The organism is Anaerolineae bacterium (assembly GCA_013178015.1).
In the GTDB taxonomy this organism is placed as follows: domain Bacteria; phylum Chloroflexota; class Anaerolineae; order DRVO01; family DRVO01; genus Ch71.
Window position 1 is genome coordinate 1 of record JABLXR010000004.1, and the last position, 112,602, is coordinate 112,602.

General features: G+C 66.7%; 106 protein-coding genes and 3 pseudogenes. 57 read left to right on the forward strand and 52 right to left on the reverse strand.

Translation table 11 applies throughout. The features are described 5' to 3' along the window. Positions 1-225 precede the first annotated feature (225 nt). The 4 genes from HPY83_01925 to HPY83_01940 all read left to right on the forward strand — a co-directional run bounded on the left by HPY83_01925 (position 226) and on the right by HPY83_01940 (position 3,413). Complete coding sequence (locus HPY83_01925) at positions 226-1,197, forward strand: prolyl oligopeptidase family serine peptidase (GenBank protein NPV06705.1); 972 nt, start codon at positions 226-228, stop codon at positions 1,195-1,197. Then, complete coding sequence (locus HPY83_01930; protein ID NPV06706.1) at positions 1,197-1,535, forward strand: DUF2442 domain-containing protein; 339 nt, start codon at positions 1,197-1,199, stop codon at positions 1,533-1,535. Before HPY83_01925 ends, HPY83_01930 begins: the two co-directional genes overlap by 1 nt. 41 nt (positions 1,536-1,576) lie before the next feature. Beyond that, positions 1,577-1,789 (forward strand): type II toxin-antitoxin system HicB family antitoxin, encoded by a 213-nt coding sequence (locus HPY83_01935; GenBank protein NPV06707.1) that lies wholly within the window; start codon positions 1,577-1,579, stop codon positions 1,787-1,789. A 223-nt stretch (positions 1,790-2,012) separates the two neighbouring features. Then, positions 2,013-3,413, forward strand: coding sequence for a B12-binding domain-containing radical SAM protein (locus tag HPY83_01940; protein ID NPV06708.1), 1,401 nt, complete (start codon positions 2,013-2,015; stop codon positions 3,411-3,413). A 417-nt stretch (positions 3,414-3,830) separates the two neighbouring features. Here HPY83_01940 and HPY83_01945 read toward each other — a convergent pair whose 3' ends face one another. Then, positions 3,831-4,706 carry an alpha/beta hydrolase gene (locus tag HPY83_01945; protein ID NPV06709.1) on the reverse strand — a complete coding sequence of 292 codons (876 nt, stop codon included), beginning with the start codon at positions 4,704-4,706 and terminating at the stop codon, positions 3,831-3,833. A 233-nt stretch (positions 4,707-4,939) separates the two neighbouring features. Here HPY83_01945 and HPY83_01950 point away from each other — a divergent pair, with 233 nt between their 5' ends. The 7 genes from HPY83_01950 (at position 4,940) to HPY83_01980 (ending at position 11,043) form a co-directional block, all read left to right on the forward strand. After that, a complete protein-coding gene (locus tag HPY83_01950) occupies positions 4,940-6,406 on the forward strand; it encodes a DUF4139 domain-containing protein (protein NPV06710.1) in 1,467 nt (488 codons plus the stop codon). A 282-nt stretch (positions 6,407-6,688) separates the two neighbouring features. After that, the gene (locus HPY83_01955) at positions 6,689-7,600 is read left to right on the forward strand and encodes a hypothetical protein (GenBank protein ID NPV06711.1); all 912 of its coding nucleotides are present in this window, start codon (positions 6,689-6,691) and stop codon (positions 7,598-7,600) included. A gap of 6 nt (positions 7,601-7,606) precedes the next feature. After that, positions 7,607-8,017: a hypothetical protein gene (locus tag HPY83_01960; protein ID NPV06712.1), complete on the forward strand. Its 411-nt coding sequence runs from the start codon at positions 7,607-7,609 to the stop codon at positions 8,015-8,017. Beyond that, on the forward strand, positions 8,014-9,192 hold the full coding sequence (nagA, locus tag HPY83_01965) for an N-acetylglucosamine-6-phosphate deacetylase (protein ID NPV06713.1): 1,179 nt from the start codon (positions 8,014-8,016) through the stop codon (positions 9,190-9,192). Before HPY83_01960 ends, nagA begins: the two co-directional genes overlap by 4 nt. Further along, a complete protein-coding gene (locus HPY83_01970) occupies positions 9,189-9,917 on the forward strand; it encodes an HAD-IB family phosphatase (GenBank protein ID NPV06714.1) in 729 nt (242 codons plus the stop codon). Before nagA ends, HPY83_01970 begins: the two co-directional genes overlap by 4 nt. Before the next feature lie 156 nt (positions 9,918-10,073). Beyond that, complete coding sequence (locus tag HPY83_01975; protein ID NPV06715.1) at positions 10,074-10,718, forward strand: MBL fold metallo-hydrolase; 645 nt, start codon at positions 10,074-10,076, stop codon at positions 10,716-10,718. Positions 10,719-10,743: 25 nt separating this feature from the next. Continuing rightward, positions 10,744-11,043 carry a hypothetical protein gene (locus HPY83_01980; protein ID NPV06716.1) on the forward strand — a complete coding sequence of 100 codons (300 nt, stop codon included), beginning with the start codon at positions 10,744-10,746 and terminating at the stop codon, positions 11,041-11,043. Between the two features lie 59 nt (positions 11,044-11,102). On the opposite strand, the gene HPY83_01985 is transcribed toward HPY83_01980, so the two are convergent. After that, positions 11,103-11,393, reverse strand: a complete 291-nt coding sequence (locus HPY83_01985) for a hypothetical protein (protein ID NPV06717.1) — start codon at positions 11,391-11,393, stop codon at positions 11,103-11,105. Positions 11,394-11,592: 199 nt separating this feature from the next. On the opposite strand from HPY83_01985, the gene HPY83_01990 reads away from it, so the two are divergent. The 5 genes from HPY83_01990 (at position 11,593) to metG (ending at position 18,894) form a co-directional block, all read left to right on the forward strand. Further along, positions 11,593-12,414 carry an inositol monophosphatase gene (locus HPY83_01990; GenBank protein ID NPV06718.1) on the forward strand — a complete coding sequence of 274 codons (822 nt, stop codon included), beginning with the start codon at positions 11,593-11,595 and terminating at the stop codon, positions 12,412-12,414. Further along, positions 12,404-13,660, forward strand: a complete 1,257-nt coding sequence (locus HPY83_01995) for a hypothetical protein (protein ID NPV06719.1) — start codon at positions 12,404-12,406, stop codon at positions 13,658-13,660. Before HPY83_01990 ends, HPY83_01995 begins: the two co-directional genes overlap by 11 nt. Next, positions 13,650-14,417: a hypothetical protein gene (locus HPY83_02000; GenBank protein ID NPV06720.1), complete on the forward strand. Its 768-nt coding sequence runs from the start codon at positions 13,650-13,652 to the stop codon at positions 14,415-14,417. Before HPY83_01995 ends, HPY83_02000 begins: the two co-directional genes overlap by 11 nt. A 173-nt stretch (positions 14,418-14,590) precedes the next feature. After that, complete coding sequence (locus HPY83_02005) at positions 14,591-16,951, forward strand: YfhO family protein (GenBank protein ID NPV06721.1); 2,361 nt, start codon at positions 14,591-14,593, stop codon at positions 16,949-16,951. 185 nt (positions 16,952-17,136) lie between these two features. Then, positions 17,137-18,894, forward strand: coding sequence for a methionine--tRNA ligase (metG, locus tag HPY83_02010; protein NPV06722.1), 1,758 nt, complete (start codon positions 17,137-17,139; stop codon positions 18,892-18,894). A 252-nt stretch (positions 18,895-19,146) separates the two neighbouring features. On the opposite strand, the gene HPY83_02015 is transcribed toward metG, so the two are convergent. Further along, entirely contained in the window at positions 19,147-19,806 is a 660-nt protein-coding gene (locus HPY83_02015; GenBank protein NPV06723.1) for a DUF624 domain-containing protein, read from the reverse strand. A 189-nt stretch (positions 19,807-19,995) separates the two neighbouring features. Here HPY83_02015 and HPY83_02020 point away from each other — a divergent pair, with 189 nt between their 5' ends. Continuing rightward, positions 19,996-21,213, forward strand: coding sequence for a GAF domain-containing sensor histidine kinase (locus tag HPY83_02020; GenBank protein ID NPV06724.1), 1,218 nt, complete (start codon positions 19,996-19,998; stop codon positions 21,211-21,213). Between the two features lie 9 nt (positions 21,214-21,222). Here the strand turns inward: HPY83_02020 and murJ are convergent, their stop codons facing one another. The 11 genes from murJ to HPY83_02075 form a co-directional block, all read right to left on the reverse strand. Next, the gene (gene murJ, locus HPY83_02025) at positions 21,223-22,770 is read right to left on the reverse strand and encodes a murein biosynthesis integral membrane protein MurJ (protein ID NPV06725.1); all 1,548 of its coding nucleotides are present in this window, start codon (positions 22,768-22,770) and stop codon (positions 21,223-21,225) included. Between the two features lie 106 nt (positions 22,771-22,876). Beyond that, the gene (locus HPY83_02030; protein ID NPV06726.1) at positions 22,877-24,184 is read right to left on the reverse strand and encodes a hypothetical protein; all 1,308 of its coding nucleotides are present in this window, start codon (positions 24,182-24,184) and stop codon (positions 22,877-22,879) included. A gap of 3 nt (positions 24,185-24,187) precedes the next feature. Continuing rightward, complete coding sequence (locus tag HPY83_02035) at positions 24,188-25,003, reverse strand: ABC transporter permease (GenBank protein NPV06727.1); 816 nt, start codon at positions 25,001-25,003, stop codon at positions 24,188-24,190. 281 nt (positions 25,004-25,284) lie between these two features. Then, positions 25,285-26,076 carry a hypothetical protein gene (locus tag HPY83_02040; GenBank protein ID NPV06728.1) on the reverse strand — a complete coding sequence of 264 codons (792 nt, stop codon included), beginning with the start codon at positions 26,074-26,076 and terminating at the stop codon, positions 25,285-25,287. A gap of 71 nt (positions 26,077-26,147) precedes the next feature. Continuing rightward, positions 26,148-27,215: an aminoglycoside phosphotransferase family protein gene (locus HPY83_02045; GenBank protein ID NPV06729.1), complete on the reverse strand. Its 1,068-nt coding sequence runs from the start codon at positions 27,213-27,215 to the stop codon at positions 26,148-26,150. Beyond that, positions 27,215-28,456 carry a glycosyltransferase family 4 protein gene (locus tag HPY83_02050; protein ID NPV06730.1) on the reverse strand — a complete coding sequence of 414 codons (1,242 nt, stop codon included), beginning with the start codon at positions 28,454-28,456 and terminating at the stop codon, positions 27,215-27,217. Before HPY83_02050 ends, HPY83_02045 begins: the two co-directional genes overlap by 1 nt. A 115-nt stretch (positions 28,457-28,571) precedes the next feature. Then, the gene (locus tag HPY83_02055; protein ID NPV06731.1) at positions 28,572-28,970 is read right to left on the reverse strand and encodes a cytidine deaminase; all 399 of its coding nucleotides are present in this window, start codon (positions 28,968-28,970) and stop codon (positions 28,572-28,574) included. A gap of 14 nt (positions 28,971-28,984) precedes the next feature. Beyond that, positions 28,985-29,713 (reverse strand): AAA family ATPase, encoded by a 729-nt coding sequence (locus tag HPY83_02060; GenBank protein NPV06732.1) that lies wholly within the window; start codon positions 29,711-29,713, stop codon positions 28,985-28,987. 70 nt (positions 29,714-29,783) lie between these two features. Next, positions 29,784-30,410: a GNAT family N-acetyltransferase gene (locus HPY83_02065; GenBank protein NPV06733.1), complete on the reverse strand. Its 627-nt coding sequence runs from the start codon at positions 30,408-30,410 to the stop codon at positions 29,784-29,786. Between the two features lie 12 nt (positions 30,411-30,422). After that, positions 30,423-31,688 carry a 23S rRNA (uracil(1939)-C(5))-methyltransferase RlmD gene (gene rlmD, locus HPY83_02070; GenBank protein NPV06734.1) on the reverse strand — a complete coding sequence of 422 codons (1,266 nt, stop codon included), beginning with the start codon at positions 31,686-31,688 and terminating at the stop codon, positions 30,423-30,425. 193 nt (positions 31,689-31,881) lie between these two features. Next, on the reverse strand, positions 31,882-32,409 hold the full coding sequence (locus HPY83_02075; GenBank protein ID NPV06735.1) for an L-2-amino-thiazoline-4-carboxylic acid hydrolase: 528 nt from the start codon (positions 32,407-32,409) through the stop codon (positions 31,882-31,884). Between the two features lie 267 nt (positions 32,410-32,676). Between HPY83_02075 and HPY83_02080 the strand changes: the two genes are divergently transcribed. Further along, the gene (locus HPY83_02080; GenBank protein NPV06736.1) at positions 32,677-33,249 is read left to right on the forward strand and encodes a hypothetical protein; all 573 of its coding nucleotides are present in this window, start codon (positions 32,677-32,679) and stop codon (positions 33,247-33,249) included. A 13-nt stretch (positions 33,250-33,262) separates the two neighbouring features. Here HPY83_02080 and HPY83_02085 read toward each other — a convergent pair whose 3' ends face one another. The 4 genes from HPY83_02085 to HPY83_02100 all read right to left on the reverse strand — a co-directional run bounded on the left by HPY83_02085 (position 33,263) and on the right by HPY83_02100 (position 35,227). Then, positions 33,263-33,538 (reverse strand): hypothetical protein, encoded by a 276-nt coding sequence (locus HPY83_02085; GenBank protein ID NPV06737.1) that lies wholly within the window; start codon positions 33,536-33,538, stop codon positions 33,263-33,265. A gap of 17 nt (positions 33,539-33,555) precedes the next feature. Beyond that, on the reverse strand, positions 33,556-34,134 hold the full coding sequence (locus HPY83_02090; protein ID NPV06738.1) for a sigma-70 family RNA polymerase sigma factor: 579 nt from the start codon (positions 34,132-34,134) through the stop codon (positions 33,556-33,558). Between the two features lie 3 nt (positions 34,135-34,137). Continuing rightward, positions 34,138-34,809, reverse strand: coding sequence for a hypothetical protein (locus HPY83_02095; protein ID NPV06739.1), 672 nt, complete (start codon positions 34,807-34,809; stop codon positions 34,138-34,140). 73 nt (positions 34,810-34,882) lie between these two features. Continuing rightward, on the reverse strand, positions 34,883-35,227 hold the full coding sequence (locus HPY83_02100) for a hypothetical protein (GenBank protein ID NPV06740.1): 345 nt from the start codon (positions 35,225-35,227) through the stop codon (positions 34,883-34,885). A 252-nt stretch (positions 35,228-35,479) separates the two neighbouring features. On the opposite strand from HPY83_02100, the gene HPY83_02105 reads away from it, so the two are divergent. The 3 genes from HPY83_02105 to fabF all read left to right on the forward strand — a co-directional run bounded on the left by HPY83_02105 (position 35,480) and on the right by fabF (position 39,411). After that, a complete protein-coding gene (locus HPY83_02105; protein NPV06741.1) occupies positions 35,480-36,613 on the forward strand; it encodes a M23 family metallopeptidase in 1,134 nt (377 codons plus the stop codon). Between the two features lie 112 nt (positions 36,614-36,725). Continuing rightward, positions 36,726-37,991 (forward strand): methyltransferase, encoded by a 1,266-nt coding sequence (locus HPY83_02110; protein ID NPV06742.1) that lies wholly within the window; start codon positions 36,726-36,728, stop codon positions 37,989-37,991. A 205-nt stretch (positions 37,992-38,196) separates the two neighbouring features. After that, complete coding sequence (gene fabF / locus HPY83_02115) at positions 38,197-39,411, forward strand: beta-ketoacyl-ACP synthase II (protein ID NPV06743.1); 1,215 nt, start codon at positions 38,197-38,199, stop codon at positions 39,409-39,411. A gap of 101 nt (positions 39,412-39,512) precedes the next feature. On the opposite strand, the gene HPY83_02120 is transcribed toward fabF, so the two are convergent. Continuing rightward, positions 39,513-40,274 carry an AAC(3) family N-acetyltransferase gene (locus HPY83_02120; protein ID NPV06744.1) on the reverse strand — a complete coding sequence of 254 codons (762 nt, stop codon included), beginning with the start codon at positions 40,272-40,274 and terminating at the stop codon, positions 39,513-39,515. Between the two features lie 199 nt (positions 40,275-40,473). Between HPY83_02120 and rnc the strand changes: the two genes are divergently transcribed. From rnc to HPY83_02140, 4 genes are all read left to right on the forward strand, one after another. Next, positions 40,474-41,160: a ribonuclease III gene (gene rnc / locus HPY83_02125; GenBank protein NPV06745.1), complete on the forward strand. Its 687-nt coding sequence runs from the start codon at positions 40,474-40,476 to the stop codon at positions 41,158-41,160. A 24-nt stretch (positions 41,161-41,184) separates the two neighbouring features. Then, positions 41,185-44,814: a chromosome segregation protein SMC gene (smc, locus tag HPY83_02130; GenBank protein NPV06746.1), complete on the forward strand. Its 3,630-nt coding sequence runs from the start codon at positions 41,185-41,187 to the stop codon at positions 44,812-44,814. A gap of 18 nt (positions 44,815-44,832) precedes the next feature. Continuing rightward, positions 44,833-45,417 carry a hypothetical protein gene (locus tag HPY83_02135; GenBank protein NPV06747.1) on the forward strand — a complete coding sequence of 195 codons (585 nt, stop codon included), beginning with the start codon at positions 44,833-44,835 and terminating at the stop codon, positions 45,415-45,417. Positions 45,418-45,601: 184 nt separating this feature from the next. Further along, positions 45,602-46,123: an adenine phosphoribosyltransferase gene (locus tag HPY83_02140; GenBank protein ID NPV06748.1), complete on the forward strand. Its 522-nt coding sequence runs from the start codon at positions 45,602-45,604 to the stop codon at positions 46,121-46,123. Positions 46,124-46,475: 352 nt separating this feature from the next. On the opposite strand, the gene HPY83_02145 is transcribed toward HPY83_02140, so the two are convergent. Next, complete coding sequence (locus HPY83_02145; protein ID NPV06749.1) at positions 46,476-47,138, reverse strand: phosphoribosyltransferase; 663 nt, start codon at positions 47,136-47,138, stop codon at positions 46,476-46,478. Positions 47,139-47,979: 841 nt separating this feature from the next. Here HPY83_02145 and HPY83_02150 point away from each other — a divergent pair. Next, positions 47,980-50,574: a VWA domain-containing protein gene (locus tag HPY83_02150; protein NPV06750.1), complete on the forward strand. Its 2,595-nt coding sequence runs from the start codon at positions 47,980-47,982 to the stop codon at positions 50,572-50,574. 42 nt (positions 50,575-50,616) lie between these two features. Further along, complete coding sequence (ggt, locus tag HPY83_02155; protein NPV06751.1) at positions 50,617-52,233, forward strand: gamma-glutamyltransferase; 1,617 nt, start codon at positions 50,617-50,619, stop codon at positions 52,231-52,233. Positions 52,234-52,975: 742 nt separating this feature from the next. Here ggt and HPY83_02160 read toward each other — a convergent pair. From HPY83_02160 to HPY83_02180, 5 genes are all read right to left on the reverse strand, one after another. After that, positions 52,976-54,154: an AI-2E family transporter gene (locus HPY83_02160; protein ID NPV06752.1), complete on the reverse strand. Its 1,179-nt coding sequence runs from the start codon at positions 54,152-54,154 to the stop codon at positions 52,976-52,978. Between the two features lie 49 nt (positions 54,155-54,203). Further along, positions 54,204-54,416 carry a hypothetical protein gene (locus tag HPY83_02165; GenBank protein NPV06753.1) on the reverse strand — a complete coding sequence of 71 codons (213 nt, stop codon included), beginning with the start codon at positions 54,414-54,416 and terminating at the stop codon, positions 54,204-54,206. A gap of 7 nt (positions 54,417-54,423) precedes the next feature. Continuing rightward, the gene (locus HPY83_02170; protein NPV06754.1) at positions 54,424-54,765 is read right to left on the reverse strand and encodes a hypothetical protein; all 342 of its coding nucleotides are present in this window, start codon (positions 54,763-54,765) and stop codon (positions 54,424-54,426) included. Positions 54,766-54,874: 109 nt separating this feature from the next. After that, positions 54,875-55,342 (reverse strand): hypothetical protein, encoded by a 468-nt coding sequence (locus tag HPY83_02175; GenBank protein ID NPV06755.1) that lies wholly within the window; start codon positions 55,340-55,342, stop codon positions 54,875-54,877. Between the two features lie 78 nt (positions 55,343-55,420). Continuing rightward, positions 55,421-55,900: a hypothetical protein gene (locus tag HPY83_02180; protein NPV06756.1), complete on the reverse strand. Its 480-nt coding sequence runs from the start codon at positions 55,898-55,900 to the stop codon at positions 55,421-55,423. 603 nt (positions 55,901-56,503) lie between these two features. On the opposite strand from HPY83_02180, the pseudogene HPY83_02185 reads away from it, so the two are divergent. Beyond that, positions 56,504-56,593 (forward strand): annotated as a pseudogene (locus HPY83_02185) (energy transducer TonB). A 522-nt stretch (positions 56,594-57,115) separates the two neighbouring features. Here the strand turns inward: HPY83_02185 and HPY83_02190 are convergent. The 4 genes from HPY83_02190 to HPY83_02205 all read right to left on the reverse strand — a co-directional run bounded on the left by HPY83_02190 (position 57,116) and on the right by HPY83_02205 (position 62,715). Further along, positions 57,116-59,098, reverse strand: a complete 1,983-nt coding sequence (locus HPY83_02190) for an ABC transporter substrate-binding protein (GenBank protein ID NPV06757.1) — start codon at positions 59,096-59,098, stop codon at positions 57,116-57,118. 290 nt (positions 59,099-59,388) lie between these two features. Further along, the gene (locus HPY83_02195; GenBank protein ID NPV06758.1) at positions 59,389-59,994 is read right to left on the reverse strand and encodes a nicotinamidase; all 606 of its coding nucleotides are present in this window, start codon (positions 59,992-59,994) and stop codon (positions 59,389-59,391) included. 259 nt (positions 59,995-60,253) lie between these two features. Further along, complete coding sequence (locus HPY83_02200; GenBank protein ID NPV06759.1) at positions 60,254-61,975, reverse strand: hypothetical protein; 1,722 nt, start codon at positions 61,973-61,975, stop codon at positions 60,254-60,256. Between the two features lie 152 nt (positions 61,976-62,127). After that, positions 62,128-62,715 (reverse strand): flavodoxin family protein, encoded by a 588-nt coding sequence (locus HPY83_02205; protein ID NPV06760.1) that lies wholly within the window; start codon positions 62,713-62,715, stop codon positions 62,128-62,130. 677 nt (positions 62,716-63,392) lie between these two features. Between HPY83_02205 and HPY83_02210 the strand changes: the two genes are divergently transcribed. After that, positions 63,393-63,575 (forward strand): hypothetical protein, encoded by a 183-nt coding sequence (locus HPY83_02210; GenBank protein ID NPV06761.1) that lies wholly within the window; start codon positions 63,393-63,395, stop codon positions 63,573-63,575. A gap of 349 nt (positions 63,576-63,924) precedes the next feature. Here the strand turns inward: HPY83_02210 and zupT are convergent, their stop codons facing one another. Beyond that, positions 63,925-64,689, reverse strand: a complete 765-nt coding sequence (gene zupT, locus HPY83_02215; protein NPV06762.1) for a zinc transporter ZupT — start codon at positions 64,687-64,689, stop codon at positions 63,925-63,927. Beyond that, entirely contained in the window at positions 64,686-66,092 is a 1,407-nt protein-coding gene (locus tag HPY83_02220) for a sulfatase-like hydrolase/transferase (GenBank protein ID NPV06763.1), read from the reverse strand. Before HPY83_02220 ends, zupT begins: the two co-directional genes overlap by 4 nt. A gap of 354 nt (positions 66,093-66,446) precedes the next feature. Here HPY83_02220 and HPY83_02225 point away from each other — a divergent pair, with 354 nt between their 5' ends. The 5 genes from HPY83_02225 to HPY83_02245 all read left to right on the forward strand — a co-directional run bounded on the left by HPY83_02225 (position 66,447) and on the right by HPY83_02245 (position 71,924). Beyond that, positions 66,447-67,913, forward strand: coding sequence for a sulfatase-like hydrolase/transferase (locus HPY83_02225; GenBank protein ID NPV06764.1), 1,467 nt, complete (start codon positions 66,447-66,449; stop codon positions 67,911-67,913). 30 nt (positions 67,914-67,943) lie between these two features. Continuing rightward, entirely contained in the window at positions 67,944-68,729 is a 786-nt protein-coding gene (locus HPY83_02230) for a M55 family metallopeptidase (protein ID NPV06765.1), read from the forward strand. 167 nt (positions 68,730-68,896) lie between these two features. Then, positions 68,897-69,256 (forward strand): four helix bundle protein, encoded by a 360-nt coding sequence (locus HPY83_02235; protein ID NPV06766.1) that lies wholly within the window; start codon positions 68,897-68,899, stop codon positions 69,254-69,256. 121 nt (positions 69,257-69,377) lie between these two features. After that, positions 69,378-70,433: a Gfo/Idh/MocA family oxidoreductase gene (locus tag HPY83_02240; GenBank protein ID NPV06767.1), complete on the forward strand. Its 1,056-nt coding sequence runs from the start codon at positions 69,378-69,380 to the stop codon at positions 70,431-70,433. A gap of 489 nt (positions 70,434-70,922) precedes the next feature. After that, positions 70,923-71,924, forward strand: a complete 1,002-nt coding sequence (locus tag HPY83_02245; protein NPV06768.1) for an amidohydrolase — start codon at positions 70,923-70,925, stop codon at positions 71,922-71,924. Between the two features lie 99 nt (positions 71,925-72,023). On the opposite strand, the gene HPY83_02250 is transcribed toward HPY83_02245, so the two are convergent. Next, positions 72,024-72,752: a lysoplasmalogenase gene (locus tag HPY83_02250; protein NPV06769.1), complete on the reverse strand. Its 729-nt coding sequence runs from the start codon at positions 72,750-72,752 to the stop codon at positions 72,024-72,026. Continuing rightward, the gene (locus HPY83_02255; GenBank protein ID NPV06770.1) at positions 72,739-73,923 is read right to left on the reverse strand and encodes a hypothetical protein; all 1,185 of its coding nucleotides are present in this window, start codon (positions 73,921-73,923) and stop codon (positions 72,739-72,741) included. The genes HPY83_02250 and HPY83_02255 overlap by 14 nt, the downstream gene beginning before the upstream one ends. 251 nt (positions 73,924-74,174) lie before the next feature. Between HPY83_02255 and uxaC the strand changes: the two genes are divergently transcribed. After that, a complete protein-coding gene (uxaC, locus tag HPY83_02260) occupies positions 74,175-75,599 on the forward strand; it encodes a glucuronate isomerase (GenBank protein ID NPV06771.1) in 1,425 nt (474 codons plus the stop codon). Between the two features lie 37 nt (positions 75,600-75,636). Here the strand turns inward: uxaC and HPY83_02265 are convergent, their stop codons facing one another. The 12 genes and pseudogenes from HPY83_02265 to HPY83_02320 all read right to left on the reverse strand — a co-directional run bounded on the left by HPY83_02265 (position 75,637) and on the right by HPY83_02320 (position 86,875). Further along, positions 75,637-76,002 carry a four helix bundle protein gene (locus tag HPY83_02265; GenBank protein ID NPV06772.1) on the reverse strand — a complete coding sequence of 122 codons (366 nt, stop codon included), beginning with the start codon at positions 76,000-76,002 and terminating at the stop codon, positions 75,637-75,639. Between the two features lie 51 nt (positions 76,003-76,053). Then, entirely contained in the window at positions 76,054-76,260 is a 207-nt protein-coding gene (locus HPY83_02270; protein ID NPV06773.1) for a hypothetical protein, read from the reverse strand. Positions 76,261-76,400: 140 nt separating this feature from the next. Further along, positions 76,401-76,769 (reverse strand): VOC family protein, encoded by a 369-nt coding sequence (locus HPY83_02275; GenBank protein ID NPV06774.1) that lies wholly within the window; start codon positions 76,767-76,769, stop codon positions 76,401-76,403. A 246-nt stretch (positions 76,770-77,015) separates the two neighbouring features. Continuing rightward, on the reverse strand, positions 77,016-77,267 hold the full coding sequence (locus HPY83_02280) for a hypothetical protein (GenBank protein ID NPV06775.1): 252 nt from the start codon (positions 77,265-77,267) through the stop codon (positions 77,016-77,018). A gap of 876 nt (positions 77,268-78,143) precedes the next feature. Next, positions 78,144-78,236 (reverse strand): annotated as a pseudogene (locus HPY83_02285) (ABC transporter ATP-binding protein). 15 nt (positions 78,237-78,251) lie between these two features. Beyond that, complete coding sequence (locus HPY83_02290; GenBank protein ID NPV06776.1) at positions 78,252-78,566, reverse strand: ABC transporter permease subunit; 315 nt, start codon at positions 78,564-78,566, stop codon at positions 78,252-78,254. A gap of 48 nt (positions 78,567-78,614) precedes the next feature. Beyond that, positions 78,615-78,773, reverse strand: a complete 159-nt coding sequence (locus HPY83_02295) for a hypothetical protein (protein ID NPV06777.1) — start codon at positions 78,771-78,773, stop codon at positions 78,615-78,617. 249 nt (positions 78,774-79,022) lie between these two features. After that, complete coding sequence (locus tag HPY83_02300) at positions 79,023-79,616, reverse strand: formylmethanofuran dehydrogenase (protein ID NPV06778.1); 594 nt, start codon at positions 79,614-79,616, stop codon at positions 79,023-79,025. A 405-nt stretch (positions 79,617-80,021) separates the two neighbouring features. Beyond that, entirely contained in the window at positions 80,022-82,835 is a 2,814-nt protein-coding gene (locus tag HPY83_02305; GenBank protein ID NPV06779.1) for a hypothetical protein, read from the reverse strand. A 68-nt stretch (positions 82,836-82,903) separates the two neighbouring features. Further along, on the reverse strand, positions 82,904-84,292 hold the full coding sequence (locus tag HPY83_02310; protein NPV06780.1) for an FAD-dependent oxidoreductase: 1,389 nt from the start codon (positions 84,290-84,292) through the stop codon (positions 82,904-82,906). Between the two features lie 44 nt (positions 84,293-84,336). Beyond that, on the reverse strand, positions 84,337-85,572 hold the full coding sequence (locus HPY83_02315) for an FAD-dependent oxidoreductase (protein ID NPV06781.1): 1,236 nt from the start codon (positions 85,570-85,572) through the stop codon (positions 84,337-84,339). Between the two features lie 502 nt (positions 85,573-86,074). Continuing rightward, positions 86,075-86,875: a sulfite exporter TauE/SafE family protein gene (locus HPY83_02320; protein NPV06782.1), complete on the reverse strand. Its 801-nt coding sequence runs from the start codon at positions 86,873-86,875 to the stop codon at positions 86,075-86,077. A gap of 337 nt (positions 86,876-87,212) precedes the next feature. Here HPY83_02320 and HPY83_02325 point away from each other — a divergent pair, with 337 nt between their 5' ends. The 8 genes from HPY83_02325 to HPY83_02360 are packed head-to-tail and all read left to right on the forward strand — an operon-like array spanning position 87,213 to position 95,717. Continuing rightward, the gene (locus HPY83_02325; protein NPV06783.1) at positions 87,213-87,872 is read left to right on the forward strand and encodes a helix-turn-helix domain-containing protein; all 660 of its coding nucleotides are present in this window, start codon (positions 87,213-87,215) and stop codon (positions 87,870-87,872) included. A gap of 35 nt (positions 87,873-87,907) precedes the next feature. Further along, entirely contained in the window at positions 87,908-89,107 is a 1,200-nt protein-coding gene (locus HPY83_02330; protein ID NPV06784.1) for a TIGR04053 family radical SAM/SPASM domain-containing protein, read from the forward strand. Beyond that, complete coding sequence (locus HPY83_02335; GenBank protein ID NPV06785.1) at positions 89,104-90,282, forward strand: radical SAM protein; 1,179 nt, start codon at positions 89,104-89,106, stop codon at positions 90,280-90,282. The genes HPY83_02330 and HPY83_02335 overlap by 4 nt, the downstream gene beginning before the upstream one ends. Before the next feature lie 41 nt (positions 90,283-90,323). Then, a complete protein-coding gene (locus HPY83_02340) occupies positions 90,324-91,301 on the forward strand; it encodes an Lrp/AsnC family transcriptional regulator (GenBank protein NPV06786.1) in 978 nt (325 codons plus the stop codon). After that, positions 91,302-92,234, forward strand: coding sequence for a nitrilase (locus HPY83_02345; GenBank protein ID NPV06787.1), 933 nt, complete (start codon positions 91,302-91,304; stop codon positions 92,232-92,234). It abuts the gene before it with no gap. A gap of 23 nt (positions 92,235-92,257) precedes the next feature. Continuing rightward, the gene (locus tag HPY83_02350; GenBank protein NPV06788.1) at positions 92,258-93,484 is read left to right on the forward strand and encodes an ABC transporter substrate-binding protein; all 1,227 of its coding nucleotides are present in this window, start codon (positions 92,258-92,260) and stop codon (positions 93,482-93,484) included. Further along, complete coding sequence (locus tag HPY83_02355) at positions 93,481-94,689, forward strand: iron ABC transporter permease (GenBank protein NPV06789.1); 1,209 nt, start codon at positions 93,481-93,483, stop codon at positions 94,687-94,689. Before HPY83_02350 ends, HPY83_02355 begins: the two co-directional genes overlap by 4 nt. After that, a complete protein-coding gene (locus tag HPY83_02360) occupies positions 94,686-95,717 on the forward strand; it encodes an ABC transporter ATP-binding protein (protein NPV06790.1) in 1,032 nt (343 codons plus the stop codon). Before HPY83_02355 ends, HPY83_02360 begins: the two co-directional genes overlap by 4 nt. A 20-nt stretch (positions 95,718-95,737) precedes the next feature. On the opposite strand, the gene HPY83_02365 is transcribed toward HPY83_02360, so the two are convergent. The 7 genes and pseudogenes from HPY83_02365 to HPY83_02395 all read right to left on the reverse strand — a co-directional run bounded on the left by HPY83_02365 (position 95,738) and on the right by HPY83_02395 (position 105,061). Next, positions 95,738-98,638 (reverse strand): PAS domain S-box protein, encoded by a 2,901-nt coding sequence (locus HPY83_02365; GenBank protein NPV06791.1) that lies wholly within the window; start codon positions 98,636-98,638, stop codon positions 95,738-95,740. Between the two features lie 165 nt (positions 98,639-98,803). After that, positions 98,804-99,607, reverse strand: a complete 804-nt coding sequence (locus HPY83_02370; protein ID NPV06792.1) for an ABC transporter permease subunit — start codon at positions 99,605-99,607, stop codon at positions 98,804-98,806. Next, entirely contained in the window at positions 99,597-100,502 is a 906-nt protein-coding gene (locus HPY83_02375) for an ABC transporter ATP-binding protein (GenBank protein NPV06793.1), read from the reverse strand. The genes HPY83_02370 and HPY83_02375 overlap by 11 nt, the downstream gene beginning before the upstream one ends. A gap of 244 nt (positions 100,503-100,746) precedes the next feature. Next, complete coding sequence (locus HPY83_02380; protein ID NPV06794.1) at positions 100,747-101,517, reverse strand: hypothetical protein; 771 nt, start codon at positions 101,515-101,517, stop codon at positions 100,747-100,749. Beyond that, a complete protein-coding gene (locus HPY83_02385; GenBank protein ID NPV06795.1) occupies positions 101,507-102,199 on the reverse strand; it encodes a methyltransferase domain-containing protein in 693 nt (230 codons plus the stop codon). Before HPY83_02385 ends, HPY83_02380 begins: the two co-directional genes overlap by 11 nt. Before the next feature lie 57 nt (positions 102,200-102,256). Further along, a pseudogene (locus HPY83_02390) lies at positions 102,257-103,648 on the reverse strand (sulfatase-like hydrolase/transferase). 267 nt (positions 103,649-103,915) lie between these two features. Then, on the reverse strand, positions 103,916-105,061 hold the full coding sequence (locus HPY83_02395; protein ID NPV06796.1) for a ketoacyl-ACP synthase III: 1,146 nt from the start codon (positions 105,059-105,061) through the stop codon (positions 103,916-103,918). A gap of 289 nt (positions 105,062-105,350) precedes the next feature. Here HPY83_02395 and HPY83_02400 point away from each other — a divergent pair, with 289 nt between their 5' ends. The 14 genes from HPY83_02400 to HPY83_02465 form a co-directional block, all read left to right on the forward strand. Next, a complete protein-coding gene (locus HPY83_02400) occupies positions 105,351-106,004 on the forward strand; it encodes a GntR family transcriptional regulator (GenBank protein NPV06797.1) in 654 nt (217 codons plus the stop codon). A gap of 146 nt (positions 106,005-106,150) precedes the next feature. After that, positions 106,151-107,245 carry an alcohol dehydrogenase catalytic domain-containing protein gene (locus HPY83_02405; GenBank protein NPV06798.1) on the forward strand — a complete coding sequence of 365 codons (1,095 nt, stop codon included), beginning with the start codon at positions 106,151-106,153 and terminating at the stop codon, positions 107,243-107,245. Between the two features lie 27 nt (positions 107,246-107,272). Beyond that, positions 107,273-107,452, forward strand: coding sequence for a hypothetical protein (locus HPY83_02410; GenBank protein NPV06799.1), 180 nt, complete (start codon positions 107,273-107,275; stop codon positions 107,450-107,452). A gap of 49 nt (positions 107,453-107,501) precedes the next feature. Continuing rightward, positions 107,502-108,461, forward strand: a complete 960-nt coding sequence (locus HPY83_02415) for a radical SAM protein (GenBank protein NPV06800.1) — start codon at positions 107,502-107,504, stop codon at positions 108,459-108,461. A gap of 95 nt (positions 108,462-108,556) precedes the next feature. After that, positions 108,557-108,700, forward strand: a complete 144-nt coding sequence (locus HPY83_02420) for a hypothetical protein (GenBank protein NPV06801.1) — start codon at positions 108,557-108,559, stop codon at positions 108,698-108,700. 10 nt (positions 108,701-108,710) lie between these two features. Then, complete coding sequence (locus tag HPY83_02425; GenBank protein NPV06802.1) at positions 108,711-108,884, forward strand: hypothetical protein; 174 nt, start codon at positions 108,711-108,713, stop codon at positions 108,882-108,884. 15 nt (positions 108,885-108,899) lie between these two features. Next, complete coding sequence (locus HPY83_02430) at positions 108,900-109,097, forward strand: DUF4160 domain-containing protein (GenBank protein ID NPV06803.1); 198 nt, start codon at positions 108,900-108,902, stop codon at positions 109,095-109,097. Between the two features lie 19 nt (positions 109,098-109,116). Continuing rightward, entirely contained in the window at positions 109,117-109,392 is a 276-nt protein-coding gene (locus tag HPY83_02435) for a DUF2442 domain-containing protein (protein NPV06804.1), read from the forward strand. A gap of 71 nt (positions 109,393-109,463) precedes the next feature. Then, complete coding sequence (locus HPY83_02440) at positions 109,464-110,657, forward strand: glycine C-acetyltransferase (GenBank protein NPV06805.1); 1,194 nt, start codon at positions 109,464-109,466, stop codon at positions 110,655-110,657. Next, on the forward strand, positions 110,654-110,875 hold the full coding sequence (locus HPY83_02445) for a DUF2283 domain-containing protein (GenBank protein NPV06806.1): 222 nt from the start codon (positions 110,654-110,656) through the stop codon (positions 110,873-110,875). The genes HPY83_02440 and HPY83_02445 overlap by 4 nt, the downstream gene beginning before the upstream one ends. Before the next feature lie 202 nt (positions 110,876-111,077). Beyond that, entirely contained in the window at positions 111,078-111,590 is a 513-nt protein-coding gene (locus tag HPY83_02450; protein ID NPV06807.1) for a hypothetical protein, read from the forward strand. Between the two features lie 77 nt (positions 111,591-111,667). Next, a complete protein-coding gene (locus HPY83_02455; protein NPV06808.1) occupies positions 111,668-111,982 on the forward strand; it encodes a nucleotidyltransferase domain-containing protein in 315 nt (104 codons plus the stop codon). Then, positions 111,979-112,401, forward strand: a complete 423-nt coding sequence (locus HPY83_02460) for a HEPN domain-containing protein (protein NPV06809.1) — start codon at positions 111,979-111,981, stop codon at positions 112,399-112,401. The genes HPY83_02455 and HPY83_02460 overlap by 4 nt, the downstream gene beginning before the upstream one ends. 97 nt (positions 112,402-112,498) lie before the next feature. Further along, a partial coding sequence (locus HPY83_02465; protein NPV06810.1) for a DUF2283 domain-containing protein occupies positions 112,499-112,602 on the forward strand: 104 nt, incomplete at its 3' end.

The window sequence follows — 112,602 nt, forward strand, 5'->3', positions numbered from 1 at the left end:
AGCTGCCATCTGGCGCGGGCCAGGAACCACCACCGGCCAGCCAGCAGGCAGGGAACAGAGGCGATGCAGCGTCCGATAGCGCCCAGCCTGGCTCCGATAGCCATCTCTGGTGGCCTGCCCCAGGACTCTGAGAAAGCCCTACTCCGCGGCCCATCTACCTTGCCGCCGCGATGCGTGCGTGCCAGAATGAGCCATTCCGCACCGGCCGCTGGCCTTGGAGGTGTCTTGCTTCCGGTAGATATGCCCCTGTCTGAGTTGCAGCAATACCGTCCCCCGCAGACCAAGGAGCCCGACTTCGACTCTTTCTGGGAGCATACTCTGGACCAGGCCAGGAGCCAGCCCCTGAGCCCCGAGTTCCGACGGATGGAAGGCTACCCTGTTCCTGAAGTCGAGGTGTTCCGCGCCAGCTTCGATGGCTTTCGTGGTGGTCGCTCTGTGGGTTGGTACCTCCGGCCCGCCGGCGCAGCCAACGAGGGGAAGTTGCCGGCTGTCGTCGCCTACCACGGCTATAGCGGCAACAAGGGCCAGCCGCACCAGTACCTCCACTATGCCCTGCAGGGCTACGCCGTCCTGGCGCTGGACGTACGCGGCCAGTCGGGCGAAAGCTGCGACGCCAACCAGTACGACAGCGGGCACGTCACCGGCTGGATGACCAAGGGCATCTCGGACCCCGAGGGGTACTACTACCGAGGGGTATACATGGACTGCGTGCGGGCCGCCGATCTGGTGGCATCGCTGCCGGAGGTGGACCCCAGCCGGATGGGAGCCTGGGGCGTGAGCCAGGGCGGCGGCCTGGCGCTGGCAGCGACGGCGCTCAGCGGCCGGTTCGCTCTGACCATGCCGGACGTGCCCTATCTGTGCCACTACCGCCGCTCCCTGGAGATCGCCCAGCAGGGCCCCTATCTGGAGCTCAGCGCTTACTTCCGTCTTTATCCCGACCGGGAGGAGCAGGCATTTCGGACCCTTTCCTACTTCGACAACCTCAACCTGGCGGATCGCATCACCTGTCCGGTGTTGATGTCGGTGGGGCTGGTGGACCTCATCTGCCCGCCCTCATCCATCTACGCCACGTACAACTACGTGGCGGGCGAGAAGCGCATGGCAGTGTATCCCTACCACGGGCACGAGGTGCCCCCGCAACACGTCACCGAGCAGATCCGCTGGGCCAACCGGCACCTGCGGGGGCTGGATGTATAATGAAGGCGCAATGTCGAAGACGACGTGGGGTGAGACATCCAGTACTCCGAGTAGCCGAGTTGGAGCGGGTGGGCGCGTACACGCTTCGTGTCGCCTTTGATGATGGTGCCAAGCAGGTGATTGACTTTTCATCAGTCCTTGCAGGGCCCGTGTATGGGCCACTACGAGATGAGCGAGTCTTCGACCAAGTGACCATAGACCCAGAGGTCCGCACTCTCGTCTGGCCCAATGGCGCCGACTTCGACCCGGCCACACTGCACGACTGGCCCAAGTACGCGGATGAGCTGAAGCGATTGGCCGGAGTGTGGAAGCAGGCTGAGCCAACCACTTCCTCGTAAAGGTGGAGCGCCGTATCAGGTGATGTCCGGGAGGTAGTAGAATGGATAACATGTACACGGCCATAGTACAGCGCCGCGGCGACTGGTGGATGGGCTGGATCGCTGAGATACCAGGGGTGAACTGCCAGGAGCGGTCTCGTGAGGAGCTGCTCGAGAGCCTCCGGGTCACGTTGCGAGAGGCGCTGGAACTCAACCGGCAAGATGCCATTGCCTCAGCCGGAGACGACTACCAGGAAGACCGCATCGCGGTATGAAGCGCCGCGACCTGCTCAGGCATCTCCGCTCTCACGGTTGCAGCCTGCTTAGGGAAGGTGGGCGCCACTCCTAGTGGCACAACCCAGCACAGCAGAAGCGGTCCGCGGTTCCCAGACACTCAGAGATAGACGATGTGCTGGCCAAGAAGATCTGCAAGGACCTGGGGATACCATTCGTCCGGTAGCGCGCGTAAGGGACTCTCACCTCAAGAGGCGGCCTAGCATGCACATCAGCCTGATCTACGCCGGCATCGCTGGCAAAGGGTTCAACAGCATCGGCCAGGGGATGGACTCGGGCTGGATCAGCCACGGGCTGGCCATCCTGAGTGCCGTCCTCAAGCGCGAGGGCCACGAGGTGGATCTCCTCGACCTACGCGCCCTGCGCGACTGGGATCACTTCCGCGACGAGCTGTCCTCCCGCCGCCCTGACGTCTGCGGCCTCACCATGATGAGCGTGGACTTCAACCCGGTCATGCGGGCCGTGGACCTCATCAAAGAGACCCTGCCCGACTGCACCGTCGTGGTAGGCGGCCCCCATCCCACCCTGGCCACCGACGAGGTGATCCCCAACCCCAAGATAGACCATGTGGTCATCCGCGAGGGTGAGATCAGCTTCCCTCAGCTGCTGCGCGACCTGGAGGCGGGCCGAAAACGAGAGCGCCTTATCGCGGGCGAGCACCCCGACCTGGATTCCCTCCCCTACGCCGACCACGACCTCTTCCTGGACGAGTGGCGCCGCTGGGGCTACGCCATCGAGTCGCCCGAGGCACCCTTCGTGCCTGAGCTCCCCCCGCCTTTCGTGACCATCATCGCCGGACGGGGCTGCATCTACAGCTGCGCCTTCTGCAAGCCGGGCGAGAGCCTCATCTTCGGTAACCGGGTGCGACGTCGTAGCGTGCCCAACGTGATCGGCGAGCTGAAGGAGCTGCGGGACCGCTACCGGTTCAACTCCTTCATGTTTCACGACGACTGCCTCACCGAGAACCCCCGCTGGGTGCGGGAGTTTTGTCGGGCCTACCTTGAGGAGGGCTTCACCCAACCCTTCTTCTGCCAGAGCCGGGCCGATATCATCGTCAAGCACGAGGAGACGGTGGCCCTCATGGCGCAGGCCGGGCTCAAGGGCTACTTCATCGGTTTCGAGAGCGGCAGCGACCGGGTCCTGGAGTTCATCAACAAGGGCACCACCCGGGCCCAGAACCTGGAGGCGGCGCGCATCTGCCGCAAGTACGGCATCGCTATCTGGGCCAACTACATGCTGGGGCTGCCTACCGAGACTCCCGACGAGGTCCGGGAGACCATCTCCATGCTCAAGGAGATAGATCCCGACTACTACAGCCCCGCCTTCTTCACCCCCCACCCGGGCAGCCACCTGTATGACTACTGCGTCGAGAACGACCTCATGCTCATCCGGGATCACGACGACTATGCCCGCAACCCCACCGGACCCAAGATCAAGACCCAGGACCCCGAGTTCCTGGTCTGGGCTCTAGCGGAATCCCAGCGGCGCACTACGGCCAACGCCTTGAAACGTGAGGCGCGCCGATACTGGCATCGGTATGCCCGTCCCGGCAAGGTGGCCCGTAAGGTGCGCCAGTTGCTGCTCCGGCCAGCGGAGCCGGCCTAGCCTCGTCTCCGTACATCAGCAGACACTGGCGCTACAGCGCTGCTCCGGTGATCGCTCAGTATCCCCTGGTGGCCCCCTGCCGGAGCCTGGACACCAGCGATTCTGTCGTATGCATGCGTTCACTCCACTCGCCACGACACACCTCTCGGCGGTGTAGGACGCAGGCTCCAGTCCAGGCCAACGAGTGGGGGCCGGAAATGGGGGGCTGTCCGCACACGGCAGATGGCTACGGCAGGCTGTGTGTGAGCTGACCCTCCTCGTCCAGGAGCTCTATCTCGGACGTGCCGTCGGCTTCTGCCATAGGGTGGCGGGGCCGGCCCAGAGCGTCACTCAAGTTGATGCGTGGGGCGCCGCGTTTGGTCCGGCACGGCCGCTCGAGGCAGCGCACATGCCGGCCCCCTGGGGGGCCGCCCCGGCTCAGGGCCTCAGGTGAGCGGCCAGGAAGTCCAGGACGGCGTCGAAGGCGCGGAGCGTGTGTGGATCGTCCCCGTCGCGGTCGAAGCCGTGCCCGCCGCCCTCCAGCGTCACCATCTCCGTCTCCACCCCCTGGCGGGCCAGCTCCTGGTGCATAGCCAACGACTGCCCGTAGGGAACGTCGGTGTCGGCGTCGCCGTGGAGCAGCAGGGTGGGCGAAGCCCCGGAGGTGACGTTCCTCAAGGGACAGTAGCGACGGAAGAACTCCGCATCCGCCTTGGGATCGCGGCCGCCTACCTCCTGTGGCCACGCCCCCTGCTGGCGGCAGTACAGATAGAACTCGAACCGCTCTGGGGGACCCTCAGAGATAGGGGCCGACCCCACCAGCGACCTCGCCTTCTCCTCCGTTACCCGGGGGAAGGTGAGGTAGTGCGGGTCGGGTCGGGTATACCAGTCAGCTACGATGTCGCCGTAGCCGTAGAACGAGACCACGGCTCGGGGCGCAGGATGGGTGGTAGTGCCCAACAGGAGGGCGAGGTAGCCGCCGGCCGAATGGCCGATCACGGCCAGACGTTCCGGATCCAGATCCGGCACGCCCTCGCGCGTCCAGGCCCAAGCCGTCAGCACGTCGTCGGCGATCTCCGGCAGCTTGCTCTCCGGTGCCAGCCGGTAGTCGGGACAGACGACAGCGTAGCCGGCCTCCAGATAGCGGCGCACCTGCCAGGGCCGGACCGTCTTCCGGGAGCCGAAGATGAGGGCGCCGCCATGGAGCCACAGCAGAGCCGGGCAGGGGCCGGCCCCAATCGGGCGGAAGACGTCGGCGCGAAGGGGGTGGCCGGACACGGTGCGGTACGTGTAGGTGACGGGCTCGTGGGGCATTCATCCCTCCGGGCGGTGTGTGCCGGCGCAGTATAGCACCCGGAACCCGGCGCCACACCCGTTGGCGAGCCTTGCGGGCACGTCACTTGCAGCAAACTGCCTCAGGCCGGCTGGAACCGCACGCTCCTTGCCTGCGTCTACCTCACAGAGGACGCGCCCGGGGCGATGACCGTGGCCATTGAGAAAGCGGTGCCGACCCTGAGGCGGTCTGGGCTCTTTGAGGAGGCAAGCGCATGCGCAGACGAGCGGTTCTAACCATCTTCCTGGTGCTGGCCGTGGGGCTGTCGGGGGCGGCCGGCTACCGGTCTCTGCCTCAGGCAGTGGTGGCCCAGGAGCCGGGGGACCAGGCGGCCGGCCCGGAGATCGCCGTCTACAACCAGGGCGTGGCTCTGGTGAAGGACACCCGGACCCTCGACCTTGAGCAAGGGGTGCAGTCGGTCACCATCACCGACGTGGCGGAGCAGCTCGACCCCACCAGCGTGCACTTCCGCTCCCTCAGCGACCCCGAGGGAACGGTGGTGCTGGAGCAGAACTTCGAGTACGACCTGGTTGGCCCCGAACGGCTGCTGAGCAAGTACGTAGACCAGCGCATCGAGGTCATCACCCAGGACGGTACCGTCCACCAGGGCACCCTCCTCAGCGGCGCCGGTGACCTCATCCTGCGCGATGACCAGGACCGCGTGGTGGTGATCCGACGGGACAGCGTACGGGACTTCACCTTCCCCGCCCTTCCCGAGGGGCTCATCACCCGTCCCTCGCTGGTGTGGCTGGTGAACTCGGCCCAAGGTGGGACACAGGACGTAGAGATAGCTTACCTGACCGGTGGCATCAGCTGGCAGGCCAACTACGTGGTCCTGCTGGCGCAGGATAGCGCCAGCCTCGACCTCGACGGCTGGGTGACGCTGAACAACAACAGCGGCGCCACCTACACCGATGCCAGGCTCAAGCTGGTGGCGGGAGACATCAACCGCGTCACTCCGGCGGCCATGGACCGCGGGCTGGTGATGGAGGAGTACGCCCTGGCCGCACCGGCGGCCGCGCCTCAGGTGGAGCAGCGGGGCTTCTTCGAATACCACCTGTACGAGGTGCTGCGCCCGGTGACCATCCGGGACAGGCAGCAGAAACAGGTGGAGTTCGTCACCGCCACCGGCGTCCCGGCAGAGAAGTTCTTCGTCTACGATGGGGCTCCTGGGTACGCCTTCTGGGGCGGCTTAGTGAGTGACCCCAGCTATGGCGCCGATACCGGCGTCAAACAGGTGCGCACCATGCTTGCCTTCCAGACGGGCGAGGAGGGTGTGGATGCCCAATTGCCCCGAGGAGTGATCCGGGTCTATCAAGAGGACGTAGATGGCAGCCCTCTGCCCCTGGGCGAGGACAGGGTGGACCACACCCCCAAGGGTGAGGAGGTGCGGCTCTACATCGGTGATGCCTTCGACATCGTGGGCGAGCGGGTGCAAACGGACTTCCAGAAGCTGGGCAGCCGGGCCATGGAAGAGAGCTACCGGATCACCCTGCGGAACCACAAGGAAGAGGCAGTCGAGGTGCGGGTGGTGGAGCACATGTTCCGCTGGAGCGAGTGGCAGATCGTGCGAGAGACCGCCGAACACACCAAGCTGGACGCCCAGCAGGTGGAGTGGAGGGTGCAAGTTCCCGCCGACGGCGAATCCGTGATCGAGTATACCGTCCGTTACGAGTGGTGAGAGGCCGGTGCGACAGGAGGGGCCGGCTCTCGTCCGGGTCCACTCTCCGGGCGCGACCCGGCCCGCGATGAGCGCCATCGGGTCGGGGGTGGGCGACAGAGGCGTCACGCCCCCGGCCTCGGCCTGGCCATGAACGCCGCAGGCTGGGTAGTGGGCCTGTTCCGGAAATGATTGAGGCGAATCGAATTCGGTAGCGAACTGGTACTCCAGAGCGGGTGACAAGTCAACATATGTCTGCTAGAATGGCGGCGCCAAGGACCTCGCTGTGGGGGGAGGTACACCATGATAGAGGTGGTGCCGTACGCCGGCCGTCCCACCAACTACCGGGTGACGGACGGACGGCTGGAGGCCATCGTGACGGCCGACGTAGGGCCGCGGGTCCTGCGCCTGGGCCTGGTGGGCGGTCCTAACGAGTTTGCCGAGCTTCCCGAGGTTTCTCAGCCCACGCCCTACGGCGACTGGCGCCTCTATGGCGGCCACCGCCTGTGGCACTCGCCTGAAGCCATGCCTCGCTCTTACTACCCCGACAACGACCCCTGCACGGTTGAGGTGGACGACGACTACGTCTCCGTCGCCCAGGCGGTCGAACCCCCCACTGGCATCCAGAAGACTATGCGCCTCAGGCCGGGCGAGGGCTTTATCGAGGTGGACCATGTCCTGACGAACGAGGGGCTCTGGCCCATCGAGGCCGCTCCCTGGGCTCTATCGGTCATGGCGCCCGGCGGCACGGCCCTGCTCCAGCCTGCCTCCCAGCGCGACCCGCAGAACCTGCTGCCCAACAGGAGCCTCATCCTCTGGCCCTACACCGACCTGACGGACGATCGGCTGGTCTTGGGGCGGGACTTGATCCTTCTGCACCAGCGAGCCGACGCCGCGGGGCCGATCAAGGTGGGGGTGAACAACGACGGCGGCTGGGCCGCCTACTACAATCAGGGCCGCTTGTTCATCAAGCGATTCGCAGTGGACATCTTTGCCGTCTACCCGGATAATGGCTGCACCGTGGAGTGCTACACCAACGCTCAGATGCTGGAGCTGGAGAGCTTGGGTTCTCTCGTGTTGCTGGAACCTGGCGAAAGCGCATATCATACCGAGCGTTGGTACCTGTTCGAAGTGCCGCACCTCCCCCTGGACGATGAGGAGGCGCTGCTCGAGGCGGTCAACGGCCATCTCTCCCGCACCAGCGAGCCAGGATGAGGCGCCATGCTCCCAGATAACCTGTTGGCCTTGCGGACGGATACCGTACCGGGCGAGAGACGCAGCAAGCGGCTACGTCACTTCGTGGCAGCGCTGAAGCGCTACGAACCGCTCCTGGTCCTAAGCCTGGACCCTCTGGGAGAGAAGGGCGGCTCCATGACGCACGATCTGGAGCATGTCCTGGTCGTGGATGATGGCACGCTCGACTGGGAGACGGTAGATCGCCTCAGCGATGGCGTGATTCTAGTCATCCTCTACAGCGAGGGGGAGCTCACGGAGGAGCTTGGCATTCCCGGGCACCCCCTGTACGATTCCCTCCTCCGTGGCTCAGTCCTCTACGAGCGCAACGAAACCCGCGATCGCCTGTTGCGCGACCTGGTGCACCCAGAGCTGGAGCTGAGAGAGAGCACGGCATGATCGCCCTGGTGGGGGGGACCGTCCTCACCCCCAGCCGTCAGATTCCCGACGGCGCCGTGCTAGTGGAAGGGAACAGGATAGTGGTAGTGGGGCCTCGGCAGTTGGTGGCCATTCCCACCCACGCCGAGGTCATTGACGTTAGTGATAGCTACCTCGCGCCTGGCTTTGTGGATCTGCACTGCCACGGCGCCATTGGAGTGGACTTCAACCGCCCCGGCACCACCCCCGACGACCTTCACCGCGTGGCCGCCTTCAAGGCCTCTCACGGAACCACCTCCTTTCTGGCTGCCATCGCCACTGCCTCCCCTGAGGCAACTGAACGGTCGCTGGACGTGGTGCACCGGTCGGTTGGGGCTCGCGAAGGGGCCGAGGTCCTGGGGGCCCAGGCGGAGGGGCCCTTTCTCAACCCGGCTGCCGCCGGGGCTCAGGCAGTAGAGTGCATCCGTCCTCCCGACTTGGCGGAGCTGGACCGGTGGCTGGCTGTGTGCCCCGAGCTGCGCCTGATCTCTGTGGCGCCCGAGATGGAGGGAGGGCTCGAGTTCATCGCCGAGGGGCACCGCCGGGGGATCACTCTGAGCGTGGGCCATTCCTGCGCCAACTACGACCAGGTGATCGCCGCCGTAGGCGTGGGGCTCACTCACGCTACCCACACCTTCAACGCCATGCAAGGCTTCCACCATCGCCATCCGGGCACGGCAGGCGCCGTCCTCACCTGCGACGAGATCACGGCTGAGGCGGTCGTAGACAACGTGCACCTGCATCCGGCCGCGGTCAACCTGCTGGTGCGCTGCAAGGGGCCGAGCAGGCTGGCCCTGATCACCGATGCCATGTCGGCTGCCGGCTTGCCCGAGGGGGAGCACGAGTGGGACGGACGGCGGGTCACCGTCGCCGACGGAGCGGTGCGGCTGGACGATGGCACCATCGCTGGGAGCACCCTCACCATGGACCGGGCCCTGCGTAACCTGGTGGCGGCGGCGGAGATTCCCCTGGCCGACGCGGTGCAGATGGCCACGCTGAACCCCGCGAGGAGCATTGGCGTCCACAACCGCAAGGGCAGCCTGGCCTGCGGCCGGGACGCCGACGTGGTAGTGCTGGACCGAAACCTGGAGGTAGACATGACTATGGTTAGGGGCGCGATAGTGTTCCGCCGAGAGAAGGACGCCGAGGCTGTATGAGGGATGGGCTCCAAAGCGGTGGGGCTGGCCGCACTGGTACCCGCGGCGTCATTCTGTGTGACTTCGACGGAACCATCACCACGGTGGACGTCACCGACACGCTATGCCGGCAGAGCATCCCGGAGCGCTGGGCCGAGCTGGAGCGACAGTGGCTGAGCGGAGAGATCAGCGCCACGGAGTGCTATGAGCGGGAATACGAGGCCTTGGGCCTTGGGCAAGAGCAGATTGATGCTTTCCTGGAGACGGTTGCCCTCTCGCCCGGTACACAGCGGCTGATCCGCCTGGCCGACGAGCTGGGCTGGGAGTTCCACGTGCTCAGCGCCGGCTTCGACTACTACATTGAGCGCATCCTGCACCAGCGGGGGCTCCCCGTCCCCTACACGGCCAACAGCCTCAGCTTCACCCCCGAGGGCAAGCCTGTCCTGCGGTTCCTGGACGGCACCGACCCCCAGTGCCGCCGCTTCAGGCCACCCTGTGCCGGGTGCAAGCCGGCCACCTGGCGAGAATGGAAGCAGCGCGGCTATCGCATCGCCTTCGTCGGGGACGGGACCACCGACTTCTGCATGGCCGACGCGTTCAAGCTTGCCCGCGAGCCCGGCGACCTCCTCTTCGCCAAGAAGCGGCTGCTCCAGTACTGTCACCTGAACGACATCCCGGCCATCCCCTACGAGACCCTGGATGACGTTGCCGAGAGATTGGCACGCAGCCGACACCGGCGTCCCTAGCGACGCCGCTGATCCACGCCGTTCTGCGCTGGTCTCTTGATGCCCTCTCTATCGGATCGGCGTGAATCACCGTAGCATCGGCGGCCCCTGTGTTCTGTCAGGTGACGCCTTTTCGCTATCCTCGCGGCCGCGCTATACTAGGCCCTTAGGAGGCTCGTGATGGACATTACCTGGTACGGGCAGTCCTGCTTTCGCCTGAGGGACAGGAGCATCAGCGTGGTGACCGACCCGTACGGGAAGGTGTCGGGACTGAAGCTGCCCCGGCTGACGGCCGATATCGTGACCGTGAGCCATGGCCACCAGGATCACAGCAACGTGGCAGCCGTCCGCGGTCAGCCGTTCGTGATAGACAGTCCAGGCGAGTATGAGGTCGGTGGGCTATTCGTCACTGGCATTGGCATGTGGCACGATGCCCAATCGGGCGCGGAGCGGGGCAAAAACACCATCTTCATCTATCACTTTGATGACGCCACTGTCTGCCATTTGGGCGATCTGGGCCATGTGCCTACGCAGGCTCAGGTCGAGGAGATGGGCGACGTGGACGTGTTGCTGGTGCCGGTGGGGGGCAAGTTCACCATAGACGCCCGGCAGGCCGTCGAGGTGATCAGCCTGATTGAGCCGTCGGTGGTGATCCCGATGCACTACGCCTTGCCAGGCATGGAGACTCCCCTGGAGGGTGTGGACGCTTTCCTGAAGGAGATGGGGGTGAGAGAGCCCGAGCGGTTGGACTCCTACTCGGTCACCGGCAAGCGTCTGCCCGAGGAGACTCAGGTGATGGTGCTGGAGAGCCATTCCAGTTAGGTCTGTGTTGCTGGAGGTACATAGGGTGCCGAAGCTGCTCATGAGGTGGAACATAAAGCCGGGCAAGGAGACTGACTACTTCGAGTACGTGCTCAAGGAGTTCGCACCCGGCATCAACCGATTGGGGCTGCGGCTCACAGAGTCGTGGTACACCGTCTACGGTGAAGGGCCACAGATCCTAACCGGTGCCGAGGCGGACAGCGAAGACGAGATGGACTCCGCGCTGGACAGTGAGGCCTGGGAAAGGTTGGCAGAGAAGCTCCAGGAGTACGTCACCGACTTCGGGTACAAGGTGGTCCCCTCTACCGGCCGCTTTCAGCTCTAGACGACGGAGAGAGCGGGGCCATTCTGGCCCCGCTCTCTCCGTCGCGAACTCCGGTCGCTTCAGTCGTCCTTGCTGGTGCTGCCATACGACTTGGAACCGGATGACTCGCTAGCGGAAGAGGAGCTTGAGCTACTCGAGCCGTTCGAAGAAGAGGACCCGCTCGTGGCTGTGCGGGGGCGGTTGTCGGTGACGTAGAACCCGGAGCCTTTGAACACTACGCCCACGGGCTGGTACACGCGGCGAACGTGCCCCTCGCATTCAGGGCAGTCGGTGAGTGGCCCCTCAGTGACAGCTTGCTTCCGCTCGAAGGCGACGCCACATGTGTCGCACTTGTAGACATAGACCGGCATCTCTACGAACCTCCGCGACGGTAAGGGCTCACAAGCCCCGATTATATCCCGGTGAGGCTCCGAGATCAATTGCGCCAGGGGATGACTTCATCCTCCGGCCCCTACCGCACAGGGAGACAAGAGCTGCGTCGCTCTTCCTCGGCAGGAAGGGTAAGCCAGAGGCGCCCCTGGAGATGCCGGCATTTCCTTGGAGGGGACATTGAGGACCACTGCATCGCCGCCCGCTGAACGCTCCGCCTTCCTCCATCTCGCTCACCATACCGCCGTTGCCGCCGCTCTAGCCGGCGGGCGGGCCGCCCAATCCGCCTGCCTCAGCCCTCTGGAAACCACCCACAAGGGTAGGCACGACCTGGTCACCAATGGGGACCTGGCCGCCGAGGGGGCAGTGGTGAGGGTGATCCGGGAAGCCTTCCCTGGGCATGGTCTTCTATCGGAGGAAGGCCGATCCGAACAGGGCAACGGCTTCCGTTGGGTGGTGGATCCGGTGGACGGGACCACCAACTACTCCCGCGGCCTGCCCTTCTACGCCGTTTCGGTGGGCCTGATGGAGGGTGACGAGTACCTGGTAGGGGCGGTGTACGACCCGGTTCGCGACGAGATGTTCTCGGCCTGGCGGGGCGGTGGCGCCTACGTGAACGGTCGGGCCATTCACACCCGTGACACCGCTGCCCTGGATGACTGCGTCTTCAGCCTTGGCCTCTCCTACGTGCCGGCGGAGCGAACGCAGGTGATGGAGGTAGGCCGGCACATGGCTCCCATCTGCCTTACCCTGCGCGAGCTCGGTTCCGCTGCCCTGGCCTTGGCGTACATCGCCGCCGGCCGGCTGGACTGCTACCTGCACGCCCACCTCATGCCCTGGGATGGGGCGGCAGGGAAGGTGATCCTGGAGGAGGCCGGCGGACTGATGACCGACCTCGAAGGGAGACCGTGGACCTTCGCCACTGGAGCCACCCTGGCTGCCGGGCCCCGCATCCACCGGCCCCTCCTGGACCTCATCCGCAGCCTCTACCGTGAGGGCTGATCCTGGGCGAAGGCGGGTCCTGCTGGCCCTGGCCTTCCTCCCCCTGGCAGCGTGCTCTCCGCAGCGAGAGACCTGGACACCGGAGCCGCCCACGCCCCCGCTGGCCGACGGCGGCCGGGTGGTGCTATTCCTGGTGCCGGGCCTGGGGCTGAGCGATCTACTGGTGGCCAGTGGCGAGGGCGCGCTCCCAAACGTGGCGCTCATGCGGGAGCGAGGGCTCCTGGTGGAGCACCTGGACTCGGCGCCGGGCGTGATCTGCACTCCCGGCGAGGTCGGCCGCGAAATGCTCGCCTGGGAGTATGAGGCGATAGCCCCTCCGTGCCCAACCTGGGACCTGGGTCTAGAAGGGGTGATGCTCGAGGACTGCCCGCCGGCATCCTCCCTGGATGTGGCCGTGACCGCCTGGCTGGATAGGTTACAGGTTACAGGGGACAGGTTACAGGGGATAGGGGATAGGGTACAGGGGATAGGGGATGGGATGCGGAGCGTCTGTCCCCCCTCTTCCCCAAGCCGTGCAACGGGTGACGCTTTCCCTGTAACCTGTAACCTATCCCCTGTAACCTGCAACCTGTGCCCTGTAGTAGTGGCGCTGGACGGCCTGCTCGCGTTGCAGACGGGGCATCTCTTGGCCGACCCACGGCAGCCGGGCTACGACGAGGAGGCTGCTCTGCGTTTCGCCGGAGCCTGGCTGACGGCTCTGAGGGGCCTGGACACGGCTCTGGGGCGCGTTCTCAGTCGGGTGGACCTCAGCCTGTGGACGGTGGCACTGGCCTCCACGTGCGAGGTGGGGGCGGTTCACGGTGCCCTCGACCCGGCCCAGATCCGAGGATCGCCCCGGGTGCTGGCGGGGGGAGCCATTCTGGAGACTGAAGGGGGAGTGGCCCTACCCGAGGGAGAGGCCTGGTCGGGCGTAGAGGCCGGTCGCGGCCCTGAGCCGGGGGGCAGTGCCGAGAGCAGCAGCGCCGGTGTCCGCTTGCTCGCTCCCCCCGGGTATGCCTTCGTGCCCGGGGATGGCACCCTTCCCCGAGCGGTACCTCGGCCGGGAGGATTCATGCTCGCGGTGGGACCGGGTCTGTCCCAGGGCGTGCGGCTGGGAGCCATGCTGCCTGCCTCGGTCGGGAAGCTGCTCTGGGGCCTGACCGATGACAGCCACAGAGACAGTGGTGGGCCTGAGGTGAGCCGCCATGGAGCGGTCGGCGGCGGATCGATGGATGAGTTCGGGGAAGCATCGGACTATGCTGGTTGACATACACGTACACACTACGCGCCATTCCTCCTGTGCTCGCTCCTCCCCCGACGAGATGATGGAGGCAGCGGAGGCGGCGGGGCTGGACGCTGTAGTCATCACCGAGCACCACTTCGCCTGGGAAGAGGCCGAGTTGGACGCACTACGTCGGTCTCACCCGGGTCTGCGCATCTTTCGGGGCATGGAGATCACCACCGACGGCGGACGGGCGGACGTCCTGGCCGTCGGCATGGCGGACTGGCACCTCTTGCAGAAGGGCATGCCTCCCGATGAGGCCATCCGCCGCATCCGCGAGGCCGGGGGCCTCTCCGTGTTGGCCCACCCCTTCCGGTTGGGTGGGACGATTCCGGCCCAGTTCTTGCTCGAGCCACCGGACGCCTACGAGGCCATGAGCCTCAACATGCCTGTCTTTGCCCGGAGGCGGGCGGGCGCACTGGACACGGCGCTGCCGTCGGCCCGTCCACTGGCGGCCTCCGACGCGCACCACGGCACCGGCCTGGGGTCCTATGCTATACAGCTCGAGGGAGAGGCCGCCAACGAGGCGGAGCTGGTGGCTGCCGTGGCCTCCGGCGCCTTCCGGGTAGTGACGGACTTCGCCAGGCTACGGGACCGCTCCTCCCACTGGGAGCGGATCCAGAACCGGGTGCGGATGCTGGCCCAGGAGGGCGCCTCCCTGCCCGGAATCCGGCACGAGACCGGCTACTCCGTTGCCCTGGTGCGCTATGTTATGGAGGGCGGGGACTTGCTAGGGTGGTAGGACGCTACCCAGTTGATAGGCGCAAGTAAACCCGGACCTCCACTGGAGGTTTGCGTCCGCTCGCGCTCTATCGCCAGTGTCGACGTACCCTGAGGGCTCTTGCCCCGAGCGCCGGTGGCGTCTAGATTGGGCGGGGCGCCGTGAGCGCCCCACGGCAGCATAGGAGCGACACGTTGCTGGAAGGCACGGCCGAGGAGGAGGTACAGCTCGATCGCGCCGAGGTGAGCGCCGATCGTGCGCGGCTCGGCGGAGCCGCTCTGGCGGTGCTGGCGCTGTTGCCTTTCCTCTTCTACTGGCGTCTGTTCACCCCCAATCCCGTTGACCGGGCCTCCTTCCCGCATGGTGACTTCTCGATCCAGTCCTACGCCTTCGCCCGCTACCAGGCCCAGAGGCTGCTGGCGGGCGAGTTGCCCCTCTGGTCGCCAGGGGCCTACTCCGGTTTCCCCTTCCTGGCCGACCCCCAGTCCGCCTCCTTCTATCCCCCCCGGCTGCTCCTGATCCTGCTCGCCGGCCCGTTGGGCTACCCCTATGTGGCCCTGGGGCTGGAGGCGGTCCTGCACTTGTCCCTGGTGGCCGGGTTCACCTTCCTGCTTGGCCGGCGGCTGTTCCGGCACGCGGGGATAGCCTTCCTGGTGGCCCTGGCCTTCACCTTCGGAGGCTACCTGATCTCCAGCCCTGGCCGGCAACTGGCAGCTCTGGAGTCGGCCGCCTGGCTGCCCCTGGCTCTGCTGGCCGCGCACGCAGGGGTCAGCCGGCCCCGAGTCTTGAACCGCTGGACCCTGTTGTGCGGCACCTCGCTGGCGCTGTCTGCCCTGGCGGGACACCTTCAGACCACGGTGCTGGTGACATACGTGGTGAGCGGCTATGCCCTCTGGCGACGATGGTCGCGAGCCGGCGCCTCGTTCGTGGGTGTCAGCCTGCTCCTGGCAGGTGGGCTGGCGGCGGCTCAGCTGCTCCCGTCTGCCCAATACCTGCTGCTGTCGAGCCAGACGCGGTGGGGCTACGACGAGGTGGCAGCCGGGCTGCCGGTCCAGGACACGGTGCAGGTGCTCTTCCCCGGCTCCGTGAGCCTCTACTCGCCTCTATACGTGGGGATGCTGCCTCTGCTCCTGGCGGGTGCGGCTCTGGTCCTTCGAGGCGGGGTGCGCCCGGTGCGGTTCTGGTTCCTAGTGGCGCTAGTGGCCCTGCTGCTATCGTTCGGGGATCAGGCCTTCGTGCACAGCCTGTTCTACCTGCTAGTGCCGGGTTGGCGCCTCTTCCAGAGCCAGGAGCCGGTGGCCCTTATGGTCTCCCTGCCCGCGTGTCTTTTGGCCGGCTATGGGGCCCTGGCGCTCCTCGGGCGAGGTGGTGCTTCGGCCGAGGAGCGCCGCGGCTACGTCCGGGCGGCCGCGGGGCTCCTATGGGTGCTGGGAGTGGCGGCGGTGGCGTTCTTCCTGGGCCTGGTTCGGGACGGATGGACCGCCGATAGCGCCTTCTACCGGCTGCTGGGGGTGGCCATCTTCGCCGCCCTCGTGACGGCTCTGGCCTGGGGCCTTCTCCGCTGGTGGGTCGCCGCCTCTCGGCCGGAGGCGGTGTTCCTCGGCCTGGCGGCCGCTATCGTCGCCTTCGATCTCTTCACCGTGGGTTGGAGGAACAGCCTCAGCTCTGATCCGCCCCAGGCCCGTCAGCAGGCCCCGGGGGCGGCGACGGCCATGCGGGCCGATGCGGGCAGGGAGATCTTCCGGGCGTTCAACGAGTTCGCGCTGGATGGGAACTACGGAGTCCAGTTCGGCCTGGAGGACATCTGGGGGGCGAGCCCGCTGCGCCTGGCGCGGTATCAGGAGTTAGTGAGTAGCGTCCCTTGGGAGCGTCTGTGGCCGCTGCTGGACGTGCGGTACGTGGCCACCTGGCGCCCGGAGTTGCCCCTGGCCTCGCAGATCATCTACCAGGAGCAGGTGGGCGACGAGACCACGTACGTCTACGTGCATCGGCTGCTGGGTGATTACCCTCGCGCCTGGTTGGTGGGGCAAGCAGAGATCGTCCCGCCGGAGGCGACCCTGGAGCGATTGACCGAACCGGCGTTCGACCCCTGGCGCACAGCCCTGCTGGAGGAGGCTCCTCCCTTCTCCCTGTCTCCGGAGGCGGGCGCCGGCCTGGTCCGGTGGCAGGCGCACGAGCCCGAACGTCTGGTGCTGTTCGTGCGAGCAACCGGCAACTCGCTGCTGGTTCTCTCCGAGGTCCACTACCCCGGATGGCGGGCCTGGGTAGACGGCCAGCCTACTCAGCTGCTGGTGGCAGATCACGCCCTGCGGGCCGTGCCCGTGCCGGAGGGCGAGCACCGGGTGGAGCTGCGCTTCGTGCCTAGCCTCTGGATGCTGGGCCTGGGGGTGTCGCTGGTGTCGTTGGCAGTGCTGGCCGTCGGGCTGGCGGTTCTGCGGGAGCAGAACCCTACCACCGCTGAAGCCTCGGCATCGTCCCCTCAGGATCAGCGTGGATCCGCGCCCCTCACAGCGCGCTCAGGTCTTATTCCCGCAACCGGGGCCCGCGTGCTATAATTGCACCATGGCCTCTCAGCGGAGACTGACGGTATCGGGAGGTTGCCTCCCGCTTTCAGCGGCGCCGCGGCGGCTTCTGCCCGCCGCTAAGGGCCATATGGGGGCTTGCCCCCGTCTACTTACCTGACTCCAGGCTGAGTACTGTTCGGTCGTCCTTAGGCGCTTGCTGGAAGGGAGTTTCCGAGATGAATGAGAGGATTCTGGTCTGCGTCGCCTGGCCCTATGCCAACGGCCATCTTCACCTGGGGCATGTAGCAGGTTCCCTCCTGCCGCCCGACATCTTCGCCCGCTACCACCGCCTCCGCGGAAACGAAGTACTCATGGTGTCTGGCAGCGACACCCACGGCACCCCCATAACCGTGCAGGCGGAGAAGGAGGGCGTCTCCCCTCGCGAGATAGTGGACCGCTACCACCCCAGCCATCTTCACGCCCTCATGGGCCTCGGGATAACCTTCGATCTCTACACCGAGACCGACACCGAGAATCACTGGCGGGTGACCCAAGACATGTTCCTGCGCCTGCTCGAGCGTGGCTATCTCTACCGGGACACTATGGTCAGTCTATACTGCGCCAGGTGTGACCGGTTCCTAGCCGATCGCTACGTAGAGGGGACCTGTCCTTACTGCCACTTCGAGGAGGCCCGCGGCGATCAGTGTGACGAGTGCGGCCGTACCCTGGATGCCACCGAGCTTCTGGCCCCTCGCTGCAAGGCCTGCGGCGGGACCCCCATTCCTCGAGAAACGGATCACTTCTTTCTCGATCTGGCCAAGCTCAACGGACCGCTGTTGGAGTGGATCAACCAGGACAAAGAGCATTGGCGACGTAACGTCATCAACCTCACCCGCACCATGCTGGAGAGCGGGGAGCTTCGGGGTCGCCCCATCACCCGCGACATCGCCTGGGGCGTCCCGGTGCCGTTGGAGGGGTACGAGGACAAGCGCATCTACGTGTGGTTCGACGCCGTCATCGGCTACCTCTCCGCTACGGTAGAGTGGGCAAACCTGGTGGACAAGCCCGAGGCCTGGCATGAGTGGTGGCAGGACCAGTCCGTCCGTCACTACTACTTCATGGGCAAGGATAACATCGTCTTCCACACCATCATTTGGCCCGGTATGCTCTACGGCTACGGTGGGCTCAACTTGCCGTACGATGTGCCCGCCAATGAGTTCCTGCGGGTGCAGGGGCGCCAGCTCTCCAAGAGCCGCAACTGGATGATAGATCTACCCGATTTCCTGGAGCGCTACGATGCCGACTCGCTACGCTACGTGCTGTCCGTCAATATGCCCGAGCGCAGCGACAGCGACTTCACCTGGGAGGAGTTCGTCCGGCGTAACAACGACGAGTTGGTCGCCACCTACGGCAACCTGGCCAACCGGGTGCTGGCCTTTGCCGTCCGTAACTTCGACGGCCGAGTGCCGGAGCCGGGCGAGCTGACCGCGGAGGACCGGGCACTCATGGCGCGGGCCCAGGCTGCCTTCCGTGTGGTAGGCGAGGAGATCGAGGCCTGTCACTTCCGTGCCGGCATCGCCGAGGCCATGGAGGTGGCGCGGGAAGCGAACCGCTACCTGGACGCCAAGGCTCCCTGGTTTCAGATCCGGGAGGACAGGGAGGCGGCGGCCACCTCGATCTACGTGATGATCCAAGTGATCAACAACCTGAAGACGCTGTTGTACCCCTACCTGCCCTTCTCCTCCCAGGCCCTGCATGAGATGCTGGGGCTCGAGGGCAACCTTCTCGGAAGGCAGTACATCGAGGAGTTGCAGGAGGAAGTGCGCACCCACTCGGCCTTGCGTTACGAACCGCCGGCAGCGCAAGACGATGGCTGGAAGCCAGTGGGAGTGCCCGTCGGGCAGAAGCTAGGCCAGATCCGCCCGCTCTTCCGCAAGCTGGACGAATCGGTGGCTCAGGAAGAGGTGGAGCGGATGCTGGCCCGCTCCGGATAGACAGCTCTCACACCCTCGTCGTCATCTCACCGGGGGGCCGTCAGGCCCCCCCTGCCACTGATGCAGGCGGCCTCACGTCCCAGCCACTCGCCGCCCGATCTTGAGGGGGTACTGCGCCGCCAGGCAGCCACCACCCCTGACCTCTTTCCCCTATGCATCCGATCGTCCCGGTGCTACCATGGCTACAGCGGAGGGCTTGGCACCGGGAGGTCCATGGCCCGGATGATGCCCCGGCCAAGGAGCAGAGGAACCTCACTGTGGCGGCTCGTTCTTCTTCTGGTTGCTACGGCCTCTGGCCAGGTCGGCCCGGCGGCGGTCGACGTACTCCAGGGAGCTGATCATGGCGTGGTTGCCGATCAGGGCGGAGAGAGGGATATACACCAGTAGAAGCAGGGGCGGGATGCCGACGCTCGCCACCAGGAGGACCAAGCTGAGGATGGCCACCACCAGGGTGAACAGCGGCCGGCTGGCCGCCAGCAAGGCGGCGTTGCGATAGATGAGCTTGACGCTCTTGTCCTCCTGTTCCAGCGCCAGAGGGAACACGTAGATAAGCACCCCCGCCCAAACCAATAGGATGTAGATCCAAACGATAGTGAGGTACGCGAGCAGGTTGGGCATCTGAGAGTAGAACCAGATGTTGAACAACAACAGCACGGTGACCACCACGTTGATGCCGCCCAGGACCCAGGACTTACCGAAATACTGCCGGAAGCCTTGCCAGAAGTACTCGAACTCCACCCGCCGACCGTGAGCCTTCTGGTGAGTGAGATAATACGCCCCCATGGAGGCAGGAAAGAGAGTCACCACGGCGATGGCCAGAAGGCCCCAGACGAGGTTGACTCCCACCATCAGAAACATCTCGTCCCACCAATCGCGAAACGAGCGACCGACGACCCTGAGCGCGTCCGCCATGAGCTCTCCGGCAGTGCAGGCTGCCGCGATTCTAGCACGCACCCTGGGGCGTAACAAACGCCCCCATCTCACTTATGTGGACTGGCGGCAGTGGCGCGGCTCCGCTAGACTGATCAGTGCCATGGCGGAGGCTGCTTGACGTTAGGCCCCTTTCGCTGTGAAGAGAGGGAAGAGCGCGGGGAGGCGAGTTTGGCCCAAGAGGAGGCGCGGATCGAGGAGATAGAGACTCTCCGCGCACGTCTGGCGTTGGCTCAAGCTAGAATTGAGGCGCTGGAGACACTACGGGCCGTGGCCCAACGGGTCACGTCCGAGTTGCAGCTCGAGGCGCTGCTTTCTGAGGTGCTCTCGGCAGCAGTGGCTGTGGTGGGAGCAGCGGCGGGCTCGCTCCTTCTTCTCGACCACGAGAGCGGGGAGCTGGAGTTCGCCGTGGTAATTGGAGGAGCCGGCGCCAGCCTGCTGGGCCAGCGCATGCCCGCCACCGCCGGCGTGGCTGGGTGGGTGGTTACTCATGGCGAGCCCCTGGTGGTGAATGACCCCGCTGCCGACCCCCGTTTCTACCCCGAGGTGAGCACACAGCTGGGCTTCCCCACCCTCTCCCTCGCCTGTGTGCCCATGGCCGCCAAAGGGAAGATGGTGGGAGCGCTCGAGGTCCTCAACAAAGAGAATGGCCGTGCCTTCGGCGATGACGACGTCTCGCTGCTCCTGGCGGTGGCCAGCCAGGCCGCCATATCCATCGAGAACGCTCGCCTATACTCGGAACTGGCCGAGGAGCGGGACCGTATTCTGGCGGTGGAGCAGGAGGTGCGCAACCAGTTGGCACGAGACCTGCACGACGGCCCGGCTCAGCTGCTTGCCTCCCTCATCATGAGGCTACGCCTCGGCCTGCGACTGCTGGACCAGGGCCGGGCCGAGGCTCGGGGAGAGCTCTCCGCCCTGGAGCCGTTGATGGAGCGCACCCTGCGCGAAGTGCGGACCATGCTCTTCGACCTGCGCCCGGTGATTCTGGAGGCGCGGGGGTTGGTGGCAGCCATAGAGGAATACGCCCGCCGACAGCGAGAGGAGGGCTTCGACGTCCGTCTCAGCGTGAAGGGCGAGAGCCGCCGGCTGCGGCAGAACTCGGAGAGAGCCATCTTCGCCATCGTGCAGGAAGCCATCGGAAACTCGCGCAAGCACAGCGGTGCCGAGGGAGCCGTGATCCGGCTTAGCTTCGAGGAGGGCTGGCTGGGCGTCGAGGTGCACGACGACGGCGTCGGCTTCGACGTTAAGGCGGTGGAGGCGAGCTACGCCACCCGCGGCAGCCTGGGCCTGCTCAACATGAGGGAGCGCGCCGAGGCCATCGGCGGCCAGCTTACCCTCAGTTCCAAGCCCGGCCAGGGTACCAGCATCCACCTCAGCGTCCCCGTCTGAGGGCAGGCTTCAGCTCCGCTCGCGAACTAAGATGGCTCGGGCCCGATCGGCGACTAGGCGGGCTTCGGGCACCCTCAGCGCCAGGGCCGCGGCACCGTACGCCACTGCTCCGCTTACCATCCCGACGATACCCAAGACCGACGGAGACAGGCGAACCAGGCTTCCCAGGGCTAGCAGTCCCGCGGCCATAATCAGTCCGGCAGCCACCATCCTCAGGGTGGGCTCGGCCAGGGCTGTAGGAGCAGCGTCCGGTATGCGCCGGCTGAGGATCGCCCACAGGACCACCACTTCCCCAGAGACGGCGAGGGTGTTGGCCAGAGCCAGTCCTCTCTCCCGCAGCGGGCCCATCAGCAGCAGGCTCAGGAGCACGTTGAGCGCCATGGCCGCCACGCCGACGCCGACCGGGGTACGGGTGTCGTGGGTGGCGTAGAAGGCCCGAGTGATGACCTCCAGGACACTGTGGGCCCAGAGCCCCAGGGCGTAGAAGGCCAGGACGGCTGCTACCGCCGCTGTGGATTGAGCGCCGAAGGCGCCCCGGCCCAGGACGAGGCTCACGATAGGTTCCCCGATTAGGATCAGCCCCAAGCCGGCTGGCACAGAAAGGAAGAGCACCCAGCGGGTGGCGCGCAGGAAGAGATCGCCGAGGTCGCTCCATCTGCCCCGAGCAGCCAGGGCCGAGAAGGTGGGGAAGACGGCAGTAGCGACGCCCTGGGCAAACACGCCCTGGGGCAGGAGCATCAGGATCCAGGCGTAGTTCAGGGTGGCCAGGCTACCCGGGGCCAGCGTGGAGGCCAGGATGGTGTTTACCAGGAAGTTGACCTGGATGGCCGCCAGCCCCACGCTCCGGGGCAGCATGAGGCGCACCACCTCCCGCAGGTGCGGGGAGGCCAGCCCCAGCGGCCCGTGCTCGATAGGGCCTGGCCGCAGGTGCTCGGGGAGCAGGAGCAGCACCTGGGGCAATTGAATGATGTAGTGACAGACTGCGCCGACGGCGACCCCAAAGGCCAGCCCATACACCCCCAGTTCGGGCGTTAGCAGGACGGCACCCAGAATGATGGCCAGGTTGTAAGCTGAAGGAGCCAACGCCGGCGCCAAGAAGCGGCCGTACGAGTTCAGTATCCCCATGAAGACGCCGCTCACGGAGAAGACCACCGGGGCCGTGAGCATGATGCGCATGAGCTGGGCCGTGAGCGCCTGGCGTTCGGGGTCGAATCCTACTGCGACCACGTGTCGCGTTAGGGGACCGGCCAGGGCCATACATATCAGAGACACCAACCCCAGGCCGAGAACGAGAATGTTGATGATGCTAGAAGCCAGCCGCCAGCCCGCCTGTTCCTCGTTATTCGCCAGCAAGCCAGCGAAAGTGGGGATGAAGGCCGAGGCCAGCGCTCCGCCGGCCATGAGCTGGAAGATGATGTCGGGGAGGCGAAAAGCGGCCAGGTAGGCGTCCAGCTCGCCGCTGGTGCCGAAGCGGCTGGAAATGACCATCTCTCGGGCCAGGCCCAGGGCCCGACTGAGGACAAAGGCGCCCATGACTGTGCCGGCGGCGCGGCCCACGCCGGAGCCTGCGTCCGGCGCCGGCGCAGACGCAACAGGGCCGGCTCCTGGTGGCCGGCCCCAAGCGTGCTGCTGATCGGTCATGGGGGAGGAACTGGCCGTGGTCCTAGCTCTTCCCGGGGGCGGTGGCGAAGAAGTTGACCACGAACGCCCCGAAGACTCCCAGCATCAGTCCCAATGAGCCGGCCACGCCGAGCATCATCATCTTGCGAGGGGAGGAGGGCTGCAGAGGAGGTACGGCCCGGGCTGCCACCTGCACCTCGCGTCCGTTGGTCTGCTCGGAGAGGCGTGCCTCCTCCAGCTTGAGGGCGATGGACCGGTAGAGCTCGCGGGCGATCTCGCGCTCCTCGGACAGCCGCTGTTCCTCGCTGCGCACCAGCTCGAGCTGCCGCTGCAGGGAGAGCAGCTCCGGCTCTACGGAGGCGATTTTGGCATCCAGCTCCACACGCTTGGCCTCCAAGACGGTAACCAGGTTGTCCAGGAAGGTGATCTGCTCCCCAGCGGTCGTCCCGGCAGCAGTGTCGGTGGCCTGGATCTGTAATTGAAGGGATGGCCCGCCCGAGCTGCTCAAGGAGTTGATGTCGAGCAGCAGGGCCGACAGCTCGTCCGAAAAGCGAGAGGGCGTGTCGGCCCGCTGCATAGCCAGGCGACTCCGGAGCGAGCCGGCGTCCTGGATGACCCGCTCCAAGGCACGCTTCGTCCCGAAGTACGAGCTCAGGGCCGACTTACGGTCCGCGATCTGGGCTTCGAGGACGGAGCCGGGGTTGCGGGACTGGAACTCTATGACCGCGTCCTCGGCCGCCTGGCGTCGCTCGGCGGCGTCCGCTAGCCTCTCCTCGAAGGCAGCGATCTCGTGCGCGGTCTGGCCGTACACCTCCTGGATTCTGTCGGCCAGCTGCTCGGCCCAGATGTTGGCGATGTACGCCGCCAGTTCCGGATCTGGGGCAGCGACCGTGAGCTCGATTAGGCTCGCGTCCTGGCCGCTTCGGGCTGAGACCATGTCCTTCAGGTGCCTCACGCTCCGCGACCCCTCCGGCAGGCGATCGGCTACCAACGGAAGCAACTGCTGCAACAGATCGCTGCTCGTCGCCAGGGTGGGGTAGGCCTTGAGGGGCAGCTGTTGCTGATCGTAGGGAATAGTCTCGAAGCTAGTGGTGAACTGGGCGACGTAGCGCGGCCGGATGATGGCCACCAGGGCCGTGGCCTCGTAACTGGGCTCCATAAACACGAACCCCAGGGCAGCAGCCACCAGCACGGCCAGGAGGGGCAGCCCGATCACCAGCCAGCGGTATCGCACCAGCACGTTCACGTAGTCGTGCAGGTCTATCTCATCCTCGTAGTAGTAGTAGGGAGGCGGGTAGTACTCCGGCGGGGCCGGTTGAAGCTGCCGTTGCTTGTCTCTCTCGCTGTCCAAGTTCTACAACTCCTCGCCGAATCGCGGACTCAGCCGTACGAACACCCAGTACCCCAGGGCGAGCACGGCCAGACAGGTGACGAGAGTGCGGAAGAAGAAGTCTAGCCCCACAGGGCTGCCGGAGTATAGGATATCGCGATAGGCAGCCGCCAATGAGGCCATGGGGTTGAGCCGGTTCAACCACACGTAGGCGTTGAGTTCGGCGCCCAGCACCCGCACCCAGGTGTCACGGATCAGGTCTATGGGCCAGAAGATGGGAGTGAGGAAGAACCAGGCCAGGGTGAGGACCTCCAGTATCATCTGGGTGTCCCGATAGAAGACGTTGACGGCCGAAAGCAGGAGAGCCAGACCGGTGACGAAGGCCACCTGCGCCAGCAACACCCAGGGCAGGTAGAGCACTATCCAGCGGGTGAAGGGCAGGCCCAGGACCAGCATGAGCAAGAAGAGGGGGATGAGAGCCAGGAGGAAGTTCACCAGATGGGCCAGCACGGCCGCGATGGGCAGCACCTCGCGGGGGAAGTACACCTTGCGTACCAGGGGGGTGTTGTTCAGCACACTTGCCGTGCCCGTGGTCAGCCCTCCGACGAGGAAGTTCCAGGGCAGCAAGGCACTGAGCAGGTAGACGGGATAGTAGGCCTTGGAGTAGTCCGTGAGGAGGACGGTGAAGACGATCCCGAACACGATCATCATGCCCAGAGGATTGAGCAGAGACCACATGAAGCCGAGCACGGAGTTCTTGTAGCGCGCCTTCAGATCTCGAAGCACCAACTGGCGCACCAGTTCACGATAGTGGTACAGCTCGACCAAGCGTTGGGGAATGCTCACGGCCGCTAGGATAACGCAGCCAGGCCGCGGCGACAAAGACACGGAGAGGGGGTGACACGGAGACGCGGAGACGGGGTGACGGGAAGACACGGAGACGAGCTGGCTGGGGGCACTCTCCCAGTCTCCGCGTCTCCCCGTCTCCCCCTCTCCCCGTCTCCGCGTCTCCCCGTCTCCCTGTCTCCGCGTCTCCGCGTCTCCCTATCCCCCCTCTCCCTGTCTCCGCGTCTCCCCGTCTCCCCCTCTCCCCGTCTCCGTGTCTCCGCGTCCCCGCGTCTCTACCTCAGCAGCGCCAGGAGACTGCTCACGGAGTTCCGGGGCACTTCGGTAGGGCCGGAGCGCTCCAGGGCTTTCTCGGGGGTGGCGTCCTGCGCCTGGAAGCCTTCCAGTTCGTCCCGCTGCAGCGGTAGCGACACCAGCCCACTCTCCGGGTGCACCGACCAGGGCGACCGGAGCGAGCCGTTGTGATGCACGATGTTCTCGTCCAGCAGCAAAGACCGTGCGTGCTCCGGGTCGGCCGAGTTGGTGAGGGTGATGGGGTCATCGGGGGACAAGTAGCGGTAGAACTCGCCGCGCCACTGCCCCGCCTGCAGTCGCTCCTCCAACCGGTCGCGCAGGAAGACGATCACCCGACGCTCGAAGGGCCAGGGCTCGCCCCCTCCCGCCTCCCGTGCCTGCTCCTGATCGAAGGCCCAGTAGAAGTGGAAGCCGCGACGGCCGGAGAACTTGAGGGAGTACTCTACCCCGAGTTCGTCGAGCAGCGACGCCAACTCGGCGGCGGCGGCGCCCGCCAGGGCGAGGGGGACCTCCACGTCCCGGCGATCGATGTCCAGGATGAAGTAGAGGAAGCCGTCTTCTAGGTGAGGATGGAAGGAGTAGCAGTGCTGTCGGGCCCAGTACATGACATCGCTGTGAGTCTCGACAGCAATGAAGTCGCCTCCCTTCTGCCGACGGCGGAAGATGACCCGCTTCTCGAACTTGAGCTCCATTCCCACCGGCCTGCCCTGCAAGAAGGGCAGTACGCTGTCGGCCTTGGCCTCCCAGTATTCCATGAGCCATTGGATGGGCACTGTTGCCTCCTAGACAGAGCCGCCCGGGCCGCCCGTTGCCTGCCACCGCCCCGTCGCCGCGCCGAGGCAGGTCACCGCGCCTGCCCCGGGCGGACGCAGTGGTCCGCCCCTACGTCCAGCCACTGTGCCGCCAGCCGCCGATAGTGGCGGTACTTGCGCAGCCGATCCCGCTCCCAGTTGGCAGGCAGCTCCACCAGCCGAGGGTCCAGGCCCCGAGGCACCTCGTACAGGTAACGGGCCAGCCGTGCCACCCAGAAGCAAAGCAGGATGCCGTAGTAAGCCCAGATGCGGACCAGCTTATCGCCATCGCCGGCCAGCTCGCAGTATGTGTGGGCGACCCACTGCCAGCGCTGGCACGGCACGCCCAGGTAAGCTGGGTGGGTGATCAGGTCAGCGATCTCGAAGGCGGGGTCACCCCAGCCGCTGTTCTCCCAGTCCACCGAGCACCATCCGCCTGGCCGCCGGATGAAGTTGGTGATGTTGGCATCCGCTCGGCAGAGCCGCGGCTCCGGGGTCGGCCACCGAGGAAGGTCTCGAGCTTCTAGGCGGTCCAAAATGCCGCTCAGGAGCGCGGGCCGATCGGCCTCGGGTATCCGCTCGGCCTGCTCCCGCACCAGGCGCACGGCTGCCTCGGCGCTGGGGGCGGTCACGTGGGCCGGACGAATCTCCACGTCCGTGTCCGCGGGCGAGAGGCTATGCACGGCCGCCAGGTGCTTCAGGAGCAGAGTCCACTCCCCATCGTCGGCCGGCGGCTCCTTGCTCACCTCCCCTTCCAGCCAGGTCTGCACCACCACAGGCAGCGAGTAGGAGGATCGGTCCAGCAGGAGCGGAACAGGGGCAACTCGCAGTCCGGACCGGTGCAGGGCCAGCAGAGCGGTGTACTCCCGCCCCGCCCGATCCCTGGGGTCAGCCAGGGTGAACTTCACCGCCAGGTCGCCCAGGGGCCCAGTGGCCCGATAGAGCAGGTTGTTGGCCCCGCCCGTTATGCGGGCGATTTCCCAGCCCGGCGCCGACTCCCCGCGCGATAGCCTCTCCAGCAGAGGGTGAAGCAGCCTGGCGCGCTCGGGCTCGGATAGGGCTTCCAGGCCCACGGTGCTCTCACTAGGCGCCCGCTGCCTTCGCTGGCCAGGGAAGGGCATCAGCCCTGCTCGACCTGGGGGCGGCTGCGCCGAAGCCGCCTGCCCCTTCCCTGCGGACTGAGCACCCGCTCGTAGACGGCCTCGATGGCAGCCGCTCCCTCCTCCCAGGTGAAGCGCTCCAGGGCGCGTTGGCGCAGCGCTTGCCCGAGGGATCGAGCTCCTTCCAGGTCCCCCAAAACACGTATGAGAGTGGAGGAAAGGGCGGCCTCGTCCACGGCGTCGGGGTAGATGCCCAGCTCCCCCAGGTACTCCCGGTTCACCGGGCCGTCGAAGGCGACGACAGGCAGGGCCATGGCCATGTAGTTGAGCAGTTTGCCCGCTCCCTCAGTGGCCGACACTTTGGGCGCCACCGCCAGGTCCCCCAGGGCCAGGTGGTGAGGGGCTCGGTCGTAGGGCAGTTGCCCGGTGAACACCACCCGCCCGGCCAGGCCCAGGCTGTGGGCGTAGGCCCGGTACTCGTTGACCCCGGGGTAGCCCATGATGAGGAAATGGGCTCGGGGCACCTCGGCTACCACGCGAGTGGCGGCGCGGAGCAACAGGCTGGTGCCCTGATGTTCGGCCAGGAGCCCTAGGTACACCACCAGCAGCGAGTCGCCAGGGATGCTCAGGCTCTCCCGCAGTGATCGGCGTTCCTCGGGGGTGAGCACGTCAGGGTGGAAGGTGCGGGAGTTCACCCGATCCTGAACCACGGTGATGTGGCCGGGGTCGCAGGCGAAATCCTCCACCAGCAGGCGAGCAGCGTTGTGGGTGCTGGTCACCAGGGCCTGGGGCAGGTGGTCTATCAGACGCTCCAGGCGTACCATGGGGCGGTACCAGGGACCCCTGGGGTTCAGGAAGTGGTGATCCACCATCTCGCTGGAGGCGCTGCCCTGGAAGTCGAACACCACCGGGATGTGGAGCAGGCGACCGATCACGGAGCCGATGAGGGCCCCCTCGTGCATGTGAGCATGAATGACGTCGGGACGGTGTCGAAGCGCCCGCTCCAGGACGGTCAGGACGAGCAGGGCGTCGTAGGCGAACTTGTGTCGGGAAGAGCCCACCTCGTAGTGCTGGCGCCAGGGTAGGGGGAGGGTGCGATAGACGGGGAAGCCTCCCGGATCTCTGCCTTTGCGGTAGGTGCAGACGGAGACTTCGTGGCCGCGCACCCCCAGCGCCCTGGCCTCCTCCAGAATGCGCACGTGGCAGCCGGTATCGGAGAAGAAGGAAGTGGGCGCGATCATGAGGATTCTCAGGCCGGGCATGTCAACTGCTCCAGCGAGTGACTGGTGATACGTGATACGTGACCCGTGACTCATGATAGGTGAACCTTGTCATACCCCCACTCATCACGAGTCACGTATCACTCGTCACTCGTCACTACTCGTTCCAGTAGAAGGGCAGCAAGTCCCTCAGCTTGACGGTCTGCTTCTCGGAGAGGATGACGTCAGCTTCGATGTTGCTGCGGTCTATCTGCATCATGAACTCGCGGCACCGCCCGCAAGGAGGCAGTATCTCGCTGTCGCCCACGGCCACCACGGCCGCTATCCGCGTCTCCCGGTGCTTGAGCATCTCGGCGATGGCGGAGTGCTCGGCGCAGAAGCCGATGCCACAGGCGACATCAATGCATATGCCGGTATAGACGTTGCCATCGGCGGTGAGGATGGCGGCGCCCACCCCTCCGGCGCTGAAGCCGTCGCCGGGCGACAGCTCGAAGCTCCCTTGTACGCTCCTGGCGGCGGCGATCAGCCGCCGGACGACGTCACCAGTCTGCACCACTCTTGCCTCCCAAGTCAGGCTCGCCTGAGCCGAGCCGATGTCGCCGCACTAGGGCCACCGGTCACCGGCGTCGGTCCCCCGATGTGCGGCCTGAAGTGTAGGGCCACCGTCTCCTCCACCGTCTCCAAGGACGTGTCTATGCAGGCGAGCAGACTAAGGTCCTTTAGGGCCCTCTGCTGTGCGTACCACCTGTCCACGAAGTCTGTCCCGGCCGTCCAGCACGGCCGCTCAATGTCCCTTGTGATGCAGGTCTCTCGGCTGGGCAAGAGCACCCGGACGAGAGGGCGGATGCCATACTCCGCTAGCCTGCCTACGTAGGCCTGCACCTCGTCTGAGCCCAAGACATATCCCACGACGACGTCGTAGCCCAGCCCTAGCACGACCATCATCGTCCTCATGGTCTCCTTGTGGTACAGGCACTCGTCGGCCTTCAGCGCGGGATCCTGCCGTGCTCTGTAGTTCAGCCTCTTGCTGATGGCGTCTCCATCTATGAAGACGTAGCCGTAGTGGCGCTCAATGTACTGCCCCACGGCCGACTTCCCCGCCCCCACCGGACCACTGATGAGGATCACCCTGCGTGCAGGGTCTATGCCTCCGGAGACAGCACCGACCGGAATCAGTGTTCCGCAGTGCGAACAGGTGGGCTCTATGATCCTGGAGCCGTTGGCCATTGCCGGGACGTCGGCTGCCACCAGGCTATGGTGTCTGCCAAGATCCGAGCCGCAGTCAGCGCAGGCGCTCACGAGGTCGTTCCCTCCATGATGCAGCGAATCATGGCGCCGCCGCCGGGCGGCTGACCGGGATGTGGTGTCACTAGCGGGAGCCACACGACGCCGTGCCCTGGGGCGACGACACTCGGCTCTTGTTGAACTCGGCCCTGGTCAGGGCGAAGTGATACTGGAGCTTGCCTTTCTGTGGCTGGGGCAGCTCCTCCGTCTTCACCAGGCGAAAGCCGTTCTTCAGCCAGACCCGCTGGCTCCTCACGTTGTAGTCTTCCGCGAAGCAGTGGAGGACGTCCACGTTCTCTACCGTGAAGGCGAACTCAACCAGCATGCCGACGAAGGCCGTGCCGATGCCCCGTCCCCAGCATTCCTTCTCCCCTATCGCCATATCTATGCGTCGCACATCCAGCCCCGGATACATGGACGAGACCTTCTCCAGGTTCATCCGCTGGAGCCAGCACTCGCCGACCGGTGCGCCATCGACCTCCACCAGAAAGCAGTGCCCCTGCCGAGACACGCCGCCGTAGATCTCATGAACGGTATCCTGGTCATAGGAGCGCTCGATGTCCTCGCCTCCTTCCGTCCAGTAGAGCACCTCCGGGTCAGCGTTCCACTTGTAGAGAAGCGGCAGGTAGGCGTCGCACAAGGGACGCAGGATGATGCGGTATCTGTCGGTCTCACCGTACAGGGTGATGTCGTGGGTGGTGATGATGGGCAAGCGCGCCTCCTCTCAGCCCGCCACCTCGCCAAACAGTGCCACCGTCTCCACGTGGGCCGTCTGGGGGAACATGTCAACCGCCAGCATGCTCTCGACCTGGTAGCCAGCCTGGGCCAGGTAGACTATGTCCCGCGCCAGGGTAGCCGGATCACACGACACGTATACCAGTCGCTCGGGCCCCAGCGCCGCGATGGCACTCACCAGCTCCGCTCCCAGGCCGCTGCGCGGCGGGTCCACCACCACCACCTCAAAACGCCCCTCTAGGCTGGGCAGCACCTCGGCGGCTTCGCCCTCATGGACGACGAAGTTGGGGACGTCCTCGCCGTTGGCCTGGGCGTCCGCCGCGGCCCAGGGGGAGAACTCCACGCCCACTACCTCACCGGCGTAGGCGGCCAGGCTGAGGGCGAACGTACCCACGCCACAGAACAGGTCCAGGACGCGCTCGCCGCCGGTCAGGCGGCAGAACTCCCGGACCACCTCCAACAGGTTCTCCGCCTGAGCGGTGAACACCTGAAAGAACGAGGGGGCAAAGATGCGGAAGATGCGGCCGGCCAGCCGTTCGTGGAAGTAGGGCTCCCCCACTAGCGTGATGAGGTCTCCGTTTCCGGTCAGATGAGCGAAGGAGACGGCCAGGTCCAGGGATATCTCCGGCCCCTCGTCGCGTTCGGTCTCCAACAGGACCAGTTGTTCGCCGGTGTTCACGCCCGCCCGCAGGACCAGTCGGGTCAGTTCGCCCCATTCTAGTTCGATCGAGGCGTGCAACTGGTCCACCAGGTCATGGGCGATGAGGCACTGGGCGATAGGCATGACGGTGCGGCCGTCGTTGGTATAGAAGCCCAGCCCGACGGCGCCGCTGGGCTCCTCGGGAGCCCGGGTGACGGGATGCAGCTGGATGTTGTTGCGGTAGGCCCAGGGGTCGTCGGCGGGCACGATCCCGTCCAGGGGCGGGTCGCTCACCCGGCCCAGCCGCCGCATCTGGTCGGCGACGAGGTCCAGCCGGAGCTCGAGCTGGCGGCGGTAGCCGACGTGCTGCCACTGGCAGCCGCCGCAGGTGCCGAAGTAAGGACAGGGCGGCTCCACCCGATCGGGAGAGGGCTGCAGCACCTCCAGCAGCTGGGCGCGAGCATAGCGGCGCCGCTCCTCGACGATGCGGGCGCGTACCGTCTCGCCGGGGATGGCGTAGGGCACGAAGACCACTTTGCCCTCCCACCGCCCGATGGCCTCGCCCCCGTGGGCGATGTGGTCGAGCTCCAGGGTCACTTCGGAGCTAGCAGACATAACCACCTCAGAGGCCGGATTCTAGTGGCGGCAGGGGCGGAAGTCCAACCGAGGGGTGTGAGCAGGGAGGATGATGGGACGCGGATCTCCGGTGATGGAGAGGGCGCGGGTTGTGCTTCCCAGTTCTCGGCTTCTGGCCACAGGGCTACGGGTAGCCACTGCACCGCTGAGGCGACCCCTCGCCCGGCCAGAATCAGGCGCCCTGCGCCGGCTCTCCCCCATCCACGTGGTACACGTGGTCGCAGCAGTCGTCGCCTTCCATGAGGGTCTTAGTGCGAGCGAAGCCGATGGCGGGGTTGAAGGCCGCCGCAGCCGGTCCGTCGCCCTCGCAGATCCAGATGCCGATGTCGGCCGCCTCCAGCTCGCGGAAGATCTCTGCCCACAGGCACCGGGTGAAGCGGTAGGCCTGGCGCCTCTCGGTGTCTTCCAGCTTCTCCCATTCGTGGGAGCCGCGGCAGCCGGCCTCCAAGGCATAGCAGAAGGCCCGCAGGCTGTTATCGAGTACCTCGGCACCTCTCTTCCGGTTCGCTTCCACCGATCGCTCCAAGTGGCGACGACGGATGGCCTCGCGGGCTTCGGGCCCGTACTCCTCTTCGGCCGCGCGCACTGCCTCCACGTAGAGGCCGATGGCTCCGGCCATCTTGCGCTTGAGGATCTCGCAGAAGCGCTCCTCCGTCTCCACTTCCAGCCTCTGCTCCACGGCATCCTGTAGCGAACCCATTCCGCCCTCCTCCCCTCCGGCAAGCTGGCCACAGAACGACAGACGTCGTCGTGAGATCGTCCCGGGGGCTGACTTGGCGCCACAGCCCGGGGCTTGCTCCTGCACCCTGGCGGCGCCATGCCCCGCGTGCCATTCTGGCCTCGGCGCGAGGGGTCGGTCAACTGGCAGCACCGGAGGTGGGGCCTGGTAGAGCGGTTCCGATTGCCGGAACCGAGTGGGAGTGCCACAATGGCTGCGTGCCCACGCCCCACCTCCGGGAGGTCGGCTATGAGACACATCCTTCTCGTTCTGGCCGCTCTGGCTGCCCTGTCCGTCGCCTGCGCGGCACCCACTACCCCCACGGTGCCGGCCACGCCCACGCCTGAGCCGCCGGACGACGGCGCTACCCGCGTCTTGGAGCACGAGGAGTTCTCCTTCGAGTACCCCGCCTCCTGGACCAACCGGGCCGACCGCTACCCGGGGTTCGTGCAGCCCAACCCGGAGTTCGGCACCGAGGAGCCGGCCTTGGTGTCGGGGTCCGGCCTGGGGTTCTTCGTCGGGCTCCGCTCCCTTCCGGAAGGTACGGATCTAGCGACCCTATTCGCTGACACTTACGATCGGTTGGTCGCCCGGGAGCTGATCCTCAAGGTGGTCGCGCAGGGGGAAACCACCCTGGACGGCCGGGCCGCCCTGGAGATCACCTACGAGCGCTTCTGGGGCGAGCCCCTGGTCCGACAGCGGGATCTATGGGTGGAGAAGGATGGCCGGGTATATATTGTCTCCTGTCGCGCCCACCCGGGAAGGTTCGAGGAGGGCTCGGAGTCGTTCGAGCGGCTCCTGTCGAGCTTCCACCTGCGCTAGAGGGGTCACGGCCTCAGGCCTGCTGCCAGATTGGTTTGAGGAACTCGCGGACGTCCGCGGTCGTGCGTAGCGCGGCGGTGGCGTCGCCCAGGACCCGCCTCCACCACTGTTGGGTGAGCGGCTCGTAGGCGGGATCGTAGGCGAGGACCGTTCGGCGTATCTGCTCCAGGGTCGCCCGGGGCAGTTGCTTGCCTTCCGCCCACCGACGCAGCATCGCCTCCAGGAACTCGTCCACCTCGGGGGACAACTCGAACGCGCTCGCGTCGCCTTCCACTTTAGCTCCCTTCATGCGTTCGTCGCCTGGCCTCATGGGGTGGCCCCTTCTGAACCGGCACCCGGGCACTCCGGCTGCAATCGTACGTCCTGGGCCAGCAGGGCCCTCGCCTTGGCCAACTGGTAACGCACCGTGCCTGCCGGACGCCCCAGAGCCTCGCCGATCTCGGCGCTGCTCATCTCGCCCAGGTACCGCAGGCAAATGATCAGCCTGAGCTCTTCCGGCAACCGCGCGATAGCTCCGTCGAGGGCGGCCGCCTGCTCTCCCGACTCTGTCGCGGCCACTGGATCGTGCCGCCCGTCAGCGCTTGGCATCACTTCCGGAAGCGGGTCCCCGAACGGCGCTCTCACGGCCTGCCTGCGGTGGAAGTCGTGGGCCAAGTTGCGGGCGACGGCCAGCAGCCAGTATCTGCGCCTATCCTGAGGAACGTTCCTCACGTCATCGAGGTGCCGCCACGCCCTGAGGAAGGTATCCTGAAGCAGGTCGGCAGCCGCGTCCGAGTCGCCGCATCGGCCCAGCAGGTAGGCGTACACTGGCCGGTTGTGCCGGCGGTAGAGCTCGTCGAAGAGCGAGACCGCATCCCGCTCTTCGACGGCGTGGTCGTGTCCCATCGGCTAGACGGCCTCGATTGCCCCTTGCTTCTCCACGGCCAGGACCTGCAGTAGGGGCACCAGCTCCTCCGGGGCCCTGATCTTGCCCAGGAGCACGATCTCGGGCACCTTGGCTCGCAGGAGATCGGCGGGAGTCCCCGCCTCGATGGTGAGCAGGCCCATCACTATCAGGGGCGTGGGCCGAGGCAGCAGCTCCAGGAAGGCCCGGCCGATCTGCTCCTTGCCCATGATGAAGCGGGCCCCCTCGACCTCGGGGTAGTAGACTGCCTGCCCGGTGAGCTTAGTGATCTTGGGAGACAGCGCCGCCTCACTGCCGCGGGGGGCCAGTAGCTGCCCGATCACGTGCAGCTCCCGGTACCCCACCGACTCCACCCGGTCCACGATGATCGCCTGGCCCACCAGGACCAGGATGGTGTCCTCGGGCCCGTCGGCCAGCGCCTGACCGGTCAGCCGCGTCTGTCCCATCTGCAGGCTGACCTTGGTGCCCCGAGGTATGGGGATGACGCTGCCCACGTCGTGCATCTCGATGCGGGTGAGGGCGGGGGCCAGATCCTCGGGGATGACGATGGCGCCCACGTCGTGAATCGAGGTGATGCCACTCAGGTCCTCGGGGGTCTTGGCGGACGACAGGTCCAGCAGCCCCATGTCTCGGATGGTGCCTCGGTGCTCCGACATCGGTTCCTCCTTTGCCGCGGCCCTGGTGAGGGGCCGAGTTGGGTCGCTCTGACCCAACAGACGTACGCCCGGGCTAGAGTGTTGGCTCCAGCGCGGCCCGGAGGTCCGCCGCCTCCTGATTCTGGCGCCGGCCCTCGAGGTTGGCAATGCCCGGTGTCAGCCGGCCCGCGATCCCCAGGACAGACATGCCCAGGCCGCCGGCGACCCACCACAGCCGCAGGCCGAAGATGTCACTAAGCGGCCCAGCGACCGCCAGCCCCAGGGGCATGGCCGCCCAGGCCAGGCCCCTGCCCACAGACAGAACCCGTCCCTGCATCTCGGCGGGCACCATGGCCTGCACCAACGCCACCATCGGACCATTGATCAGAGAGTCGAGGGGGCGAGCAAACCTGGTGGCACGGAGCCTGCAAGACGACATAACTCCAGAGGAAGCGCGAAGAGGCGACATCGGTCGGCATGTCGAGGAGGCGGTCTGGGCGAGGCTGCGGCGAGACTCACCTTGAGGGGTGCGCGCCCCAGGCGTGCATCGCCCGGGGCTCACCTGCCTGGCTGAGACGATGCCGCAGTACGAATGGGCGCTTGCGACACGCTCCGGCCTGTGCTAGGCTTCGCCCTGCCCTTAACAAGCCTTAACTAAGACCCTGGCAACGTCGCCAGACGACAGGAGACAATGGAGACCACACCTACCATTGAGCCACCTGAGTCCGTCGTAGCCCAAAGGTGTCTTGAGTTCTGGCACCACATCCGCAGCCCGAAGCCGTCCCTACGCCTGCCAGTGTCCCTACCCGACTCCTTCTGGCGCAGCTATGGGACTCACATCGCAGTCGGGCTAGTGGTCATTCTGACGATAGTCTGTCCCCAGCTATCCAACCCGGTGACGGGGCTGTCTCTCCCTCGAAGCCTGCCGGGCTTCAGCAGCCGCGAGTACCTGGAGGACGTGCGGCTGCTAGATCGAGGCGGGCGCCCGGCGCCGGCGGTGATGCCCGACCTGGTCCTCCAACGGGCCGGTGTGGTCCATACCATCAAGGGCAGCTACCCCGAGTGGGAGTCGCGGGTATATCGGGTGGAGAATGGTGATACCCTCTCTGGCATCGCGGCCCGCTTTGGCCTGAGCATGAAGACGGTGTTGTGGGCTAATGAAGCCCTGGTCAAAGCTCCCGACTCCCTATCCATCGGCCAGGAGTTGGTGATCTTGCCGGTGGACGGGGCCTACCACACCGTCGCCCAGGGCGAGACGCTCCAGGCCATCGCCGACAGATACAAGGTGGACCCTGAGGTCATCTTGAGCTACGGCGGGAACGAGATCGAGGATCCGGCCCATCTCGTGGCGGGGACTAAGCTGATCGTTCCTGGGGCCGAACTGCCTGAGCCCCCGCCGCGAGTGGTGGCGGTGCCCGCTCAGGAGCGCACCTACACCGCCCGGGTGGCCAATCCTCAGGAGGGCAGCGGCAGCTTCATCTGGCCAGTTAGCGGCTACATCAGCCAGGGCGTGCACTCCGGTCACGTGGCGGTGGACATCGCCGGGAACCGAGGCTCTCCGGTGGTGGCAGCGGACAGCGGAACGGTGACCTTGGTCTCCTGGATGAGGACGAGCTACGGCTATCACGTGATCGTGGACCATGGCAACGGGCTGGAGACTCTCTACGCCCACCTGGATAGCATCAGCGTGGAAGTGGGGCAGAACGTCGCCAAAGGCGAGGCCATCGGCACCCGTGGCAGCACCGGCCGGTCCACCGGGCCTCATCTGCACTTCGAGGTGCGCGAGAACGGGGTCAAGCGCAATCCGTTCAGCTACCTACCGTGAGTAAAGGCGCGTGACTCGTGATGAGTGACGGGCACGCGTACCCGGTCAATGGTCACGCATCACGAGTCATTCTGCCTTTCCCAACCCGCTATCGCCCACTACAATACGCGGTGTGAAGCGCCCTCGCACCCCAGCAGGGCCGGCCCCTAGGCGGTCGGCCAACGGCGACTACCATCTCTACCGCCCGCTCGTGTTCCGCACTCCGGTAGGCGGGGTCCGCCTCTATACTAAGCCGGGCATCTTCTCCTGGGATCGTCCCGACGGTGCCGCCAATCTGGCCCTACGGGCAATCGAGAACGACGGCCTCCCCCGCGGCACCCGACTGCTGGACCTGGGGTGCGGGAACGGCATCATCGGGTTCGGTTGCCTCCAGCTGCAGCCCGGCATCGAGCTGCACCTGGCCGACTCCAGCTATGCTGCCTGTACCGCCGTCTCCCTCAGCCTGGAGCGCCTCGGCTATGGGGGCCGCATCTGGTTCAGCGATGTGGCACGGGACTTGCCCCAGGAACAGACCTTCGACGTGGTAGTGGCCAACCTCCCTCGGGGAAGGGCGCTGGGAGAGCAGTTCATCCGAGAGGCGTGGCACAGGCTGGAGCCGGGAGGGCGGTTCTACCTGGCCGGCTCCAAAGGCACCGGCATACTCACCCGCATCGCCACTCTGGAGGAGTGGTTCGGCAATGCCCAGATGGTCGGGGTGACCGCCAACTACCGGGTGGCCCGGGCCCTCAAGCCTCCCGGGGGCTTCCCTCCCCCTCCCGGCGATTACCACCAGTGGCGGGTGGCGACCATGCAGGCCCGCGGCCGGCGGTGGGAGTACGTGACCAAGCCGGGGGTCTTCTCCTGGCGCCGTCTCGACGCGGGGACGAGGCGTCTGCTGGCCCACGTGCAGGTCCGTGACGGGGAGAGGGTGCTGGATCTGGGCTGCGGCGCCGGGCAGGTCGGCCTGGTGGCCCACGGCCTGGCCGATGGGGTGGAGGTAGTGATGGTGGACGACTCGCTGCCCGCGGTGCGGGCTGCTGAGCGCACTGCCCGCCACAACCATCTAGAACGAGCCCGGGTGATGCCCAGCGACGCCGGATCGGCGGTGATCGGCGAGCGTTTCGACGTGGTGGCTACCAACCCACCTTTCCACCTGGGGCCGGCGGTGGAGTACGATGTGGCGGAGCAGTTCATCCAGGACGCCCGTGACGTGCTGGGCCCCAAAGGCCGGCTGTACCTGGTGAGCAACGCCTTCCTGCCCCACGACAAGACGATGGAGGCCATGTTCCGTCGGGTGGAGGTGGTACACCAGGACAGCTTCTTCAAGGTGGTACTGGGAGCAAGGCCGGTGGGTCGGGTCAAGAATCGCCAGAAGCCACCCCTGGTGGCGGAGCCTTGAGCTGGCAATGAAGGGGCTGAGGCGAGGAGTAGGGGTAATCACGAGCTCGGCTGGGTTGGCTGACTGAAGTCAGAGCAGAGAGGGCCGAGGAGTGCGCCGCATCGCCACGCACGGGCGCGGGTTTTCACAGGTGTTAGCCGAATTCAGTGCACCACGGAGGAGAGCTTTGGACAACCCCGACGCCCGACGTGTAGCCATAGTTGGCATGGGCGCTGTCACCCCCTTGGGGAACGATCTGCCCTCGTCCTGGGCCGGGATTCTGGCCGGCCGCTCCGGGGTGGGGCTCATCACTCAGTTCGACCCCAGCGACCTCCGCACCCGCATTGCGGCAGAGGTCAAGGAGTTCGATCCTACTCGCTATCTGGAGGTGAAGGAGGCGCGGCGGATGGACCGATTCGTCCACTTTGCCGTCGCCTGTACCCAGGAAGCCCTAGCTGACTCCGGGCTGGATCTGGCGCAGGAGGATCCCCGGCGCGTGGGCGTGTTGCTGGGCTCGGCCGTGGGCGGAATCCACGTGCTCCTGGACCAAGTCGAGGTCATGCGGGAGCGGGGTGCCCGCCGGGTTAGCCCCTTCGCCATTACCGGCCTGATGCTGAACGCCGCCGCCGGTCAGATCAGCATCATGCTTGGGGTCCGAGGCCCCAGCATTGCCCTGGCCACAGCCTGCGCCACCGGAGGCCATTGCCTGGGAGAGGCGGCCGAGATCATCCGCCGTGGAGACGCCGACATCATGGTCGCCGGAGGCTCGGAGGCCGGCGTGGTGCCCATCGCGCTGGCCGCCTTCGACAGCATGCATGCCCTCTGCAGCCGTAACGATGAGCCAGAGAAGGCCAGCCGTCCCTTCGATGCGGACCGCGACGGTTTCGTGGTGGGCGAGGGGGCAGGGGTGATGATCCTGGAGCGGATGGATCGGGCCCGGGCGCGCGGGGCTCGCATCTACGCCGAGCTACTGGGCTACGGCGCCACTGACGACGCCTACCACATCGCTCAACCGTCTGAGGGAGGAGAAGGAGCGATGGAGGCGATGGAGGCAGCCCTCCGCGCCGGCAACCTCCGGCCGGAGGATGTGGATTACATCAACGCCCACGGTACCAGCACCCGACTCAACGACGCCATCGAAACCCGCGCCATCAAGGGGGTCTTCGGCGAGCACAGCCGCAAGTTGGCCGTCAGTTCCACCAAGAGCATGATCGGCCACCTGTTGGGGGCAGCGGGAGCGGTGGAGGCCATCGTCTGCGCTCTAGCCATCCGGGATCAGGTGTTGCCGCCCACCATCAACTACGACACTCCCGATCCAGAGTGTGACCTGGACTACGTGCCTAACGTGGCCCGGCCGGCCGAGGTGAACGTGTGCCTGTCCAACTCCTTTGGGCTGGGGGGCCACAACGGGACGGTGGCTCTGCGTAGAGTGGAGCAGTAGAACGCTGATGACGCTGATACTGCGCTGATCCCTGCTGATTCCTCCTCATCATCTCTCTCTGATCAGAGCGAATCAGCGTGCCATCAGCGCCGATCTGCGTTCTACTGTGGGGCCAGCAGGTACTCGGGGTCCTGCCGCAGGCGGTCGAGGACGTACTCCACCATGGGCCGGGCCTTCAGCACCCGGACGGTGCAGTTGGCGATGCGGCCCATCTTCTGGATGCCCTTGGCCAGGAAGTAGGGCTCGGGCCGGGGGAAGTTGCGCCGAGGGCCATAACGGTGTAGCCACAGTCGCACCGATCGTTCCCGTCCCTCGTAGTCCACGATGATAGCCGTGACCGGCTCCTGCTGCATGTGATAGGTCACTCCCGCCACCTCCTCGGCATGGTGGAAGGTGGTGTTGCATTGCAGCCCCACTCCCAGGAAGACCACATAGCCGCTGTCGGAGCGGACCAGCCGGCCGAAGGGCGTGTCGGGGCCGCAGGGGGTGGGTGAAAGCTCGTGTCCTTCCAGTAGCTCCGCCGTACCTGGCCCGATGGCGGCCACGCTATGGGTAGGGTGGAGGCTGCGGCGGGCTTCCGGGTGCTGGCGCGCCACCTCGGGGATGCGTCCGGTCCAGCAGGGAGTCTGCCGGACGTCGAAGTAGGGAGGGTTGTCGGGTCCTAGTTCGGCCGAGCCGGTGAGGGTGGGGAAGACCACCGTGCCCTCGGGGCCCACCGCTTGCAGCAAGCCCTGTATGACGGAGTGGGGGCCACCTACGACGTGACCGAAGCTGCTGAGAGAGGAATGCACCAGCACCGTAGCACCGGGGGGCACCCCAATGGCGCGTACGCCGGCGGCGATGTCCTCTCGGGTGACGTCCATTGGCCTATCCTCCGGATCTGGCGGCGCAGGTGACCGGGGTGGAACGCTCGTGAGATGCTGACCCTTCGGGGTCATTCCTTTCTCATCAGCCTGAATCAGCGTAGTATCAGCGCAATCAGCGTTCCATTGCCAGCTCTAGCCGATCCAGCCATAGTCCTGCGCGTGGGCTGATTATAGGTGATGGTATTGGAGGGGCAACGTGGATAAGGGTGCTCTGGAGCTGGAGGAGCGCCTGGGTTATACCTTCGCAGATGCGACTTTGCTGCGGACGGCGCTGACCCACAGCTCCTACCTGAACGAGACCGCCGACCTCCTGGAGCACAACCAGCGGTTGGAGTACCTGGGAGATGCCATCGTGGATTTCCTGGTGGCCGAGGTGCTCTACTACCGTTTCCCGGACGCCCGGGAAGGTGAGATGACTCGCTGGCGGGCGCAGCTGGTCAGCACCGAAGGGCTGGCCGGCCTGGCGGCCCAGCTTGGCCTGGGCGAGCATCTGCTGCTCGGCCGCGGCGAGGAGGCCACCGGCGGGCGTCGTAAGCCAGCCAACCTGGCGGCGGCGCTGGAGGCGCTGGTGGCAGCGCTGTACCTCGACTCGGACTGGGAAACGGTCAAGAGGGTCATGCTGCCTCACTTCCGCCCTTACATCGAACAGGCCACCGCCATGCGAGGCCCATGGGACGCCCGCAGCCGTCTCCAGGAAGAGGTGCAGGCCCGCCTGGGAGTGACCCCGCGTTATGTGGAGGTGGGCGGCCGCGGCCCTGACCACCGGCCGGTGTTCACCGTGGAGGTCTGGGTGGGGGACGAGGTCTGGGGCCGGGGCGAGGGCCCCAGCAAACGCGCCGCCGCTCAGGCTGCCGCCGAGCGCGCCTTACAACGGTTGGACTGACCGAGGAGGGCGGACCAGAAACCCATGCGCCTCAGCCGACTCATTGTACAGGGCTACAAATCCTTCGCCACCCGGACTGAGTTCTCCTTTCCCGGAGACATAACCGCCATAGTCGGCCCCAACGGCAGCGGCAAGAGCAACATTGCCGATGCCCTGCGCTGGGTGCTGGGGGAGCAGTCCTACAGCCAACTTCGCAGCCGCCGCACCAGCGACCTCATCTTCGCCGGCTCCGATGGCCGCAGTCGCCTAGGCATGGCCGAGGCCACCATGGTGCTGGACAACAGCGACGGGTCGCTGCCTCTGGACTTCCAGGAGGTGTCCATCTCTCGCCGTGCCTACCGCTCGGGAGAGAACGAATACTACCTGAACGGCGTCCGCACCCGGTTGAAGGACCTGACTGAGCTTCTGGCCCAGGGAGGGCTGGACCGGCTCACCTTCTCCGTCATCGGGCAAGGAATGGTGGATGCGGCGCTCAGCCTCAGCCCTGCGGAGCGGCGGCGTCTCTTCGAAGAGGCGGCCGGCATCACCGCCTACCAGAGCAAGCGCGAGACGGCGCTACGCCAGCTGGACGAGGTGGCAGCCAACGTCCTGCGGGTGCGCGACCTGATGGGGGAGCTGGAGCCTCAACTGCGGCGGCTGGCGACCCAGGCCGAGCAGACGAACCGCTGGAGGGAGGTGCAGGCCGAGCTGGCCCAGCTGCAGACCGTCTACTTCGGGCAACGGCTCCATGCCGCCGCCGAACAGGCTCAAGCGGCGCGCGAGCGCGCCCTCTACCTCCGGCAGCGCTTGGAGCTTCAGTCGGCCGAACTGGCCCAGCTGCAGCACACGATCGAGGTCCTTGCTCGCGAGGAGCGGGAGCTCTCCACCCGATTGGCGTCGCAACAGCTGAAAGCGGAGCAACTCAATGCCAACCTGACGGCGAGCGACCGGGAGGCAGCAGTATTGGCCGAGCGAGAGCGAGCGCTCAAGGAACGGTTGGCAGAGATGGGGCGGGACCGGCGACTGCTGCTGCAGGAGATGCGGTCGGCCGGAGAGGAAGAGAGGTCTCTGACCCTGGAAGCCGAACGTCTTCATCAGGACGCCGAAGCTTTGAGGGAGTCGGTGGATCGCCTGAAGGCAGCTCAGGCGGCGGAGCGGGAGCGTCGCCGGGCGCTGCAAGGTCGCCTCGAGCAGGTACGCCGACAGCTTTCCGATGCCTTGTCTCAGCGCACCGAAGCGGGTTCGGACGAGGCGGCAGCCGCCCGTAGAAGCCAAGAGTTGACCCGCCTGATGGAAGAGACGAGCGTCGCGGTGGATCAGGACGCGGAGGTTCGAGCCGCCTGGGCCGAGGAGGTGAACCGGCTGGAAGGGGCGGCCAAGCGCGCCGGCCAAGCCCTGGCTCAGGCGCGGCGAGAGCTGGATGATCGGCGGCAGGACCTCAGGCGGGTTCAGCAGCAGCTGGCCCAGACGCAGCGGCAGGCGAGCGCGCTGGAGGAAGAGGAGCAGGCGCTCCGGGCCCGGCTGTCGCTCCTCACTCGAATGCAGCGGGAGTCGTATTACCCGGGAGTGCGGGAGGTGCTGGAGCTGGCCCGTCGGACGGAGGATTCGGGCATCGTGGGCGTCGTGGCGTCGCTGATCCGGGTGCCAACCGGGCTGGAGGTGGCCATCGAGGCGGCTCTGGGAGCGCGCCTGCAGCAGGTGGTGGTGCGCCGCTGGAGCGACGCGGAGAGGGCCATCGAGCACCTAAAGCGCAAACACGGCGGGCGAGTCACCTTCCTGCCTCTGGAGACGATCCAGCCGCCGGCCGCGGTGCAGCCGACGCAGTTCCCGGGGCTGGTGGGGGTAGCCTCCAACCTGGTGGAGGTGGAGCCAGGCCTGGAGCGGGTGGGGCAGTACCTGCTCAACCGGATCCTGGTGGTGGAGGACCTGACGGCAGCTCGGCTGGCGCTGGAGCGGGTGAGGGGAACTGAATCGCGCTCAGCCCCACCTCGCTCCTACACCATCGCTACCCTGGCAGGCGAAGTGGCCCAGTCCTCGGGGAGCGTCACCGGAGGCGGAGAGCGCCGGAGCCGGAGCGCGCTTTTGGAGCAGGAGAGGGAGCGCCGGCGACTGCCGGCCGAGATCCGCCGCCGGCAGTCGGAGCGAGAGGGGGTGGCGGCGCAGGCCCTGGAGCTGCGAAGGGCCCTGGAAGAGGCTGAGGCGGGCCTTAGTGCGGCTGAGGAACGCGTCCAACAGGCGAGGGCCGCGGCGGAGCAGGCTCAGGGAGATGAGAGCAGAGCTCAGTTGGAGCTGCGTCGGGTCGAGGAGCGCCTCCAGTGGCAGGGCGAGCGCCTGGCAGAGCTCAAGCGCGAGCAGACCGTGCTGGCCCGGCGCCGGGAGATCGCGGCCGAGCGGGTGACCGCGGCAGAAGCGGAAGCCCAGAGGTGGCAGGAAGTGGCGCGACAACTGGAGGCGGAGCTGGCTGCCGGTGGCTACGGTGGCGTCTCGGCCGGCGAGACCACCGGAGCGGAGGGCGAGGCTGGGCTCGAGGTGGAGCGTGTCCGCCTGGCCGCGCTCCAGGAAAGGGTGGGTCAGATTCGCTCCGCCCTTGAGGGGGCCGAGCGCCAGCGGGCCCGGCTGAGTGCCCGACTGGAAGAGCGGAACAAGCACCTGAGAGGGCTACGCGAGGAGCTGGCCGCAGTGCGGTCGTCCCGGGCGGCAATGTTGGAGGCGCGCACCCGATACGCTCAGGGCCTGCAGGATCTGGAGCAAGCTATCCGCCCCGAGCGGGAGAGGCTAGCCTGCCTTCAGCGCCAGCGCGAGGACCTCGAAGGAGAGGAGAGGATCCGCCGGCAGCAGCATTTGGAGTTCGGCCAGCTGTGCGGAGAGGCCGAGATCTCGGCCAGACGGGCTCAGGACGTCCTGACCTCGTTGCGGGAGGCAGCGCGATTGGAGCTAGAGGAGGAAAGCCTCCGAACGCTCACGGAGTCGCCCGCCGGCGGGGGTTCCGACAACGGCCTCTCTCTGGAGGAGATGGAGGCCCGGGTGGAGGCCCTCAGGCGACGTCGTCGAGCCATGGGGAACGTCAATCCCAATGCCCCTCAGGAGCACGCCGAGTTGCAGGAGCGCTACCAGTTCCTCGCCTCGCAAGCGGCCGATCTGGAGCAGGCAGCCTCATCGCTGCGCCAGGTGATCCAAGAGCTGGAGCAGACCATGCAGCGGCGGTTCAGGCTCACCTTCGAACAGGTCGCCGCTCGTTTCGAGGCTTTTTTCCGTGAGCTCTTCGGCGGCGGCAGCGCTCGCCTGTCTCTGAGCGACCCGGAGGACCTCTCTGGCGCCGGGGTGGACATCACCGTACGCCCGCCCGGGAAGCGAAGCCAGGACCTGGCACTCCTGTCCGGCGGCGAGCGGGCCCTGACTTCGGTGGCTCTGCTCTTCGCTTTGCTGGAGGCCAGCGGCACCCCGTTCTGCGTCATGGATGAAGTGGATGCCATGCTGGACGAGGCGAACGTGAGTCGCTTCCGGCGACTGCTTCAGCGCTTGGCCACCGACACTCAGTTCATAGTGATCTCACACAACCGGCACACAATCGAGGCCGCCGATGCCATCTACGGTGTCACTATGGGCGAAGATGGCACTTCCCATACGCTATCCCTTATGCTAAATGAAGCGAGCCAAGTCAGGACCGCGGGTTAGCGTAGGAGAGGTGCCCAGGTGAACTGGAGATTTCTGTTAGCGGTCTCAGGCCTGTTGCTGGCCCTAAGTGGCTGTAGCGTGAACCGCGGCGGCGACGGGCAGGCTGCTTTGGACGGGGGCTGGACTGTCAGTAGCAGCGCGGACGGCTCTTTGGAACTGGCTCATCCCAGCAACTGGCGCGTGGTGGAACGGGGTGAGCGGGGGCTCGGCCTGCAGTGGGAGCAAGGGTATCGGTTGGAGATTCATCTGGTGGTCGCCTCCAGGCCCGCCGGTCAGTCCCAGGCCGAGGTGCTAGACGGCATGCTGGCGGCAGCGGAGGAGCAGTACCGAGAGGCGGGGGGCCAGATAGAGCCAGCGGGCCGGCGGGTTTGGCTGGGGCAGAGCTTCATCTGGCACGAGGTGCATTACGTCGCCCGCGCCAGCGATGCCTGCCAGGAGTGCCCCAGAGGCTACGTCGTGGAGCTGCTGGCCTTCCCCAACGAGGCCGAGAGCCTCCACGCCCGGTTCGTCTGTCCGACCTTCGATGCCCCTGCGGAAGAGGTGGAGCAGCTGCTGCTGGACGTCATCAACACGGTGGCTCTAGAGTCCCCAAGCGGCATCTGAATCGGACGCGGATGACGCTGACGGGACGCCGATCTACGCTGATCAGGAATGGGAAGAACCAAGAGAAGATCAGCGCTGAATCAGCGTAGTATCAGCGTCATCCGCGTTCCCTTCCCTACCGTTGCAGGGACGGGACTGGCTCTGCTACAATCGCGCCGAGACCCTCACCCGCCCTGGAGAAGCCATGGAGTTCGTCCCTCTCATCCGCAGTATTCCCGACTTCCCCATTCCTGGGATCCTCTTTCGCGACATCACCACTCTCATCAAGAACGGCAAGGCGTTTCGGGAGGCGGTGGACGCCTTGGCGGAGCTCTTCGCCGATCGTCAGGTGGACAAGGTGGCCGGAATCGAGGCCCGGGGATGGATTTTCGGCGCCCCGCTAGCCTATAACTTGGGCGCCGGTTTCATCACCATCCGCAAGCCGGACAAGCTCCCCGCAGACAAGGTTCGCTGTGAGTACGCCCTCGAGTACGGCACTAATGTCCTCGAGATGCACCGCGACGCCATCGAGCCCGGTGATAGGGTGCTACTAGTGGACGATCTGCTGGCCACTGGGGGCACCGCTCGCGGGTCCATAAGCATGATCGAGGAGCTGGGCGGAGAGGTGGTCGGGGTGGCCTTCCTCATCGAGTTGAAGGGGCTGAGAGGCAGAGATCAGCTCCAGGGGTACGATGTGCGCTCGGTGATAGCCTTCGAGGGAGCTTAGGGGGCCGACGTTAACCCTGTCTGCCGGCCCGGCGTACACCGGGCCGGCAGACGTGACAAGGGGCGCCCTGCTGCTAGCTCTTTGCCACCGCCAGCTAACAGGAGGGTTGTGCTGGCGACCGACTCTCAGGTTTGGCTAACTACCCGACTAACGCCCACACTAGCGCTGACATCTGGATGCGGCGGTCTGCATTGCGGCGGGCGCCCCTTGTTAGCTGTATCGAAACCCAGCCAACCGCCACGCCGGCAGTCTACCACGCCTTCTCCGTCTCTCTCATAAAGCGTGGATGAAGATCGTGCCTGAGTTTCGTTAAAGACCAGGGCCCGGTTCCTTTCGGGGGCGGGGGACAGGATCAGCTGCGACCAGCGTCCGCGCCCCGCTTCTGCTGCTCCGACCGCCAGCGGTCCAAGATGGCCAGCACTTCCTCGTCGCCCACGTCGTACCAGTGGCGGTATACCTGGGCCACGGCCCGGAAGCCAGGCGGGGTGAGGACCACCACCACCTCGTCCGCTAGGGCGTCCATCTCCCGCACTACATCCTCCCCCGCCACCGGCACTGCCACCACGATGCGGGCGGCTCCTCGCCTTCGGCAGAGCATGATGGCGGCCCGCATGGTGGCTCCGGTGGCCAGCCCATCGTCCACCAGGATGACCACTCTGCCCTCGAGCGGGGGGAGAGGACGGCCTCCCCTCAGCACGTTCACCCGGCGGGCGGATTCCTGACGCTGCTCGGCCACGATCCGGCTCACCAGGGCCGGGGGAAACCACCGGGCGGCATAGTCGGCGATGTAGGTGCTACCGTCCTCGGCGACAGCGCCGAACCCGGCTTCCGGGTTGCCCGGGAAGGGCAGCTTGCGGGCCACCAGTATGTCCAGCTCGGCGCGAAGGCGAACGGCCACCTGGTAGCCCACCTCCACCCCGCCGCGGGGAATAGCCAGGACTACGGCGTTCGCGTCCCGGTAGTGCTCGAGGAGGGAGGCCAGGCGCCGGCCGGCATCCTGCCGGTCTTCAAACATCCTGATATCGGACATCAAGTATCCTTCTGGGGCGGACGGCGTCTTCGCCGTCGGGCGATCGGGGCACCAACGGGAGCAACCGAGGGCCAACGAAAACCAAACGCTAACCTATCGGCATCATCTCAGAGGAGAGACGGTGAGTCAAGCAGAAACAGGGGTCCAGGCTTGTCGCCGCCTGACCGGTGGTACCTGGCCGCCGCCGCGCCTGGAAGCGCGGACTCCTCAGGGCAAAGCGCCACACCCCTCGAGGAGTGCGCGCGCCCACGCGCGAAAGGGCTCCGCAAACAGACTTCCCCGTCCGGGCGCCGCCGCGCCTGGAAGCGCGGACTCCTCAGGGCAAAGCGCCACACCCCTCGAGGAGTGCGCGCGCCCACGCGCGAAAGGGCTCCGCAAACAGACTTCCCCGTCCGGCCGCCGCCGCGCCTGGGGGCGCGGACTCCTCAGGGCAAAGCGCCACACCCCTCGAGGAGTTCGCGCGCCCACGCGCGAAAGCGCTCCGCAAACAGACTTCCCCGTCCGGCCGCCGCCGCGCCTGGGGGCGCGGACTCCTCAGGACGAAGCGCCACACCCCTCGAGGAGTTCGCGCGCCCACGCGCGAAAGGGCTCCGCAGACAGACTTCCCCGTCCGGCCGCCGCCGCGCCTGGGGCCGCGGACTCCTCAGGACGAACGCCACACCCCTCGAGGAGTGCGCGCGCCCACGCGCGAAAGGGCTCCAGGAGCAAACCTCCCCGTCGGAGTGCCGACACGGCCTCTAGGGGCTCACGGGCGTCGCCGGTCCAGGTGGGAACGAAGCCGACAGTCCCTGCGTCTTCTAGGTAGACTGCTGCCAGGAGGACTCCCATGCGAGGGGGGCTACGATTCGCGCTAGTGCTGATCGCCGTGTGGTTGGCCCTGTTCGCCTCGAGCGGAACCGCTTCCGCTGACGGGTGGATCATCCCCCGGCCACCAGTGCCGCCCTGTCCCAATTGCCCACCCGTCCCCCCACGCGACGTGCCGTACCTGACGGTGAAGTATCACCGGGTCACGGTCACCATCGAGGATCAGGTGGCAGTCACCCGGGTGGACCAGGTGTTCGTGAACCGGTCCGAGTGGTCCCTCGAAGGCACTTACGTCTTTCCCCTGCCCGAGGAGGCGTCCATCAGCCGATTCGCCATGTGGGTGGATGGCGAACCGCTCCAGGGCGAGCTGTACGCCCGAGAGGAGGCCCGGCGCATCTACGAGGAGATCGTCCGGCAGCGGCTCGACCCTGCCCTACTGGAATACGTGGGCCGCGACCTGTTCCAGGCCAGCATCTTCCCCATCGAGCCAGGCGGCGAGCGGCGCATCGAGATCGAATACGTCCAGGCCCTCCCTGCCGACAACGGCCTAGTGCGTTACGTCTACCCTCTCTCCACCGAACGCTTCTCCCCCGAGCCCCTAGGCGACGTCTCTATCAGTGTGGACATCGAGAGCGACGTCCCCATCCGCAGCCTCTACTCGCCCAGCCATCCCGTAGCCATCGACCGGCAGGGGCAGAAGCGGGCCCGTGTAGGTTGGGAGGCGCGCGACCTCACTCCGCACACTGACTTCGCCCTCTACTACACCGTGTCCCCGGAGAGCCCGGGGGTGAACCTGCTCAGCTATCGGGGCGAGGACAGGGAGGGCTACTTCGCCCTGCTGATCACCCCGGCGCTCTCGACCGACGAGGATGAGGTGGTGGAGAAAGACGTGGTGCTGGTGCTGGACGTGTCTGGCAGCATGGAGGGTGAGAAGCTGGAGCAGGCCAAAGAGGCCCTCACCTACGTCCTGCGCCACCTCAACGACGGCGACCGGTACAACGTGATCGCCTTCTCCACCGAGGTCACTTCGCTGGCCCGGACCATGCAGCCGGCGGGCAACCTGAGGGAGGCAGAGCGGTTCGTGGCTGGGCTGCAGGCCCGGGGCAACACCGACATCAACGGGGCCCTGCTGGAGGCCATGGCCCTCGCCGACCCCGAGCGCCCCACTATCGTCATCTTCCTCACCGACGGCCTCCCTACGGCGGGGGTCACCGACGCCGGCCTCATCTTGAACAACGTGCGGCAGGCGGCCCCATCCTCGGTGCGGCTGTTCTGCTTCGGCGTGGGGGACGACGTGGACACCTCGCTCCTGGATACGTTGGGAAGGGAGTTACGCGGGGTGAGCGCCTACGTCCGCCCGGGTCAGAGCGTGGACGAAGAGGTGGGTTCCTTCTACGCTAAGATCGCCACGCCCGTCCTGGCGGACGTGGACCTGGAGGTGCGAGGGGTGCGGGTGGAGGACATATATCCCCACCCGCTGCCGGACTTGTTTGCCGGCACCCAGTTGCTAGTGGTGGGGCGGTACGAGGGCAGCGGGCCGGCCCGAGTCACCCTGTCGGGGGAGGTGAACGGCCGGCCGCAGTCCTTCCAGTACGAGGTCGCCTTCGCCCGCGGCGGTGGGGACGACTTCCTGCCCAGTCTCTGGGCCACCCGCAAGGTCGGACACCTGCTCAACCGCATCCGGCTCTACGGCGAGAGCAAGGAACTGGTAGACCAGGTGGTGGAACTGAGCATCCGCTACGGCATCATCACCCCCTACACCAGCTTCCTGGTGCAGGAACCGGAGGAGGCCCTGAGTCGGGCAGGCCGGGAGTCCATCGCTCGGCGCGAATTGGAGGCGCTGGCGAGCGAGCCCTCCGCTCCCGTCTACGGCGCCACCGCCGTGACCAAAGCCCAGACACAGCACGCCCTGGAGGATGCGCAGAGCCCCCTCAGCCCGGCCCTCGCCGATGAGGGCGGGCCCTCTCGGGTGGCGGTCGTGGGCGACAGGGCCTTCGTATGGCGCGACGGCACCTGGCTGGACACTCTCTTCGACGTGGAGGAGATGCAGGCCATTCCGGTTACCGTGGGCTCTGATGCGTTCTTCCAGTTGCTTCGGGAGCATCCCGACGCTGGCCGTTACTTCGCCCTGGGAGAGCGGGTGATAGTGGTCCTGGGCGGCCGGGCTTACCAGAGCATCCCCGGCGTCCCCGACGAAGGGATCTCTGCCACCGCCACCGGTACCGAGCAGATCCGGGTGGAGCTGGAAGCCCAGCCGACCGCAGGCCCTGCGCCCCTGGCGGTGCAGTTCCTGGGGCGCCTGGTGGGAGGGCCCGACGACAACCGAGAGTTCTACTGCCCCAGCCTCGCCTGGGACTTTGGCGACGGCACCAGTCAGTTCATCCAACCCGAGTGCCCTGAGCCTCCCGAGGGCAAGTGGCCGGTGCAGCGCGAGTTCCGCACCGAGCATGAGTATAGCCAGCCGGGCACATACCGAGCTCGCGTAGCCATCGAGGGTGTCTGGTCCCCCGAGACCACCATTGAGCTGAGCACAGGTTCCGGGCATAATGGGGCTACGAGCTTGCTGGAGTACCTGCGCGGGCTCATCGCCCGCCTGATCGGCCCATCGCCCGAGTAGCGAGGCCGGCCAGGCCCGAGCTAGCCAGAAGGAGACTGCCCCATGGCCGGTATGGTAGTGGCACCGCAGCCGCTCGCTGTTGAGGAGGGAGTCAAGGTCCTCAGGCAGGGAGGCAATGCCGTAGACGCTGCCGTTGCCTGTGCCCTGGTCCAGGGAGTGGTAGACCCCCACATGTCCAGCGTGGGGGGCTACGCTCTGGCCACCGTTTCCTTGGCCCGGGCCCCCGGGATAGAGGCAGTGAGGGCGGTCGATGCTCCTGCCCTGGCCGGCTCCGGCGTCACGCCGGAGATGTGGCAGGACATCGTCATCCGACCCAATCCGCGTGGCTGGGGATACTTCCTACAAGGCAAAGTCAACGAGATGGGCTACCAGTCCATCTGCACCCCCGGCATCGTGAAAGGCCTGAGCTGGATGTTGCAGCATTGGGGCTCCTGGAGCTGGGAGCAGGTGACGGAGCCGGCAGCGCGCGTGGCCGAGGAAGGCTTCCTGGTGGACGACTACCTGGCTGGTCAGTGGCGCACGCGCGCCGCCTACCCTGAAGAGAGCACCCTGCTGGACTACCTAAAGTCGAACCCCGAGGCTAGCCGCATCTATCTGCGCGAGGACGGGAGCCCGCACGAGCCGGGCGACCGGCTCCGCAATCCCGACTACGCCCGCACTCTTCGCGGGCTGAGTGAGGCCGGACCGGATGACTTCTACCGGGGCGCGCTGGCGCGGCGCATCTCCCACGACCTTCAAGACCACGGTAGCTTCGTCAGCGCCCAGGACCTGGCTAGCTACCGTACCATCCCTGCCGAGCCGGTGATCGGCAGCTACCGGGGCTACCAGGTGGCGACTTCGCCCGCTCCCCATGGTGGCCTTACCCTCTTGGCCATCCTCCACATCTTGGAGGGCTACGACCTCTCTTCGCTGGGGCACAACTCGGCGGAGTACATCTACCTGGTGTCCAAGGCCATGAAAGCGGCCTTCGCCGACCGCAACCCCAACTTGGGAGACCCTCGGTTCGCCGATCGGCCGTTCGACTGGATGATCTCCGAGGATCGCGCCCAGTACTGGCGGAAGCGCATAGATGCCGGCGTCCCCATCCAGGTGTCGTTCACGCCTTCCGAGCCTCCCGACACCACCCACGTGAGCGTGGTGGATGACCAGGGCAACTGCGTGGCCCTCACCCATTCCCTGGGCATGTCATCAGGTGTGATCACTCCTGGTCTAGGGTTCATGTACAACAACTCGATGGTCAACTTTCACCCGCTGCCGGGGCACCCCAACTCCATCGCCCCCGGGAAGGCACGCACTACCGGCATGAGCCCCACCATCCTCTATCGGGACGGCCAGCCGGTGATGGTGTTGGGGGCGCCCGGCGCCACGCGCATCATCACCTCCCTGGCACAGGTCATCGTGAATGTGCTGGACTTCGGCATGACTCTAACGGAGGCGATCCTCGCTCCCCGGTTCGACTGCCAGGGCGGGCCCATTGTTTGCCAGGGGCGCATTCCGGAGTACGTGTGCGCTGAGGTCCGCCGCCGCCATCCTGTCGAGCGGCTGCCCCGCAGCCACGGCGGCATGGGCCTGGTGCACGCCCTTTGGCGGGATCCGCGGACGGGCGAATGGACGGGCGCGGCCGACGCCGGGGCGGGGGGCATGGCGCTGCGGGCTTAGGGGAATCGGGGCCCGGGCGGGGTGCGGCCAGGCAGAGAAACGCGGGAGAGGTCAGGTAACCTCTCCCGCCTGCGCTCACCCGTCGTCTAACGCGATCGGGTGGGTCGAGCTGCGGGGCTACTCGGCAACATAGATGACTAACGCTGCTCTAACGATCCAGCCTAACAATCAGGGTCGAGGCCCCGCCGGTCCAACTGCTGATCGCGATACCTAACGCCTATGCCAACTCTCTGCTGCGGTGGACACGCCCACCTTGCTGATTGAGCGCTGGGCATCACTGCTTTCCACCTGGGCCCATACTAGGCGGACGTACTCAAACCGGCATAAAGGGGAGCTTAAGAAGGAGTTAAAGCTGGGGAGGCCGCCCCACGCCGGGCAGGCCTCGCGCTGGCAGCAGGAGGGAGCACCCTAGAGAGCAGGGGCAGCCTGAGCCTCAGAGCCCCCTGCCGCCGAAAGCCAGCGGCTGCGGGGCCGCACCATCCAAGAGTCGAGCTGGTGCGCCTTGGCGTGCACGGCAGCGAGGGCGCTGATGACCGTCATGCGGGACACGGCGGCCGTCAGGCGGCGGGGCACGGATCACCGTCGCGCACGCGGGCGGCAGAGTGATTGCGCCTGAGGGAGACGGCCTCTCCCCCAAGAGGAACCGGGCTGCCCCACCCTCTCCGGGCGCCGAGCCGCTGCAGCCATCCGGAACCTGCTCCTGGCGAGAGGGCGGTGGCTGCGCGTTTGACGCCGCTTGCGATCAGACTGGCTGGGGCTCGCTGGCTGCCTCCACCTGGCCACTGCTTGTCACCTGATCGGCTCCGGTCCAGCGTCGTACCGCCGGGATCAGCAGGTAGGACACCAAAACTCGCATGGCGGCTACCAAGGGAATGGCCACGAACACTCCCAGCAGCCCGGCCACCGAGGCGCCAGCGAAGATGGCGACGATGGTGAGAACGGGGGAGAGGTGCGTCTGTCCACGCATGACCATGGGCACCAGCAGCTGCCCTTCCACCTGCTGCAGCACTAGGACGAATGCCAGGGTGATCAGGGCCCGAGTGGGAGAGACTGTCCAGGCTGTGGCCACCATGAAGGCGCCGGCGATGATGGGACCGATGTTGGGTATGACTTCCATGAGGGCGGCCAGCACTCCCAGGGCCAGAGCGTAGGGCACCCCGATAATGAGGAGGCCAAGGTAGCTGAGGAGGCCGACGATGAGGGCATCCAGTATGCTGCCACGGACGTAGCCCCCTATGGCGCGGCCCACGTCAGCCGTCAGCCGCTCGGCCCAATCCCTCCGGCGTTCCGGCAGAAGGTGGGAGACGAACCGATGCATCTTGGGCATGTCTATCAGCCAGTAGATGGAGACGAACAGGACCAGGCCGACGTCCAGTAGTAGTGTGGCCACGCCCGCGGGTACGGCCAGCAGGCCGGCACCTAGCCCGGCGACCCGGCCCAGCAGGTCCTGAAGCAGCGCCGAATCCACTTCGATTACGTCCGGGATGTTGGGCACCCCCCGATCGGTGAGCCAGTCGTCCAGAGCCTCGATAGCCTGCGGAGCGCGGTCGAGCAGGGCGGAGACTTGAGCCACCAAGGCCGGCAGCACCAGCCAGCCTGCGATGACGAACCCGAACAGGATGACCAGATAGACGAGCACTATCGCCAGCGGCCGTGGCAGCCAGCGCCCCACTGTCGCCACCACCGGTGCCAGGCCCTGGGCCAGCACCACTCCCAGGAGAAGCAGCGCCAGGGCATGGCCAAACATGCCGATAAACTCGAGCGTCCCTAGCCCCAGGACGATGCCCAGCGCCAGTAGACCGGCACTCCGCCACCAGCCGGTGGCGGAAGGACGCAGCACCAGGGTCTCAGAAGCGCTCGCCAAAGCCTCGCGGCCCGTTTCGGGGGAAGAGCGTCTGGGCTGATCCATCGTCTCGCTCATGTCTGGCACCTCCTTGGTGTGGGCTTGAGCCTGCCCGGCCTGGGTTGGCTCATCGGCCCGACCGCGCGTCTCGATCGACTCCGTCCTGCCTTTGCCTGTCCTCTGCGTCGGCCACCCAGCGGGTGGACAGGGTCATCGCCAGGGATACCGCCACCAGCCCGGCCTGGCACACCCAGGTCGTGCCCTGCAGCCCGGTCACCAACAGGATCGGCCCCGCCAGGATGAGCCCGGTCGCAATGAGGTAGAGAGTGGTCTGACTCATAGCGCCGTCATCCGATCAGGTGCAGGAGCAGGGTGGCGCTGGCGACCGGAGCCGTCACGCCCAAGCTCCAGGGGAGGATGCGCCGCCGGAAGTGGCCCACCTGTTCGGGCCGGCCCACGACAGTGGCTCCCACAAGGGCATCGCCGGGGGCGACGGCGTTCCCCGTGGCGCCACCGACCGTCCGTGCCCCTAGAGTGATGGCCTCCCGTATGCCCAGCGCCGCCGCGGCACTTCTCTGGCGCGAGCTGACCAGGATGTTGGACGACAGGTTGGTGGAGGTCATGAAGGACCCTAGGCTGCCTTCCAGGGGCACCAGGAAGGCGTACCCAAGGGCGGAGGCAAGCGACATCCGCTCCTGGACCGCCCGCCCCTGCTCTCTCGCTCGCCCTCGCCCGTGATCTCGCTCGCCTTCACCGGCGAGGGCCACTCGTACCAACGCGAGCCACCCAGCCAGACGGTTACGGCCACAGTGATGGCTCCGGGCAGGGAGTTGGCCGGGGTGGGCAGGACGGCCACCAGGGCCAGCTGGCCGGCCCCGCGCATGAGAGATGCCAGCAGCACCGCCGGAACGGCCTCCCGTATTCCTTCCCCGCGTCCGTAGAGCCAGGAGATGGCCAATCCGTGGCCGTCCACAGCATGACGGCGGCAATGAGAGCGGTCGTACTGGGATCGGCCGGCTCGGCCACCAGGAGTGACCCATCCCGGGCCACCGCAAGGGCCCCAAAGACATTGGCCCAACAACGGCCGATGAGGGGGATGGTGAACGCCCAGATGGGCTGCACTCCCACGCCCACCAGCAACGGAACCGTCACCGCTATCGGAGCTCCGAAGCCAGTGATGCCCCGGAAGAAACTGGCGCCCACCCAGCCGAAAGCCAGTACGCGGAGAAGGTTGTTGGAGGTGTGGGCCTCTATGCCGATGTGCAGACGCTCGAAGGCTCCCGCTTCGCGCGAAACCGGGGATGATGAAGACTGCGTCCCACATGCCCTTCACCGTCTGCAGGCCTACCAGGTCCACCGAGGCGCCGAAGAGGCAGAAGGCAGCAAGGTGCCGGCGGGCCGGGCGACGTAGCCGCGGTACTTGGGTGAAGCAGAAGCCCCGTCGGTGCTGTAGGCGATGGCAGGCGGGAAGAGCCCAGGCCAGTCCGGCTTTCCGTAGCGTTCGTGCCGCCTGGCCCAGGGCATCCGTAACACCCGGAACAATGTCAGCGGCCAGCAGGCCTCGAGGTCGTACCTCCTCCCGCCGGTGGCACGGTAGGCATCTGCGGCGGCCTTCTCGCCCGAGCGACTGGAGCCGCTGAGGGCCATCACCTGAGCTGATCCGGGGTCCCACACCTGGGCGAAGAGGTCGCCACCGAGGCCCGCCATGTGGTTGCATGCCAGGGAAAGGACGGCGCTGATGGTGATGCAGGCATCCACCGCCGAACCGCCTCGCCCCACGGTGCGCACACTGGCAGCGCTGGGCAGGTAGTGAGAGGATGCCACCATCCCCTGAGGGCCCAGGACTTCCGGCCGTCCGGTGGAAATGGGGATAGCTGCGTGCCGATTCCGTCATTCTCACTTCCCTTCAGACTACTGGTCGCCACCTGGTTCGGTACGCACGGAAGGGGCCACTTGGGCCCGGCTGCTCGAGGCGTATGGTAGCGGAGACAACGGGATGGGAACCCGGGTGGGGCTGCCTGGCCTGGGAACGCGCGAGGCCTCAAGAGGAACAGCCGACTGGGAGGATGCCAGCCAAGACGGCCGACCGGAAGTGTGGGACTGTCCTCCGGGCCCGGCGTAGCCTTTGACAAAGAGCGCCAACACCGTCACGCTAACACTCGACATAAGCCAGCAACACCAGCACACTGGTGTATAGCACCCCGAGTGTGAGGCGTCAAGGCGATCCGCGCCTGCGAAGGGAGACAAGTCTGGCACACGATCGGCGCCGTAGAGGGCGCTAGACACTGATTTCAGGAGTTGGATGTTATGTCGAACCGCAGAGACCGGCAGGACAGGATCAGGCAATGCCCGACGCTAGTCCTGGCCCTTGCGCTGCTAATCGCCGCCGCCGGCTGTCAGCGCGCGCCCGCCACTGCTCCGCCGAGTCCTACGGACACGCCGGCCCCCACTGCGACAGCCACCGGCACGCCTTTGCCCACCCCCACTCCCACCGCCACGCCCACACCGGCCCCATCGGAGGCGCAGCGATATGCGGAAGAGATGGAGGCCATCGCCGTGCGGTGGGAGGAGTGGCGGACGTCGGCTCAGGTCCTGATCGCCGAGGTGAAGCAGGACTTCTTCGCCATCTGCGTCACACGGTCGGGAGACATTGACCGGCACATACTTGCCGGCCGGGAGCTGCTCCAGGAGGCAGAGGCAGTCGAACCACCCGAGGACGTTGCCGAGCCGCACGACCGCCTGGTCGCGGAAGGGCGGGCCGGACTGTCTGCCCTGGAGGAGGGTAAGGGGGCCCTATGCCGGCGCCTGGACACCGGCCTGGCGCTTCAGCGGGTGGAGGAGGCGAACCAGCACTTGGAAGCAGCGTACGCCACGGCTCAGGAGCTGTTCGACTGGGTGGAAGCCCAGCAAGGCTGAGGGAGCCGGCCAGTAGCCTGGGGCGCGCTGGCGCCTGCCATGAAGTTTGCGAGCACAGTAGAGGGGGAGCGCAGGCTCCCCCTCCCGATGCCGCCGGTCTAGCCCTCGGGGCGGAATGCCGGTCTAGCTCCTGAAGAAGAACTGGGACACGTGGACCGTGGTGGCGTCGTAGGGAACCTCCGGCACGTTGCGGAAGTTGTTCTTCACCACCGTGAAGGAACCTACTGGCGCGTCGGCCAGGATGCCGATCATCCAGAGGTTGTCGGCGTGCAGTTGCAGGCCCTGCTTCGATAGCTCGATGCGTCGCTCTATTGATGGCTCTGCCAGGATGTGCTCGTAGAGCCCCTGCAACTGCTTGACCTCCTCCGGCGGCTCTTCGCCCTCCTTGCCGTCTGTCTGGTACCACAGGCCCCACTGGGGTGCCCAGTGCTGCCCACTCTCGGCGATGCAGAAGGTCTCTCGCACGATGGGTGGGTTCCCGTGAAAGCCGAAGTTGACCCCGTAGGAGGCGATGTCGAAGTCCAGCCCGTGGACCTGAGTCACCCAGAGCTGGACTTCGGTCGGCTTGGGCAGCACCTCCACCCCGATGGCCTTCCAGTACTCCTTGACCATCTCCTGAATGGCTACGTTCTCTCCCCAGGGAGTGAAGGTCAGGTTGACCAGCGTCAGACGCTTGCCGTCCGGGCGCAGCCGGAAGCCCTCGGCGTCCCGCTCTGTCAGCCCTAGTCCGTCCAGCAACTCGTTGGCCCGATCCGGGTCATATTCGGCGTACTTCTGCATGTGCTCTTCTTCGAACCAGGGGCTGCCCGGGGCCACGCTGGCCTGCCCGGGGGTGCCTTGGCCCTTGTAGAGCAAGTCGTTGATCTCGGCCCGGTCTATGGCCAGCGAAAGAGCTACTCGGAAGTCGCGCTGCAGGAAGAGCTCTTTCAGGATGGGATCCTTGTGGCTGTAATTGAACATTATGGTGCCGATGTTCGTCTGGGGGCTCAGGTTGCTGACCACCCGATAGTCGCCCTTCTCCCGGTTCTCCATCACCACCGGGTAGTTGGCCAGGCCCGCGACGCGGCGGGCCTGGTAGTCGGCGTCGCCCGCGATCGCCTTCAGCAGCAGGGCCTCCGAATCCGGCACCAGCGTACGACTTACTCCACTGATGTAGGGAAGCTGGTTGCCCTCGGGATCCACCTTCCAGTAGTAGGGGTTGCGGCTATAGGTCTGCACCGGAGACTCGACGCTGTTCTCCACCACCCAGGGCATGACGGTTGGTGTGCCGGGGTTGTTGAAGGAGGCAATCTTGGCCCCGAACAGATCGGTCCAGGTGTCGAAGCCCTCCTCGGCCATGGCAGCTTGCAGCTCTTCCTCGCTGGCGTAGGCTTTGTGGAACCTCTTCAGGTAGTGGGCCGGCTGGTACTGCTGCGTCCACCAGGCAGGGAAAGTGAAGAACTCCTCGAAGGCGCCGTAGGGCTGGGTGAAGCTGATCCTGATGGTGTAGTCGTCCACCTTCTCCATAGCCCCCAGCTCGCCGCCACGCTTCATCTGCGTCGGTTTGGTGGGGGTGAGCTCATCGTTGAGCACGATGTCTTCGTACCAGAACATGAAGTCGTCGGCCGTGAAGGGGGCGCCATCGCTCCACTTCATCCCCTCTCGCAAGTGGAGGGTTACAGATGTGGCATCCTCGGAAAACTCCCAGCCCCGGACCAAGTTAGGCACTAGGGCGGTGAAGTCCAGAGTGTACTTGGCGATGGGTTCGTGCATCAGGTACATGTTCTGGGCGTTATCTGCGGGGCCAATATGCAGTTGTCGCCAGGTGCCGCCGTACTGCCCGATCTCCTCGATGGGCTGCACCACCATCGGGTCCCGGGGGAGTCGCTCGTCCACCGGGGGGAGCTCTCCTCGCGCCACCCGGTCAGCCATCTCCGGTGCTTCCTTGTACTTGCTGGGCACTTCCTCAACCGGTGCCGTCGTCGGGGTGAGCTCCACCACAACGGGCGCTGCCGTGGGTTCTTCCGGCGGCGCTGTGGGAGCGGGGGCCGGAGCGCATCCGGCTACAGCTGCCGAAGCTGCCAGGCCTGTCACTCGCAGGAAACCCCTTCGTGTCAGACGGGCCATAGTACACCTCCTCGTGCCAGGAACTGCGTGAGACAGCGACACGGCTATGAGATGCGGGCTAGGCCAGCGGCACGCCAAGCATAGTAGCTGCGTTCAGCGTTGTCAATGGCTCATAGCGGCTAACCTAACGAGTCGGCACAGCTAAGCAACGCAAGGATGCACTGCCCGGTGGCTTCGGCAGGCGAAGATCGTTCCTGCAGAGGGTCTGCGTACATCCCATAGGCGCCGCAGCCCTGCCGCAGGTGTCACTGTGAAAGCGGAGAGAGGGTGAAGCAACCGGGGGCAGGAGGCTACCCCTCGGCCTCGAGCTCCCGCTCCAGCGATGAGAGCCGCGCCGTCTTGGCCCCCCGGTTGAGCATCTCCTGCACGGCGCGCTTGACGTCGCCCGGTTGGGCCTCTACCCCGCTGATGGCATCAAGCAGGAGATAGGTCTCGTACCCGTTCTCGAGCGCGTCCAGCACCGTTTCTTTGACGCAATAGTCGGTAGCTAGCCCCCCAACGAGCACGCGCTTGATGCCAGCCTGCTTGAGCATGTCATCCAGCCCCGTGTTGTCGAAAGCCGAGTAGTCCTCGTCGTCGGGATCGTAGCCCTTGGAGACGATCTGCGCCCCCTCGGGGAGCCGCAGTTTGGGGTGCAATCCCGCCCCTTCGGTGCCCTGCACGCAGTGAGGCGGCCAGGGACCACCGCGAGACTGGAAGGACATGTGGTCCTTGGGGTGCCAATCGCGGCTGGCGAAGACCTTGCCCCCAGCCTGGACCACCAGTTCCGCGTAGCGGTTGAGCGGTTCCACCACCTCGTGGCCGCCGGGAGTGGGCAGGGCCCCACCGGGGACGAAGCAGTTCTGCACATCCACAATGATGAGGGCAGTCTCCTCGCCCAGCAGTCGGTCTTCCATCGCACTTACCTCCAGCTAACTCCTGCAAACACGGGATGTGTACCGCCTGGTACCCTGATTCGGTTCCCAACATATCACGGGCCCCCCGTCAGGGCAACGGGACTGGCTCGATCGCTGCAGCCGAGCCGCAGCGGCGACGATCTGAACCCGTCGGGCCTCCTGCGACGTGCAGAGGCGTCGCGGAGAGCTTCAGCGTCGGGCCCCGTCCACCGCCCCGCGACAAGCCTGTGATAGCCCAGGGACGCGACTCGCCCTACCCCTAGTGTTCAGTGGATGACGATGCGATGGTCTTGCTCTCGGGCTCATCCCCCTCGAGGGCGATTCCCCGCTCCTTCAGGCAGCGCGTGAGCTGTTCCAGACCGATGCCGTACCGCCTGGCTACCTCTGCAGCGTAGCTGCGGCCCAGAGGCGGCCCCGGAGCCACTTTGTAGGTGCGGCCCATATCATCGGCGCTGGTACGCTCCTCGGGAGGGAGTAGCCCGGCCACCAGGCTCACGGTAGGGGGCTCGTGAGGAGCGGTATCGTTGATCTGGTCCAGCTGGGCAGCCAGCGAGTGCAAGTGAGTGGCGTAAACGACCCGGGCTCCCAGCAGTCGCAGGGCGCGCAACAGGTCCTGTGCCAGGTAGAGGGCCTCCGAAGGCCCCGTGCTGGAGAGCGACTCGTTCAGGAGCACCAGGCTGTAGGGAGTAGCCCCGGCGAACAGGGCCGCCAGACGCTGCGCCTCTTCCCCCAGCCGACCGGCCTCGCGGTCGGGTCGCTCGGTGCGAGGGAAGTGAGTGTAGATCCCGTCGGCCGGGCTGAGCTCAGCAAAGGTACCAGGGGCGAACAGACCGGCTTGGGCCAGCAGGTGCGCCTGACCGATGGCCTGAATGAAGGTGGTCTTGCCGCCCAGATTGGGCCCCGTCAGCACGGCCGACCGCCCTCGCGGTCCTAAGTCCAGGTCAGAGGGCACTGGCTGCTCGGGCCGCCCCGGCTCCGGGGGCCGCTCCTGTAGCCGGAGGGCCAGGCTGACGTTGTAGAGGCCCTCGACGTGGCTGGCTCGCTGCTCCAGGGTGGCGATGACCGGACGGCACACCGGCAAGCCCTGGGAGCGCAACCGCTCGGCCAGGGCATGGGCGCCCAGGTAGAACTGCACTTCGGACGCCAGATCGGCGAGCAAGGCGGTCTGCACCCGGAGATAGCGGTCCAGGGCCCGGGCCACCGGCCGACTGACCTGGCGCAGCACCTCGGCTAGGTCCCGGAAGAGGGGCTGAAGGAAGGGGCTGGGGCTATGGTCCGCCACCTTGTGCAGGGGGGCCAGGCATTCGCCCGCCGAGTCGGCGCCATCTCCCAGTAGCCTCGCCAGCAGGCCTTTGGGGCTGGTGAAAGGGCGGGGGTTGACGGCGAGCAAGGCGGCTCCTACGGGGCGTCCCTCGGCATCCAGATTGACTCCGATGGTGATGCTGGCGACCTGCTGCAGCGCCTCCCGCAGCCCGGGAAGCTCCGCCTCCAGTTGGCCGAACTGCTCCGACTGCCGAATCCGTTCCAGCTCCTGGCGCAGCGATCGCAGAGCGGTGGAACGCAAGGGCCGAGGGGCGAGGCCGTCGGAAAGCTGCACTACGGCCTGATGGTAGAGCTCCAGCTCGCGCAGCCGCTGCAGGACCTGAAGCAACTCGTTCCCGGAGGTCGAGGCCCCGCGGAGGCGCACGTCGTCTAGCTCCTGCAGCAGGGGGACGATGTCCCTCAGCACGCGGCGCAGGGCGGCGTCTTCGGAGAAGTCGGCGAACACCTCCTGACGGTAGCGAATGACCTCGAGGTCGTGGCACAGGGCGACCAGGATGGCGCGCACGTGCCTCACCTGGCGGCGGTCCGCCGCCAGCGCCTGGGCCAGAGAGTCCACGTCCAAGTCCTCGGCCCACTCGGCATCTCGCGGGGAAGGCCGCCCTGTGGGCTCTCGGCCCGGAGGCCAGAGCAGGCTAATCCGGCGTATCATCTGTGCCAACATCGCCTTGTTACAGCCTTCCTGAATGGAAACCTAGCACAGGGAGCGCGGGGCATCAAGAAGGGCGGCACTGCCGGTCTGGGTGGACCGCTTCAGCAGTCTGCTATGGTATGCGGGAGGGTCAAGCCCGGGCATGGACCGGAGGATGCATTCTACCACCCCTCGGGCTGGGCCAGGCGCAGGCCGGCCTGGCGCATCTCCTCCAGCACCTCCGGGCGCTCGCGCACGGCTCCCTTCTCGTCTATGCCGTTGTAGGTGAGCAGGCGAGGGCTCTCGATTCCCACGCTGTCCAGCCAGTACCGGGCGGCACAGCGCAACCCGTCGAAGATGCGCTGCCCTCTCGTGGCCCCCACTGCGGCTACCAGTCCCTCCCGGGGGTACTCTAGAGGCGGCACTTCCTCGTGGCGGTGGTACTTACGCACCCACAGGGTCTGAGTGCGTTCGATGATAGCCTGGGTGATGGAAGGCACCTGGCAGAAGAAGATCGGGGTGACCAGGCAGATGCGGTGGCAGTGCAAGAACAAGTCGTAGAGGCGCTGCATATCGTCCCGCTGGATGCACTGGCCGGTGCGCGAGCAATGATAGCAGGCCAGGCAGTGGCTCACATTGACGTCCCGGGCGTAGACCACCTCCACCTCGGCCCCACCGTGGCGCAGTCCGCTAACCAGGTATTCGGCCATGATGTCGGAGTTGCCTCCCTTGCGGGGGCTACCGGCTATGACGACGGCCCTGACTGCCATGCCTCGCCTCTCATCCTGCGATCTGGCCTCAGGATAGCAGGGGCAGGCGGGGAACGCTATCGCCACCAATCCGTGCCAGGGCCCTGTCGCGCGTGGGCGCGCGAACTCCTCGGGGGTTACCGAATGCGGGACAGCAGGGCCGGTAGGACGGAGGAATCCCCGATGTTCGAGGGGGGAGACCCCTCGCCAACGCTCGGGGTGACAAAGAAGAGGACTCGGGGTGGCCGCGAGGAGCACTGGGGCGACAGATGGGAGTGGGGACCGCGGGTCTTGCCGGTGCTCGAGATGCTCAAAGCGAGAGAGAGGAGCACCGGGGGGCGACAGACCGGAGGCTGGCGATGACGGGCTCAGGGCACTTCCGGTGCCACGGCCCAAGCCACAGGAGGCGCCCTGAGCCCGTCGCTCAGGGGCGCCCCGGCCACCGGGGTGCTGCCTCGTCGCCGGCATCGCCGAGGAGGCCGGCTCCTCTCGCGTCGCACCTTCCAGCTACCTGCCCATTGAGCATAACCATAGCCCCTCCCCCCTCCGGCGCACAGTCTCAAGCTCGTCCGCCCGACCCTGACCCGTTACGGGCCGGCTTGACTGAGGGACGGACGCGGTTAGCATGCTGGTATACCATTCCTTGGAAGCGCCGGTGGCGCCGCTTCAGGCGCAACGCCGATCGGCCGGGAGGGACCATGCCGAGAGACCCTGACCTCAAGCTGTCTCCCGAGGAGGAGGCCATGGTGCGCCGGGTGCTGGCCCTTGCCGGCCTGCCGGTCGGAGTCAGGCTCACCCAGGAGGATCTGGCTCAGTTCCTGGTGATCATGGAGTCGGAGGGTCTACCCTGGGACGGGCCGGACGCAGTGGGGAAGGAGTAGCAGCCCGCGGACCCAGTGCCATGATCCGGCTGCATCGGGTACGGAAGATTACCCCGGTCGGGCGGATGAGGCCCTGGAGAGGGTCGGCCTGGCGGGCCAGACAGGGAACGGGCGCCTGGACGACCTGGGCAAGGAGCTGTCCACCCCAAGCAGCGTGAGTACAGCAGGTTAGCTCACAAGCAGCTGCTCCAGGAAGACTGGAATCCTCTGGCCCCCCTGCTCACCTCCCCCATTGCCTGCCGGGTCATGCGTTTCCGCCATGCCGCTGCCACTGCGGCTGCTTCTCCTGCGTACCCCCCTGGCTTGCGCATCCTGTCGCAGCGGCCGGCCTAGATGAACCTGTGGCTGTCTAGTGCAGCGCCCACAGGCTGACCGACATCAGAATCATGCCCGCCAGCACCCCTGCGATCGGCAGGTGGTCCTCGGTTAGCGAGCAGGCCACCGGCACCAGCTCATCCAGCGATATGAACACCATGACGCCCGCCACCGCCGCCAGCACCAAGCCCAGTAGCGCCGAACTGAGGAAGGGGAGTAGAACCAGCGCCGTCACGATGGCGCCCAGAGGCTCGGACATGCCAGACAGGAAGGCCCACTGAAAGGCCTTCCCTCGCCTGCCAGTGGCAGCGTAGATGGGGCCGGACACGGCCAGCCCCTCGGGGATGTTGTGAATGGCGACGGCGACGGCGATGGCCAGGCCGAGCTGGGGGCTCTCCATGGTACCGGCGAAGGTAGCCATCCCCTCGGGGAAGTTGTGGATGGCCACCCCCAGGGCCACCAGCACTCCGGTCCGAAGGTAGGATCCATCGTATGACTGCCGGATCGGCGGCCTCTCCCCTCCGAGATACTGGTGAGGCACCAGGACGTCCACCAGGAACATCAGAGCCATCCCGGCGAAGAACGCCGCGTGAGCCGCCAGGAAGCCAACCGTCTGCACCCCGTGGGGCAAGAGTTCGGAGAAGGCCACCAGCAGCATCACGCCAGCGGAGAAGCCCAGAGTCAGTACCATGAAACGCGGTCCGGGCTTGCGCACCATCACCGCCAGCAGGCTTCCGAGCACGGTCGAGAGGCCGGCGAGCGTGGCCAGCGCGAGAGCCAGGGCGACGGATCCGTTCATCGGGGCATCAGCCCTTCGAGCAGCTGTCGGCGAGTCCACTGGTTGAGCAGGGGGTCCTCCGTCTGCTCCATCCACCACACCAGGCGATGACGCAGCCGGTCGGCGACAGTCCCGCTGCCGGCGTCGGCGGCCAGGTTGTCGATCTCGCCTGGGTCTTGATCCAGGTCGTAGAGCTCGTCCTCGGCAGTGGCATTCCAGACGTACTTCCAGCGGCGGTCGCGCACCATCCGAGAGCTATAGAGCCCGAACTGGCTGCCATGGTAGGTGGAGAAGATGTCGGCCCGCGCCCCCTCGGGCGCTCCCTGCAATAAGGGGAGTAGACTCCGGCCCTGGAAGCTCTCAGGTACGGGCGCCCCGGCCACCTGGCACAGCGTCGCCGCCAGGTCGAGGGCATGGGAAACGAAGGCATCGCAGACTACACCTCCACCCGCTCCGAAGCTCTCGGCGCGTCGGTTCAAGCCTGGCCAGCGGACGATCAGGGGCACGCGCACCACGTCGTCGTACATCACGTGGTGCTTGTCCATCATGCCGTGGCCACCGCAGAGGTCGCCGTGGTCGCAGGTGTAGACCACCAGGGTGCTTTCGGTTAGGCCCAGGTTGTCGAGCTCCGTCAGGACCCGCCCGATCTGAGCATCCATCAGGCTGATCTCTCCCAGGTACCGGGACACCACCGGGGCCCAGTCCTCCCACGTCCAGCCTTCCACGCCCCAAGTGCGGCGCTGTTGAGCCTGGATGTAGGGCTTGCCCACCAAGGGGTCGGGGAAGCTGGGCCAGGGCGGCACCTCCGCAGGGGCATACATGGAGGCATAGGGCTCAGGCACCACGTTGGGCAGATGAGGGCCGGACGGGTCCCAACGGATGAGGAACGGCGCAGCGTCTCCGGCCAGTTGGCGCAGGCGCTCGATCACGGCATCCGCCTCCCAGGCCACCCGCGACTGCTCCGGCCGAATGTGAGGATCTGTGCCGCCGAACCAACCCGTGTGGGGCACGGGTGGCAGGCCCTGGCCCTCCCGCCATGCCCCGTAGCGCGAGGCCGGAAGGTAGCTCTCGAACCCGAAGTCCTGAGGAAGACCGTGTATCCCCCACTTGCCCACGTAGGCCAGACGGTAGCCGGCCTGGCGCAGGACCTGGCTGAAGGCCGGCAGGCAGGGAGACGGGGGCCAGGGCGCCTCGGTGTTGCGGTTGGATATGGCCCGATGCCGCCCCGTCCACACCCCGTACAGCAGGCTGTTGCGCGCCGGGACGCACACCGGGCAGGGAGTGAAGGCGTGGCTGAACCTGATGCCCTCCTCGGCCAGGCGATCCAGGTGAGGCGTGCGTATCAGAGGGTGTCCGCTCGCCCCGAGGCAGTCGTAGCGGTGCTGATCGGAGTGAACGAGCAGTATGTTCGGGCGTTGCTCCAAGCGGATCGGCTCTCCCCGTTCGGCTCAGTGGCAGGAAACAGGATACGCAAAGGCCCCGGCCTGTCCAGCCGAGAAGCGACGCCGGGGCCTACTGGGCCGGGGAGACAACCGAGCAAGCCCTCGGGATTTCCCGTGGTCGGAGGGGTGAGGGGCTCGGGCGCCGAAGTGACTGAGACTCGGTGGAGCCTGCTGTACACGAGGAGGATCATTCATACCAGGGGGCGGCCATCTCCGGCACACCGGCCCTGAGTTGACAGAGGGCACTGGCACCCTATCATCCAACGGAGCCGCGCCAAACCATCATGCCCGCGGCATCCGGCCCCTGTGTGCAGCCGGCCATCCGGGAGGTACACCTTGCCTCGCCCCAATCTGCTGTTCATCCTCACCGAGCAGCAACAAGCCCATACCACCGAGCCCGATTCCCAGTGTCGCATGCCTGCCGTCAACCAGCTGGCCGCCCAGGGGGTGCGCTTTGCCCGTGCCTACACCGTCAACGCCATCTGCTCCCCCGCCCGGGCCAGCCTCTTCACCGGCACCCTGCCCACTACCCACGGCATGGTCGACTGCACCCACACCGTGGAACCGTACCGAGCCGAGTTCGACGCCACCCTGGAGACCTGGAGCCAGCGACTCCAGGCTCTGGGCTACCGCACCGGCTACTTCGGCAAGTGGCACGTCGAGCGCACCAACCGGCTGGAGAACTTCGGCTGGGACGAGTACGAGCTCACCGGCTCGCCCCAGTTCATCCAGTACCGCCGTGACCTCGGCCTGCCGGACAGGCCCACCGATTTCTCCCTCCAGCATGTGGTAAGGCACAAGGGGTATCGCGACTTCCTGCTCTACGGGGCCTACGAGGAGCCAGCGGAGGGCACTAGCGAGCACTACCTCTTCTCCCGGGGGATGGACTTCATAGACCGCGCCGCTGACGCCGACCTCCCCTGGTGTGCCTTGGTGAGCGTCACCGCTGTGCACGACCCCTACCTGGTGCCCACGGAGTACTATCGCCGCTACGACCCCGAGGCCATCACCAAGCCCTCCAACTTCGACGACGACCTGTCCGGCCGGCCGGCCATATACCGACGCATGCGCTCCGTCTGGCGGGACATGTCCTGGCGGCACTACGCCGAGGCCACCGCCTGCTACTACGGCTTCTGTTCCCTCGTGGACGACCAGGTGGCGCGCATCCTCCACCACCTGGAGGAGACTGGCCAATCTGAGAACACCATCGTCATCTACTGTACCGACCACGGGGAGATGATGGGCGCCCACGGGCTCATGCACAAGGGCGTCTTCCCCTTCGAAGAGGGTTATCGCATCCCCCTCATCGTCCGCTGGCCGGGCGGGGGGTTGGCCGGGGCCCACTGCGAGCGGCTGGTTAACACCCACGACCTGGCGCCCACCATCGCGGACATGCTCGGAGCCGAGCCGCTCCCCCGGAGCGAAGGCCGCTCCTTGCTGCCCCTGCTCCAGGGCGAGACGCCGGAAGACTGGGTGGACGAGGCCTACGCCGAGTTCCAAGGTCAGCGGTTCGCCTGGACTCAGCGCATCGTGTGGGAGCCCCGTTTCAAGTACGTCTTCAACGGCTTCGACTACGACGAGCTCTACGACCTGGACCGCGACCCTCACGAGATGAACAACCTGGCCCAGGACCCAGCCTACGCCGATGTGGCCGAGCGGATGGCCGCCCGCATGTGGGCCCGCGCCAAGGCTACCGGCGATCACAACCTCTACAACGCTCAGTACCCCATGTTCCGCTTCGCCCCGGTGGGGCCGGAGACCGAGAGCTGGGACCCGGCCGCCCACCAGGCGGGTGGAGCCTGAGACACGGAAGCAAGAAGCAAGGAGACTCGCATGAAGATCTACATCTCGTCCGACTTCGAGGGAGCCTGTGCCGTCGTGGGAACCGCTGGCAAGACCCTCACCGAGAGCCCCCAGATGGACTTCGCCCGCCGCATGGTGACGGCGGAGATCAACGCCGCCGTGGAAGGGGCTCTGGCCGCCGGTGCCACCGACATTATCGTCAACGACTGCCACGGGGGTGGCCTCAACCTCCTCTACGACGAACTGCATCCCGAGGCCCGCATCCTGCTCGGCTCGCCCCGTCCCCGCCGGTTCATCGGAATCGAAGGCAGCGCCGCCCTCTTCCTCATCGCCTACCATGCCATGGCCGGTACCCAGAACGGCATCCTGTCGCACTCCTACTCCTCGGTGAGCATCCAGAACATGTGGCTGAACGACCACCCCATCGGCGAGATCGGGCTGGACGCGGCCCTGGCAGGGGCGCTAGGAGTACCTGTGGTGCTGGTCACCAGCGACCAAGCCGGCGTGGCCGAGGCCCTGTCCATCATCGGGACTCAGGTGCGCACCGTGGCCGTGAAGGAGGGCATCAGCCGCAACGCCGCCATCAGCCTGCACCCGTCCAAGGCCCAGGCCCTCATCCGCGCCGCCGCCGAGGACGCCATCCGGCACCTGGACCAGGCGAGGCCGCTGGTGTTCGAGCCTCCCTTCCGGTTGCGCCGCGAGTACAAGTTCGAGTCCTACGCCGACCAGGCCATGCACGAGGCCATACCGGGCCAGACGCGGATAGATAGCCGGACAGTGGAGCGAGTGTCGGACAACATATTCGACCTGATCTGATACGTGATGCGTGATACGTGATACGTAACATGTAATGGTGCAGCTGCGTCTATCACGCATCACGCATCACGTATCACGCGTCACGTATCACGCGTCACGTATCACGTATCACTGAGGAGGGCGGAGGAGTGGACTTTCAGGCATGGGCACAAACCGTGCCCGACCTGATGAGAAGCGACCGCCTGTGGACGCTAGAGGCGTACCGGCTTGCGTTGTTCGCCTGTGATGTCGCCTGGGACGACGCGGCGCGACTAACCGGCGATCGCCGGACCAGGTCGCTGGCCGATCAGTTGTACCGGGCAGTCGGCTCCATCAGCGCTAACATCGCCGAGGGCTACAGCCGGGGGACCGGCCGGGACCGGGCGCTCTTCTACCAGTATGCCTTGGGGTCCGCCCGTGAGGGCCGCGACTGGTACTACAAGGGCCGTCACGTGCTGGGGAGTGAGACCGCCCAGCTCCGCATGGAACTGCTGACCAGCGTAATCCGCCTCTTGCTGACCATGATCCCCCAGCAGAGGGGAAGCTGACACGTGATACGTGATACGTGATACGTGACATGTGAGGGTGCAGAGGCGTGTATCACGCATCACGTGTCACGCATCACGCATCACGCGTCACGCGTCACGCATCACGCAACAGGAGCGTCTCGTGAGCAGACCCGGAATCGGCATCGTTTCCTTCGCCCACGGCCACATCAACCTGTATGCCCATCAGATCGCTCGCTTCGACGACGCCCGCCTGGTGGCCGCCTGGGATGACAACCGGGAGCGGGGGGAGAAGCTCTCCCGCGACTTGGGCATCCCCTACTCGCCCCACCTGGAGGACGTGCTCTCCCGCCCCGAGGTGGACTGCGTCATCGTGGGCAGCGAGACCAACCGCCACGCCGACCTGGCCGTGGCGGCCATGGAGGCGGGCAAGGCCGTCCTCCTGCAAAAGCCCATGGCCACCACTCTGGCCGACTGCGACCGAATCATCGAGACAGTCAACCGCACCGGCGTCTGGTTCAGCTTGGCTTTCCAGATGCGCCACGATCCTATGAACCAGAAGATGCGCGAACTGGTTCGGTCCGGCGTGGTGGGTCGGGTAGGCACGATCCGCCGCCGCCACTGCATCTCGGTGCTATTCAACCGCGACTTCGTGGAGGGCCCCTCGCGCTGGCACTTGAGCCGCGAGGCTAACCGGGGCATGTTCTTCGACGATGCCACCCACGCCCTGGACTGGCTGGTGTGGATGACGGGGCAGATGCCGGTGTCGGTCATCGCCGAGATCGACAACGTCCTCACCGACGTCGCCCCGGACGATACGGGCGTGGCCATCTACCGCTACGCCGACGGCCTCTTCGCCGAGGTGTACAATTCCAGCGTCACCCTGGCCGGGGAGAACACCACCGAGATCTACGGTGACAAGGGTGTCATCATCCAGAACCACGGCGACGCCGTTTCCACCATGCTCAGACCGGAGCACGCCATCGGGCTCAAGCTGTACGAAGCGGAGAAGGGCTACCTGGGATGGCAGGACCTGGGGGTTCCCATTCCGGACAGCCAGGGCGAGCGCATCGCCGGGGTGGCCCGACCGTTCATAGACGGACTCAAGGCAGGCGAGCCCCTCTGTTGCGCCCGCGAGGGCCGGATGTCGGTGGAGATGTGCCTGGCCGCCTACCGTGCCGCCGAGACAGGCACTCGAGTCACTTTCCCGTTCCATTAGGCGAGATGAGCAAAGGCCCTTACCCTCCGATCTCGCCTGTGTCTTGGCTACGCACGGAGGACGACTGCATCCTGGGGCGCCGTCCCCATCCCCAGTCATCACGAACTCGGAACGCTGTCTTCCATTCCCAGCTCCCGGATCTCCCTTGTCATCCCGAGCCCCTAGATCTCCCTTGTCATTCCGAGCCCCGAAGGGGCGAGGAATCTCCGGCGCTCTGGGGCCGGAGATTCCTCGCCGACGCTGCTCACGACGCAAACCACACCGACCACTCTTCGCCCACATGCAGCGGTAGGGGCAGGCCACCGTGCCTGCCCAGGGCGGACGCGGCGGTCCTCCCCTACCGCGCTACTCTCATCACCTCGCCACGTGCGAGGCAGCCGCGTGTGATACCCGGCATGATGGAGCGCGCGAGATACAATCGCTTTGGGCATCCGGGAAAGACCGGACGATGGAATCCCATTCGGCAACCTTGTTGCGCAGGAGGCAGTAGTGACTAACGAGGGCAAGCGGCTGTGGATTGATGGGCACACTCACCTTCTCCGGCGCACCGTCCGCGGCGCGGAGGACCTCCGCTACACGCTCGACGACGTGCTCACTGTACTGGAAGGCTGCGACGCCGACCTCCGCTTCATCGTCAGCGACAACAACCCGGCTGACGTGGACCGCATCGTGGAGGAGCCGGAGTTCCTGCACGCGATGAACGAGCGCGTGTACCGGGACTTCGTCCAGCCCTCTGGAGGACGGCTGTTCGGCTCAGTACAGATTGACCCCCGAGCGGTGAAGCAGTCGCACAAGGACCTAGACCTCTACCTGGGCGAGCGCAACTTCGTCCAGGTAGGTGAGGTAGAGGGGATGCCCTTCGGTTTCCCTCTCGATAGCCTCCAGATGGTGGAGCTGGCCCGGCACGCGGGGCAACTCGGTGCCCCGGTGCAGCTGCACTGCTCCACGGCCGACAGCCCCACCGGAGAGCACCTGCGCCAGGCTCTGCACCTTGCCGCCGAAGTGCCAGAGTGCAACTTCATCATCGCCCACGCTATCGGCGGGCGGAACAGCTATCACTACATCTCCGCCATCGAACAGTACCTGGCTCGAGGCCTGGACAATGTGTACCTGGAGATCATCCAGTTCCACTTGCGGGCCCACCTGCGCTCAGCCTACGAGCACCTGGGGCCCGAGCGCCTGGTGGTGGGCACCGACTGGGCCACCTACCACGGCCCCCCCTGGCCTCCCTACGGCACCCACACCACCCTCCTGTCGCACCCCGACTTCTGGCGGCAGGTCAGCCTCAAGGGGTTCAGCCAGTGGAACTCAGAGTTCTGGTTCAGCAGCATGTTCATGCTGGACCTGCGGGAGAACCCCTACCCGGCCCGTGTGTCCAGCCTGGTCGGGTTCATGCAGGAGGCTGGCTTCAGCGACGAGGACATCGAGAAGGTGGGTTCCGGCAACGCCATCAGGCTTTTCCGGCTGCGAGAGAAGGGCCTGCTGCCGTGACGACGGCGCTGATGGAGGCGAAGGGGACGGAGATGAGCCCCTCTGTCCCTCTCGCCGGCAGACGAGCCTGGGTGAGGTGACCGAAGCGCAGCGGCTACGTTAACGCATCAGCCCTCGCGCCAGACCGACCGAGTAGACGATCAGCATCTGCGCCGGGCCGTAGGTGAGCCATATCAGGTCGTTCCACTCCGGCCGTCTCACGTCGCGGAACAGCCGCATGGCGATGAGCAGGTCGCTGACGAAGAAGAGCGCCCCTCCCAGGGCGAGGAGAAGGAGCACTGGTCGGGTGAGTCCCAGCCCCAGTCCCAGTCCGGCGGTGCTGGCCAGCAGCAGCGTGTACGGCAGGGCCAGCGCCCGCAGGAGGCCAGGTCGCTCCCCCCGCTGCGCTACCGCGTACCAGCTTGCCACCCCGATCCCCAGCCAGACCAGCCAGGAAAGGGTCAGGACCGGACCAGCGGCCACGCCCGGGGTGCCGGCCAGAACCAGGAAGGCCCCACAGTAGGCCATGTGCCCCAAGGCGAAGGCGCCCATGCCGCCCAGCGCCGGATGCGGGGCCGGCAGTACCGAGGCCATGAACAGGTCCCCCACCAGGCCGAGACTCATGCCCACCGCGATCAACAGGGCGTAGAGCCCCGCCCGCTCAACCCAGGCCGTAGCCAACCACCCCCAGGCCGCCAGCGCCAGCACCCCCGAAGAAGCCAGCCGGGTAGCAGGGGGCATCCGCCCGCCCGCAGCGGCGTCGATGGGGCCGGCCGCCAGCCCGCCGAAGAGCAGCCCGGCCCAGGCGACCCAGGCCACGGCAAGGCCTATCGCCTCAGGCGAAGGCATCGTCCTCGTTCGCCCTAGAGCGCCCCTTGAGCCAGGCGGCGTTGCTCTGCCGGACCAGGGCACAGTAGCGGCGCACCCGGGCCACCGGAGTAGCCGGCGTCACCGGACTGCCGATGCTCATGACGAACCGCCCGCGGTTCCGGCGACCGGCCGCCAGCTGGCGCTCGATCTCCGCCCGCAGGGTGGCGTCGTCGGCGTCCTGCAGTACCCCTATGGCATCGAGGTTGCCGAGGATGGCGCAGCGCCCGTCCGCCCGCTGCGCCACCTCTTCAATGTCTATGCGGAAGCCCTTCTTGCTTTCCTCCAGCGACAGGGCATCGGCGCCCGCGGCCAGCAGGTGCTCCCAGCGGTCATTGGGATCCCCGCAGTAGTAGTAGATGCTGTGCATTCCTGCGGAGCGGATCTCCTCCACCAGGCGCTGCAGGTAGGGCAGGCTGAGGCGGGCGAAGGCGGCCGGGCTGATCATGTCCGTGAGGCACTCTTCGATCCAGACGCCCTTGGCCCCCAGAGCCGCCGCCAGCCGCACCTGATACTGAGCCCGTGCCAGATATCGCTCACAGGCGTGAAGCACCAGGTCGGGGCGCGAGGCCACCATCTCCATCATGCCCTCGAATCCCCACAGGTCGTAGGTGGCCCAGAGCGGCGAGGACACCTGCCGGAAGGGATACAGCTCCCGGCCGAACTCGTCCAGCAGCGCCCGCGCCAGATCGCCGGCCCCCCGCGCCACCGCCTGCTCCGGGCTCCCCTGCATGGTAGGGACCTGCGCCTCTATCTCCTCCGGCGTCTCCGCCAACCACTGGGGCCGCACAGACTGCACCCGCCCCAACGGGTTCCACCCCCCTACCGAAGGCCGCAGGAGGCGTTCCTGCCTGCCCGTGCGCCGGTCCACCCGCACCACCTGCCCGCCCAGCACTTGCAGCGCCTGGGATTCCCGCTCGGAGCGCGGCGGCGCTACCGGCAGCTCGAACCAGTCCTGCCCCGTCCGTCGAATGACGTCCCGACGCCAGGCCAGCTGGCGCTCTAGGTCAGGCGCCTGCTGGTACCACCAGGGGCACTCGGTCAACTCGTCCCAATGGTCGCGAATGAATATGCCCTCGTAGCAGATGACAGCAGCGAACTCCGTCGTACCACCGGATGAGAACGCTGCCTCGACTTTCTCTCGACCAGTCATCTCGTCACTCTCGATCCCGCCTCAGCCTACCGGTAGCCCGGCTATGGCCACGTGCACACGGTGGCTATTCTCGGTCAGAGCCCGCCTATACTCAAGCACCCGATGGGCAAGGCTTCTTTGGCGTTCGCCGGGCGCCTGCATGTCCCGCCTCAGCGTGAAGCTTCCCTGGTACCGGCACCCCGGCGGCAGTATCATTAGCCACAGTGCCCGCCGCCCGCGGGCACCGGATAACTGTCTTAGGAGTGCAGAAAGTGCCCGAGCGCCTTCCGATATACCTGCCCGAAGACCGCTACTTCGACCCCAACCCCCAGCAGAAGGAGATCGCGCTGGAGCTGTATCGTCAGATACGCGACCTACCCCTCCTCTGCACTCACGGCCATGTGGACCCTAGAATGTTCGCCGATCCCGACTACTCATTCGGCTCGCCCACGCAGCTGATCCTCATTCCCGATCACTACATCTTCCGCATGCTCTACTCCCAGGGCGTGCCCCTGGAGAGCCTGGGCATCCCCCGCCGCGACGGTGGCCCCACGGAGCGAGACCACCGCCGGGCCTGGCAAGTGTTCGCCGAGCACTTCTACCTCTTCCGGGGCACTCCCACCGGCATGTGGCTGGCCCACGAGCTCAAGGAGGTGTTCGGGGTCCAAGAGCGGCTAACGGGAGAGACGGCGCAGACGGTCTACGACCACATCCAGGACCGGCTGAACTCGCCCGAGTACCGGCCCCGCCGCCTGTTCGAGCGGTTCAACATCGAAGTGCTAAGCACCACGGACGCCGCCACCTCGCGCCTGGAACATCACCAGGCCATACGTGAGTCGGGTTGGCCCGGCCGGGTCATCCCCACGTTCCGACCGGACGCCGTGGTCAACCTGGATGCGCCCGGCTGGCGGGAGAACGTGGACGCCCTGAGCGAGGTGTCGGGCATCGCCGTGGACGGGTACTCGTCCCTCATCCAGGCGCTGGAGAGCCGCCGAGCTTACTTCAAAAGCATGGGCGCCGTGGCCACCGATCACGCCGCCCTCACTCCCTACACCGAGGAGCTAACCGCCCGGGAGGCCGACACCATCTTCCAGCGGGCGCTGCGGGGGGAGGCTACCGCCGAGGACGCAACACGCTTCACCGGGCACATGCTCATGGAGAGCGCGCGAATGAGCATCGAGGACGGCCTGGTCATGCAGCTTCATCCCGGCTCCTTCCGCAACCACAACCCGGAGGTATTCGCCCGGTTCGGCCCCGACATGGGAGCCGACATCCCGGTGGCTACCGAGTTTACCCGCAACCTCAGGCCCCTGTTGAGCAAGTACGGCAACGACCCCCGCCTGACCCTCATCCTGTTCATGCTGGACGAGTCCACCCTATCGCGCGAACTGGCTCCCTTGGCGGGGCACTACCCCGCTCTCAAGCTGGGTCCGCCCTGGTGGTTCTTCGACAGCCTCAACGGCATGACTCGCTTCCGGGAACTGGTGAGCGAGACGGCCGGGCTCTACAACACCGTGGGCTTCAACGACGACACCCGAGCCTTCCCCTCCATCCCCGCCCGCCACGACCTGGCCCGCCGGGTGGACGCCAACTGGCTGGCCGGTCTGGTGGTGCGCGGCATCGTACCCCTGGACGAGGCCCACGAGATGGCCCACGCCTGCGCCTACGGCCTAGCTAAGGCAGGTTACAGGTTGTAGGTTACAGGGAACAGGGGGGAGGGAGGACTACCGGACTTCAGCCGGAGAGGAGACGGGCACGCAGAGCTGTCAGCATCTTGCTGATCTCCTCGATGAGGGACAGAGCGTGCTGGGCCTCCTGAGGTGACGCGAGACCCAGATCGAGGGCCAGCAGGAGGAAGGTCTCAGCTTCTGCCAGAGATCCCTTCGCCACCGCGACGAAGTGGGCGTAGTCTTTACGGGTCCCCCGCGCATGCCCTTCGGCGACATTCGCCGGGACCGACGCCGCTGCTCTCACCAGTTGGCTGGTGAGCCGGTATTCCTCCTCCCTGGGGAAGCCTGCCGCCAGCCGGTAGACCTCAGCCGTCATCTCCATTGCCTTCCGCCATACGACCAGGTCCCGGTGTGACTCGATCTTGCCCACCCTGCTCTTCCCTACCCCCTGTAACCTGTTCCCTATAACCTATAACCTGCTTTACGGCCCTTCGCAGCAGCGCCCGCTGGTCACTCGGAGGACGGGGCCCTTCTCCACGGCGAAGGTCTCTGCCTCCATCTTCACGATGTGTCCGTCGTCATCCAGCGCCTCGATGGACCAGGGCTCATTTCCGCCGTGCCAGTCCACGGAGACGAACCTGCCGATGTAACGCTGACCGAGATAGACGGGCATCTCACGCTCTCGCATACCGCGACCTCTCTAACAAGGCTGTCTGACTGTAACACTGTATGTTATTCCCGTCTCCGGCGCGACTGCAGGGAGTCCGAGGGATGGGCTGAGTACGTGCCCACCCGGGACCCCCTGCGACAGCCGCCAGATCCAGTAACCTACCGCGCTGATTCGTCGGATTCGATAGCGCCGAAGACGTTGCCCTCGGTGTCGGTGAAGTAGATCACGAAGCCCACCCCCGGCACGACACTCTTGGGCATGATCACCTTGCCGCCGTTGGCCTCCACCTTGCGCGCCGTTTCGTCCACCGAGACGACTGCGGCGGTGTTAACCACACCCGTATGCCCTTCCCGGCGCATGATGGCACCGTTGATGCCCGGTGTGCCTTCCTCCCCGGTGGTCACCAGCCAGTAGTCAATTGGGCCCTCCCATCTTTGCGCCTGCCAGCCCAGAACGTTGCGGTAGAAGCTGACAGCGCGCTCCGGGTCGTCCGCGGGGACCTCAAAGTGCACCACCCTACCCACCATGCACCTCCAACGATACGAATCGGCCGGCGACGTCGAGCGTGCCACGGCCTCAGCCTCGCCCTGCCAGCGCCCGCACGCACGGGCTCGAGCGCATCATGCACCGAACGCCGCTCACCGTCCAGCATCAGGGTAGGTTACAGGGAATAGGTTATAGGTTACAGGGGATAGGGAATAGGGGGTAGTGAAGCGGAGGGACGTCTGAGAGACTCCCCTGTAACCTATAACCTATCCCCTATCCCCTGTAACCTATAACCTATCCCCTGTAACCTGTAACCTATCCCCTGTAACCTGTAACCTATTCCCTGTAACCTGTAACCTATCCCCTAGAAACACCAGCTTGTTCTGGCTGATGGGTATGCCCGAGGCGTAGCCGCCCGGGGTGTGGAACCAGGTGTCGAGGACTTCAGCGTCGACGATGGTGTAGCAGTGAGGGTAGCCGACGGGGATGGCGGGCACGTCCTCGGCCAGGAGAGCCTGCATCTCGTGCACCAGCTGCATCGGCTTCTCCGGTCGGAGACGGTCAACGGCAGGCGGGCCAACTCGTCGAAGCGTGGGTTGTTGTAGCCCGGCACCCGGTTGAGAGAGCGGCTCTGACTGAAGCTGGCGCAGACGACTCTCAGCTGGTCCGGATCTCCGCCCAGGCCGCCGTGCCCCAGGGGCATCAACTCATACTCACCGTTGCGGGCCATCTCGTCGCGGCTCAGCCGATCCACCCCGTTCAGTTCCACCTCTACGCCCACCCTGGCCAGATCGGAGCGGATGAACTCGGGCAGGCGAGCCAGATCGTCGGTGCTGTCGGTCAGCGTGAACGGCAGGCGCCGGCCGTCCAGGCCTTCGCCCACGCCGTCGCCGTCAGCGCCCCAGTAGCCCGCCACCTCCGGGAGGAGCTCCACCCGCGCCGCGTCATGCTCGTGCCGACCGGCGTCAGGGTCGTAGTAGGCGTGGGCCGCAAGGAGCCAGCTCTCACCCCCCGGGGAGGCCCCGGCCCTGCAACACCCGATCCACAATCCCCTGCCGATCCAGGGCGTGGGCCAGCGCCCGTCGCCCCGACACGTCGTCCAGGGGTGACAGCTCCAGGTTGAGGAATAGGGCCATGTGCCACTCCCCCGGCGCTTCCAGGATGCGGCAGGGCGACTCCCGGAACGGAGCCAGGACGTCGTCGGTGAACCGGCCCGAGGGGCTGGCGGCGTCAATGTCGCCGTTGCGCAGGGCCAGCAACTCGCCGCTCATCGGCCGATACTCGATCCGCTCCACGTGGGGCTCGCCCAGAAAGTAGTCCGGGTTGGCCAGGAAGATGAAGGACAGGCCCTCCTCCAGGCAGAGGCTGGCCAGCGTGCGCCGGAGCTCCGCCCAGGCGACGGCGCCCCGCCCCGCAGTGGGCTCGTACAGGATGAGCAGATCGAGCGAGCAGGCCAGGGCTATGGCACTCATGGCTCGTTGCCTCTGCTCGCCGCTCAGCTCGTGTGGATCCCTGTGCCAGGGTCATGCCGCCCCCACCCGCGGATCCAGCCACCGGGAGAGCACATCCGCGCCTGCGTTGGCCAGGACCATGGCCAGGGACACCACCAGGAAGAGCCCCTCGATCAGGGGATAGCCGCGCACCCCCACAGCGGTGACCAGCAAGTGCCCCAACCCGGGGTAGGCGAAGAGCGTCTCCACGAATACCGAGCCCGTCACCAGCAGGCCGGCATCGGCGGCGAAGGGAGTACGGGCGCCGCTGAGGGGCAGCCAGCGCAGGTGCACGGCGGAGGCCAGTATGAGCAGCATCCCCAGGAAGAACGAAGGCAGGCCATCCACGAGGGTGAGCAATCCGAGCGAGGTTCGGTCGAACCAGGAGTCGCGGCGTCAGGCCGCCTGTGCTCCCCAGAGAACACCGGCCACGGACGCCAGAGCCAGAGCCGTCCCTCCCAGAAGCAGGGACCAGGGCCGGTGGGTCCGGATCAGGCTCCACACGTCGTGGCTGTAATAGATAGAGCGGCCCAGGTCCGCCCGGGCCAGCCGCATTCAGAAATCGCGGTACTGCTGCAGGAGGGGCTCGCCCAGTCCGTAGTGCTCTTCCAGGCGGGCGAAGGCCTCCCGGCTCAAGGCGGTAGCGCCAATGTCGGGGTCGCAGAGGGCGCGAATGGGATCGCCTGGAAGCAGGCGAGGCAGAAGGAAGTCTATGGTGAGGACTAGGAAGAGGGTCAGGGCTCAGACGCCCATGCGTCCGGCCCTGCCCGGAGGCGAGCGGTGCATCCCGCACCACCGGCCGCGCTAGCGGCTTTCGAGCTCGCCGAAGCAGGGCAGGCAGAGCACTTCGCCCTCCAACAGCCGGGCGCGCGTCTCCATCACCGGCTCCCCGCAGCGGGAGCAGACGACGGACTGGCGCAGCTGGGCCCGACGGGGAAGCGGCGTGTCCACCTCCCGTACCGTGAAGACTTCCTCCTCGGGGAGCTCCAGCAACCGCATGGCTCTCTCCCGGTGGAGCTGGCCGAAGCGGTCGCGCTCGGCCTCGGTGGCGGTGTCGGCGTTGATCTTCTCCCGCAGGGCCAGGTACTCCTCCGAGGGCGGCTCAGCGCGGCGGGGCTTGCTGGCCACCCGGATGGCCTTGCCGTCGGAGCGGCGGACGAAGGTGAAGGCCGTCTTGCCGTAGTCGCGGTAGATCAGGTTGCCCTTGCCGAAGGTGCAGCCGGTGAGCTCCTGGATGGCGTCCACGGCGCAGTTGTCGCACTCCACGATGGCCACCAGTTCCTCGTCCTCGGCCCTGCCGCCCAGCTCCCGCAGGGCGATCTGGGCCGCCCGCACGCCCGTGATGACGCCGGGGCAGAGGTGCCCATGGAAGGCCACTGCCCGCTCCACTTGATCCATCAAGTCTCTGTCTGCCACGCTCAACGCCGACCTCCCGCCGATTCGGGGATGCTACTGCAAATACTTGCAGAAAGTATAGGAGCACACAGACGAAGGGGCAAGTCACGGGGTGCTACACCCGAGGAGTCCGCGCGCCCACGCGCGGATGGTGTTCGACCCGCGGCGTAAGAACTCACGATCATGGGGGGAAGAGCCTTGACCCGCGATGTCGCTCCGGGCTGAAGCCGCGGAGCTATGGCTGAGCGAAGCCCGCCTCCGCGGGTTAGGGCTTTCCTGCAGCCGGCGAAGGCCGGCTTCGCCTTGTCGTAGCTCCGGGGTTCAGCCCGGAGCAGCGGTGCTCGTCAGCACTCGTCCCCCGATCCTGAGCTGTTACCCCTCGGCAGCCCTGAAGCCGGGGAAGCCGGTTCAGCGCCGACGGCTGGGACCCATGCCGCCCGGCCGGGAGGAGCCGCCCATGCCACCAGGTCGGCCGGAACCGCCGAACCCGCCGGGGCGGCGCGAGCCCCCCGATCCAGGTCGCGATGAGGGACCGGAACTGCCCGGATGAGAGGGGCTGCTGCGGCCCGACGGTCCCGGCCACGAAGGTCCGCGCGGTCGGGGTCCGCCGCTTAGAGGTGGGAACATCACGTGTCTCTGCCGTTCCCGCCACAGCACCTCCTCGATGTCCCTCTGGGTGCGCTCGGCCAGGGACTCCAACTCGCGGAAGCGAGAGACGGCCTCGCGGTGGGCGCGCAGCAGCGCCTCCCGATCCCGCGCCTGGGTTGCCGCCAACCGGGCGCGCTCCGCCTGAGTGAGGGCATCGCGGAGGCGGTTAGCCTGCGCCCCGGCAGTGGCTGCCAGGGGGCCGCCGGGCACGTTGCGGGCCGCTCTAGCCGCCTCCTCCACCCTTCTGCGGGCGTCTTGGGCGGCCCGCTCCAGCTCGCGCCGGAGGCCGACCACTTCGGAAATGTCGCGGTCGGCCCGGATGCGGGCCTGGGAGGCCATATCGAGAGCCGCACTCAGGGCCGATACGGCCGCGAGGAAGCTGCCCGCCTGAGCCAGATTCCGCCCCTCAGCCAGGCGCCGCTCTGCCTCCGTCAGCCGCACGCCCACCTCGGGCGCTACTGCTGCCGGCTCCGACCGCCACAGCCCCGCGGCCGCAGACAGCTCCCGCGAGGCCCTCTCCAGCGTCTCGGCCGTGTCCCGCTCTGCCCGGCGCACCCGCTCCAGCGTCTCCACCACCTGCCGGGCGTCACCCTCGACCTGCTCCAGCACGGCGGCAGTGGCCTGGAGCAGCTCCCGGGCCCGGTCGAACTCCTGCCTCGCCATGTCGTTGAGGGCGGGTACCTGCTCCAGGTCGCGTTGGGCCCGGGCCAGGCCGGACTCAGCTTGGTCCATGACCGGGCTCATCGGCGACCAGCTCGGCTCCGGGTAGGCCCGAAGCGCCTCCCACGCCGGCCGCGCCTCCCGCCGGAGGTACTCGGACACCCGGGCCGCCTCGGCCCGCAGCCGGGCCAGAGCCTCCTCGTTGGCACCCCGGAGCGCCTCCCACTCCTGGGCCTCGCCCAGCATATCGGCGCTCGCCCGGCTCAGCGACTCGATGCCCGCCTGGGCCTGATCGAACCGCCCCTCTGTCAGGTGGACACCGACCTCGTCCCGAAGGTGGGTCACTTCCTGGAGCCTCGCTTCCAGCGTGGGCAGCCGGTAGCCCCGGTTCACCACCTCCTGTGCCTGCTCCAGACGCCGGCGATGCTCCTCCAGCGCCTTCACCAACGCCTCCACCGCGGCCACGCCCTGCAGGGCAGCGTCAGCTTCACTCAGGGCATTGAGGTAGAGCCCCTGGTCCAGGGCCGCCTGGGCCGCCTGCAGCCGCCGGTCCACCCCGGCGAAGGCTTGGGCGGGACTCAGAAAAAAGCCGGAGGGCAGGTCCTCCTCGCCCTGCCTACGCCGCGAGCGCGCCTCGTCCAGCCGCCCGGGTGCCTCGTCCTGAGCCTGGCGCAGCCGGGCGATCTCAGCCTTGACTCTATCCACATAGCCCAGAATGCCATCGGCATCCACGGTGGCCGGGTCCACCAGCACGAGTTCGACCTTGAGGGGCAGGCCGGCCAACTGCCGGCGCACCGCCTCGAGCTGTTCCACCAGAGCCGAGTCCTGCTCCTCCCGGCGCTCCAGCACCAGCATCGGGTCCAGCAACGTCCGCAACTGCTCCTCGGTCAGGCTCAGGACCCTCTCGCTGGAGCCCACCAGGGTCAGGTAGAGCGTCTCCCAGGCGCGCACCTGGTCCTCCAGGCTCGTGTCGGTGGCGGCCGGGTCGCTAAGCTGCTGCCGCAGCTCGAAGGCTGAATTGAGGGCCGCCTGGCTCTGTCTCAACCAGTCGTGCACCTGCCGGCGCAGCTCGGGATAGCGCTCGCCACCGTAGCCCCGGAAGAGGGCGTAGAGCATCGTGTCCTCCGGGGTCGCCCCTTGCAGGAGCCCCTCTCCGGCCAGGAGGAGGTTCGACACCCGCGCCCGCAGGCGGCCCAGGTGCGCGCGTAGCCTGGCCCGCCGTTGGGCGGGTACCACCGCCAGGACGTATGCCACCGCTCCCACCGCCACCAGGAAGAGCACTCCAACGGCTACCACCAATGCCCGCAGTATGGGGGAAGGAGGCGGGTTGAGGGTGCGGTTCACCGCCCCCAGAGCCTCCACGAACCCGGCCGTCGGGTCGCCCGCAGCGATACCACCGCGCATGGCTTCTCGGACCCGGGCCGCGGCCGCGTCGGTGTCCAGGGCGGAGCCGAACAAGGCCTGGCCGATGGTCAGGCTGTAGGCGAAGGACAGATCGGTGGCGGTGCTGGCCTCCAGGGCGATACCGTTGGAGGCAAAGGCGTCGGGCTGGCTCGGGTCGCGCAGCCCCGCCTCCACCTCCACGGCATCAACGTAGTCGTACCAGTCGTCCTGGCCGGAAGGGCGATAGTCGGTGAGCAGGACCAGGACGCGGTAGTCCTGCTCCGCCAGGGGCCGGGCGGCAGCACACACTGCCTCCCGATCCAGGGGGGGCTGGCTCTCGTTGCGGATGTCGGCGTAGGGGCAGGGCTCCTGTGCCCGGACGGGAACCACGGCGAGGAGGAGAAGGAATAGGACGCTGATGACGCTGATGCTACGCTGATTGACGCTGATCGAACGGAAAGGAAGGAATGACACGGGTGTGCCCTGATGGCGACCGTGCGCCATTCGACTAAGGACAGATAGCACTAACATGTCTTTCATCCTTTCTTTCTGATCAACGTTCATCAGCGCCGCATCTGCGTCATAGGCGGCTCATTCCCCTACACCAGGGCACCATTGCCGGACAGCCGGCTCCGCAGGGTCTGCACGTCTACATGGGCGACCACACCATCCTCGGCGGCCGCCAGGGCTGCTGCCACCCCGGCCGCTTCCCCGATGGCCATGCAGGTGCCCATCACCCGAGCGCCGGCCATGGCTTCATGAGTGGCGGAGATGCTCCGGCCTGCTACCAGCAAGTTGGCGCTGCCTTTAGGAACCAGGCAGCGGTAGGGGATGTCGTACCAGTCCCCTTGGGGTGGGCAGAGAGACTCCCGGTCCGGGTACATCCTCCGATTCTCCGCCTTCCAGAAGGCACACCGCTCGCCTCGAGGGCACTCCCGGATGCACAGGTGCACGGGATAGGTGTGTCCCAGGGGGCAATGTATGTCTATCCACCACGAACCACGGGCCACCGCGTCTTCGAACTTGCGGCCGGAGGTGACGTCGTCGCCGGTGAGGGTGTACAGGCCCGTCACTTGCCGGCTCTCCCGGGCCCCTACCTGCGGGGCCGTGGCCAGGATGTAGGCGTCCTCGAACCCCTCGGCCTCGGCGCGCAGCGTCTCCAGCAGCTTCCAGACCTCCCGACGCGCCATGAGCTCGCCCCGAGTCAGGTCCCCCACGTCGGTAGGATCGGCCGGAATGCGGGTCACGTTGGGGGAGTAGTAGTCATCGTGCACCGTGTTGACCGCCAAGAAGCCGGGGTGATAGAAGCTGAGTTCGCCCGTCTCCAGCTTCCGTCGCACCAGCTCAATGGCCTTCCGGCGTTGTGCTTCTCCCAGGTCGGGGACCCCGGCGAGGTAGAAGAAGGAGCCCATGGATTGCACCGCCCCATCGAAGGCCCGTCCCTGAGTGAAGGGAAGGCCGGCGCGCGCAGCCAGGTCCGCGTCCCCGGTGGCGTCTATGACCACCTTCCCCACCACGGCCTGCCGGCCCGACTTGCTCTCCACCACCACGCCCTCCAGATGGCCGTCGGCCGCGACGGCATCTACCGCCAGGGTGTGCAAGAGCAGCTCTACGTCCTCCTGGGAGATCATCTCGTCAGCGACGTACTTGAATGCCTCCACGTCGAAGTTGATGCCCCACTGCTTCAGCGCCTCTTCCCAGCCGGTGGCGCCGCCCAGGGCGTGCATGCGATCGGTCATCTCCTGCAGAATGCCCTGCACGATGGGCGTGTCGCTGTCGTGGGCAGTGTGTCCCAGAATGGGCGCCACCATGCCTGCCGTGGCCAACCCACCCAGGAACCCATACCGCTCGACCAGCACAGTGCGCGCCCCCTCCCGCGCTGCCGCCACCGCGGCAGCGAACCCAGCCGGGCCGCCGCCCGCCACCACTACGTCCGCCTCCGCGATCACCGGCAGTTCGCGCGCCGGCTCCCTCAACACCCTCGCCATCGGTCCTCTCCTAAGCATTTGTCCCGGCCGCCCTCGTCATCGGATCAGGCGGGCAGCTCTGCCAGCGACACTTGAGGGTCCGCTAGCATGGCAGCCACCTCATCGAATCGGGGCCGCCTCTGCACCAACGCCGGAACCGCCGTCTCTTCCTCCTCGGGGAGGCCGCTCCCCAGTGCTCCTACCAGCCGCCCCTCTCGGAAGTAGAAGTAGGCGAAGCTGCCTTCCTCGGGCAGGCCCCGCCGCACCGTCGCTTCCCACGTCTCCAGGTCGCCCCACACCCGCACCGCCAGGTCGAACATCACCGTCATGAAGGAAGGGAACGCGGTATAGGGTTCCTCCGCCCCCGCCATGTTCCTTCCCGCCTGAGCGCCCTGTCCCCGGGCCACACTCCAGTGCTCCAGCCGCAGTCGCCTGCCGAAGGTGGGATCGGGCCAGGAGGCAATGTCGCCCGCGGCGTAGATGTGCGGGTCGCTGGTGCGCAGGCGTTCATCCACCACTATCGCCCCCTGCCGGTCCACTTCCAGGCCCGCTGCATGGGCCAGCTCGGTGTTGAGCAGGATGCCCACCCCCATGACTACTATGTCAGCCGGAAGCGATCGGCCCTGGCTCAGGGCTACCCGCTCCACCTGCTCCCGGCCCTCCACTGCGACAGCGACGTCGCCCGGGAGGATTGTGACCCCACGTTCACGGTAGAAGCGGTGCAGGTGCTGCCCCAGGTCTTCGGGCACGAGACGGCCCTGAAGCCAGGCCTCGGGGAACACCATGGTCACCTCTTTACCCATCATGGCGAGCGACGCGGCCACCTCGGCCCCGATGAAGCCGCCTCCGAGCACCACGGCCCGAGTGGCCTGCCCAGCGGCGGCGCGGATGGCGTCGGAATCCTCGATGGTGCGGAGGGTATGCACCCCCGGCAGATCGCCCCCCGGCAACTCCAGCCGTCGCGCCCGTCCTCCGGTGGCCAGCAGGAGCCTTCCGTAGCCGATGACGCTGCCATCGTCCAGCCTGAGCCGTCGCTCGCGCGGCAGCAGCTCCACCACCCGGACGCCAGTGCGCACTTCCAGGCGATGGTCCGGGTAGTAGGACTCCGGTTGCAGGTACACCCGGTCCAAGCCCTGCTCGCCCCGAAGGTACCCTTTGGACAGCGGCGGACGCTGGTAGGGCCGGTGCGGCTCCTGAGTGAGAAGGAGGATGCTGCCCCGGTCATCCACCTGGCGGGCGCCCTCCGACGCTCGTCCTCCGGCCAGACCTCCACCGACGATGACGTACTCCCTGCTATCCATACTCACTCTCTCCAACGCTCCCTAACAACACAGAGTCGGCCATCCAGTCGGGCTCAGTGTAGCACCTCAGCTGTCTCCTGTCTGCCTGAGCGTTGCGCAGGGTGCACGTCAATCTGGGGGCAAGGTATGAGCCGGCACTCAGGCCGACGCCATCGCGCCTGGTCATCACTCGAGGAGTCCGCGTCCCCAGGCGCGGCGACAACCCGACAAGCAGTGCGTCTCATCTGCGGACCGAGGGCGAACACGAGGTTCGCCCCTACGCACCGTTGCTGGCTAAGATGTGCCGCCGACAGATCGGCATCACCCCGGCAACTGCATTCCGATGCCGAGCCCCGGATGATGATAGAGGCTAGGCCCTCGGTGCCCCGATGCACACCGGAGATCACCGGCCAGCAAGGAATGACAGGAGACGGGCCCGGGCGAGAGGGTACCCGCTCGAGCCTGCCCTGAGAGGTGTAGGCCCGTGCGGGATACGGTTGCCCTGGGGCCGCCCCTGATGGAGCTAGAGCAGGCGGCCGATCAGGTCGCGGATGCCCAGGAGATCCAGGGCCGACACCAGCACCACCGCAATGAGCAGCCAGCGGATGAACCGCGCCCCGCTCCTCACGGCCACCCGACAGGCGACCCAGGCGCCAGTCATGTTGCCCACCGCCAGCAGCAGCCCCACTCCCCAGTCTATCAGGCTGTTGGCCATGAAGATAGCCATGGCCATGATGGTGACCAGAAGGATGATCAGGACCTTGATGGCGTTGGCACGGACAAGGTCGTAACCGCTGGCCAGCACCAGCCCCGAGAGCAAGAAGATGCCCACCCCGGCCTGGATGAAGCCGCCGTAGATGCCCAGGCCGAAGAAGATGAGGATCTCCAGCAGGTTAGGGTAGCTGCGGGCGCCCTCAGGCCGGCCCTTGAGCCACTGGTTGGGCCGAAACAGGATGACGAACAGCATGATCGCCATCACCACACCGATGGCCCGGCGCATCAACTCTTCGTTCAGGTTCACTGCGATCTGGGCCCCGATGAGGGAGCCGATGACCGCCGGGACGGAGAGCATGAGGCCGTACTTCCAGTCCAGCACCTTCCCCTGGTGGAAGCTGCCCGTGCTCACTACGTTCTGCAGGAGAATGCCCACGCGGTTGGTGGCGTTGGCCACCGTGGCGGGAAGCCCTATGAATATCAGCAGAGGCAACGTTATCAGCGAACCGCTGCCAGCCAGGGTGTTGATGAATCCGGCCGCGAAGCCGGCGGCGACCACCGCCACGTACAGATACCAGGCCAACACGCCCTCCTCGACCCATGCGCCCATTGCGCAGATGAACGGTCAGATACTAGCCGGTGCGCCGCCTGCGCGCCAACGATCGCCTCACCGGTCGTTCCTACCGCTCGCGTCCCATTCTCTCGCCTGTGGCCGACGATGCGTGTCTGCTGCCCAAGGAGGCCGCAGTCGCGGGCCGCCGTGCTGCGCGCGTCACCGCCCGGCAGGGAACGCCGGCTTTCATCGGGTGGAGGAGTACCGGTGCCGGGATGCCGGCCGTCGAAACCGGGGTCAGATAATACACCGCGACTCGAGTTTGACAGGCGCCGGGAGCCACCTGTATAGTGCGCTCCACTTAGATAAGCTTAGGAATGTGTAGAAACCGATCGTGAGCCGAGAAGAGATACCATCCACCGATTCCTGGTTCACCCTCAGTCAGGCAGCCAAGTACCTCGGCGTTCACTTCGCCACTCTGCGGCGCTGGGCCGATGCCGGTGAGGTCGCCTGCCTTCGCACCCCCGGCGGGCGTCGCCGCTTTGCCCGAAACGACCTGGACGCCTTCCTGGAAGGCAGGCGGCAGCCGGCCACATTCGGCGCCTTGGCCCCTCTGGAGACCCACGTTCTGGAGGTGACTCGGCGTGCGCTCGCCGAACAGGAGGTCCATCCCAAGAGCTGGCTGGTACGTTCCGGGCAGGAGGATCGTCAGTACTTCCGCCAATCCGGCAGGCGGCTGCTCGGTCTCGTCCTTCAGTTCAGCGCTCGGCCCGACGGAGAAAGCTTCCTCCGCGAGGGGCGTCGCCTGGGGGCCGACCATGGGGCCCACTGCAGCCGGGCGGGTCTCAGCCTCAGCGAGACGGTTCAGGCGTTCTTTCACTTCCGGCGCTCTCTGCTATCCGCCATCCACGAATCGGGCACGTTTGGCGGTCCGCCTGACGTTCACAGCCTGATGGTCTACCAGAGGGCCAGCGATTTCCTGGACGAGGTGCTGCTTTCCACCATCGAGAGCTACCAGACCCAATCGCCCGCACCCACCATTCCCCCCGCCTGACCTCCAGCGATGCCACCAGCGAGGACGGACTGACCATGCCCATCATCCGACAGCCCCACTACGACCTGACCCAGCGACCCTTCCTGGTGATCTGGGAAGCTACCCAGGCCTGCGATCTGGCCTGCCGTCACTGCCGCGCCTCATCCCAGCCTCACCGTCACCCCGAGGAGCTGACCTCCGACGAGGCTCGCCACCTGATTGACCAGGTGGAAGCATTCGGTCACCCGCGACCGTTGTTCATCATCACCGGCGGCGACCCTTTCAAGCGCGAAGACCTGTTCGACCTCTCCGCCTATGCCTCCGAGAAAGGATTGATGCCGGCCGTATCACCTTCGGGCACTCCGCTGCTGAACCGCGAGAACCTGGGGCACCTCAAGGAGTCGGGGACCAGAGTCATCTCGCTGAGCCTGGATGGCTCTACCCCCGAGTTCCACGACGACTTCCGACGGGTGCCCGGCTCGTACCAGTTGACGCTGGATGGCTGGCGAGCCGCCCAGGAACTGGGGATCAAGGTCCAGGTGAACTCCACCGTCACCGGCCACAATCTGGACGACCTACCGCGTCTGCTGGAGTTGGTGCGGGAGATGGGCGCCATGACCTGGAGCGTCTTCTTCCTCGTTCCCACCGGTCGAGGCCAGGCGGACGACATGATCTCTCCCCAGGATCACGAGGCGGTGATGAACTTCCTCTACGAGGCCTCCCACATGGTCAGCCTCAAGACCACCGAGGGTCACCACTACAAGCGAGTGGTCCTCCAGCGCCAGGCCCTCGAGGAGCGAGGACTCCCGCCTGAGGATCACCTACCACTGAACCACACCTACTACCGATTGCGGGATGGGCTGGCCCAGGTTGGCAGGGCGCCCGCAGTCCCTGCGCCGCAGGAGAGGATGCGCCGGTCGCCCCTGCACATCAACGCGGGCGACGGGTTCGTGTTCGTCTCCCACCGCGGCGAGATCTACCCCAGCGGCTACCTCCCCCTCGCAGCCGGCAGCGTCCGGGAAGCCCCTCTGGCGGAGGTCTACCGGGAGAGCCAAATCTTCCGCTCTCTACGGGACCGATCGAAGCTTGAGGGGCGCTGTGGGCGGTGCGAGTTCAACCGGGTATGCGGCGGCTCCCGCTCCCGCGCCTTTGCCTTCACCGGGAACCCTCTGGCCGAGGACCCATCCTGCATGTACGAGCCCGGCAGCTTTCCCTTCGGCCTCGAGACAACGCCAGAGACGAGGGAGGCATCGTGATCAGCATCACCAAGCTCCTCTGCGGCCGGTCGGCCCAGGGCGACGGCCTCCGCTACCGCTGGCGCACGGATGCCCACGCGAGCGGACTGGACGCAGCCCTGGCGCGCAAGCCCATCGTGGTGTGGAACTCCACCAAGGCCTGCAACCTGCGCTGCATCCACTGCTACTACACCGCCCACCCCCAGGCCGACCCCGACGAGCTCACCACGGCCGAGGCCCGGGCCATGATTGACGACCTGGCTGCGTTCGGCGCTCCGGTGCTGCTCTTCTCTGGCGGCGAACCCCTGCTGCGCCCCGACCTGTACGAGCTGGGGGCATATGCGGTGAAGCGAGGGCTGCGCGCCGTCATCTCCACCAACGGTACCCTCATCGGAAGCGATGAGGCCGGCCGCATTGGCAAGGCCGGTTTCTCCTACGTGGGCATCTCGCTAGACGGCGTCGGGGAGACCAACGACCGCTTCCGGGGGGCCGTCGGCGCCTTCGAGGCCGCCCTGCGCGGGTTCCGCGCCTGCCAGACAGCGGGCGTGCGCACTGGCCTTCGCCTCACCCTCAACCGGCACAATGTGCGCGACCTCTCCTCCATCCTGGACCTGCTGGAGAAAGAGCGAATCCCCCGTGCCTGCTTCTACCACCTGGTCTACGCCGGCAGGGGTAGGCGCATGCAGGAAGATGACCTCACCTTGAGCCAGACCCGCGAAGCGGTGGACGTGCTGTTCGACCGGGCCCTGGAGTGGCAACAGCGCGGGGTGGACATCGAGCTTCTCACGGTGGACAACCACGCCGACGGCCCCTACCTACTGCAGCGGGTGCAGCGCCACCAGCCGGAGCGCTACCAGGAGGTGTTGGAGCTACTACGAGCTAGCGGCGGCAACGCCTCCGGCATCGGCATCGCCGCAGTGGACCACCGAGGCGAGGTGCATGCAGACCAGTTCTGGCAACATCATTCCTTCGGCAACGTGCGCGAGCGGCCCTTCGGCCAGATCTGGACCGACCTGAGCGACCCGCTGATGGCCGGGCTCAAGCACCGCAAACCCTTACTCATCGGGCGCTGCGCCGGTTGCCGCTACCTCGATATCTGCAATGGTAACTTCCGCGTCCGGGCCGAGGCCGTGCATGGTGATGTGTGGGCCCCCGACCCCGCGTGCTACCTTACCGATGAGGAGATCGGGCTGTAGTGCCTTCGAACTCGGTTGCAGGTTGTGTCGGCGGGCAGGCCATGGATGATACCGATCGCCGGCTGCTGGACGCGCTGCAAGGCGAGCTGCCCCTGGTGCCTCGGCTCTACCACGCCGTGGGCGAGCAGGTGAGGTTGGCCGAGGAAGACGTGCTCGAGAAGGTGGCACGGCTCAAAGAGGCAGGCATCATCCGCCAGATCGGGCCCATCTTCGATTCCCGTCGGCTGGGCTACCGCAGCACCCTCTGCGCCTTCCGCGTCGAGCCCGATCGTCTGGACCAGGTGGCCCGCCGCATCAGCGCCCATCCGGGCGTCAGTCACAACTACTCCCGCGAGCACGAGTACAACCTCTGGTTCACCCTCACCCTGCCCCTCCAGTGCGACGCGGCAGCGGAGATCTCTCGGCTGGCGAGCCAGCCGGGCGTGACCGACTACCTCGACCTGCCCGCCCTGCAGGTGTTCAAGATCGGAGTCCGGTTCAGCCTGACCAGCGAAGGCGACGAGGGAGATGGACGGGCGACCAGTGCTCCGGAAGAGCAGCGACCTCTCACCGACTTCGAGCGCCGGCTGGTGCGAGAAGCCCAAGACGACCTGCCGGTGGTTCCCAGGCCGTTCTTGCCCGCCGCTACCCGGCTGGGGGTTACCGAGGAGGAACTGCTGCACGCCCTGGAGCACCTTCGGGAACAACGGATCATGCGCCGGTTCTCCGCCGTGCTCAGGCATCGGCGGGCCGGCTTCACCGCCAACGGCATGGGCTGCTGGGCCATACCCGAGGAACGCATCGAGGAGGCGGGGCGAGCCGCCTCCAGCTTCAGAGAGGTGAGCCACTGCTACCACCGCCCCGCCCACCCGCCTTGGTGGCCCTACACCCTCTTCACCATGCTCCACGGGCGGGAGAGAGCCGAGGTGGCCGCCGCCGCAGAGCGGTTGCGCCAGGCCATAGCCCCGGACGACTACGCATTGCTCTTCAGCGACAAGGAGTACAAGAAAGAGCGAGTACGCTACTTCCAGGAGACGTAGGTGCGAGACCTGACCGTGGCCGCAGTCAACTTCAGGGCCGAGCCGGGCGCCATAGACGACAACCTCAGCCGAACGGAGGCGTGGGTGGCGAGGCTGGCTGACCGGGGGGTGGAGATGGTGTGCTTCCCGGAGATGTCCCTCTGCGGGTACGATCACTCGCCCCGAGCGCGCTCCTTCGCCCAGCCCGTGCCCGGGCCCATCACCGAACGGTTGGAGACGTTGGCGGCCCGGCAAGGCGCGGTAGTGCTTGCCGGCCTGGCCGAGACCGACGCCGCCGGCCGCCTTTTCATCAGCCAGGTGATAGTGGGACCCGAGGGGCTGATCGGTACCTACCGCAAGGCCCACCTGGGCCCCTTCGAGCGGGAGACGTTCTCCGCCGGCGATGAGGTGCCGGTGTTCGCGACGGACGTCTGCACCTTCGGCGTGCAGCTCTGCTACGACACCCACTTCCCCGAGATGAGTTCCATCCAGGGTTTGGCGGGAGCAGAAGTGCTCTTCTTCCCGTTCGCCTCGCCCCACGGCGACCCCCAGACCCGGCGGGAGCGGATCATGCGCTACCTGCCTGCCCGAGCCTACGACAACGCCTGCTACGTGGTCACATGCAACCTGACCGGCCAGAGCGCGGCTGGGAGCCGGAGGTCGTTCCCCGGTACTGCCCTCATAGTCAGCCCCAAGGGAGAGCTCATGAACGAGCAGGTGGGATGGGAGGAAGGAGCGGCAGTGGCGACTCTCTCCGCCGCCGAGCTACGGCGCATCGGGGGCACGAGGATGGGTCACTTCCACGATCACCGCCGGCCCGAGCTCTACGGCGCCCTTTGCCGGCCCACCGCCGAGCAACACCCGTCGCCCGGCGGCGAGAGGAAAGCGATTCCGGAGTCTGAGGCCGGCGCCTCCACGTCGTTGCCTGACTCCACAAAGGAGATAGTCGAGTGAAGCAGCCCACCGATCAAGCCAGAGTGTTAGCCTACCTGTTGTCTCTTGTGGCCATCGCCGCCCTCCTGGCAGCCTGCAGCGGCGTCACTCCTGCTGCCGGAGGCGCCGGGCCCGCCGTCGTGTCAGAGCCCATCTCTGCCCCCGGCACCGCAGCCGACGAATGCTCAGATGAGTTCGATCCGGATCGTGATTACTTCCCGAACAAGGCGAGCATCGAGTACGCCCAGAACTTCACCGTGGAGTACCACAACCACTACAAGGTGGTCACCATAGTGGAGCCCTGGCGGGACGCCGGGCAGGGGCTGCAGTACGTGTTGGTGCAGTGCGGGACGCCGCCCCCCGACGGCTACCCAGACGCCACCATCATCGAGGTGCCGGTCAGGACCGCGATCTCCATGTCCACTACGCACCTGGGCTACCTGGAGAAGCTGAGCCTCCTGGACCGCCTAATCGGCCTGGGGGACGGCAAGTACGTCAACACCGAAGGGGTTCGCCAGCGCCTCGACGAAGGTGAGTTGCCCGAAGTGGGCGATGGGGCCGAGGTCAATGTGGAAGCCGTGCTGGAGCTGAATCCGGACGTGGTGATAGCTCTGGGAGTAGGCAACGCCAGTAAGGACAGTCACCCCATGCTCCTGGACGCGGGCGTGAAGGTGGTCATGTTCTCCGACTTCATGGAGAGCAGCCCTCTGGGCCGAGCCGAGTGGCTGAAGTTCATGGCCCTGCTCTTCAACCGCGAGGCGGAGGCGGAAGCGGCGTTCGCCGAGATCGCCGCCCGCTACCAGGAGGTGGCGGCCGTGGCGGCAGACGTGACCGACAGGCCCACCGTCTTCATGGGCTACGACATCAGAGGCACGTGGTACATGCCCGGGGGCGACAGCTACGCTGCCCGGTACCTGGCCGATGCCGGTGCCGATTACCTCTGGGCCAACGACGGCGGCACCAGCCGCATACCGCTGGACTTCGAAAGCGTCTACGAACGAGCTCACGACGCCGAATACTGGCTGAACCTCAGCCAGTTCTACACCAGTCTGGCCGACGTCCTGGCCGCCGACGAGCGCTACGGAGACTTCGCCGCCTTCCAGAACCACCGGGTCTACAACAACAACGCCCGCCTGAATCAGAACGGCGGCAATGACTACAATGAGAGCGGCCTGGTGAACCCAGACATTATCCTGGCCGACATCATCAAGATCCTGCACCCCGAACTCATGCCCGACCACGAGTTGGTCTACTACCGACACCTGCAATGACACCGGCATCGCGAGTTGACGGTGCACGCAGTAGTTCGGGCCCCAGCCCGACGCTGGCTCAGCCTGTGCCGGGCGGAACCGATTGGCGCCGGGCGGCCGGGGCAGGACCGCACGTGACGGCCGGCTCGGAGGGTTCCGCGTTGGCAGTCAGAGCCTGGCCCCGGCTGGGGCTGAGCCGGCTGGCCTTCCTGGCCCTGGCCGCGCTGCTGCTCATCGCCTTCCTCCTTAGCCTGGCCCTGGGCTCGGTCAGCATACCCATCCCCGACGTGATCACCGTGCTCGCTGGCGGCGAGCCGGCCCGGGCTTCGTGGACCAACATCGTGCTGCGCTTCCGCCTGCCCAAGGCCATCACCGCAGTGCTGGCCGGCGCCGCCCTGGCGGTGAGCGGCCTGCAGATGCAGACCATCTTCCGCAACCCCCTGGCCGGCCCTTTCGTCCTGGGGATCAACTCGGGCGCCAGCCTGGGCGTGGCTCTGGTCGTCCTGGCCGCGGGGACCGCCAGCGCTTCGGTGCTGCTCCCCGGGATCGGCCTCGCCGGGAACGTGGCTCTGATAGCCGCCTCCAGCGCTGGGTCGGCCCTGGTGATGGCGGTGGTGCTGGTAGTAGCCAGGCGGGTGAATGCCATCACTCTGCTCATCCTCGGGCTTATGATCGGCTACGCTACCAGCTCCGCGGTGAGCGTCCTGCTCTACTTCAGCGTGGCCGAGAGGGTCCAGGCCTACATAGCCTGGACCTTCGGCAGCTTCGGCGGGGTCACCTGGAGCCAGATGGTCATCCTGGCTCCCGCGATTCTTCTGGCCCTGGCGGTGGCGCAGCTTTCGGCCAAAGCCCTCAACGCCCTGCTCTTAGGGGAGGACTACGCCCGCAGTATGGGGCTGGACGTGCGGCGGGCCCGCTACGTTATCATAGGTAGCACAGCCGTCCTCGCCGGGGCGGTGACTGCCTTCTGCGGCCCCATCGCCTTCCTGGGCGTGGCCGTGCCCCACCTGTGCCGCAGCCTCCTCTCTACCTCCGATCACCGTGCCCTGGTGCCGGCCTGCACCCTGATGGGCGCCTCTCTGGCTCTGATGGCCGACCTGGTGGCCCACCTGCCCGGCACCCAGGCTACCCTGCCGCTCAACGCCGTGACCCCGCTGATCGGCGGCCCGATCGTCGTCTGGGTCATACTCAATCGCCAGAACCTTAGGAACACGTTTGCCGCATGAACGATACCATTCTGGACACTCGAGACCTCGAGATCGGGTACAGGCACAAGGGGCGCCGGACTGCCGTGGCCAGCGGTATCTCCGTATCGCTACGCGCCGGAGACCTGGTGTGTCTCATTGGCCCCAACGGTGTAGGCAAGTCCACCCTCATCCGAACCATCGCCGGCATGCAGCCTCCGCTTGCCGGCCGGGTCACCCTGGGCGGTGTCGAGCTGCACCGCTTAAGGGCAGCGGAGCTGGCGCGCCAACTGAGCGTCGTGCTCACCGATCGGGTCAACGTGGGCGTCCTCTCGGCCTACGCGCTGGTCGCCCTGGGACGCCACCCCTACACCGACTGGTCCGGCAGACTCACCGCTCGAGATGAGGAGGTGGTCCGCTGGGCCATCGAGAAAGTGGGCGCTGCGCCCCTGGCCCATCGCAGCGTGGGCGAGTTGAGCGACGGAGAGAGACAGAAGGTCATGATCGCCCGAGCCCTGGCTCAAGAGCCGCGCCTGCTGGTCCTGGACGAACCGACCGCGTACCTGGACTTGCCCCGGCGGGTAGAGGTAATGCACCTGCTGAAGGGCCTGGCCCGCTCGGGCGAGCGGGCTATCCTCCTGTCCACCCACGACCTCGACCTGGCTCTGCGCACTGCGGATCGCATCTGGCTCATGTCGCCCGACGGGCTCCTGGCCGAGGGTGCGCCGGAGGACCTGGTGCTCACCGGGGCATTCGAGAGGGCCTTCCGCAGCGAAGGAGTGGAGTTCGACCCCGCCACCGGCTCCTTCGCCATCGGCGCCCCGGCGGCAGGCGAGGTTGCCCTCGAGGGCGATGGTCTGGTGGCGACCTGGACCCGGAGGGCTCTGGAGCGCGAAGGCTTTCGGGTGAGCGACAACGGCCACTCAGCCGAGGCGAGAGTAGAGGTCCGGTCGGAGGGCCCGGAGCTCATCTGGCTCACCAGGGTCGGCGCCCAGTGCCAGGAGCATCGCTCGGTACACGACGTGCTCGCCTGCCTCAAAGCGAGGCAAGCGCTCGACCGAGAGGAGTGATCTCCTCCTCTGCCTGCTTCCTACGCTGCGTGGGCGGGGGCGCTCCCCAGGACTCGCCGCAGCACCCCGTCCAGGTCGCCCACCCGATAGGGCTTGGCGATGACGCCGCTGAACCCGTAGGCGGCGCTCTCCGACATCACCGGATCGTTGGAGTAGCCACTGGAAGCGATGATGCGCACCTGTGGATCGGCGCTGTGTAGCGCTCGGGCTGCCTCCTTTCCGCCCATGCCTCCAGGCACCGTAAGGTCCATGATGACGGCGTCGAAGCCTTTCCCGCGGCCGCGCGCCTCGAGGTAGGCTCGGATAGCCGCTTCGCCCTCGGGCACCACCTCGGCCTCGTAGCCCAGCCGCTCCAGCGTCTTCTTCACTACCCTCCGCACGCTCTCCTCGTCATCCATCACCAAAACCCGGCCCTTCGGCCGCTGATCCGGAGGAGGAGGCGGAGCCGGCTTCTGAGCTCGTTCTGCGTACGGCAGGGCAGGCAGGAACACCTGGAAGGTGCTGCCACGCCCGACCTCGGACTCCACGGCGATGTGCCCATTGTGCCGCCGGACGATGGAGTACGACGTGGCCAGCCCCAGCCCGCTCCCGCTCTCCTTGGTGGAGAAGTACGGGTCGAACACCTGATCCAACCTGTCGGGAGCGATGCCCACACCGTGGTCCTGTACCACCACCTTCACGTAGTCGCCCGGAGCCAGGGGCAGGTCCTCCCCGTCCAGGTGTACGTTCTCCGCCGACACCTTGATGAACCCACCCCCAGGCATGGCCTCCACGGCGTTGATGACCAGGTTGTTCACCACCTGGCTTATCTGGCCTCGGTCAATCTCGACGGGCCACAGGTCCTCGGGGATGTCGAAGTGGCAGCGCACCGGGGAACCACGCAAGGCGAACCCGGTAGATTCCCGCAGCAACTCCACCAGGGAGGCGGTCTCTTTGATAGGCGCCCCGCCCTTGGCAAAGGTAAGCAACTGCTGCGTAAGGTCGCGGGCACGGTAGGTGGCCTTCTCCGCCTCGGCCAGGCTCTCCTTCGCCTCCTCGTCCGCCTCCAGGGACATGCCCGCCAGGGCCAGGTTGCCGCCGATAGCCGTCAGCAGATTGTTGAAGTCGTGGGCGATCCCGCCGGCCAACAGCCCTATTGCCTCCAGCTTGCTGGCCCGCTGTAGCTCCCTCTCCAGCCGGTGCTTCTCGGTCACGTCCCTGAAGACCAGGACTGCCCCCACAGTGGCGCCTTCGGCGTCCTGGATGGGAGCGGCACTGTGCTCCACCAGAAGCTCCGTCCCGGTGCGGGTCAATAAAGTGGTGTGGTTGCTGAAGTCCGTCCTCTTGCCTTCAGCTAGCACCCGGCTGACCGGATGCGGCATCGGCTGGCGGTCCTCCGGATCCAGGATATCGAACACCTTCGTGATCGGCTGGCCTCGGGCCTCCTTCTCCGTCCAGCCCGTCAGGTCCTCCGCCACTTTGCTCAGGAGAGTGACCCGGCCCTGAGCGTCGGTGGCAATCACGCCATCGGCGATGGAGCGAAGCGTCACCGCCAGGCGCTCGCGCTCGGCGGCCAGAGTGGCCTGGGCCCGCATCCGTTCGGTTATGTCTTCCCCAATGCTGGCCGTGCCTATCGGCCGCCCCTCGTCGTCGTTGAGCACAGTGATGTTCCAGGAGATCATGCGCCGAGAGCCATCCCGCAGAAGCAGCTCATTGGTGTCGTGGCTGTTGGCCCGGCCCGAGGTCAGGTTGCTGGCGAATCGGCGTCGGAGCTTCTCGCGGTTCTCTGGAGGCACGAACACCTCGAACCAGTCTTGCCCGATGACAGCCTCCCGGTTCCACCCGGACAGCTGGAGCAGGAAGTCATTGCAGAAGGTGATGCGCCCGCGTCCGTCTAGCATGGCGGAGATGAGGTGCACGCTCTCCAGCATGTCCCGCAGACGACGCTCGGACTGCCGCACCGACTCCTCCGCTCTCTTACGCTCGGTGACGTCACGCACTGCCACTACCACGACCGGGCGCCCGCGGTATAGCTGCCTGCGGGCCACCACCTCGGCCTCGAAGGTGCCCTCATCCCCCCGGGCCGAGGTCGTCTCCAGCCGCAACAGAGCGTCCCAGGGGATGCAGTGCGGCCAGCAGTCGGCAGGGACGTCCACCAGCTCCCACACCCGCCTGCCCACCAGTTCCTGAGAGGGCAATCCGAACGTCCAGGCGGAGGCCGGGTTGGCCTCGATGACGGTGCCCTCCTCGGTCACGATGAGAACGCCCTCCAGAGAGGCCTCGAAGAGCCCGCGGAATCGGCTCTCACTCTCCTTGAGGGCCTCCTTCACTTTCTCATAGTAGGCCACCAGTATGCCCAGGCCGACGCACGTGTACAGCAGGGCGGAGAGGAACAAGCCTCCGGCGGCGGCCCGCACCGAATGGCCCCAGAACGGCCCCACCAGTATCTGGGCCGCGAAGCCGATTAGGCCGATGGCGGGAGCTCGCCGAGTGGCAACGTCGAGGTCGGGGGCGCGTAAGTAGAGGAAGGCCGTGCGCAGAGCCATACCGGCGGCAAACACGGCGGGCACCAGGACCGCCACCGGCGAAGGGTACACGACATAGAGCACCACGGCAGCGGCCAGGTACAGGAGCGAGATGTATAGCCAAGCTCGGGGCGGAGAACGACGCAGGAAGCTGTAGCTGGCCCAGCAGAACAGGAGCGTTCCGCATATGTTGGCCAGCGCATCCCCGAACAGAGCCAGGGTAGCAGCCCGTGGATGGGCCACCGCCACGCCTACCAGCAGGTGTCGAGCGCTGAAGACCAGGACGCTGAGAGCCCAGAACCCCAGGTATACCTTGCGATCCCGCCGGTATATGTACAGGCAAGAGAGCCCGAGAACGAGGGCTAGCAGGCCAGAGGCCGCGATGGTTCCGACCAGAGAATGCGCGGGCCAGTACATTATCGGACACCCCGCTGCGTTGGAATTCGAGCCAATCCCGCAGGGTGTATCGTCCATCACGCCTGTGAACTTTAGGCCTAGCTTCCTTCACGGACCGAACGACGACCCGGGCCGCCTGGCTGCGGCCCGAGTCAGATCATGGGTCGCAAGAGGGCAGCTGCCCTGTCACACGGCCAGGTCCCGGCCTCGAAAGGCGAACAGGCCCGCCAGCAGACACGCGGCGCTGAACCCTACCAGCACAGCCACGTGGACCGGATCCAGGCCGTTCACCAGGGGGTCGGCTCCGCTGTAGTAGTAGAGCAACGACAGCGCCCGATACGGTTTCAGGACGTCCACGGCGGGGGCGAAGGAGTTCATGAGGTAGGAGAACAGCGCCACTGCAGCGGCCACTCCGCCGGCCGTGCCTCGCCTGCCCCAGGCGGCGCCGGCTGCCAGGGCCAGGACACCGAAGGCGATCCCCAGCAGCGCCAAACTGACGCAGATCGAGGCGACGGCGAGGTAGCCGATGCTCATGCCCACGGGCACAGCGCCCAGCACTATCGCGGCCCAGGTCGCCAGGGAGAGAACCACTACCCCCAGAGCCAGGTTGGCTGCCTTCTCCAGGAGCACCCGGCTGCGGCTGACCGGGTTGGCCAGCAAAAGGTCGAGAGTGCCCCGCTCCTCTTCGCCCGCTATGGCCCCGCTGCCGGCGATGATGGCGTACACCAGGATGAAGATAGGCATGATGAGGGCGAAAAGGTACGAGGTGAGGAAGCCGGCAGGCGAGGTTATGTCTTCGATCTCCCCGATGAAGGCCGCCCGAAAGGCCTCGGGCAAGACCTCCAGATACTGGTTGAGCAGCTCGGCGTTCTGCTGCAGCGTGGGGTAGAATAGCATGATGAAGAGGACGTAAGCCACCACGCCTACCAGCCACCACAGAAGGCTACGGCCCTGATCGCGCACGTTCTTGAGGAACACGCTACGCAACATCGTCCATGCCTCCACCGTAGTAGGCCAGGAAGATCTGCTCCAGGCTGGGCTCGTGGCTGACGATGTTGACCACCTCGAACTGGGCCGCCTTCTTCACCAGCCCATCCAGGCTGCCCACCACCGAGCACTGCAGCACCCCATCGTCCACCCGGACGTCCCGCACCCCCTGCACGTCCTCAAACGCTTGGGCCGGCACGGGCTGGGCGAAATGGATCTCCAACTGGCGGAAGGCACGCCGCTTGAGGGCCTCTATCTCCTCCACCGCCACCAAGCGCCCCAGTCGGATGACGCCCACCCGGTCGCACACGCGCTCGACCTCGGGCAGGTTGTGGGAGGACAAGAAGATGGTCCTGCCCTCCGCCTTTACCTCGCTCACCAGGCGGTAGAACTCCTGCTGCACCAGCGGGTCCAGCCCATTGGTGGGCTCGTCCAGCAGGAGCAGCTCCGGCCGGTGCATCAGGGCCTGGACCAGCCCCACCTTGCGCTTGTTCCCCTGAGAAAGGGAGGATATGCGCTGCCTGAGCCCCAGGTCCAGACGGGCAGCCAGCTCTCGGACATAACCCCACTCCACCCCGCCCCGCAGATGGGCGAAGTGCCGCAGGAGCTCCCCGGCGGTCAGGTTGTCGTAGAGAGCCAGCTCGCCGGGTAGATAGCCCACGCGCCGCCTGATCTCCACGCTGTCCCGCTGCGAGTCCAGCCCGAACACCTGAGCCACACCCTCGGTGGGGCGGATGAAGTCCATCAGGACGCGGATGGTGGTGGTCTTGCCGGCTCCGTTAGGACCCAGGAAGCCGAAGACCTCACCCGGACGCACCTCGAAGCTGAGCTCGAGCACTCCTCGGTTCTTGCCGTAGTACTTGGTGAGGCTGTCGGTTCTTATCACTGCCTGGCTCATCGTCGGCTCCCACAGAGGCGCGGGTACGCGGCACCGCGCCGATCACTGCGGAACGGGTCCGCGACGAGTCGCGGACGCGCGCTTACACCCTCACGGATGGGCTGTGGCGAGTGTATAGGCTGCCCCGCGCTAGAGCAATGCCGGATTCGTACCAGGATGGCAGCAGGGCGGACAGGCCGAGCGCAGAACCGAGCCACCTGCCGCAGACCTCGGGCCAGGCTCCACCGCCGGGCGGGCCTGGCGTCTAGGCCCCGCCGAGCTCCACGTCGGCCAGCTCCAGGTAGGCGTCCTCAGGGGTAGCGAGGCTACCGAAGCTGAGGCGGCCGCTGGCAGGGAGCGAGGCGTACTGGTTGTCCAGCCACAGCACCAGCCCGAGCGGTCCTGTCGGCGACACTGGCGTCTCAAAGACGGTCGTCTCGTCCACACTGAACGACGCTCGCTCGGGGAGCCATAGCAGCTCGTACGTGTGCCAGAGCGTGGGATCAATGCGGACGATGGCGGCATCCTCTTCGATCAGAGACCGCGCCAGGCGTCGGAGAAGTCGGGCGGCGGCCGGGAGCAGCAGGCCCGCCGCCAGGGGCGCTGCCAGGAGGAGCAGAGCTGTCGGCACCGGTCGGGAGGCGAATGCAGCCGCCAGGAAGCCCCGGGCCGGGTGGGTATCGCGGAAGGCGAGGTGATTGGGCGGGGAAGCGTGGAAGAACCAGACGGCGTCCGGCAACGTGGGCAGCCTCCGGCCGGAGCCCCGCACGGTCAGGCTGAACCCAAAGGGATCGTTCCAGAAGCCGAAACCCCAGGTCCCCCTTAGGTCGGGCGCAGAGGCCCGAGCGCGCAGGGACAGACGCAGAGGCGGACGGTGGGGGAAGGCTCGACGGGAACGGCGGCCGGCGTAATCGTCTAGCTGCGCCAGCCGGTACACCCGCTCCTCTCCCTGGGGAATTAGGAGCCGCCAGCGACCCGGGCCAGGCGACGTCACTTCTCCTCCCTCGGCCACGTAGAGGTCCAGATCAGGAACCATCCATCTTCTCCAGCAGGAATACGGGCACCGTGGCGCCGCCCGCCCGATGCCTGACGACGCGACAGACGAAGCCGGCCGCTCGGGCCCGCTCGTCCAGGCGCTGGAGGAGCCTATCGGCCGAGCCGGGGGCGGCGAGCCAGGGGAGACGGGCTAGAAGAGGTGACTTCACCTCCACCAACAGGCCGCCTATCACCAGGCGGGGCCGGTCGGGCCGGCCCTCCGACGGAGGCTGGAGGACGCGAGCGACCTCGGCCAGGACGGTCGGCTGCAGGACGTAGCCGCTGGGGAAGGTGGAAACGGCCGAATCGAAGAGGCCATCGGCGAAGGGCATGGCAGCGGCGTCGGCGCGCACCCGGGCCACCTGAAGGCCGGCGCGGCGCAGGCGTCGGGCGGCCGCGCGTTGCATCTGGGCCGACCGTTCCAGCCCCACAGGCATCAGTCCCCGACGGGCCATCTCCACCAGCAGTGCCCCGGTCCCGAACCCCAGCTCCAGCACTCGTGGTCCCCGCACGTGCTCCAGAGCCAGGTTGCGCCAGCTATTCCAGCGCCCCAGGCTAACCAGCGCGCTCACCGCGTCGTAGGCCCAAGCGAACTCGTGGTACAGCCTCTCGGTGGCCCACAAGTAGGCTCTCACCCACCGGGAATAGCGCCTCCCACCGGGAGTCACATCATCTGGGGCCACAGAGGCTCTCCGGCCGCAAGCCCGCACTCGCGGCGACGCGCGGCGAAGGCACCAGCGTCATCGGCCCGTCGGCCCGGTGGGCACGCCGGTAGTGCCGGAGTGGCTTCCCGGCCGGTTGCGCCAGCGCTCTTCGACGCCCGCCCGCCAGGTTTCCGCCGTCGCCCGCAACTCCGCCGTCAGCTCTGGGAGCTCATCCTTCAGGTTCCGGCGCTCGCCCGGGTCGGCGTTGAGGTCAGAAAGGTGGACAGGCTCCGCCGGCGGCTCCCCTTCCACCAGTTGCCCGTTCAGCACCAGCTTGTAGGGCCCGCGCCGTATGGCCGTCTGACGCCCCATCTCCCACAACAGATCGCGATCCGGAAGAGGCTCGCCCTGGACGAGCAACGGCATGAGGTCAAGGCCATCCACTTGGTAGCTGGACGGCTGGCCTCCGGCGGCGCGGAGGAGGGTAGGGAAGAGGTCCATGCTCGCTACGGGTTCGTCGAGCGTGCGGCCGCCGGGGAGCCGTGCCGGCCAGCTCATGAGCGCGGGCATGCGGATGCCGCCCTCGAAGAGGCTGAATTTATGGCCGCGAAACATGCCTGCGCTTCCCCCATAGTAGGGGTCCTGGGTGCCGTCGAGCCAATTGCGCGTCTCCCGGGAGGGGCCGTTGTCGGAAGTGAAGAAGATGCAGGTGTCATCCAAGATGCCCTGGCGCTCCAGTTCCGCCGTCACCTCTCCTACGCCGTCATCAACAGCGCTGATCATCGCCGCCATGATCCGCCTGTCCCAGGGCAGGTGGGGGAAGCGGTCCAGGTACCTCTGGGGGGCATGCATGGGGTAGTGAGGGGCGTTGTAGGGCAGGTAGAGGAAGAAGGGCCGGCCACTCGCCGCCATTCGGCGGATGTAGGCCACCGCCCGCTCGGTGATCAGGTCGGTCAGGTAGCATCCGTCGCACCACACTTCGCGGCCGTTCTCCCAAAGGTCGTGCAACGGGTTGGTGCCCCCGGCCATGCCCCAGTAGAAGATGTGGGATTAGTAGTCCACGCAGCCGGCCAGGAAGCCGAACCACTCCTCGAAGCCATGGTCCTGCGGGCGGCTGCCCTGTGCCAGTCCCAGGTGCCACTTGCCGAACATGGCGGCATGGTACCCCAGCGGCCGCAGGGCCGTGGCCAGGGTGGGCACCTGTGGGGGCAGGCCGGTGGCGGTGCGGTGGCCCGCCAGAATGGCTCGCACTCCGGCATTGCCCGGGTAACGCCCGGTGAGGAGCGCGGCCCGGGAGGGAGAGCACACGGGCGAGTTGGAGTACCAACTGGTTAAGCGCACCCCGGAGGCCGCCACCCGATCCAGATGGGGGGTGCGGAAGTCCGTAGCCCCCATGCAGGACAGGTCGCCGTATCCCTGGTCGTCGGTCAGGATGACCACGAAGTTGGGGAGCCTAGATGATGCTGCCAAAGCCTGCCTCCCTAGCATGTCTACCTCATGGGCCGATCCGCCGTTCCCCACCACCCCCGTAGGGGCGAACCTCGTGTTCGCCCGTGGCCCCCCGACCGGTGGGCCGGGCGGATACAGGACCGGGCGAATACAAGATTCGCCCCGACAGCAGGGATGACAGGTGTGCGGCGCCATGGCCGCGATTCGCCCGACCTAGATGCACCGCGTCGAGGCAGGACAACCACGGTGCTGACGGGGGGCGGCACACGACGGACCAATCGCCGGGCGGAGGAGCAGCGGGGCCGATCAGACTCCGCCACCGCCGCGGTAGTAGCCGTTCATCCAGCTCAATGCCAGGGATCGGAGCCGACGCCACAGCCGCCGCCAGAGAGAGCGGATCTCGGCCAACCGGTAGAGGGCACGGTAGTAGTAGATGCGCCCGCGGCCGGGAGGCGCGGTGGGTATCCGGCTCCAGCGCACGGCGGCGGCACCCCAGGTCAGCCCGGCCCCGAACCCCACCAGCACCAGCAGGTCACCTTCGTGCACGCGACCGTCCTCGATGGCGCGGCACAGGGCGATCGGGATGGAGGCGGCGGACGTATTGCCGCACCACTCCACCGTCTCCACCACCTGGTGGCGCTCAAGCCCCAGGGCGCGTGCCGCCATGTCGGTGATGCGCCCGTTGGCCTGGTGGGGAATGAGCAGCGAGATGTCCCCCACCTCCAGGCCCACCCGTCGCAGCACTTCCCGGGTGGACCTCTCCAGCGCCTTCACGGCGAAACGGTAGACCTCCCGACCTTCCATGCGTAGGTAGTGCAGCCGATCCGCCACCGTATTCTCGCAGGCGGGCAGGCGGGCCCCACCGGCGGGCACGTAGAGGAGCTCGGCCCCCGAACCGTCTGAGCCCAAGTAGGTACCCAGGATGCCGCCTGGGTTCTCGGCAGCCTGAAGGACCACCGCCCCAGCACCGTCTCCGAAAAGCACACAGGTGGCCCTATCCTCCCAGTCCACGAAGCGGGAAAGAGCTTCGGCGCCGATGACCAGGGCCAGGCGGGCGTTTCCGGCCCGGATGGCCTGCTCCGCCTGGGCCAGAGCGTAGACGAAGCCCGTGCACCCGGCGCTAATGTCGAAGGCGGCGGCGTTCCGGGCCCCGATGGCGTCTTGCACCAGGCAGGCCGTGGCGGGGAAGACGTACTCGGGCGATATGGTGGCGACAATGATGAGATCCACCCGGCTGGGCTCGACGGCCGCCACCTGTAACGCCCGTCGGGCCGCCTCGATGGCCATGGTGCCCGTGCTCTCACCGGGAGCAGCAACACGCCGCTCCCGGATGCCCGTGCGCGCGGCTATCCACTCGTCGCTGGTGTCCAGGGTGGACTCGAGCTCCGCATTGGTCAGGACCTTTTCCGGCAGGTAGGAGCCCCAGCCCACGATATGGGCGGTCACTGGCATAACTGGCTTCCAGTCACTGGTGGTGGAAAGAGGCGGGCAGCTGAGCCCACGAGGCCAGCGCCATCCCCGGCGCGGCCGCTGCCACGTAGATCACAACACGCCGGGCGAGCATTAGTTGCTGCTGCGATCGCCCGGACTCTCGATCCCGAACCCGAACTGACAGCCACCGGGCGCCGCCCCTGCCGCGACCGCCGCCCGCTCTCAGCACGCGGCAGCCGTGTTGCCAGCGAACCGCAGGCAGTGTAAGCTAGCGTGTGATGTATCACCGGTATATCAGGGGGCCCGCCGGATGAGCGCACGCAGGGACGACGCCTATCTGGCTCTCAAGCGAGAGATCATGTCTGGGGCCTGGCCGCCCGGGACGCAGCTTCACCCTGCCAGCCTGGCGGAGCGCCTGGGCATGAGCCGCACCCCGGTGAGGGACGCCCTCAACGCCCTGCAGCAGGAAGGCCTGGTGGAGATCCTCCCCCGCCGGGGTTACTTCGTCAGTCGCATCACCGTGCGCGACGTGGAAGAGGTGTTCGACCTGCGGCTGATCCTGGAAGCCGCCACCGCGAAGCGGGCGGCGACCAGGATCGCCCCGGATGAGATCGAGCGGTTGGCCTGCCTCTCCCGGCGCTACGTTGCCGGAGACGTGGAGAGCTACAAGGCCTACCTAGAGGAGAACCGTGAGTTCCACCTGGCGGTGGCGGCGGCCACCGGCAACCGGCTGCTGGAAGAGGCCCTGGCCCGGGTGCTGGACCACATGCAGCGCTTCCTCATCCTTCGCCTCGACCTGAGCCAGGACGCAGACGACATGCTGGCCGAGCATCACCTCCTGCTGGATGCCTTCCGCGCCCGGGACCCGGAGCGTGCCGCCGAGGCCATGCGCCTGGCCATCGAACACGCTCGCGACGCAGTGCTGGAGTCCATCTTCCGCCACGGAAAGGACTGGACGGTTTGAGACGCGGAGACAGGGAGAGGGGGAGACACGGAGACGCGGAGAGGGGGTGATGTGCGCAAGGAACGGTCTCCGCGTCTCCGCGTCTCCCCCTCTCCCCCTCTCCCTGTCTCCGTGTCTCCGTGTCTAATCTGAGCAGAGGTGGAGCCATGAAAGCATTGGTGAAGGCTGAGCCTGGGCCCGGGCTGGCGATGCAGGAAGTGGCGCAGCCGCAAGTGGGGTCGCATGACGTGCTGGTCAAGGTGCGGGCTTGCTCCATCTGCGGCACTGACCTGCACCTCTACCAGTGGGACCGGGCCGGCAGCGACCGGCTGCGCCCTCCGATGATCATCGGGCACGAGTTCTGTGGCTACGCCGTCCGCTGTGGCCCCGGCGTCACCTCGATCAGGGAGGGGGACTTCGTCAGCGCCGATAGCCACCTACCTGACTGGAGTTGCTCCGTCTGCCGCAACGGGCTGCCTCACCTCTGTGCCAACCTGCACATCCTGGGCGTGGACCGCCCGGGCGCCTTCGCCGAGTATGTGTCCCTCCCCGAGACCTCCCTCTGGGTCAACGATCCCGGCCTGGACCCGGCCCTGGCCAGCATCCAAGACCCAATGGGCAACGCAGTCCATGCCACGCTGGTGGAGCCGGTTGCCGGTCGCTCGGTGGTCATCTTCGGCGACGGCCCCACTGGGCTGGGCGCGGTGGCTGTGGCCAGAGCCGCCGGGGCGGCCGTCATCGTGCACGTGGGCCTGTCCGACTTCCTGCTCGACATCGGGCGGCGGCTGGGCGCCACCGAGAGCATCCATGCCAAGCGCCAGGACCCTGTGGCGGAGGTGCGCCGGCTTTGCGGCGGTGAGGGCGCCGACGTAGTGCTGGAGATGAGCGGCAGTCCGGCCGCCGTCCGGCAGGGGTTGGAGTGCCTGCGCCCCGGAGGCCGCTTCAGCGCCTTCGGTCTGACCAACGGCCCCGTCGAGCTGGACCTGACGAACCAGGTGATCTTCAAGGGGGCCCGCATTCTGGGCATCACCGGGCGGGTGATGTGGGAGACGTGGTACCAGATGGCGGGGCTACTGCGGTCCGGGCGGCTGGACTTCGGCCCCATAGTGACCCACAGGCTGCCCTTCGAGCAGTGGCAGCACGCTTTCGATCTCCTGTTGGCCCCCGATCGGCGGGCGGCTAAGATAGTGCTGTTCATGGACGAGGACGATCAGGCGATAGGCAGGCGGGGCACGCGTGCGACCGATCTTCGGACGGGATGAGGACAAGGGGAGACAGAATCTCACGAAATGCTAGACGAAGATAACTTCAGTGAGGGCGCGCGGGGCAAGCACACTGATCGCTGTGCCGAAGGAAGCAATCTGGTCTTGCTGGCTCCGGACGTAGTGAAGGTCTTCCCCCACTCCCGTTCGGTCAACGGGGCCACGCGCCTGCTCATCGAGGCCGCTGGGCAGGCCAGGCAGACCTGACCCGTCCCCGCCAGGCACCGGTAGGGCGTTCGCCAAGGAGGGGTTCCCGATGCAGAGCAGTCTGGTCTACGGCCCCGTACCATCCAGGCGTCTCGGTCGCAGCCTGGGGGTGAACAACATACCGCCCAAGGTCTGTACTTACGCCTGCGTATACTGCCAGCTGGGCGGCTCCAACGCCGCCGCCCCGCGGCGGTCCCCCTTCTACCGGCCCGCCGACATCGCCGAAGCCGCAGCGGAGCGGCTGGCGGAGGCGCGGGAGCGCGGGGAGGCAGCGGACTACGTCACCCTGGTTCCCGACGGCGAGCCCACCCTGGACGTCAACCTGGGACAGGTGATAGCCGCGCTCACCGATTTGGGGTCTCCGGTGGCCGTCATCTCCAACGCCAGCCTGATCTGGCAGCCCGAAGTGCGGGAGGCGCTCTGCCAGGCCGATTGGGTGTCGCTCAAGGCCGATGCGGCCGACGAGCCCACCTGGCAGCGGGTGAATCGGCCGCATGCCGACCTGCAGCTGGAACGGGTCCAGGAGGGGATGCTTGCCTTCCGCCGACAGTTCCGGGGGACCCTGGCCACCGAGACCATGCTGGTGAGCGGGGTAAACGATGCTGAGGCCCAGGTACAGGATGTGGCCGCCTTTCTGGAGGAGTTGGAGCCTGACATCAGCTACATCTCCATTCCCACGAGGCCTCCCGCGCTCGGCTGGGTAAACGCCGCCCCGGAGGAGTCGCTGCACTACGCCTATCAGGCCTTCACCGAGCGGGGCCTGAGGACCGAGCTCCTCATCGGCTACGAGGGCGACGCCTTCGCCGCCAGCGGCGACGCCGAGGCCGACCTGCTTAGCGTCACCGCCGTGCATCCCATGCGCGAGGAGGCGGTGGCCGAGTTGCTGCGACGAGACGGCGCCGGGTGGGAGGTGCTCGAGGGGCTGATCCGGGAGAGGAAGCTAGTCGGCCTGGACTACGGGGGGCACCGGTTCTACATGCGCAGGCTGCCGGGGCGACGGGAGCCCTGAGGCGGCGGCGAAGGCACGCAGGTGCGGAGCGAAGCTACTGCGAGGGCCTAGCGCCTGCTGTCCCCGAGGATCGGGTCGCCACGGGAATGGTGACAATGCCTGAACTGATCTGGCACGGCAAGTACGAGACGGATGGCAAGCGCAACGGCCCCCTGCGCGTGGCCCTGCCCTTCCAGACAGTGGGGACGGTGAACGGGGCGGAGTCGGACCCACTGCCTGATCGAGACCAAGCGCCATGAGGACGTGGACGTGGCCCACAAAGACCGGGCCGCTGCCCTCTGGTGCGAGAACGCTACCAGGCTGACGGGCACCAATTGGGTATACTTCAGGGCGAATCAGCCGCAGTACCAGGCCCTGCGGCCCAATGCACTTGCCGAATGGCTGGCAGTGGCGGGTGCTGCTGGAAGCGAACCAGAGGCTTAGGCTCAGCCGAGAGGTATGCCAACTGTGCTCAGGAGCGGCCCGTACCGCCCCCTCTTCGTCAGCCATGACTCGGACGAGCCGCCGCACGTGCACGTTGACCGAGATGATCAGTCCACCAAGTTCTGGCTCAGTCCGGTAGCCCTGGCTCGCAACCTCGGACTCAGCCCGAGAGAACTGCGCCTCGTCGAACGGATGATCGTGGAGCACCAATAGAGACTGCTGGAGGCATAGCATGACTACTTCAGACGTCAGGCCCGGTGAGCGCGTGCGGGATGTGCACCTCGATGAGGATACCTTGAGCGTAGACCTTGCCGACGGGCGCGCTATAGCAGTGCCCCTGGCGTGGTATCCCCGCCTGCTGCGCACCACTCCCGAACAGCGCGCTAACTGGCAGATAGCCGGGGGCGGCTACGGCATCCACTGGCCTGACATCGACGAGGACTTGAGCACAGAGGGCCTGCTGCGGGGCGCACCCGCCCCCTGTGGCACCGAGCTAGCCAGGGGGTGATCTCCCGGTAGCGGCCGGTATCCGACTGCTGACTTGAGCATAGCATCCGGTTTCACCCGGGGAGGCGACGTATGCAAGACCGGTTGGCCTGGATCACCGACGAACTGCACTCCCTGCGCCAGCAGGGCCTCTACATACACATCCGCACCATCGAGTCGGCCCAGGGGGCCTGGCTCACCGTGGACGGCAAGCGCGTCCTCAACTTCTGCTCCAACAACTACCTGGGCCTGGCCAACCACCCCCGCCTGCGCCAGGCGGCCAAGGACGCCGTGGACGCCTTCGGCGTCGGCCCCGCGGCCGTGCGCACCATCGCTGGCACCATGAGCCTCCACCTCGACCTCGAGCGGCGGCTGGCCCAGTTCAAGGGCGTGGAGGACGCCGTCTTCCTCCAGTCCGGATACAACGCCAACCTGGCCGCCATCACCACCCTGGTGGGGCGCGAGGACGTCATCTTCTCCGACGAGCTCAACCACGCCAGCATCATAGACGGCTGCCGCCTCTCCCGCGCCGAGATCGTCCGCTACGCCCACTGCGACCCCGACGACCTGCGGGCCAAGGTGGGGGAGGTGATGGCGCGGTCAGCACGTCCGCGCCGGGGCTTGGTCATCACCGACGGCGTCTTCAGCATGGACGGCGACATCGCTCCCCTGCCCGACCTGGTGCCCATCGCCGAGGAGCACGGCCTCATGTTCATGGTGGACGACGCCCACGGCGAGGGGGTCCTGGGCCGAGCTGGACGGGGCATCGTGGACCACTTCGGGCTCCATGGCCGGGTGGACGTCGAGGTGGGCACGTTGAGCAAGGCCATCGGCGTGGTGGGCGGGGTGGTGGCGGGAAGCCGCGTCGTCGTCGAGTACCTGCGCCAGCGCGGCCGTCCCTTCCTCTTCTCCAGCGCCGTCACCGTGCCCGACACGGCCGCCTGCCTGGCGGCGGTAGAGATGCTGGAGAGCTCCGAGGGTCTGGTGCAGAAGCTGTGGCATAACACCGCCTACCTGAAGGAGGGGCTGAGGGGGCTCGGGTTCGACACTGGCGCCAGCCAGACGCCCATCGTCCCCGTCATGCTGGGCGAGGCACCCCTGGCCCAGGAGTTCTCTCGGCGGTTGTTCGAGGAGGGGGTGTTCGCCATGGCCATCGGCTACCCCACCGTGCCCCAGGGCAAGGCCCGCATCCGCGTGATGAACTCCGCGTCGCACAGCCGGGAAGACCTGGACTTCGGGCTGCGGGCGTTCGAGAAGGTGGGGCGGGGGCTGGGGGTGGTGGGGTGAGGATCACGTTCGACAGTGAAGTAGATGCCCTGTACATTGGCTTCGTCGAGACAACTGCAGCCACAGTGCCTGTGGCCGCGGGCATCGCCGCGAACTACGCCGCGGACGGGCGAATCGCCGGTATAGAGACTTCCGATGCGCGCCAGCGCTTCGGCGACCCGGGCGTGTTCCGGCGTGCAGTGCTGGAAGACGTGGCCCTGGAGAGGCCGGCCCTCTAGCAGGAAGACGCCGCCGCGGTAAGTGGTCCGCACCGCATGCCGATGGCAGTGCCATTGGGTGTAGGCCCGTGAGGCCCCGCAAGGGCGGTTGACTTGCGGAGGAACGAGGTGGTGAAGGTGATGCCACTCCGTCAAGGAGGCACGAGTTGTGGACAGAAACGAAGTCAACGCGGCGTTTGAGATCCTCCTTGAGGAAATCGAGATGGTCACCAACGCTATCAATGAGGCTGGCGCACAGGCCATAGCCGGAGGGCAGTATGAGAAGGCTCAGGAGTGCATTGACACCGGTAAGCGGCTGGAGCAGTTCCATGCCAAGGTGAAGGAGCTCCAAGCCGAATGGTCTCGCCTGTTTGCAGCTCGCGTACCGCGAGCAAGGCGGGGAGCGAGGCGCCGTGTAACCGCAAGGCTGCCACGCGGACTTCGGACCCCTGAACATGCCTTTCGCCGCCCCATTCTGCAAGCGCTTACCGAATGCGGAGGAAGCGCGCCCATGCAGGAAGTGCTGGAACTGGTTGAGAAGAGAATGGAAGCGATTCTGAGTCCGCACGACCGTGAGCCTCTGCCGTCTGATCCGAAAGCTGTGCGCTGGCGGAACACCGCCCAGTGGTGTCGGGCTCAGCTTGTCAGGGAAGGGCTGATGCGGCCCGATTCGCCCAGGGGGATCTGGCAGATATCTGATAGCGGTGTAAGGGTGCTTTCCTCCGGCCAGGTCTAGAGCCGTGCCCCTCGGCCTGCACAACCACTCTCTTGATTGGCTGCTGGGCTCGGCGAGGCACGCAAGAGGAAAACGTGATGGACGCGGGACTGGAACGAGTGCTGCGTGAGTTGAGAAGGCGGTTGCAGGAGGCTCTGGGACCTTCGGTGCGGATAACCCTCTTCGGCTCCTATGCTCGCGGCGAGGCCACCGAGGGCTCCGATGTGGATGTGCTGGCCGTAGTGCCTAGGCTGGACAAGCACACGATGGACACCATCCTGAGCATCGCCTGGGAGGTGGGCTTCGAGGCTGGCCTGGTCTTCTCGCTAATCCCGGTGGCTGAGGACGAACTGGGCCCGCTCTCGGAGTCTCCTTTCATGCGGTCTGTCGAACGGGAAGGTATCCCACTGTGAGGCGGGAGCAGAGAGCACTCATCCGATACCGGCTGGATATGGCCTGGGCCACACTGAATGACGCCCGAGTCCTGCTTGATCAGGGCGGAAGCTTCTGGAGTGTGGTCAACCGCGCCTATTACGCCATCTTCTACGCTGCCCTCGCCCTGTTGATCACGATTGGGAAAGCCGCTGCCAAGCACAGCGGTGTCATCGCCCTTTTCGATCAGCACTTCGTGAAGACCGGGCACTTCCCCCGGGAGATGAGCCAGTGGCTGCACAAGGCATTCGACCTGCGGCAGATCGCTGACTACCGCGAGTTAGTCTCGCTCACCGAAGAGCAGGTGCTGGAGGTCATGCAGTGGGCGGAGGCGTTCGTGCAAGAGGTAGAGCAGTTCCTGTCCGCTGAGCTCGCCGAGGGAGAAGCCGACGCTGGCTGACGATCCCTCACCGATCTCTCCCTGGAGAGGCCCGTCAGAAGAGGACCTACGGCGTAGCTGCGCTTGAGAAGGTGGGGCGGGGACTGGGGGTGGTGGGGTGAGGATCACGTTCGACAGTGAAGTGGATGCCCTGTACATTGGTTTCATCGAGACCACCGTAACCGCAGTGCCTGTGGCCGAGGACATCGCCGTGGACTACGC

Bases quoted from the DNA above. Each gene is read 5' to 3' on its own strand.
- HPY83_01930 (NPV06706.1), top strand. From the start codon at position 1,197: ATGAAGGCGCAATGTCGAAGACGACGTGGGGTGAGACATCCAGTACTC.
- HPY83_01935 (NPV06707.1), top strand. From the start codon at position 1,577: ATGGATAACATGTACACGGCCATAGTACAGCGCCGCGGCGACTGGTGG.
- HPY83_01940 (NPV06708.1), top strand. From the start codon at position 2,013: ATGCACATCAGCCTGATCTACGCCGGCATCGCTGGCAAAGGGTTCAAC.
- HPY83_01945 (NPV06709.1), bottom strand. From the start codon at position 4,706: ATGCCCCACGAGCCCGTCACCTACACGTACCGCACCGTGTCCGGCCAC.
- HPY83_01950 (NPV06710.1), top strand. From the start codon at position 4,940: ATGCGCAGACGAGCGGTTCTAACCATCTTCCTGGTGCTGGCCGTGGGG.
- HPY83_01955 (NPV06711.1), top strand. From the start codon at position 6,689: ATGATAGAGGTGGTGCCGTACGCCGGCCGTCCCACCAACTACCGGGTG.
- HPY83_01960 (NPV06712.1), top strand. From the start codon at position 7,607: ATGCTCCCAGATAACCTGTTGGCCTTGCGGACGGATACCGTACCGGGC.
- nagA (NPV06713.1), top strand. From the start codon at position 8,014: ATGATCGCCCTGGTGGGGGGGACCGTCCTCACCCCCAGCCGTCAGATT.
- HPY83_01970 (NPV06714.1), top strand. From the start codon at position 9,189: ATGAGGGATGGGCTCCAAAGCGGTGGGGCTGGCCGCACTGGTACCCGC.
- HPY83_01985 (NPV06717.1), bottom strand. From the start codon at position 11,393: ATGCCGGTCTATGTCTACAAGTGCGACACATGTGGCGTCGCCTTCGAG.
- HPY83_02000 (NPV06720.1), top strand. From the start codon at position 13,650: ATGCTGGTTGACATACACGTACACACTACGCGCCATTCCTCCTGTGCT.
- metG (NPV06722.1), top strand. From the start codon at position 17,137: ATGAATGAGAGGATTCTGGTCTGCGTCGCCTGGCCCTATGCCAACGGC.
- HPY83_02015 (NPV06723.1), bottom strand. From the start codon at position 19,806: ATGGCGGACGCGCTCAGGGTCGTCGGTCGCTCGTTTCGCGATTGGTGG.
- HPY83_02045 (NPV06729.1), bottom strand. From the start codon at position 27,215: ATGCCCTTCCCTGGCCAGCGAAGGCAGCGGGCGCCTAGTGAGAGCACC.
- HPY83_02050 (NPV06730.1), bottom strand. From the start codon at position 28,456: ATGCCCGGCCTGAGAATCCTCATGATCGCGCCCACTTCCTTCTTCTCC.
- rlmD (NPV06734.1), bottom strand. From the start codon at position 31,688: ATGTCTGCTAGCTCCGAAGTGACCCTGGAGCTCGACCACATCGCCCAC.
- HPY83_02075 (NPV06735.1), bottom strand. From the start codon at position 32,409: ATGGGTTCGCTACAGGATGCCGTGGAGCAGAGGCTGGAAGTGGAGACG.
- HPY83_02080 (NPV06736.1), top strand. From the start codon at position 32,677: ATGAGACACATCCTTCTCGTTCTGGCCGCTCTGGCTGCCCTGTCCGTC.
- HPY83_02085 (NPV06737.1), bottom strand. From the start codon at position 33,538: ATGAAGGGAGCTAAAGTGGAAGGCGACGCGAGCGCGTTCGAGTTGTCC.
- HPY83_02090 (NPV06738.1), bottom strand. From the start codon at position 34,134: ATGGGACACGACCACGCCGTCGAAGAGCGGGATGCGGTCTCGCTCTTC.
- HPY83_02095 (NPV06739.1), bottom strand. From the start codon at position 34,809: ATGTCGGAGCACCGAGGCACCATCCGAGACATGGGGCTGCTGGACCTG.
- HPY83_02100 (NPV06740.1), bottom strand. From the start codon at position 35,227: ATGTCGTCTTGCAGGCTCCGTGCCACCAGGTTTGCTCGCCCCCTCGAC.
- HPY83_02105 (NPV06741.1), top strand. From the start codon at position 35,480: ATGGAGACCACACCTACCATTGAGCCACCTGAGTCCGTCGTAGCCCAA.
- fabF (NPV06743.1), top strand. From the start codon at position 38,197: ATGGGCGCTGTCACCCCCTTGGGGAACGATCTGCCCTCGTCCTGGGCC.
- HPY83_02120 (NPV06744.1), bottom strand. From the start codon at position 40,274: ATGGACGTCACCCGAGAGGACATCGCCGCCGGCGTACGCGCCATTGGG.
- smc (NPV06746.1), top strand. From the start codon at position 41,185: ATGCGCCTCAGCCGACTCATTGTACAGGGCTACAAATCCTTCGCCACC.
- HPY83_02140 (NPV06748.1), top strand. From the start codon at position 45,602: ATGGAGTTCGTCCCTCTCATCCGCAGTATTCCCGACTTCCCCATTCCT.
- HPY83_02145 (NPV06749.1), bottom strand. From the start codon at position 47,138: ATGTTTGAAGACCGGCAGGATGCCGGCCGGCGCCTGGCCTCCCTCCTC.
- HPY83_02150 (NPV06750.1), top strand. From the start codon at position 47,980: ATGCGAGGGGGGCTACGATTCGCGCTAGTGCTGATCGCCGTGTGGTTG.
- ggt (NPV06751.1), top strand. From the start codon at position 50,617: ATGGCCGGTATGGTAGTGGCACCGCAGCCGCTCGCTGTTGAGGAGGGA.
- HPY83_02160 (NPV06752.1), bottom strand. From the start codon at position 54,154: ATGAGCGAGACGATGGATCAGCCCAGACGCTCTTCCCCCGAAACGGGC.
- HPY83_02165 (NPV06753.1), bottom strand. From the start codon at position 54,416: ATGAGTCAGACCACTCTCTACCTCATTGCGACCGGGCTCATCCTGGCG.
- HPY83_02170 (NPV06754.1), bottom strand. From the start codon at position 54,765: ATGTCGCTTGCCTCCGCCCTTGGGTACGCCTTCCTGGTGCCCCTGGAA.
- HPY83_02190 (NPV06757.1), bottom strand. From the start codon at position 59,098: ATGGCCCGTCTGACACGAAGGGGTTTCCTGCGAGTGACAGGCCTGGCA.
- HPY83_02195 (NPV06758.1), bottom strand. From the start codon at position 59,994: ATGGAAGACCGACTGCTGGGCGAGGAGACTGCCCTCATCATTGTGGAT.
- HPY83_02205 (NPV06760.1), bottom strand. From the start codon at position 62,715: ATGGCAGTCAGGGCCGTCGTCATAGCCGGTAGCCCCCGCAAGGGAGGC.
- HPY83_02210 (NPV06761.1), top strand. From the start codon at position 63,393: ATGCCGAGAGACCCTGACCTCAAGCTGTCTCCCGAGGAGGAGGCCATG.
- zupT (NPV06762.1), bottom strand. From the start codon at position 64,689: ATGAACGGATCCGTCGCCCTGGCTCTCGCGCTGGCCACGCTCGCCGGC.
- HPY83_02230 (NPV06765.1), top strand. From the start codon at position 67,944: ATGAAGATCTACATCTCGTCCGACTTCGAGGGAGCCTGTGCCGTCGTG.
- HPY83_02235 (NPV06766.1), top strand. From the start codon at position 68,897: ATGAGAAGCGACCGCCTGTGGACGCTAGAGGCGTACCGGCTTGCGTTG.
- HPY83_02250 (NPV06769.1), bottom strand. From the start codon at position 72,752: ATGCCTTCGCCTGAGGCGATAGGCCTTGCCGTGGCCTGGGTCGCCTGG.
- HPY83_02255 (NPV06770.1), bottom strand. From the start codon at position 73,923: ATGACTGGTCGAGAGAAAGTCGAGGCAGCGTTCTCATCCGGTGGTACG.
- HPY83_02270 (NPV06773.1), bottom strand. From the start codon at position 76,260: ATGCGAGAGCGTGAGATGCCCGTCTATCTCGGTCAGCGTTACATCGGC.
- HPY83_02275 (NPV06774.1), bottom strand. From the start codon at position 76,769: ATGGTGGGTAGGGTGGTGCACTTTGAGGTCCCCGCGGACGACCCGGAG.
- HPY83_02280 (NPV06775.1), bottom strand. From the start codon at position 77,267: ATGCAGCTGGTGCACGAGATGCAGGCTCTCCTGGCCGAGGACGTGCCC.
- HPY83_02295 (NPV06777.1), bottom strand. From the start codon at position 78,773: ATGCGGCTGGCCCGGGCGGACCTGGGCCGCTCTATCTATTACAGCCAC.
- HPY83_02300 (NPV06778.1), bottom strand. From the start codon at position 79,616: ATGGATCAAGTGGAGCGGGCAGTGGCCTTCCATGGGCACCTCTGCCCC.
- HPY83_02305 (NPV06779.1), bottom strand. From the start codon at position 82,835: ATGTTAGTGCTATCTGTCCTTAGTCGAATGGCGCACGGTCGCCATCAG.
- HPY83_02310 (NPV06780.1), bottom strand. From the start codon at position 84,292: ATGGCGAGGGTGTTGAGGGAGCCGGCGCGCGAACTGCCGGTGATCGCG.
- HPY83_02315 (NPV06781.1), bottom strand. From the start codon at position 85,572: ATGGATAGCAGGGAGTACGTCATCGTCGGTGGAGGTCTGGCCGGAGGA.
- HPY83_02320 (NPV06782.1), bottom strand. From the start codon at position 86,875: ATGGGCGCATGGGTCGAGGAGGGCGTGTTGGCCTGGTATCTGTACGTG.
- HPY83_02330 (NPV06784.1), top strand. From the start codon at position 87,908: ATGCCCATCATCCGACAGCCCCACTACGACCTGACCCAGCGACCCTTC.
- HPY83_02340 (NPV06786.1), top strand. From the start codon at position 90,324: ATGGATGATACCGATCGCCGGCTGCTGGACGCGCTGCAAGGCGAGCTG.
- HPY83_02355 (NPV06789.1), top strand. From the start codon at position 93,481: ATGACACCGGCATCGCGAGTTGACGGTGCACGCAGTAGTTCGGGCCCC.
- HPY83_02360 (NPV06790.1), top strand. From the start codon at position 94,686: ATGAACGATACCATTCTGGACACTCGAGACCTCGAGATCGGGTACAGG.
- HPY83_02365 (NPV06791.1), bottom strand. From the start codon at position 98,638: ATGTACTGGCCCGCGCATTCTCTGGTCGGAACCATCGCGGCCTCTGGC.
- HPY83_02370 (NPV06792.1), bottom strand. From the start codon at position 99,607: ATGTTGCGTAGCGTGTTCCTCAAGAACGTGCGCGATCAGGGCCGTAGC.
- HPY83_02375 (NPV06793.1), bottom strand. From the start codon at position 100,502: ATGAGCCAGGCAGTGATAAGAACCGACAGCCTCACCAAGTACTACGGC.
- HPY83_02380 (NPV06794.1), bottom strand. From the start codon at position 101,517: ATGGTTCCTGATCTGGACCTCTACGTGGCCGAGGGAGGAGAAGTGACG.
- HPY83_02395 (NPV06796.1), bottom strand. From the start codon at position 105,061: ATGCCAGTGACCGCCCATATCGTGGGCTGGGGCTCCTACCTGCCGGAA.
- HPY83_02400 (NPV06797.1), top strand. From the start codon at position 105,351: ATGAGCGCACGCAGGGACGACGCCTATCTGGCTCTCAAGCGAGAGATC.
- HPY83_02405 (NPV06798.1), top strand. From the start codon at position 106,151: ATGAAAGCATTGGTGAAGGCTGAGCCTGGGCCCGGGCTGGCGATGCAG.
- HPY83_02410 (NPV06799.1), top strand. From the start codon at position 107,273: ATGCTAGACGAAGATAACTTCAGTGAGGGCGCGCGGGGCAAGCACACT.
- HPY83_02415 (NPV06800.1), top strand. From the start codon at position 107,502: ATGCAGAGCAGTCTGGTCTACGGCCCCGTACCATCCAGGCGTCTCGGT.
- HPY83_02420 (NPV06801.1), top strand. From the start codon at position 108,557: ATGCCTGAACTGATCTGGCACGGCAAGTACGAGACGGATGGCAAGCGC.
- HPY83_02430 (NPV06803.1), top strand. From the start codon at position 108,900: ATGCCAACTGTGCTCAGGAGCGGCCCGTACCGCCCCCTCTTCGTCAGC.
- HPY83_02435 (NPV06804.1), top strand. From the start codon at position 109,117: ATGACTACTTCAGACGTCAGGCCCGGTGAGCGCGTGCGGGATGTGCAC.
- HPY83_02440 (NPV06805.1), top strand. From the start codon at position 109,464: ATGCAAGACCGGTTGGCCTGGATCACCGACGAACTGCACTCCCTGCGC.
- HPY83_02450 (NPV06807.1), top strand. From the start codon at position 111,078: ATGGTCACCAACGCTATCAATGAGGCTGGCGCACAGGCCATAGCCGGA.
- HPY83_02455 (NPV06808.1), top strand. From the start codon at position 111,668: ATGGACGCGGGACTGGAACGAGTGCTGCGTGAGTTGAGAAGGCGGTTG.